Annotated in this window: 114 protein-coding genes, 1 other RNA gene, 1 pseudogene and 1 riboswitch (1 of these 117 only partly in view); of the genes and pseudogenes, 63 read left to right on the forward strand and 53 right to left on the reverse strand. The window is 57.9% G+C overall.

Annotated elements, in window-relative coordinates; all coding sequences use genetic code 11:
* Positions 1 to 188: 188 nt before the first annotated feature.
* The 3 genes and pseudogenes from RUA4292_RS25670 to fliK all read right to left on the reverse strand — a co-directional run.
* Positions 189 to 362 (reverse strand): annotated as a pseudogene (locus RUA4292_RS25670) (flagellar hook capping FlgD N-terminal domain-containing protein); the annotation flags it as partial.
* A complete protein-coding gene (locus tag RUA4292_RS23010; protein ID WP_158507082.1) occupies positions 359 to 574 on the reverse strand; it encodes a hypothetical protein in 216 nt (71 codons plus the stop codon). The pseudogene RUA4292_RS25670 and the gene RUA4292_RS23010, both read right to left, overlap by 4 nt.
* A 3-nt stretch (positions 575 to 577) precedes the next feature.
* Positions 578 to 775 (reverse strand): flagellar hook-length control protein FliK, encoded by a 198-nt coding sequence (gene fliK / locus RUA4292_RS23015; protein WP_058279724.1) that lies wholly within the window; start codon positions 773 to 775, stop codon positions 578 to 580.
* 59 nt (positions 776 to 834) lie between these two features.
* Between fliK and RUA4292_RS23020 the strand changes: the two genes are divergently transcribed.
* Positions 835 to 1068 (forward strand): DUF1217 domain-containing protein, encoded by a 234-nt coding sequence (locus RUA4292_RS23020; RefSeq protein ID WP_058272593.1) that lies wholly within the window; start codon positions 835 to 837, stop codon positions 1066 to 1068.
* Between the two features lie 87 nt (positions 1069 to 1155).
* Here RUA4292_RS23020 and RUA4292_RS23025 read toward each other — a convergent pair whose 3' ends face one another.
* From RUA4292_RS23025 to RUA4292_RS23035, 3 genes are all read right to left on the reverse strand, one after another.
* Positions 1156 to 2727 (reverse strand): DUF427 domain-containing protein, encoded by a 1572-nt coding sequence (locus RUA4292_RS23025; RefSeq protein WP_058279833.1) that lies wholly within the window; start codon positions 2725 to 2727, stop codon positions 1156 to 1158.
* A gap of 107 nt (positions 2728 to 2834) precedes the next feature.
* Positions 2835 to 3536 carry a winged helix-turn-helix domain-containing protein gene (locus RUA4292_RS23030; RefSeq protein ID WP_058279725.1) on the reverse strand — a complete coding sequence of 234 codons (702 nt, stop codon included), beginning with the start codon at positions 3534 to 3536 and terminating at the stop codon, positions 2835 to 2837.
* Complete coding sequence (locus tag RUA4292_RS23035; RefSeq protein WP_058279726.1) at positions 3508 to 3792, reverse strand: hypothetical protein; 285 nt, start codon at positions 3790 to 3792, stop codon at positions 3508 to 3510. Before RUA4292_RS23035 ends, RUA4292_RS23030 begins: the two co-directional genes overlap by 29 nt.
* Positions 3793 to 3969: 177 nt before the next feature.
* Here RUA4292_RS23035 and RUA4292_RS23040 point away from each other — a divergent pair, with 177 nt between their 5' ends.
* From RUA4292_RS23040 to RUA4292_RS23055, 4 genes are all read left to right on the forward strand, one after another.
* A complete protein-coding gene (locus tag RUA4292_RS23040) occupies positions 3970 to 4437 on the forward strand; it encodes a hypothetical protein (protein ID WP_058279727.1) in 468 nt (155 codons plus the stop codon).
* A 110-nt stretch (positions 4438 to 4547) separates the two neighbouring features.
* Entirely contained in the window at positions 4548 to 5165 is a 618-nt protein-coding gene (gene rnhB / locus RUA4292_RS23045; RefSeq protein WP_058279834.1) for a ribonuclease HII, read from the forward strand.
* A 107-nt stretch (positions 5166 to 5272) separates the two neighbouring features.
* Positions 5273 to 6376, forward strand: coding sequence for a site-specific DNA-methyltransferase (locus RUA4292_RS23050; protein WP_058279728.1), 1104 nt, complete (start codon positions 5273 to 5275; stop codon positions 6374 to 6376).
* Between the two features lie 144 nt (positions 6377 to 6520).
* The gene (locus RUA4292_RS23055) at positions 6521 to 7903 is read left to right on the forward strand and encodes an adenylate/guanylate cyclase domain-containing protein (protein WP_082637242.1); all 1383 of its coding nucleotides are present in this window, start codon (positions 6521 to 6523) and stop codon (positions 7901 to 7903) included.
* Between the two features lie 84 nt (positions 7904 to 7987).
* Here RUA4292_RS23055 and RUA4292_RS23060 read toward each other — a convergent pair whose 3' ends face one another.
* Together RUA4292_RS23060 and mutY are read right to left on the reverse strand one after the other, a co-directional pair.
* Positions 7988 to 9124: an alkane 1-monooxygenase gene (locus RUA4292_RS23060; protein ID WP_058279729.1), complete on the reverse strand. Its 1137-nt coding sequence runs from the start codon at positions 9122 to 9124 to the stop codon at positions 7988 to 7990.
* Positions 9125 to 9183: 59 nt separating this feature from the next.
* Positions 9184 to 10239 (reverse strand): A/G-specific adenine glycosylase, encoded by a 1056-nt coding sequence (gene mutY / locus RUA4292_RS23065; RefSeq protein ID WP_058279730.1) that lies wholly within the window; start codon positions 10237 to 10239, stop codon positions 9184 to 9186.
* Positions 10240 to 10320: 81 nt separating this feature from the next.
* Between mutY and RUA4292_RS23070 the strand changes: the two genes are divergently transcribed.
* Positions 10321 to 10827: a DUF721 domain-containing protein gene (locus RUA4292_RS23070; protein ID WP_058279731.1), complete on the forward strand. Its 507-nt coding sequence runs from the start codon at positions 10321 to 10323 to the stop codon at positions 10825 to 10827.
* 14 nt (positions 10828 to 10841) lie between these two features.
* Complete coding sequence (locus RUA4292_RS23075; RefSeq protein WP_058279732.1) at positions 10842 to 11504, forward strand: DsbA family protein; 663 nt, start codon at positions 10842 to 10844, stop codon at positions 11502 to 11504.
* A gap of 38 nt (positions 11505 to 11542) precedes the next feature.
* Here RUA4292_RS23075 and lpxK read toward each other — a convergent pair whose 3' ends face one another.
* From lpxK to RUA4292_RS23095, 4 genes are read right to left on the reverse strand one after another with little or no spacing between them, the layout of a single operon-like run.
* Positions 11543 to 12541 carry a tetraacyldisaccharide 4'-kinase gene (gene lpxK, locus RUA4292_RS23080; RefSeq protein ID WP_058279733.1) on the reverse strand — a complete coding sequence of 333 codons (999 nt, stop codon included), beginning with the start codon at positions 12539 to 12541 and terminating at the stop codon, positions 11543 to 11545.
* On the reverse strand, positions 12528 to 13763 hold the full coding sequence (locus tag RUA4292_RS23085) for a 3-deoxy-D-manno-octulosonic acid transferase (RefSeq protein WP_058279734.1): 1236 nt from the start codon (positions 13761 to 13763) through the stop codon (positions 12528 to 12530). The genes lpxK and RUA4292_RS23085 overlap by 14 nt, the downstream gene beginning before the upstream one ends.
* On the reverse strand, positions 13760 to 14560 hold the full coding sequence (locus RUA4292_RS23090; protein ID WP_058279735.1) for an inositol monophosphatase family protein: 801 nt from the start codon (positions 14558 to 14560) through the stop codon (positions 13760 to 13762). The genes RUA4292_RS23085 and RUA4292_RS23090 overlap by 4 nt, the downstream gene beginning before the upstream one ends.
* Positions 14547 to 15893 carry a TldD/PmbA family protein gene (locus RUA4292_RS23095; RefSeq protein ID WP_058279736.1) on the reverse strand — a complete coding sequence of 449 codons (1347 nt, stop codon included), beginning with the start codon at positions 15891 to 15893 and terminating at the stop codon, positions 14547 to 14549. Before RUA4292_RS23095 ends, RUA4292_RS23090 begins: the two co-directional genes overlap by 14 nt.
* A gap of 175 nt (positions 15894 to 16068) precedes the next feature.
* Between RUA4292_RS23095 and RUA4292_RS23100 the strand changes: the two genes are divergently transcribed.
* Complete coding sequence (locus RUA4292_RS23100) at positions 16069 to 16785, forward strand: FkbM family methyltransferase (RefSeq protein WP_058279737.1); 717 nt, start codon at positions 16069 to 16071, stop codon at positions 16783 to 16785.
* A 42-nt stretch (positions 16786 to 16827) separates the two neighbouring features.
* Here the strand turns inward: RUA4292_RS23100 and RUA4292_RS23105 are convergent, their stop codons facing one another.
* Positions 16828 to 18351: a hypothetical protein gene (locus tag RUA4292_RS23105; RefSeq protein WP_058279738.1), complete on the reverse strand. Its 1524-nt coding sequence runs from the start codon at positions 18349 to 18351 to the stop codon at positions 16828 to 16830.
* Between the two features lie 138 nt (positions 18352 to 18489).
* Between RUA4292_RS23105 and RUA4292_RS23110 the strand changes: the two genes are divergently transcribed.
* From RUA4292_RS23110 to RUA4292_RS23120, 3 genes are read left to right on the forward strand one after another with little or no spacing between them, the layout of a single operon-like run.
* A complete protein-coding gene (locus RUA4292_RS23110; RefSeq protein ID WP_058279739.1) occupies positions 18490 to 19233 on the forward strand; it encodes an SDR family oxidoreductase in 744 nt (247 codons plus the stop codon).
* A complete protein-coding gene (locus RUA4292_RS23115) occupies positions 19230 to 19838 on the forward strand; it encodes an enoyl-CoA hydratase/isomerase family protein (RefSeq protein WP_058279740.1) in 609 nt (202 codons plus the stop codon). Before RUA4292_RS23110 ends, RUA4292_RS23115 begins: the two co-directional genes overlap by 4 nt.
* Positions 19835 to 20572, forward strand: a complete 738-nt coding sequence (locus tag RUA4292_RS23120; protein ID WP_058279741.1) for a VOC family protein — start codon at positions 19835 to 19837, stop codon at positions 20570 to 20572. The genes RUA4292_RS23115 and RUA4292_RS23120 overlap by 4 nt, the downstream gene beginning before the upstream one ends.
* Here RUA4292_RS23120 and RUA4292_RS24280 read toward each other — a convergent pair whose 3' ends face one another.
* The gene (locus tag RUA4292_RS24280; RefSeq protein ID WP_082637236.1) at positions 20573 to 20869 is read right to left on the reverse strand and encodes an HNH endonuclease; all 297 of its coding nucleotides are present in this window, start codon (positions 20867 to 20869) and stop codon (positions 20573 to 20575) included.
* Positions 20870 to 20917: 48 nt separating this feature from the next.
* On the opposite strand from RUA4292_RS24280, the gene RUA4292_RS23125 reads away from it, so the two are divergent.
* Positions 20918 to 22102, forward strand: a complete 1185-nt coding sequence (locus tag RUA4292_RS23125; RefSeq protein ID WP_058279836.1) for a TIGR03862 family flavoprotein — start codon at positions 20918 to 20920, stop codon at positions 22100 to 22102.
* On the opposite strand, the gene holA is transcribed toward RUA4292_RS23125, so the two are convergent.
* The 4 genes from holA to RUA4292_RS23145 all read right to left on the reverse strand — a co-directional run bounded on the left by holA (position 22099) and on the right by RUA4292_RS23145 (position 26715).
* Entirely contained in the window at positions 22099 to 23127 is a 1029-nt protein-coding gene (holA, locus tag RUA4292_RS23130; RefSeq protein ID WP_058279742.1) for a DNA polymerase III subunit delta, read from the reverse strand. The two genes, RUA4292_RS23125 and holA, sit on opposite strands and share 4 nt — an antisense overlap.
* Complete coding sequence (lptE, locus tag RUA4292_RS23135; RefSeq protein ID WP_058279743.1) at positions 23124 to 23615, reverse strand: LPS assembly lipoprotein LptE; 492 nt, start codon at positions 23613 to 23615, stop codon at positions 23124 to 23126. The genes holA and lptE overlap by 4 nt, the downstream gene beginning before the upstream one ends.
* Positions 23602 to 26154 (reverse strand): leucine--tRNA ligase, encoded by a 2553-nt coding sequence (gene leuS / locus RUA4292_RS23140; RefSeq protein WP_058279744.1) that lies wholly within the window; start codon positions 26152 to 26154, stop codon positions 23602 to 23604. The genes lptE and leuS overlap by 14 nt, the downstream gene beginning before the upstream one ends.
* 72 nt (positions 26155 to 26226) lie before the next feature.
* Positions 26227 to 26715 carry a DUF3576 domain-containing protein gene (locus tag RUA4292_RS23145; protein ID WP_058279837.1) on the reverse strand — a complete coding sequence of 163 codons (489 nt, stop codon included), beginning with the start codon at positions 26713 to 26715 and terminating at the stop codon, positions 26227 to 26229.
* Between the two features lie 283 nt (positions 26716 to 26998).
* Between RUA4292_RS23145 and RUA4292_RS23150 the strand changes: the two genes are divergently transcribed.
* Both RUA4292_RS23150 and RUA4292_RS23155 read left to right on the forward strand, forming a co-directional pair.
* Positions 26999 to 28039, forward strand: a complete 1041-nt coding sequence (locus RUA4292_RS23150; protein WP_058279745.1) for a porin — start codon at positions 26999 to 27001, stop codon at positions 28037 to 28039.
* Between the two features lie 105 nt (positions 28040 to 28144).
* Positions 28145 to 28804 carry a YggS family pyridoxal phosphate-dependent enzyme gene (locus tag RUA4292_RS23155; protein ID WP_058279746.1) on the forward strand — a complete coding sequence of 220 codons (660 nt, stop codon included), beginning with the start codon at positions 28145 to 28147 and terminating at the stop codon, positions 28802 to 28804.
* On the opposite strand, the gene RUA4292_RS23160 is transcribed toward RUA4292_RS23155, so the two are convergent.
* Both RUA4292_RS23160 and ribA read right to left on the reverse strand, forming a co-directional pair.
* A complete protein-coding gene (locus RUA4292_RS23160) occupies positions 28788 to 29288 on the reverse strand; it encodes a L,D-transpeptidase family protein (RefSeq protein WP_082637237.1) in 501 nt (166 codons plus the stop codon). The two genes, RUA4292_RS23155 and RUA4292_RS23160, sit on opposite strands and share 17 nt — an antisense overlap.
* On the reverse strand, positions 29285 to 30379 hold the full coding sequence (gene ribA, locus RUA4292_RS23165) for a GTP cyclohydrolase II (protein WP_058279747.1): 1095 nt from the start codon (positions 30377 to 30379) through the stop codon (positions 29285 to 29287). Before ribA ends, RUA4292_RS23160 begins: the two co-directional genes overlap by 4 nt.
* A gap of 161 nt (positions 30380 to 30540) precedes the next feature.
* Here ribA and RUA4292_RS23170 point away from each other — a divergent pair, with 161 nt between their 5' ends.
* From RUA4292_RS23170 to RUA4292_RS23195, 6 genes are all read left to right on the forward strand, one after another.
* Complete coding sequence (locus RUA4292_RS23170) at positions 30541 to 31227, forward strand: response regulator transcription factor (RefSeq protein ID WP_058279748.1); 687 nt, start codon at positions 30541 to 30543, stop codon at positions 31225 to 31227.
* 299 nt (positions 31228 to 31526) lie between these two features.
* A complete protein-coding gene (locus tag RUA4292_RS23175; RefSeq protein ID WP_058279749.1) occupies positions 31527 to 31913 on the forward strand; it encodes a hypothetical protein in 387 nt (128 codons plus the stop codon).
* Between the two features lie 203 nt (positions 31914 to 32116).
* On the forward strand, positions 32117 to 32905 hold the full coding sequence (locus tag RUA4292_RS23180; protein ID WP_058279750.1) for an exodeoxyribonuclease III: 789 nt from the start codon (positions 32117 to 32119) through the stop codon (positions 32903 to 32905).
* Between the two features lie 76 nt (positions 32906 to 32981).
* The gene (gene trxA, locus RUA4292_RS23185) at positions 32982 to 33899 is read left to right on the forward strand and encodes a thioredoxin (RefSeq protein WP_058279751.1); all 918 of its coding nucleotides are present in this window, start codon (positions 32982 to 32984) and stop codon (positions 33897 to 33899) included.
* A gap of 27 nt (positions 33900 to 33926) precedes the next feature.
* Positions 33927 to 34568 carry an LON peptidase substrate-binding domain-containing protein gene (locus RUA4292_RS23190; protein ID WP_058279752.1) on the forward strand — a complete coding sequence of 214 codons (642 nt, stop codon included), beginning with the start codon at positions 33927 to 33929 and terminating at the stop codon, positions 34566 to 34568.
* Positions 34565 to 34750, forward strand: coding sequence for a Trm112 family protein (locus tag RUA4292_RS23195; RefSeq protein ID WP_058272562.1), 186 nt, complete (start codon positions 34565 to 34567; stop codon positions 34748 to 34750). Before RUA4292_RS23190 ends, RUA4292_RS23195 begins: the two co-directional genes overlap by 4 nt.
* On the opposite strand, the gene RUA4292_RS23200 is transcribed toward RUA4292_RS23195, so the two are convergent.
* On the reverse strand, positions 34747 to 36009 hold the full coding sequence (locus tag RUA4292_RS23200) for an FAD-dependent monooxygenase (protein ID WP_233493534.1): 1263 nt from the start codon (positions 36007 to 36009) through the stop codon (positions 34747 to 34749). The genes RUA4292_RS23195 and RUA4292_RS23200 overlap by 4 nt on opposite strands.
* Before the next feature lie 54 nt (positions 36010 to 36063).
* Here RUA4292_RS23200 and RUA4292_RS23205 point away from each other — a divergent pair, with 54 nt between their 5' ends.
* From RUA4292_RS23205 to RUA4292_RS23220, 4 genes are all read left to right on the forward strand, one after another.
* Positions 36064 to 37392: an amidase gene (locus RUA4292_RS23205; RefSeq protein ID WP_058279753.1), complete on the forward strand. Its 1329-nt coding sequence runs from the start codon at positions 36064 to 36066 to the stop codon at positions 37390 to 37392.
* Between the two features lie 108 nt (positions 37393 to 37500).
* Positions 37501 to 38682: an aminotransferase class I/II-fold pyridoxal phosphate-dependent enzyme gene (locus RUA4292_RS23210; protein WP_058279754.1), complete on the forward strand. Its 1182-nt coding sequence runs from the start codon at positions 37501 to 37503 to the stop codon at positions 38680 to 38682.
* 14 nt (positions 38683 to 38696) lie between these two features.
* Complete coding sequence (locus RUA4292_RS23215; RefSeq protein ID WP_058279755.1) at positions 38697 to 41594, forward strand: DNA translocase FtsK; 2898 nt, start codon at positions 38697 to 38699, stop codon at positions 41592 to 41594.
* A gap of 40 nt (positions 41595 to 41634) precedes the next feature.
* The gene (locus tag RUA4292_RS23220; protein ID WP_058279756.1) at positions 41635 to 42231 is read left to right on the forward strand and encodes a LolA family protein; all 597 of its coding nucleotides are present in this window, start codon (positions 41635 to 41637) and stop codon (positions 42229 to 42231) included.
* 12 nt (positions 42232 to 42243) lie between these two features.
* On the opposite strand, the gene RUA4292_RS23225 is transcribed toward RUA4292_RS23220, so the two are convergent.
* The gene (locus RUA4292_RS23225; RefSeq protein ID WP_058279757.1) at positions 42244 to 42825 is read right to left on the reverse strand and encodes a transglycosylase SLT domain-containing protein; all 582 of its coding nucleotides are present in this window, start codon (positions 42823 to 42825) and stop codon (positions 42244 to 42246) included.
* A 60-nt stretch (positions 42826 to 42885) separates the two neighbouring features.
* The gene (locus RUA4292_RS23230) at positions 42886 to 43767 is read right to left on the reverse strand and encodes an AEC family transporter (RefSeq protein WP_058279758.1); all 882 of its coding nucleotides are present in this window, start codon (positions 43765 to 43767) and stop codon (positions 42886 to 42888) included.
* 80 nt (positions 43768 to 43847) lie between these two features.
* Here RUA4292_RS23230 and hspQ point away from each other — a divergent pair, with 80 nt between their 5' ends.
* A complete protein-coding gene (hspQ, locus tag RUA4292_RS23235; RefSeq protein WP_058279759.1) occupies positions 43848 to 44174 on the forward strand; it encodes a heat shock protein HspQ in 327 nt (108 codons plus the stop codon).
* A gap of 34 nt (positions 44175 to 44208) precedes the next feature.
* Here the strand turns inward: hspQ and RUA4292_RS23240 are convergent, their stop codons facing one another.
* From RUA4292_RS23240 to RUA4292_RS23250, 3 genes are all read right to left on the reverse strand, one after another.
* On the reverse strand, positions 44209 to 45786 hold the full coding sequence (locus RUA4292_RS23240) for a gamma-glutamyltransferase family protein (protein ID WP_058279760.1): 1578 nt from the start codon (positions 45784 to 45786) through the stop codon (positions 44209 to 44211).
* 196 nt (positions 45787 to 45982) lie between these two features.
* On the reverse strand, positions 45983 to 46444 hold the full coding sequence (locus RUA4292_RS23245) for an ATP-binding protein (RefSeq protein WP_058279840.1): 462 nt from the start codon (positions 46442 to 46444) through the stop codon (positions 45983 to 45985).
* 28 nt (positions 46445 to 46472) lie between these two features.
* Positions 46473 to 46811: an STAS domain-containing protein gene (locus RUA4292_RS23250; RefSeq protein ID WP_058279761.1), complete on the reverse strand. Its 339-nt coding sequence runs from the start codon at positions 46809 to 46811 to the stop codon at positions 46473 to 46475.
* Between the two features lie 102 nt (positions 46812 to 46913).
* Between RUA4292_RS23250 and RUA4292_RS23255 the strand changes: the two genes are divergently transcribed.
* A complete protein-coding gene (locus tag RUA4292_RS23255; protein ID WP_058279762.1) occupies positions 46914 to 48086 on the forward strand; it encodes a thiolase family protein in 1173 nt (390 codons plus the stop codon).
* Positions 48087 to 48137: 51 nt separating this feature from the next.
* Entirely contained in the window at positions 48138 to 48590 is a 453-nt protein-coding gene (gene msrC / locus RUA4292_RS23260) for a free L-methionine (R)-S-oxide reductase MsrC (protein ID WP_058279763.1), read from the forward strand.
* Between the two features lie 50 nt (positions 48591 to 48640).
* Here the strand turns inward: msrC and RUA4292_RS23265 are convergent, their stop codons facing one another.
* Together RUA4292_RS23265 and RUA4292_RS23270 are read right to left on the reverse strand one after the other, a co-directional pair.
* A complete protein-coding gene (locus RUA4292_RS23265; protein WP_058279764.1) occupies positions 48641 to 49030 on the reverse strand; it encodes an SHOCT domain-containing protein in 390 nt (129 codons plus the stop codon).
* 112 nt (positions 49031 to 49142) lie between these two features.
* Positions 49143 to 49424, reverse strand: a complete 282-nt coding sequence (locus RUA4292_RS23270) for a DUF1294 domain-containing protein (RefSeq protein ID WP_058279765.1) — start codon at positions 49422 to 49424, stop codon at positions 49143 to 49145.
* Positions 49425 to 49541: 117 nt separating this feature from the next.
* Between RUA4292_RS23270 and RUA4292_RS23275 the strand changes: the two genes are divergently transcribed.
* The 10 genes from RUA4292_RS23275 (at position 49542) to rarD (ending at position 60620) form a co-directional block, all read left to right on the forward strand.
* Positions 49542 to 50111, forward strand: coding sequence for a helix-turn-helix domain-containing protein (locus RUA4292_RS23275; protein WP_058279766.1), 570 nt, complete (start codon positions 49542 to 49544; stop codon positions 50109 to 50111).
* Complete coding sequence (locus tag RUA4292_RS23280; protein WP_058279767.1) at positions 50111 to 50734, forward strand: LysE family translocator; 624 nt, start codon at positions 50111 to 50113, stop codon at positions 50732 to 50734. Before RUA4292_RS23275 ends, RUA4292_RS23280 begins: the two co-directional genes overlap by 1 nt.
* A 4-nt stretch (positions 50735 to 50738) precedes the next feature.
* Complete coding sequence (locus tag RUA4292_RS23285; RefSeq protein WP_058279768.1) at positions 50739 to 51119, forward strand: GFA family protein; 381 nt, start codon at positions 50739 to 50741, stop codon at positions 51117 to 51119.
* A gap of 15 nt (positions 51120 to 51134) precedes the next feature.
* The gene (locus tag RUA4292_RS23290) at positions 51135 to 53585 is read left to right on the forward strand and encodes a GcvT family protein (protein ID WP_058279769.1); all 2451 of its coding nucleotides are present in this window, start codon (positions 51135 to 51137) and stop codon (positions 53583 to 53585) included.
* An 18-nt stretch (positions 53586 to 53603) separates the two neighbouring features.
* Positions 53604 to 54080 carry a cupin domain-containing protein gene (locus RUA4292_RS23295; RefSeq protein ID WP_058279770.1) on the forward strand — a complete coding sequence of 159 codons (477 nt, stop codon included), beginning with the start codon at positions 53604 to 53606 and terminating at the stop codon, positions 54078 to 54080.
* A 2-nt stretch (positions 54081 to 54082) separates the two neighbouring features.
* Positions 54083 to 55135, forward strand: a complete 1053-nt coding sequence (locus tag RUA4292_RS23300; protein WP_058279771.1) for an alcohol dehydrogenase family protein — start codon at positions 54083 to 54085, stop codon at positions 55133 to 55135.
* Positions 55136 to 55147: 12 nt separating this feature from the next.
* Complete coding sequence (locus RUA4292_RS23305; protein WP_058279772.1) at positions 55148 to 56041, forward strand: homocysteine S-methyltransferase family protein; 894 nt, start codon at positions 55148 to 55150, stop codon at positions 56039 to 56041.
* A 10-nt stretch (positions 56042 to 56051) separates the two neighbouring features.
* Positions 56052 to 57026 carry a GlxA family transcriptional regulator gene (locus RUA4292_RS23310; RefSeq protein ID WP_058279773.1) on the forward strand — a complete coding sequence of 325 codons (975 nt, stop codon included), beginning with the start codon at positions 56052 to 56054 and terminating at the stop codon, positions 57024 to 57026.
* A gap of 89 nt (positions 57027 to 57115) precedes the next feature.
* Complete coding sequence (locus RUA4292_RS23315; RefSeq protein ID WP_058279774.1) at positions 57116 to 59569, forward strand: GcvT family protein; 2454 nt, start codon at positions 57116 to 57118, stop codon at positions 59567 to 59569.
* 145 nt (positions 59570 to 59714) lie between these two features.
* The gene (gene rarD, locus RUA4292_RS23320) at positions 59715 to 60620 is read left to right on the forward strand and encodes an EamA family transporter RarD (protein WP_058279841.1); all 906 of its coding nucleotides are present in this window, start codon (positions 59715 to 59717) and stop codon (positions 60618 to 60620) included.
* On the opposite strand, the gene RUA4292_RS23325 is transcribed toward rarD, so the two are convergent.
* Together RUA4292_RS23325 and RUA4292_RS23330 are read right to left on the reverse strand one after the other, a co-directional pair.
* Positions 60611 to 61321 carry an SGNH/GDSL hydrolase family protein gene (locus RUA4292_RS23325; protein ID WP_058279775.1) on the reverse strand — a complete coding sequence of 237 codons (711 nt, stop codon included), beginning with the start codon at positions 61319 to 61321 and terminating at the stop codon, positions 60611 to 60613. The genes rarD and RUA4292_RS23325 overlap by 10 nt on opposite strands.
* A 2-nt stretch (positions 61322 to 61323) precedes the next feature.
* Positions 61324 to 61734: a nuclear transport factor 2 family protein gene (locus RUA4292_RS23330; RefSeq protein WP_058279776.1), complete on the reverse strand. Its 411-nt coding sequence runs from the start codon at positions 61732 to 61734 to the stop codon at positions 61324 to 61326.
* A 97-nt stretch (positions 61735 to 61831) separates the two neighbouring features.
* Here RUA4292_RS23330 and RUA4292_RS23335 point away from each other — a divergent pair, with 97 nt between their 5' ends.
* Positions 61832 to 62479, forward strand: a complete 648-nt coding sequence (locus tag RUA4292_RS23335) for an RluA family pseudouridine synthase (RefSeq protein ID WP_058279777.1) — start codon at positions 61832 to 61834, stop codon at positions 62477 to 62479.
* Between the two features lie 2 nt (positions 62480 to 62481).
* Here RUA4292_RS23335 and RUA4292_RS23340 read toward each other — a convergent pair whose 3' ends face one another.
* Entirely contained in the window at positions 62482 to 62667 is a 186-nt protein-coding gene (locus RUA4292_RS23340; protein WP_058272537.1) for a hypothetical protein, read from the reverse strand.
* A gap of 103 nt (positions 62668 to 62770) precedes the next feature.
* Between RUA4292_RS23340 and RUA4292_RS23345 the strand changes: the two genes are divergently transcribed.
* The 4 genes from RUA4292_RS23345 to RUA4292_RS23360 all read left to right on the forward strand — a co-directional run bounded on the left by RUA4292_RS23345 (position 62771) and on the right by RUA4292_RS23360 (position 65748).
* Positions 62771 to 63460: a helix-turn-helix transcriptional regulator gene (locus RUA4292_RS23345; protein ID WP_058279778.1), complete on the forward strand. Its 690-nt coding sequence runs from the start codon at positions 62771 to 62773 to the stop codon at positions 63458 to 63460.
* A gap of 108 nt (positions 63461 to 63568) precedes the next feature.
* Complete coding sequence (locus RUA4292_RS23350; protein ID WP_058279779.1) at positions 63569 to 64240, forward strand: YiaD family glycine zipper/OmpA-like lipoprotein; 672 nt, start codon at positions 63569 to 63571, stop codon at positions 64238 to 64240.
* 115 nt (positions 64241 to 64355) lie between these two features.
* Positions 64356 to 64898, forward strand: a complete 543-nt coding sequence (locus tag RUA4292_RS23355) for an NADPH-dependent FMN reductase (protein ID WP_058279780.1) — start codon at positions 64356 to 64358, stop codon at positions 64896 to 64898.
* 49 nt (positions 64899 to 64947) lie between these two features.
* The gene (locus RUA4292_RS23360) at positions 64948 to 65748 is read left to right on the forward strand and encodes an HTD2 family dehydratase (protein WP_058279781.1); all 801 of its coding nucleotides are present in this window, start codon (positions 64948 to 64950) and stop codon (positions 65746 to 65748) included.
* Here the strand turns inward: RUA4292_RS23360 and RUA4292_RS23365 are convergent.
* Complete coding sequence (locus RUA4292_RS23365) at positions 65740 to 66780, reverse strand: NAD(P)/FAD-dependent oxidoreductase (RefSeq protein ID WP_058279782.1); 1041 nt, start codon at positions 66778 to 66780, stop codon at positions 65740 to 65742. The genes RUA4292_RS23360 and RUA4292_RS23365 overlap by 9 nt on opposite strands.
* A 49-nt stretch (positions 66781 to 66829) precedes the next feature.
* On the opposite strand from RUA4292_RS23365, the gene mnmC2 reads away from it, so the two are divergent.
* Positions 66830 to 67495 (forward strand): tRNA (5-methylaminomethyl-2-thiouridine)(34)-methyltransferase MnmC2, encoded by a 666-nt coding sequence (gene mnmC2 / locus RUA4292_RS23370; RefSeq protein WP_058279783.1) that lies wholly within the window; start codon positions 66830 to 66832, stop codon positions 67493 to 67495.
* Positions 67492 to 68361, forward strand: a complete 870-nt coding sequence (locus RUA4292_RS23375) for a DMT family transporter (RefSeq protein WP_058279784.1) — start codon at positions 67492 to 67494, stop codon at positions 68359 to 68361. The genes mnmC2 and RUA4292_RS23375 overlap by 4 nt, the downstream gene beginning before the upstream one ends.
* On the opposite strand, the gene RUA4292_RS23380 is transcribed toward RUA4292_RS23375, so the two are convergent.
* Positions 68335 to 70299, reverse strand: coding sequence for a lytic transglycosylase domain-containing protein (locus tag RUA4292_RS23380; RefSeq protein ID WP_058279842.1), 1965 nt, complete (start codon positions 70297 to 70299; stop codon positions 68335 to 68337). The genes RUA4292_RS23375 and RUA4292_RS23380 overlap by 27 nt on opposite strands.
* A gap of 133 nt (positions 70300 to 70432) precedes the next feature.
* Here RUA4292_RS23380 and dapA point away from each other — a divergent pair, with 133 nt between their 5' ends.
* Positions 70433 to 71305, forward strand: a complete 873-nt coding sequence (gene dapA / locus RUA4292_RS23385; protein ID WP_058279785.1) for a 4-hydroxy-tetrahydrodipicolinate synthase — start codon at positions 70433 to 70435, stop codon at positions 71303 to 71305.
* 130 nt (positions 71306 to 71435) lie between these two features.
* On the opposite strand, the gene RUA4292_RS23390 is transcribed toward dapA, so the two are convergent.
* From RUA4292_RS23390 to pdxR, 6 genes are all read right to left on the reverse strand, one after another.
* Positions 71436 to 72308 (reverse strand): dimethyl sulfoxide reductase anchor subunit family protein, encoded by an 873-nt coding sequence (locus tag RUA4292_RS23390; RefSeq protein ID WP_058279786.1) that lies wholly within the window; start codon positions 72306 to 72308, stop codon positions 71436 to 71438.
* On the reverse strand, positions 72308 to 73057 hold the full coding sequence (locus RUA4292_RS23395; protein WP_058279787.1) for a 4Fe-4S dicluster domain-containing protein: 750 nt from the start codon (positions 73055 to 73057) through the stop codon (positions 72308 to 72310). The genes RUA4292_RS23390 and RUA4292_RS23395 overlap by 1 nt, the downstream gene beginning before the upstream one ends.
* Positions 73058 to 73148: 91 nt before the next feature.
* Entirely contained in the window at positions 73149 to 75962 is a 2814-nt protein-coding gene (locus RUA4292_RS23400) for a molybdopterin oxidoreductase family protein (protein ID WP_082637239.1), read from the reverse strand.
* A 78-nt stretch (positions 75963 to 76040) separates the two neighbouring features.
* Positions 76041 to 77063 (reverse strand): phosphate acetyltransferase, encoded by a 1023-nt coding sequence (pta, locus tag RUA4292_RS23405; protein WP_058279789.1) that lies wholly within the window; start codon positions 77061 to 77063, stop codon positions 76041 to 76043.
* 4 nt (positions 77064 to 77067) lie between these two features.
* Positions 77068 to 78843, reverse strand: a complete 1776-nt coding sequence (gene xsc / locus RUA4292_RS23410; protein ID WP_058272524.1) for a sulfoacetaldehyde acetyltransferase — start codon at positions 78841 to 78843, stop codon at positions 77068 to 77070.
* Positions 78844 to 78967: 124 nt separating this feature from the next.
* Positions 78968 to 80428 carry a MocR-like pyridoxine biosynthesis transcription factor PdxR gene (gene pdxR, locus RUA4292_RS23415; RefSeq protein ID WP_058272523.1) on the reverse strand — a complete coding sequence of 487 codons (1461 nt, stop codon included), beginning with the start codon at positions 80426 to 80428 and terminating at the stop codon, positions 78968 to 78970.
* Between the two features lie 134 nt (positions 80429 to 80562).
* Between pdxR and RUA4292_RS23420 the strand changes: the two genes are divergently transcribed.
* A complete protein-coding gene (locus RUA4292_RS23420) occupies positions 80563 to 80871 on the forward strand; it encodes an ArsR/SmtB family transcription factor (RefSeq protein WP_058279790.1) in 309 nt (102 codons plus the stop codon).
* A complete protein-coding gene (locus RUA4292_RS23425; protein ID WP_058279791.1) occupies positions 80864 to 81892 on the forward strand; it encodes a permease in 1029 nt (342 codons plus the stop codon). Before RUA4292_RS23420 ends, RUA4292_RS23425 begins: the two co-directional genes overlap by 8 nt.
* A gap of 38 nt (positions 81893 to 81930) precedes the next feature.
* Here RUA4292_RS23425 and RUA4292_RS23430 read toward each other — a convergent pair whose 3' ends face one another.
* On the reverse strand, positions 81931 to 82320 hold the full coding sequence (locus tag RUA4292_RS23430; protein WP_058279792.1) for a hypothetical protein: 390 nt from the start codon (positions 82318 to 82320) through the stop codon (positions 81931 to 81933).
* A 51-nt stretch (positions 82321 to 82371) separates the two neighbouring features.
* Positions 82372 to 83133 (reverse strand): DUF1013 domain-containing protein, encoded by a 762-nt coding sequence (locus RUA4292_RS23435; protein WP_058279793.1) that lies wholly within the window; start codon positions 83131 to 83133, stop codon positions 82372 to 82374.
* Between the two features lie 128 nt (positions 83134 to 83261).
* On the opposite strand from RUA4292_RS23435, the gene RUA4292_RS23440 reads away from it, so the two are divergent.
* Positions 83262 to 83903: a ribonuclease T2 family protein gene (locus RUA4292_RS23440; protein ID WP_058279794.1), complete on the forward strand. Its 642-nt coding sequence runs from the start codon at positions 83262 to 83264 to the stop codon at positions 83901 to 83903.
* Here the strand turns inward: RUA4292_RS23440 and RUA4292_RS23445 are convergent.
* Entirely contained in the window at positions 83900 to 84388 is a 489-nt protein-coding gene (locus RUA4292_RS23445; protein WP_058279795.1) for a hypothetical protein, read from the reverse strand. The two genes, RUA4292_RS23440 and RUA4292_RS23445, sit on opposite strands and share 4 nt — an antisense overlap.
* 85 nt (positions 84389 to 84473) lie before the next feature.
* On the opposite strand from RUA4292_RS23445, the gene RUA4292_RS23450 reads away from it, so the two are divergent.
* Positions 84474 to 85016, forward strand: coding sequence for a hypothetical protein (locus tag RUA4292_RS23450; protein ID WP_145975050.1), 543 nt, complete (start codon positions 84474 to 84476; stop codon positions 85014 to 85016).
* A 54-nt stretch (positions 85017 to 85070) separates the two neighbouring features.
* Here RUA4292_RS23450 and recR read toward each other — a convergent pair whose 3' ends face one another.
* From recR to RUA4292_RS23465, 3 genes are all read right to left on the reverse strand, one after another.
* Positions 85071 to 85664 (reverse strand): recombination mediator RecR, encoded by a 594-nt coding sequence (gene recR, locus RUA4292_RS23455; protein WP_058279797.1) that lies wholly within the window; start codon positions 85662 to 85664, stop codon positions 85071 to 85073.
* A 64-nt stretch (positions 85665 to 85728) separates the two neighbouring features.
* Positions 85729 to 86073, reverse strand: a complete 345-nt coding sequence (locus tag RUA4292_RS23460; protein ID WP_058279798.1) for a YbaB/EbfC family nucleoid-associated protein — start codon at positions 86071 to 86073, stop codon at positions 85729 to 85731.
* Between the two features lie 157 nt (positions 86074 to 86230).
* A complete protein-coding gene (locus RUA4292_RS23465) occupies positions 86231 to 87982 on the reverse strand; it encodes a DNA polymerase III subunit gamma/tau (protein WP_058279799.1) in 1752 nt (583 codons plus the stop codon).
* Positions 87983 to 88139: 157 nt separating this feature from the next.
* Between RUA4292_RS23465 and RUA4292_RS23470 the strand changes: the two genes are divergently transcribed.
* The gene (locus tag RUA4292_RS23470) at positions 88140 to 88637 is read left to right on the forward strand and encodes a protein-tyrosine phosphatase family protein (protein ID WP_058279800.1); all 498 of its coding nucleotides are present in this window, start codon (positions 88140 to 88142) and stop codon (positions 88635 to 88637) included.
* Between the two features lie 7 nt (positions 88638 to 88644).
* Here RUA4292_RS23470 and RUA4292_RS23475 read toward each other — a convergent pair whose 3' ends face one another.
* Positions 88645 to 89052 (reverse strand): hypothetical protein, encoded by a 408-nt coding sequence (locus tag RUA4292_RS23475; RefSeq protein WP_058279801.1) that lies wholly within the window; start codon positions 89050 to 89052, stop codon positions 88645 to 88647.
* Between the two features lie 84 nt (positions 89053 to 89136).
* Positions 89137 to 89356: riboswitch (cobalamin riboswitch) on the reverse strand.
* Positions 89357 to 89500: 144 nt separating this feature from the next.
* Between RUA4292_RS23475 and RUA4292_RS23480 the strand changes: the two genes are divergently transcribed.
* Complete coding sequence (locus RUA4292_RS23480) at positions 89501 to 90358, forward strand: alpha/beta hydrolase family protein (protein ID WP_058279802.1); 858 nt, start codon at positions 89501 to 89503, stop codon at positions 90356 to 90358.
* 8 nt (positions 90359 to 90366) lie between these two features.
* Here RUA4292_RS23480 and rsgA read toward each other — a convergent pair whose 3' ends face one another.
* From rsgA to RUA4292_RS23490, 3 genes are all read right to left on the reverse strand, one after another.
* Complete coding sequence (gene rsgA / locus RUA4292_RS23485; protein WP_058279843.1) at positions 90367 to 91395, reverse strand: ribosome small subunit-dependent GTPase A; 1029 nt, start codon at positions 91393 to 91395, stop codon at positions 90367 to 90369.
* A gap of 158 nt (positions 91396 to 91553) precedes the next feature.
* Positions 91554 to 91652: signal recognition particle sRNA small type (gene ffs, locus RUA4292_RS24285), an RNA gene on the reverse strand.
* A 39-nt stretch (positions 91653 to 91691) separates the two neighbouring features.
* Positions 91692 to 93293, reverse strand: coding sequence for a metallophosphoesterase (locus tag RUA4292_RS23490; protein ID WP_058279803.1), 1602 nt, complete (start codon positions 93291 to 93293; stop codon positions 91692 to 91694).
* A gap of 207 nt (positions 93294 to 93500) precedes the next feature.
* On the opposite strand from RUA4292_RS23490, the gene nudC reads away from it, so the two are divergent.
* Genes nudC through RUA4292_RS23505 form a run of 3 tightly spaced genes read left to right on the forward strand, consistent with a single transcriptional unit; the run spans position 93501 to position 95483 of the window.
* Positions 93501 to 94481: an NAD(+) diphosphatase gene (gene nudC / locus RUA4292_RS23495; protein ID WP_058279804.1), complete on the forward strand. Its 981-nt coding sequence runs from the start codon at positions 93501 to 93503 to the stop codon at positions 94479 to 94481.
* 40 nt (positions 94482 to 94521) lie between these two features.
* Positions 94522 to 94989 carry an SRPBCC family protein gene (locus RUA4292_RS23500; RefSeq protein WP_058279805.1) on the forward strand — a complete coding sequence of 156 codons (468 nt, stop codon included), beginning with the start codon at positions 94522 to 94524 and terminating at the stop codon, positions 94987 to 94989.
* 26 nt (positions 94990 to 95015) lie between these two features.
* Positions 95016 to 95483 (forward strand): GNAT family N-acetyltransferase, encoded by a 468-nt coding sequence (locus RUA4292_RS23505; protein WP_058279806.1) that lies wholly within the window; start codon positions 95016 to 95018, stop codon positions 95481 to 95483.
* A gap of 12 nt (positions 95484 to 95495) precedes the next feature.
* Here RUA4292_RS23505 and RUA4292_RS23510 read toward each other — a convergent pair whose 3' ends face one another.
* Positions 95496 to 96329 carry a prephenate dehydratase gene (locus tag RUA4292_RS23510; protein ID WP_058279807.1) on the reverse strand — a complete coding sequence of 278 codons (834 nt, stop codon included), beginning with the start codon at positions 96327 to 96329 and terminating at the stop codon, positions 95496 to 95498.
* A gap of 119 nt (positions 96330 to 96448) precedes the next feature.
* On the opposite strand from RUA4292_RS23510, the gene RUA4292_RS23515 reads away from it, so the two are divergent.
* The 5 genes from RUA4292_RS23515 to RUA4292_RS23535 all read left to right on the forward strand — a co-directional run bounded on the left by RUA4292_RS23515 (position 96449) and on the right by RUA4292_RS23535 (position 102810).
* Positions 96449 to 96955 (forward strand): c-type cytochrome, encoded by a 507-nt coding sequence (locus RUA4292_RS23515; protein WP_058272647.1) that lies wholly within the window; start codon positions 96449 to 96451, stop codon positions 96953 to 96955.
* A gap of 174 nt (positions 96956 to 97129) precedes the next feature.
* Positions 97130 to 99034, forward strand: a complete 1905-nt coding sequence (locus tag RUA4292_RS23520; protein ID WP_058279844.1) for an extracellular solute-binding protein — start codon at positions 97130 to 97132, stop codon at positions 99032 to 99034.
* Between the two features lie 9 nt (positions 99035 to 99043).
* On the forward strand, positions 99044 to 100129 hold the full coding sequence (locus RUA4292_RS23525; protein WP_058279808.1) for a microcin C ABC transporter permease YejB: 1086 nt from the start codon (positions 99044 to 99046) through the stop codon (positions 100127 to 100129).
* Complete coding sequence (locus RUA4292_RS23530; RefSeq protein WP_058279809.1) at positions 100130 to 101236, forward strand: ABC transporter permease; 1107 nt, start codon at positions 100130 to 100132, stop codon at positions 101234 to 101236. It abuts the gene before it with no gap.
* Positions 101233 to 102810 carry an ABC transporter ATP-binding protein gene (locus RUA4292_RS23535; RefSeq protein WP_058279810.1) on the forward strand — a complete coding sequence of 526 codons (1578 nt, stop codon included), beginning with the start codon at positions 101233 to 101235 and terminating at the stop codon, positions 102808 to 102810. Before RUA4292_RS23530 ends, RUA4292_RS23535 begins: the two co-directional genes overlap by 4 nt.
* Before the next feature lie 20 nt (positions 102811 to 102830).
* On the opposite strand, the gene RUA4292_RS23540 is transcribed toward RUA4292_RS23535, so the two are convergent.
* Entirely contained in the window at positions 102831 to 104759 is a 1929-nt protein-coding gene (locus RUA4292_RS23540) for an elongation factor G (protein WP_058279811.1), read from the reverse strand.
* A gap of 177 nt (positions 104760 to 104936) precedes the next feature.
* Positions 104937 to 106292 (reverse strand): oxygen-independent coproporphyrinogen III oxidase, encoded by a 1356-nt coding sequence (gene hemN / locus RUA4292_RS23545; protein WP_058279812.1) that lies wholly within the window; start codon positions 106290 to 106292, stop codon positions 104937 to 104939.
* Between the two features lie 64 nt (positions 106293 to 106356).
* Here hemN and fnrL point away from each other — a divergent pair, with 64 nt between their 5' ends.
* Together fnrL and RUA4292_RS23555 are read left to right on the forward strand one after the other, a co-directional pair.
* Positions 106357 to 107097, forward strand: coding sequence for a transcriptional regulator FnrL (fnrL, locus tag RUA4292_RS23550; protein WP_058279813.1), 741 nt, complete (start codon positions 106357 to 106359; stop codon positions 107095 to 107097).
* A gap of 64 nt (positions 107098 to 107161) precedes the next feature.
* Positions 107162 to 107416 (forward strand): GlsB/YeaQ/YmgE family stress response membrane protein, encoded by a 255-nt coding sequence (locus RUA4292_RS23555; RefSeq protein ID WP_058272498.1) that lies wholly within the window; start codon positions 107162 to 107164, stop codon positions 107414 to 107416.
* Positions 107417 to 107462: 46 nt separating this feature from the next.
* On the opposite strand, the gene RUA4292_RS23560 is transcribed toward RUA4292_RS23555, so the two are convergent.
* Positions 107463 to 108302, reverse strand: a complete 840-nt coding sequence (locus RUA4292_RS23560; RefSeq protein WP_058279814.1) for a universal stress protein — start codon at positions 108300 to 108302, stop codon at positions 107463 to 107465.
* A 195-nt stretch (positions 108303 to 108497) separates the two neighbouring features.
* Between RUA4292_RS23560 and ccoN the strand changes: the two genes are divergently transcribed.
* Positions 108498 to 110105 carry a cytochrome-c oxidase, cbb3-type subunit I gene (gene ccoN, locus RUA4292_RS23565; RefSeq protein WP_058279845.1) on the forward strand — a complete coding sequence of 536 codons (1608 nt, stop codon included), beginning with the start codon at positions 108498 to 108500 and terminating at the stop codon, positions 110103 to 110105.
* A gap of 13 nt (positions 110106 to 110118) precedes the next feature.
* Positions 110119 to 110516, forward strand: partial view of a cytochrome-c oxidase, cbb3-type subunit II gene (gene ccoO / locus RUA4292_RS23570; protein WP_058272496.1) — the 5' portion only. Its footprint extends 331 nt past the window's final position; the window shows 398 of its 729 coding nt (coding positions 1–398); the start codon lies at positions 110119 to 110121; the stop codon falls past the right edge of the window.

A 110516-nucleotide genomic window follows, 5' to 3' on the forward strand; every position in this document is an offset into this window, starting at 1 on the left:
GGTGCGGGTGTGGCAAACAGCGTCACAGGCTCGCCCTCATATTGGAAAGCCGCGGGCGCTCGAACGTCCATCCCGATCCATTTGCCGAGTTTGTCCAGATTTGCACCAACCAGCGCCTGTCCAAGTGTCGTCAACAAATCATTTGTCTGAACCTGTTGTTCGACCATCGAGAATTGCGCCAGTTGCGATGCATATTCCGAGGCATCCAACGGTTTCAAAGGATCCTGATTCTGGGCCTGTACGGTCAGCATTGTAAGGAATGTCTCAAAGTCTGATGCCAGACCTGTTTGCTTTGGCACGTCTTTGTATTGCGCTGTGGCTGACGGTTGGGCGTTGGGTTGGGTCGGGGTAATCAATTTCACAACCTCATGTCGATGCGGCCAACGGGGCCGGTTTTGGGAATGGGTGACGCGTTTGAAGAGGAATCGGTGAGTTGCGCGGTCTCAGCAGGCGATCCATCCTGGTGGCCGGCCTGGTTCTGGTCGGCGTCTTCGGATGTCCCGAGGTCAAATGACAGATCGCCTAAGCCAAAATTCTTGAACTCTTCCTCCAGCACCGCCAAATGACGCCGCATCATCTAGAGGGTTTCCGGGCGCTCGGCGGAAATTGTCAGATGCAATCCGTCATCGCGACCGTTCAACATGATGGACACTCGCCCCAGTTCTTCGGGGTTCAGCGCGATCTCAATTGAACCGGATTTCGGCTGAGTATTGATGACGGCCGCCATTTGCCCGGCGACGGCGCGCGCTGTCTCGGGCCGGGCAGTCTGTACCATGACTTGCGCAGAAGATGCCGAATCCCGACCCGCCGAAACGGGCGAATCTGCCCTGAGGGGTGGAAACAGCACTTGGGTTGCCGTCCAGCTTTGGCCAGTTGAACATCGACAGACAGTTGGAAGTGTTCAAAGACAGGTTGTCAGGGCTGACCGGGTCCGATGACCTGACCCAGTTTAAGGATGAGGCCGCGGTCGGGCGGCTGACAGATCAGTTCCTTGCCCGCAGTCAGATCGCCCAGCTTGAAAGCATCATTTCCCCGGCGCAGACCGCGCTGATCCTACTGGGCGGGTAAGGCATGGAAACCATTGGTCACGCACCCGAACCTTGATCAGAAATCCCAACACTCAGCGCTTTGAAACATGCAAGCCGATTGCGGACTTCAAGCGTTCAGAACGGCATCCGCGGAAGTCCTGAGAGCATATGACTCGACAGGTTGCGACACGTTATGCAGCTTGACGTCGCCAAGCGGCAAGGCGTTGGCGCAAGCAGGCAGAATATCGGCAGACACGACAATCCTGTGGTTCTTGGTTTTTCCGTATTCACCCAGACGCGCAGCGATATTCGCGGCTTGTCCGATCACGGTAAAGTCCAGCCGTTCGCGCGAGCCGACATTGCCGTAGGTCACGCGCCCATAGGCAACGCCGATGGAGCAATCGCAATGCACATCGGACCCTGATTGGCGCAGCTCTCCCAGTCTTTCGACGATATCTATGGCGCTGCGTTGGGCATTATCGCGGGCGGCTTTTGCATCCTCGCCTGCCGGAAACACGGCAAGGACAGCGTCGCCTATGAACTTTAGAACCTCGCCGCCATTTTCATGCACGATGCCAGAAACGGTTTCGAAAAAGTCGTTCAACAGATTGATATACGCCTCGCGCCCAAGCTGTTCCTCAAGACTGGTCGAATTGCGGAGGTCGCAGAACATGATGGCAGCATCAATTTCATCGCCGTCACCGCGCCGGATTTCACCCCCAAGTACGCGCGCACCCGATCGTTTTCCGACATAGGTTTCCAGCAGGACCTGCGCGTTTTCGCGCTGCATGAAAACTTCATAGAACCGGGCGATGACCAGCGAACATTCGAACACCAGCCCAAGGTTTTCGGTCGTGAAACCGTCCGGGTGATCACAGGTCAGGGTCAGAACGTTGGTCCGCCCATCCGAGAACGGCAACGGCATGGCGACATAGTCGGTTGCCCCCTTTTCCCGCAGGTCTTCCATGATCGGAAAGCTGTTGTGGGGGTTTTCGGCGTTCAACCGCTGACGCACGCCGCCCAGCCCGTTCGACACATGGCGCAAAGGGCTGTTGATGTATGCCGGGTGGTCGTGGATTTCATAGGTCGGAACATTGGTCGAGATCTCAGCCTCGCCCTTTTCCCAAATATAGTGTTTGCCGGCGATTAAAGGGTGTAGGGACCATGTCAGAATGCTGAGGCGTTGAATGGCAATCCCGTGTTCCAGCATTTTCTCGGCCAGCGCTTTGGTGAACGCCTCAGGCGTGTTGTTTGCGGACGCCCCACGCATCAGCCAATCGATCAAAGGGCCGCTGATATTGCCGTCTTGGGGGTCCCGCAGTTGGTTGTCGCCCAAATCGATCCGGGAATAAGCATTGGGTAAAAACCCGATATGCCCCTGAATGGCAGCGCTTTCGGGGAGAGCTTCTTCGTAGGCCCAAACGGAATTGGCGAGCCGTTCGCCGCCAAGAATGACGTCGTGATAGGTTGCGGTGCCCTTGAAGGGGCAAAAAGTCTGCAGCTCGGTTTCGTCGCTGAGATCCACCAGCACGTCTTCGCGCGGAATGTAGATCGTCGGCGGCAGCCGTGTTTCGTACATGACTTTGGCGTTGCTGCTTTCGGCTAAAAGGGTCTGGTCCCGGTAAATCGCAATCTTACCATCTAACCGTTCGATCGAGATTCCATAGCCTTTTGGTCTTGCTGTGGCGTGGACGTTCATCTTCATCCTCCCTGGCGCGGGGTCCCTATAGGATGGGCCTTGTGAAGAGGTTTTCCAAGGGGCAGCCTCGGCATTTTTCTGCACGATAGCTGTGCGGTCCTAGTGGATCAGACCATCTGGATCACGTCCTTTTCGATGGACAACATATAACCTTTCTTGGCGATGTTCTTGACCAGCAATTCGCTGACCATCTGATTACCCAAGGCGTCACGCAGCCGTTTTATCCGCGTAGCGCCAGCGGCTTCGTCACAATCGGCGGCGCTTTTGCCCGAAATCACTGCTTCGATCTGAACGCCGGACAGGACCTCGTCATCCAGTCGGGATTCGGCAAGGACCGACAGGGTCTCCATCGCAGCTGGGGTTAGTTTGAAGTCCATATTATTCAGATAGACGGTGTTTTCCTCGCGACTGATCAGCAGCGAGGTCACCTGAATACCCGTGCGTTCGATCTGTGCCATCCGTCGGTTCAGCATTACCAGCATCACCAGAAAAACCAGCGCCGTCACAAGCATGGCGCTGGCAAAGACCAGCAATACGAAAATCACCATCCGATAGCTGGACAGGGTATCGGCAAAGGCGGTGCCGGACTGGGCCAGAATCTCAAGCAGCCGGATTTCCGTCTGCGACGTCAGGTCGCTTTCGACAAACAACCGCTCCACTCGCGCGTTGAAGGCGTTGGCGTCTGGCAGGGTCCAGAACAGGAAGACGGCGGCGGTTATCAGGATCAGGACGATTGCCGCTATACCTGCGCCGACCAATCGTGTGCCTGACCGCCTGGCCTCAGTAACGGAGATAGAATTGTCCGGCATTGGCCTTCCTTTTTTCCAATCCTTCCGGCCCAAAGACAGACATGACATTCAACAATGTCCAGCCCGACGCACTGAGGCGTTTTGAGGCCTCTTGCTGGGCCTGGCTTTTGTCACAGGCCGAAACCTGCATCACGCCGTAATGCAGCCGCAGTGGATTGTCCTGCTTGGCCTTATAATCCGCATAACACTCTGCCGACGCAGCAGTACCAAGCGATATCAGGGCCGCAACGGCCAAAGAAGAGAGGATCGGTTTCATAGGCTGCATCCTGCGCATGGGTTTGCACGATATTCAATAACCTAAGGGGTTTGAGGGGCGTGATATCGGATAACAACCGCCCGTTATTGCTTGTCTGAAGGGTGCGGACCCAGTGTTGGGGCATCACGTTTGCGGTCTGTGCCGGATCGCCCCGAAACACCAGGAAGGACACGCACTATGCACCGGAAGTTCATCGCTTTTATCGTTGCCACCGCTATCACCATTACCGGCGTCTCAGCCTCGCAGGCGCGGGCGGCGGATGCCAAGGACATCCTTGGCGGGCTTGCTGCCATCGCGATCATCGGTGCCGGGGTCCACTACTATAACAAGGAAAAACGCAAGGACCGGACGACGCGTCATCAGACCTATACGCCTCAGCCTTATGTGGCCCAGCCCAGTTACCCAGTGCGCCCCTTGCCGCAACACGTCGCGCGGTATGATCTGCCGCAGAAATGCCTGCGCAAGTATAGCGCCTATTCGAACAATCACCCGCTTCTGGCTCCGAAATGCCTCAAGAAGCACTACAAACATGCCAATAGCCTGCCGCAAGAGTGCAAGGTCGGTTTCTGGAACGGCAATAAGGTGAACCGGGCATATGAACCCGCATGCCTGCGCCAGAAGGGATACCGCGTCGTTTACAAGTAATCACTTTCGAGCAGGAGCGGTGCCAAAGAAGCGCCGCGCAGGGGAGGGTGGCACAAGCCGCCCTCTCTTTTTGTCTTGCGGTGGGGCGCGAAACGCGGTTTTCGGTTGGTATGACAACGCCAGATTATTCGATTGAACAGGCGGCAGTGGCGCAAGGGTATCTGCGCATTGCCGGTGTGGATGAGGTGGGCCGTGGGCCATTGGCCGGGCCAGTGGTTGCTGCCGCCGTGATCCTGAACCCCGAAGATATTCCCGAGGGGCTGAACGATTCCAAGAAACTGACGGCGAAACGACGGGCTGTTTTGGATATCGCGGTACGTGACCGGGCTGAATTTGCGATAGCTGAAGCCTCGGTTGCCGAGATTGACGAACACAACATCTTGCGTGCCTCGCATCTGGCGATGGAACGTGCGGTTGCGGCCCTGGATCCGCCGCCTGACTATCTGCTGATCGACGGAAACATGATCCCTCGCGGTTTGACGATCCCGGCGCAAGCGGTAGTCAAAGGCGACGCGCATTCCGTGTCGATTGCAGCGGCTTCGATCATAGCCAAAAACTGGCGCGATCAACTGATGGTGGATTTGGCGCAACAGCATCCTGGCTATGGATGGGAGAAGAACGCAGGCTATCCGTCAAAACAACACAGGGAAGCGCTGCAAAAACTTGGTGTGACCCCACATCATAGGCGTTCGTTCAAGCCGGTACACAATATCTTGTATCAAGAGTAAATCGTAAGCCGCTGATTCAAAAAAGAAATTGACGGCGAATCGACTTTGACTCATCCTTGTCTCAACCAAATGAGCGCAAAAGCGCCGTGGATACTTGAGGCAGTAGAATGACAACAACCACTAAAAAGGGCGCAAAAGCGCTCCCTTTAAACACGATTCTATCTGGCGACTGCATCGATGTGATGAACAGTCTACCTGCGGAATCGGTTGACCTGATTTTCGCGGATCCGCCGTATAATCTTCAACTCAAAGGCCAGCTGCATCGCCCCGATAACAGCCAGGTTGATGCGGTCGACGATCACTGGGATCAGTTTTCAAGCTTTGGTGTTTATGACCAGTTCACCCGCGAATGGCTGAAAGCGGCGCATCGTCTGCTCAAGCCCAATGGCGCGATCTGGGTGATTGGGTCCTACCACAACATTTTTCGCGTTGGCACAGCCCTGCAGGACGCCGGATACTGGATTTTGAACGACGTTGTCTGGCGCAAATCGAACCCGATGCCGAATTTCCGCGGCAAGCGGTTTACCAACGCGCATGAGACGATGATTTGGGCCTCAAAGCGCGAAGGTGCTAAGTATACTTTCAACTACGAAGCCTTAAAAGCGCTGAACGAAGGCGTGCAGATGCGCAGCGATTGGGTTCTGCCAATCTGCACCGGGCATGAGCGCCTCAAGGATGAAAACGGCGACAAGGCGCATCCGACGCAAAAGCCGGAATCCCTTTTGCACCGTGTCCTGATCGGTTCGACCAACCCCGGTGATGTTGTTTTGGATCCGTTCTTTGGTACGGGTACCACTGGTGCTGTCGCCAAGATGCTGGGCCGCGAATTCATCGGGATCGAACGCGAGGAAAGCTATCGCAAGGTCGCCGAGAAGCGGATTTCCAAAGTCCGCAAGTTCGACCGTGAGGCGCTGGAAGTCAGCGCAAGCAAGCGCGCTGAGCCGCGCGTGCCCTTCGGTCAGCTGGTCGAACGTGGCATGCTGCGCCCGGGTGAGGAGCTTTATTCGATGAATCAACGCCACAAGGCCAAGGTTCGGGCTGACGGAACGCTGGTGGGTGATAACGTCAAAGGTTCGATCCACCAGGTCGGGGCACATCTGGAAAACGCTCCCTCTTGCAATGGCTGGACCTACTGGTGTTTCAAGCGCGATGGCAAAACGGTGCCGATCGACGTTTTGCGTCAGCAGATCCGGGCCGAGTTGCACAACTGATTTCAAGAATACCGCCGGTGCCTGTGGCCTGACACAAGGCACTACGCCTTGCCCCGCCGATCTCGGCGGGGTCTTTTGTTTTATTCTTCATTCAGTTCCGATATGAGATTCCTTGTCCTGCTGCTTACGGAAGGAACCTTGGCAATGTCGGATATAACAGCCAGCGAATCCCGATTTGGACGGTTTTTTGTAACACAGCCAGACAAGTATGATCTGGACAACAAGTACACCGAGGCAGCGCTGGAACGGCACAAGCGCGAAGGGTTGGAACTTGCCGTCCGCGCCCGCTGGGTGGCGATGGGCCTTACCGGCATTTTGTTGATCTACCTGAACCCCCATTGGGACGTTCTGTGGTATCATTTCATCCTGTTATTGATTTGCGCCAATGGTTGGTTGATCCGGCAGGCTGGCAGCGTGGGCCAGTCAAGGGTCGAGCTTTTACTGATCTTCGTCGACTTGCTGATCATGACTTTGGGGATGATTGTGCCGAACCCGTTCAGCGATGATGTTCGACCGCTGGCAATGCAATACCGGTTCGACAACTTCCAGTATTTCTTCATCATTCTAGCCGCGGGAACTCTGGCCTATTCATGGCGCACAGTCGTGGCTATCGGCACGTGGACAGCGGCGATGTGGACGGTAGGCTGGATCATCGCCTGGTGGGTGGCTACGCCAATCCCGGGCATCAGTGAGCGCGTGTACGAGGCATTGGCCGGGTATCCGGATGTTGCGGAGTTGCTGGACCCCAACAGTTTTATGGTCCCTCAGCGTATTCAGCAGGTGATCGTATTCCTAATGGTCGCGGTTACGCTTGGTATCTCGATGCGGCGGCTCAATCGATTGTTGATGACAAATGCCGGTCTTGAGAGGGAGCGTGCAAACCTGTCGCGATATTTCTCTCCGAATGTCGTGGACGAACTCAGCCAGAATGATGAGCCGCTCAAGCAGGTTCGCAAAGAAGACATCGCAGTTTTGTTCATCGACATCGTGGGGTTTACCAAATTCGCTGCTGGGCGCGACCCGTATGAAGTCATCGAAGTTTTGCGTGGGTTTCACGCCCGAATGGAAACCGAAGTGTTTCGCCATCATGGCACGTTGGACAAATATCTTGGGGATGGTCTGATGGCCACATTCGGTACGCCGGTGACGACCCCATTGGATGCCAGTAACGCGGTGGCTTGCGCACGCGATATGGTGGATGTGATTGATCGCTGGAACCTGGAGCGGCGACGGGCAGGTGAGCCGGAAATTCGTGTAGGAATTGGGGTTCACTATGGCTCGGTGGTTTTGGGAGATATCGGAGCGAACCGACTGGAATTTGCGGTTATCGGGGATGCGGTGAATGTCTCCGCCAAGCTCGAAGCGATGACGCGTGACCTTGGTGTTCGCGTGGTGCTGAGTGACGCGGTCCGGGCACAGGTGATGCAGGAGGGCAATAACGCCGCCGACCTGACAGCAGGTTTTGTGAAGCATGAAAACCAGCCGGTTCGCGGGGTGCAGGGCACTATGGATATCTGGGCGCAATAGGACGGACAGCTCCCGCCGGTCGGCCACGCATCAAAGATGCGCGTCATTCCGTTGGGCCGGGCTGCGCGCGGGCGCGCGCTGCGGTCACGAACGCGGCAACGGGTTGAGAGATCTGTTGTACGGCTTCCAATCAGTGACTTCGGGATAATATTGCCGCCGCCAGGCCCGAACGCGGGGGTTCATGACGCGCCGCCAAAGCGGTGGGACCATCGCAGCGACGGTCATAACCGGATAGCCATAGGGCAGTTGCGGGGCCGCATCTTCCGAATGATGCTGCAGCAGCGGAAAGCGCCGGTTGGGTTTGTAGTGATGGTCCGAGTGACGCTGCAGGTTGATCAGCAGCCAGTTCGACGCTTTTTGCGAGGCGTTCCACGAATGGCGCGGCTGGACATGCTCGTACTTGCCATCGCCAAGATGTTTGCGGGTCAGGCCGTAATGTTCGACGTAGTTCACCAGTTCCAGCTGCCATATGGCGACGCCCGCTTGCACCAGAAAGAGGGCCACACCTGACCATCCCCCGACCACGAAGGCCAAAATCAGCATGCCTGCCTGAAGCGCCCAATAGCGCCAGAACGGGTTCGCCGGGTCGGTCCACGGACGTTGCTTGCGCGCCAGCTTGTCCCTTTCTGCGTGGAAGGCGGATGCAAGGCACTGCCACAGAACGCGCGGATAGAAGCGGTGAAATCCTTCATTGTACCGTGCAGTGACCGGATCGCGTGGTGTTCCGACATAGCGATGGTGAACCAGCAGGTGCTCTGACCGGAAGTGAGAATACAGCACCATGGCCAGTAGAATATCACCCAGCCAACGTTCTGACCGCCCTTTCTGGTGCATCAGTTCATGGCTGTAGTTGATCCCGATGGTGCCCGAGATCACACCCATCCCGAAGAACAATCCAATCTTGCTAAAAACAGACAGGTGATCGGTATGAGTGGCGTACCAGAGCAACCCAAACAGCGTAAGAAACTGAACCGGGGCCCATGCCTTGGTCAGCAGAATGTACCATTTGAGACCGCCGTCCGGCGTGGCCGGATCGGCATTTTCAAGGTTCAGCCCCGTTAACCGATCCAGAACTGCAAACGCCCACCAAGTCGAAAGAGGCACAAGCAAGACCCACCAGCCTCCGGCAACGGCGGTAAGCCAGATGACGGGGATCAGCAGGAAGGACACCCAGAAGGGCAATGCCGCTTGCCAGCGTGACAGACTGTCTGATGCGATCATCGCTTTGCTCCGAGAAACTATGGGCAGACTAGCCCCACCCGGCAATGCCACACAATGGGTTACGTAGAGCGCCAGAGGTCATACGCTTTGCGCATAACAGTAGGTAGGTCACTGGGGCGGAAAGCGTGTCTTTCCATGACAATCAGATCGTCATGCGACCAGCCGACCGGCAGCGTGGTCGTCCAGATGCGCAGGATCAGGTGGAAGTGGGTAAATGTATGGCGTACCTCACCCGGCAGCACCTGCCATTCGCACGGAAAAGGCGGTGCCTCGGCCGGGCCGTCTGACCATTCTGACCCCGGCCAGCCCAGCATACCACCCAGCAGCCCCTTGTCGGGACGACGTTCCATCAGAAAGGCTCCGTTATCGCCTTGGGCTATATAGACATGGCCGTATCGCGTGGGTTTGGGCTTTTTTGGTGTCTTGCGTGGCAAATCGGATTGCGTTCCAGCGGCGCGAGCGGCGCAGGGGGCTTGCACCGGGCAGATACCGCAGGCCGGAGATTTTGGTGTACAGATTGTTGCCCCCAGGTCCATGACCGCCTGCGCATAGTCACCCGGTCGCGTGGCAGGCGTAAGTGCAGCCGCATGCTTTTTCAGTTGCAGTTTTGAACCGGGCAAAGGGTCGTGAATGTCGAAAAGTCGGGCCATAACCCGTTCTACGTTGCCGTCCAACACGGTTTCGGGTCGGTCGAAGGCGATGGCGGAAATTGCAGCGGCGGTGTAGGGACCGATTCCCGGCAAATTGAGGAGCGCGTCATAGGTATCGGGGAACGTTCCACCATGTTGTTCGGCAACGACCCGGGCGCATTTCAGAAGGTTCCGCGCACGCGCGTAATAGCCAAGTCCTGCCCATTCCCCCATGACCTGATCATCCGGGGCGGCGGCCAGTGCCTGAACTGTCGGCCAAAGGGTTGTGAACCGCACGAAATAGTCGCGTACAGCCGCAACGGTGGTCTGCTGCAGCATGACCTCGGACAACCATATGCGGTAGGGGTCCGGCATCACGCCCGCAGCCCGATCGGCGGGGGCTACGCGCCAGGGCATCTCGCGCGCATGGCGGTCGTACCAGTCCAGCAGCGCACTGCTCACGTCAAATTCACCGGAGTCACGCAAGTTTTATCTATCTCCCTGTCGGGTTTCGCTGGCGCCTGTTGTCGTGCCCTTTACAATAGCGGCACAGGAGTTGGAAACCAGATGCAGCGCAGACGTTCTTCGACCCGCGGGTTCAAACGCACCGCGACATTGCTGAACGACCAGATCAGGCGCGCCGGTGAAAGCCGGGGCTTTGCCGTATCACGCCTGCTGACCCATTGGTCCGAGATCGTTGGACAGGATATGGCCGCTATCGCGCGACCGGTAAAAGTGGGTTACGGGAAGGGTGGTATTGGTGCCACGCTAACGGTTCTGACCACCGGACCGCAGGCCCCGATGCTGGAGATGCAGAAGGAACAACTGCGCGGCAAGGTGAACGCGGTTTATGGCTATAACGCCATCAGCCGGGTGCGCATCACCCAGACCGCTCCGACAGGATTTGCCGAGGGGCAGGCCAGTTTCGACCACAAGCCGAAACAAGCGAAACCCAAGATCGAACCAGAAATAGCAGCCGAGGCCGACTGCACTGCGCAAGAAGTTCACGATGGTGATCTGCGCGCAGCCCTTGAACGTCTGGGCCGTAACGTTTTATCCAAGCAAAAACGCTGAGAAAGGGCTGAGAAATGAGCCGTATTGCAACCGGAATTTGTGCGGCCGTCGCCGTGGCCGCTGGCGGTTATTGGCTGTCGCTGTCAAATTCCAACCCCGCCTATCCGCTGATTAGCAGCGCCGAGGCGCAAGAGGCCGATCTGGACACCTCGACCATCGTCGAGATGACTCTGGGCGCCGAAAACGCACCAGTCGAGATCATCGAATATGCGTCCTATACCTGCCCGCATTGTGCGAATTTCCACACGGGAGCGTACAAGCAGCTCAAGAAAGATTTCATCGACACAGGTAAGGTGAAGTTCATCTATCGCGAGGTCTACTTTGACCGCTATGGCCTGTGGGCGTCGATGGTTGCACGCTGCGGCGGGCCCGAAAAGTTCTTTGGCATCTCCGACCTGATCTACGAAGGCCAGTCCGAGTGGACCAAAGCCGGTGGTCCCGCTGAAATCGTGGACGAGCTGCGCAAAATCGGGCGTCTGGCTGGTATCGACAATGATCAGCTTGAAGCCTGTCTGCAGGACGGAACCCGCGCGCAGACGCTGGTCGCTTGGTATCAGGAAAACGCCGAGCGCGACAGTATTCAGGCGACCCCGTCCTTCATCGTGAATGGCAAGCCGGTCGAGAATCAGTCCTATGACGGCTTCAAAAAGCTGATCGAAGACGAACTGGGCAGCTAATTGCTTTTACGACCGGCTCAATCCGGGCCGGTCGTCTTTCAGGGCGACGGGGCGATCTGCAAAAGCATCTGCCTGATCTTGTCCGCCTCATCGACCTTCAAACGAACTGGAAGCGTGATGACCTTGCTGCGAAACGCAGCGGGCAGGCGAACGGCGTCTTTTTCCGTGGTGACCATTTGGGCGCGCAACAAGCGGGCTTCGTTTTCAAGACGGGTCATCAGGGCGGGTGTCAGCGGCTGGTGATCATCCAGCGCTTCGGCCCGCAGCAAGGTCGCGCCATGTTGGCGCAAAGTGGCAAAGAACTTTTCGGGATGTCCGATGCCTGCAAAGGCAAGAACGGGCGTATCGCTCCAATCCATGCCGGTTTGCAGCGGCTCAACCGCGCCGGTCGCATGTGGGACGGACAGTTTTTTTCCCCAACGTTCGGCAAACTCGATTTGGGAATCAGCTTCGCCAAGGGACAGCACCAGATCAGCGCGCCGTAATCCGACTTCCACCGGTTCCCTCAGGGGGCCAGCCGGCAAGCACAGCCCATTTCCAAATCCGCGCGATGCGTCCACCACAATGACCGAGAAATCTTTGGCCACCGAGGGGTTTTGAAACCCGTCGTCAAGCACGATGACTGTGGCACCCGCCGCGGCGGCTGCCTTTGCTCCAGCAGCGCGGTCTTTGGCGACCCAGACATCGGCAAAAGCCGCCAGCAACAGGGGCTCATCCCCGACCTGCGCCGCGGTATGCTTGCCGGGGTCCACGCGCACCGGCCCTTCGAGCGAGCCGCCATGGCCGCGCGTGACCACATGTGTCTCATGCCAGGCATCGCGCAATTGCTCGATCATCCAGATCACGGTTGGGGTCTTGCCGGTGCCGCCCGCGTTCAGGTTGCCAATGCAAATGACAGGAACACCCGGGTTAATGCCGGGTTCCGAGGCGACCCGACGCGCCGTAGCGCCAGCATAGAGCCGCCCAAGCGGTGCCAGTAGCCGTGCGCGCAGGTCCAGCCGATCTGGCGCGGTATTCCAGAAATCAGGTGCTCGCATCGTCTGCACTCCGCTGGTCCAGGTAGTCCTGAATCATGTCGATCAGGTGATCCGCCTGCGGCGCACCCTCGGTAACGATCTGCCACCCGGCCAGCGCCATATTGGCGGCCTGATCCGGTGCCAACAATTCCACCACTGCATCGCCCAGTTCGGTGGCGGACCTGACCGTGCGCGCGGCCCCGGCCCGGTCAAGCTGATCGTAAAGCTGTTGTTGGCTGTGCACAAACGGGCCGTGGATCACAGCTGATCCCAGCGCCGTTGCGATCAGCGGATCCGCGCCCCCGGCGCCGCGTTCCAGAGAGCTGCCCATGAAGGTCACGGGCGATACACGCTGCCAAAGACCCAGATCCTCGGGCACGGCAGAGAGGATCACCTGTGTCATATCCTCGATCGTCCCGCTTTCATCCCAGTTGGTACAGCGCAGATCCATCGCTTCAAGCCGCCGATGCAGCGGTCCGGCTTCGGTAACATCGGCCACTTGCAATACCAACGCCAAACGCGGCAGCATGCGCATTGCCTGCCTATGGGCGCTGAGGACCGAGATGAATTCTTTGTCCTGGACCCCCGCCGCCAACCAAACCGGTCGGCCAGACAGCGCATGGTTCACTTCGATCAGCTCGTCCTCGGGCCATGGGCGCGGATTTGGGCTGATATGAAGGGGCGGTGCCTCTTGCACCTTGTTCGAAGCGACGCCTAGCCGCCGAATTTGACGAGCGATTTCCGGTGTCGTGCACAGGATCGTCTGAAAACAGTCAATCGTGTATCTTGTGATATCGGGCAACCAACGGCCGCCCCGTGCGATTTTCACGTCCGCCTGTGCTTCGATCAGCATCAGGGGAATCCCGCGTTCCTCGGCGCTCGTGATCAAATTGGGCATCAGGCCGCCACCAACCCAAATTCCGATATCCGGCTGCCAGTGATCTAGAAACGCGCGCGCGGCCCCGGTTTGTTCGGTGGGCAGGTTGACCAGAGGGTATCCGCTGCTGGCCCATCTTGTCAGATCTGCATCGGGTGGCGCGGTCAGAACCACCGACAGATTGGGGCGCGTCTGCTGCAACCGCTGGCAAAAATCAACAACAGCGCGGTGACGTTCCCACGCATTTATGTGCAACCACAAAACCTCGCCCTCGGGGCGCGCAATATCGCCGTTGCTGGCGGTATTTTGCATACCCCAGGACAGCACGCGATAGGCGGCAAGGCTTAACGAGCGTGGCTTGCTCATGGCGCGATTCCAGGGCTTTCCGGTTCGAGTTGTTCCGACAGTAGCCCATAAACACCTGAACCCGCAGCGATCACACCGTTCAGACGCGGAATTGCATTGTTGAACCGCAGAGGCAGCCCCGCGCGGTCCGAACACCGACCGAGGGCTTCGCGTATAATCAGATCACCGGCGGCGATGTCCCATTCCCAACTGGGCCTGAGGGTCATCATCCCGTCAAATCGTCCCTGTGCAACAAGGGCCATGCGATAGGCCAGAGATGGCCTGTAGTTCCGTTTGAACTCGGGTACCTGCCCCTGACGCCAGTGTTGCGGCTGCATGTTGGGTTTCGCGGCCAACACCTCGGCGCTTTCCAACACACCGAGTTCGCTGACCCGAATCTTTTCGGCGTTGAGCGTAGCACCCTGACCTTTTGCTGCGGCATAAAGCAGGTTTCGCAAAGGCAGGTAGATCACAGCGGCCGTCACTTCGCCCTGTTCGGCGATGGCCAAGGAATGGGCCCAGGTCCGCGAGCCTTCGGCAAAGCTGCGGGTGCCGTCGATGGGATCAATGATGAAAACACGGTCTTTCGACAGCCTGTCAGCTGAATCCTCAGTCTCTTCGCTCAACCAGCCATACCCCGGACGCGCCGCGGGCAGCATTTGCTCAAGCATCGCGTTCACGGCCAGATCAGCTTCGGTTACCGGGCCGGCCCCGTCAGGTTTATCCCAGCGTTCCGCAGTGGTCCCCGAAAACCGTGTGGCGATCTTTCCGGCCTTTAAAGCGGCGTCAATCAGCAGTTGCAGGTCAGGTGCCGGCAAGTGTCATTCCTTCGATCAGGATCGATGGCACCACGCGGGACAAGTACGTACGTGCGTCATTTGCCGGAATAATCCGTTTCAGCATGTCACGCAGATTGCCAGCGATCGTGCATTCGTTGACGGGGTGGGTGATTTCCCCGTTTTCGACCCAAAAGCCTGATGCCCCACGTGAGTAGTCGCCGGTATTGGGGTTGATCGTCGATCCGATCATCGAGGTCACCAGCAGGCCGGTTCCCATATCACGCAGCAGATCGTCCCGGCTGTGCGTGCCTTGGGTCAGGCTCAGGTTCCAGTTGCTGGGCGACGGGGGGCCGGACACGCCACGCGCCGCATTCCCGGTCGAGGTCATGCCCAGTTTTCGTGCGCTGGCCAAATCCAGGGTCCACCCGGTCAGTACTCCGTTTTCAACAACGGCCCTTCGCTGTGTTGGCAAACCTTCGGCGTCAAAGGGGCGAGAGCCCGAGATACGCGGGCGATGCGGGTCTTCGATCAGTGACAGGTGTTCAGGCAGGACCTGCTCTCCCAGGCTGTCCTTCAGCCATGACGCACCACGGGCAATGGCGGCGCCGTTGCTGGCGGCCAAAAGATGACCGATCAGCGAAGACGAAATTCGCTCGTCGAACAGGACAGGGAATGTGCCTGTCGCGGGTTTTTGTGCCCCAATCAGCGCAACGGCGCGTTCACCTGCCGAGCGGCCAATCTCATCAGGGCTGCGCAGATCACTCTGGAATGTGCGGCTGTCGCCGTCATAGTCGCGTTCCATCCCGGTGCCTTCGCCTGAGATAGCAACGCAAGAGGTCGAGCGGCTGCTGCGGGAATACCCGCCGGAAAAGCCATTTGTGGCAGCCAGATGCACGCGGTGGGTGCCATAGGCGGCCGCAGCGTCCGATACCTGGGACACACCTTGAATTGCCAATGCGGCAGCTTCGGCAGCCAGTGCATCCTGCAAAAGCGCATCCGCCGATGGTTCCGGCGTCGGGTCGAATTGTTCCAGCGCCGCGATATCCCAGTCTTTTGCAAGCTGGTCGGGCGTGGCCAACCCTGTAAAAGGATCTTCCGGAGCTTCGTTGGCCATCGCTACCGCACGTTCGGCCATTGCCTTCAGCGTTTTGGGACGGCTGTCCGAACTTGAAACGATTGCTTGCCGCTTGCCCAGAAAAACACGCAGCCCAAGGTCGGCACCTTCGGATCGTTCGGCGTTTTCCAAGGCGCCATTGCGTACCTCTACCGAAACCGATGAGCCGTCCAGAACGATAGCATCCGCCGCTTCGGCCCCGGCTTTGCGGGCCGCGTCCAGCAGGTTATGGCTGATTTCTTCGGGTTCGCGGGTCATGAGGCCTCCGGTCTTTGTATATTGGACCTAGCCTCGCACCTCGTGTCCCGCAAGTCCTGCCTTTGCGATCAGTCGGCCATAAGGCGTGGTAATAGACGAATTCTAGGGAATCAGTGACAAAACTGGCTGCTTTGGAGACCGGTTCTTGTTAAAGGTCTTTAAAGATCAGAAGAGAATGATCTTCAAGCAATACAAACGAGCAGTGGACGACATGCAAGACTACCTTTCTCTGCGCGGCGTACAGATACCGGATGACCCGCAGATCATTACCCAAAAAGTCAAACGCTCCATTCTCGCCGAGCGCTACGAAAAAGATGAAGTAAACGGGTTGCCAAAGTTCATCGATCCCAAGGACCGAGTTGTTGAACTTGGGGCCGGGATAGGCTTCGTTTCCTCTTTTCTGGTCACACAGCTAGGTGTGCGAAACGCTATGTGCGTCGAAGCGAACCCTGTACTGTGCGAATTTGCTCGCCGTGTTCATAAGGCCAACAATATCGAAAATGTCAGCGTCGTGAATGCGGTTGCTCTGACCGATGGGCAGGAACCGGGTACCGCATCATTCTTTGTGCGCGAACCATTCTGGTCGTCGTCGCTGGATCCTACGCCGGGTTACGAAAAAAAGATCGGTGTCCCCGCGCACCGTTTGTCGGAAATGCTGCGCGATTTTGACGCCAATGTATTGATTGTCGACATTGAAGGTGGCGAAAAGCATCTGTTTGACGGCGTGGACCTTGCTAACGTGCAAAAGGTCTATCTTGAGGTGCACACTCGAAAGATCGGCCTGCACGGGATCAAAAAGTGTTTTGATAACTTGTCAGCGCTTGGTTTTGCTTATGATCAACGCGTTAGTTGCGGCGGGTCTGTATTGTTCCGGCGCGCCAAAAGCCGATAGGCAGAGAATTGGGAAGGCAGCAATGCTGCCTTCCGATGTACTTTACTTGATGCGCTGACCGTTCGCCAGAATCTGGCCATCTGCGGTGAACTCGATTTCCGAATTTAGTGTGTCGGGCTCCTCACCCGGTACAGCCATCAGACCCATCATCATCCGCGCGCCCATTGCATCGCTTTCTGACACCAGCCCCATCCCGATCAGCTTGTCGATCAGTGCGTTGGCACCATTGAGCTTCAGCTTGGCAACGCCTGTCGGCGTGGGCATTCCGTCGAACTCTGAGACGTTGGAGTTGTCGAAGGTGAAATCGCCTTCACCTGTCAGCTTGGCTCCGACCAGAGACACCAGCAGTTCGTTGATCTTCAGCGAGTGCAACTCGCCCGGGGCTGCGTCAGATGTATCAAGGTTTTCGACCGCGGTAGGATCAAAGATGTTCAACAGAACCTTGGCGGTCCCGGTCGTGTCCAGCGCAATCGTCGCCGGGTCGCGCGGCAGGGCGCCTGCCGGGTCGAACATGCTCCACAAGATATCCGACATGGTGAATTCGGTCAGGTTCATCGCGAAACCAAACGGCTGGATTTCCTCGGATTCCTGTACCGGAATTTCAAACTTGAACCCGGCATTTTCCATCGCGATTTCGATTGGGAAAGGCAGATCGGCTGTCGTCACAGCAACTTTTGCGCTGTTCTGCTCGATGTCATAGGCAAGACGTTCAGCGTCGATGCTGGCGCCAAATTTACCACCCTGGGACTCGCTTCCGACCGAGAATGATTCACCTTCGCTTGTGCCCGCGATGGCGTTCTGGCCGGAGCCGTAGGTGAACAGACCCGAGAACGAGAAGCCCGCCTTATAAAAGGCCTGCGGATCCGAAATGTCGAAGCCAGACGGAATAACGTTTGTGCCTTCAAACGCCAGCTGGCTCATCGAACCGTCAATCTTGGCCGCATCGCCAGTGTCCGGGTCCTTGAATGCCATATCATAGGTCATACCACCCGCGGTGAACTTCTGATCGATGTCACGGTTTTCGCCGATTTTCATCAGCGAGCTGCCCGCAAGCTCGGTCATGTTCAGGTTAAGGGCGAGCGCTTCAGCGGGCATCGTTTCACCGTCCACGGTAACATCGTCCAGCTTGATCCCCAGCGCGTCGGCGGAATAATCGTAAGTCATCTCATCCTTAGAGCCCGAAACGACCATGGTCATCCCGCTCTGCGAATAATCGATATTGACCGAAAACTTTTCGCCTTCCCTCTCTCCGGATATGGTCATCGGAAAATTCTCGGGGAAACCAATACTTACTGTACCGTCGCCGTTTTCAGTCAGGGTCATTTCTGGAATGACCATCTGAAAAGCTGCCTGTTCTTCCGGCAAGTCCATCAACATGGCCATGTTGGCAATCGTTGTGACATTTCCAGCAACGGATTCGTCGCCTGAAACGGTATAACCCATCTGACCCAGATAGGTTTTCCAATCATTCCAGACATCCTGCGAGGTCAGGTCGGCAAGTGCGCCTTGTGTGATAACGGCATATGCCAATACAGCACCGCAACTGCGGCGAAGGTAAACGGACATTACAGTACCCTTCTAGATAATTTTGCCGGCATCGTCGTGCTTGTGACGTCGGGCGTCAAGGGGCAAGGGCTGGACCCTTTCCCCCTTCGCGCGGTAAGCATTCACACAAATTCAAACCGTTGGAGGTATAGGAACCAAATGCAGGGGAAAACCGTACTGATAACCGGGGCCAGCCGCGGCATCGGAGCAGAGGCAGGGCGCGTTTTTGCCGCAGCAGGCACGAACGTGGCACTGGTCGCGCGCAGCCGCGATCAAATCGCCACACTGGCATCCGCGCTGGGCGAAAATGTAATCGCGCTGGAATGTGACGTCAGTGATTTTGCGCAGGTTGAACAGGCGGTGGCAGATTGCGTCGACCGCTTTGGCGGATTGGATGTCCTGATCGGGAACGCCGGTGTCATTGATCCGATCTTCCATCTTTCGAACGCGGATGTTGCGGCTTGGGACAAGGCGATCGATATCAACCTCAAGGGTGTGTTCCACGGAATGCGCGCGGCCCTGCCTGTCATGCGCGCCGCAGGTGGGGGCACCGTGCTGACCGTATCATCCGGCGCGGCCTCGAACCCGGTTGAGGCATGGAGCCATTACTGCGCATCCAAGGCCGGTGCCAAGATGCTGACGGAATGCCTGCATCTTGAGGAATCGATCCACGGCATCCGCGCCATGGGGCTGTCACCGGGCACCGTGGCAACTGACATGCAGCGGGTTATCAAGACAAGCGGTATCAACGCCGTCAGCCAGTTGGATTGGAGCGATCATATCCCTGCCGACTGGCCAGCGAAGGCGCTGCTGTGGATGTGCACGTCCGATGCGGATGAATTTTTAGGGACCGAAATCTCGTTGCGGCGTGAAGATATTCGACAAAGGGTTGGGCTGACGTGATCGAACTAAACAAAGAAGACGGTTTGTGGATTGTTACGTTGAACAATCCCGGCAAAGCCAACGCGCTGACCGGGGCGATGCTGACTGAGCTGGCCGAAATTGCCGAAGCCGCTACCGAGGCACGCGCGTTGATCCTGACCGGGACGGGCAAAGTGTTCAGCGCCGGGGCCGATCTGGACGAGGCGCGCGCCGGGCTTGCAACCTCGGACGTATGGGAGCGTTTGTCGGGTGCGATCGCTGCCCTTCCATGCCTGACCGTTGCCGCTTTGAATGGCACTTTGGCGGGTGGCGCGAACGGGATGGTGCTCGCCTGTGACATTCGAATTGCGGTCCCGTCTGCCAAGTTTTTTTATCCTGTGATGAAGCTGGGCTTTCTCCCGCAACCGTCCGACCCGGTGCGCATGTCGGCGCTGATAGGGCCGTCGCGCACCAAGTTGGTCCTGATGGCCGGGCAAAAGATCACCGCGGATGAGGCCTATGCCTTTGGTTTGGTGGATCGGGTGGTGGCACCGGATGACCTGATGCAAACAGCGCGTGAACTGGTCGCCGAAAGCACCGCCGCCGATCCCAAGATCGCTGCCGGTATCGCCGGGCTGTGCGGATGAGGCTGTCTGGCCTGCGACTACGCGTCGCCGATCCTGAACAACTGGGCAAATTCTATACGGATGTCCTTGGGATGTCGGTTCAGGCCCAGGGGGTGAGCCTGCGCATCGGCTATCCGGGGCAGGACGCCGATTTGCTGCTGATGCCTGGCGGCGGAGGATACACCCATGACATAGGACAACGCTATTGGAAGATCGGTATCACCGTACCGGATGTCGATCTGGCGGCCGCATTCCTGCGCGAAAAGGGAATTGAGGTTTCGGACCCGAAACAGTTTCTGGACATCGGGTACATGTGTCACCTCAAAGACCCCGAAGGCTTTGTGATTGAGCTGCTTCAGCATGATTTTGAAGGCAACCGGCCGCCAAACGCTGCAGACCCGGGCGATCCGTTTGCACAGGCTTGTATCGGCCAGATCACCCTGCGCACCGGAAATATAGAAGCCGAGGATGAATTCTGCCGGGGCAAGGGCATGCGCCTGCTTTCGATGCAGGACATAGGGCGATACGACTTTGATCTGCATTTTTTCGCGTTCACCGACGAGGCTCCGCCAAATCCAGACCCTTGGTCAGTAGAAAATCGCGAATGGCTGTGGAAACGCCCCTACACAACGTTGGAGTTCCAACACGTCAAAGGCGTCAGGTTTGCCAATGTGCCCGATTATCGCGGTTTGGAGTTTCAGGGGCTTGCTGCGCCGACGCGGGACGCGTTTGGCGACCCGGTTAATCCCGGCTAATCAACGACCTCGACGCTTGCCCGGAACTTTCGAGCGAAAGCCGGGCGGGCGTTTGCGAACCCAATTCAGGAATTTCTCCAACCTAGGATGGGCGCGCAGGGCCTCGACGGTGTTGAATTCACGGGCCAATTCCGCCTCGGTCAGGGATACATGCACCTCTTTATGGCAGATCTGGTGCAGCAGGACGGTGGGTCCGCCCTTGCCCCCTTTGAATTTTGGGATCAGATGGTGCAGGCTTCCGTCCCCGTCCGGGATCGGGCGGTTGCAGAGCGGGCAGATCGGATCGCTGTTCGTCATGACGAGGGTAAGGTTGCGTCAGGTGGCGCGAAAGGCAAGAGGTCAGGGATGGCACAGGCACTGGTGATCGGCGGCGGACCCGCAGGCCTGATGGCAGCCGAGGAACTGGCCAAAGCCGGGCACTCTGTTGTTGTGGCAGAGGCCAAGCCTTCGGTTGCGCGAAAGTTCCTGATGGCGGGAAAGTCCGGGCTGAACCTGACCAAGGACGAACAGTTTGAGATTTTGCTGAGGTCCTATGGTGAGGCCGCGACCTGGTTGCGACCAATGATTGCCGAATTCGATGCGTCGGACGTGCAAACATGGGCGCAAGGGTTGGGGCAAGAGCTGTTCACAGGCTCGACCGGTCGGGTGTTTCCGACGTCGATGAAGGCCTCTCCGCTGTTGCGGGCGTGGCTGGCACGGCTGACAGAGGCTGGCGTTCAGGTCAGAACACGCTGGCAGTGGGTTGGTTGGGACGGTGCCCAAGCCGTTTTCGACACGGATGATGGCAGGCAGAACCTGTGCCCCGATGTGACAGTTCTTGCGCTGGGCGGGGCAAGCTGGTCGCGGTTGGGATCAGACGGAGCATGGGCATCGGTGCTGACGGGTAAAGGCGTGCCCCTCACACCTTTCGCACCCGCAAACTCAGCCATTTCCGTGGAATGGAGCCCCCATATGCAGCCGCATTTTGGCGCGGCATTGAAATCTGTGCGGTGGAGGACTGGAGAAATTGAAAGCCGGGGCGAGGCTACGGTGTCGGCGAAAGGGTTGGAAGGGGGCGGATTGTACTCGCTGACCCCGGCCTTGCGTGACAGAGCACCGCTTTTTGTCGATTTGGTTCCGGATTTGGACGCTGATACGTTGCGTAGTCGTTTTGCGTCAAAAAAATCGAAAACGACCCTGTCGCAGTGGCTGAAGAAATCTCTTCACCTGTCTTCGCAAAAGGTCGCCCTGTTTCATGAAGTGTCCAAGCGCGATGGCCAGTTTCCATCGCTAGACGTAAGCGTGATCAAGCATCTGCAGATCAGACACTCGGGCCTGCGCCCGATGGACGAGGCCATCTCCACAGCAGGAGGTGTGCCACGTGCGGCGCTTAATGAGGGGCTCATGCTGACTGCATGTCCCGGAGTGTTTTGCGCGGGCGAGATGCTGGATTGGGAGGCCCCGACCGGGGGGTACCTTCTGACAGCCTGCCTGGCGACCGGCCGTTGGGCTGGGCGTTCGGCGGCATATTGGTTGGATCAAAGCGGTTAGCGGGTTCGCGCCAGCATCGCCAGACGGATCATGGCACGTTCGACCAATGCCATGGCCGGTGCCGTTTGCCCGGCGGAGCGCAGCGACAGGTCGGTATCTGTCAGTACAGTCAATGCTGTCTGCAGTTTTGGCGCGCCCCACCCTTGGGCCTGACGCAGAATGCGGTCGCGCCGTTTCCCATAAACCGGGGGGCGCAGCTTTCCGATGCCCTGTGCTGCTCCGCCCGGATCGGATGCGCAGGCGTACAAAGTGCGGAAGTGCCTTGTCGCGCCGATGCACAGGCTGACCGCATTGGTTCCCTGTGATTGCAAACGTCGGATCAGCGGGCCGATTTCACCCGCGCGACCATCGGCAACCACGTTCAGCACATCGTCCAAGGCGGCCTCAGTCGAACGAGGCGCGCAGGCTTCGACGTCTTCAATGGTCAGTTCGGAACTGTCATCGCGCTTGTAAAGCGACAGTTTCTCAATCGTTTGGGTAAAGTCACCGGGACTGATGCCCGATGCCAGCTCAGCAATCGCGGCCATCGAATCGCGCGGGATGTTCTGCAAACCGGCCTCAGAAAGTATTCGTTCGACTTCGGCCCGGGATGGTGGGTCGTCATAGATACCTACCGCATAGGCCGAGCGGTGCGATTCGAACGCTTTGCGAATCTTGGAACTGGCCTTTAGCTGTCCGGCGGTGACGATGATCTGGGCATCGCCAGCCACCCAATCTTCCAGCACGGCAAGGATTGCTGGGGCGGCCGTGTCGGTTGTGTCTTCGACGAATACAGCGCGTGGCCCGGGAAAGAACCCGACCGCCTTGACCGCGTCCAGCAACAAGGCCGGATCGCCACGCAGATCGCTTCCGGGCAGGCGGGTCAACCGCATCTCTTCTTCGGCATTGGCGCCCAGCAGAGCGGCCAAAACCTGTTGCCGCTTTAGCGCCACGCGCATCGCATCCGCACCGTAGATCAACAGCCCGGTCTTGTCCGCGTCGGGTCTCGAGAAATATCCCTCGGCCTCGCGCGGGCTCAACTTCATGCGGACAGGCCCGGCGTGGCGTACAGCCGACTGATGATCTGATCGGACAGAATCACCATCAGGCGCTGCGTTGCATCCCGCTCATCAGCCAGGGTGGATACGGTGGAACCGGCAGCCGAATACCCCACGAAGTCCGTCACCGAGCCCGAGGCAAGAACTTGCCCCGTCGCTTTCGATCTAAGCGAATAGCTGGCGGTCCCGTTGATGATAAGACGGTTGGTTTCGTTCGTTGAGGTGATCGATGCCGCCACCGTCTGGGTTACGACGGAAACGTCCAGACTGTATTCACTGCCGGATGTTGCGCTACGGCCCAGCTTTTGTTCCAGATCTTCGACCAGAAGAAAGCTGGTGACCGTGTTTGGTGCCGACACTTCTACGCGACCAAAAAGCGCCGAGCCCGATCCGCCCGGAGCGTACACAGGTTCAAACCCGCAGGCGGCAAGCGCCAAGGGCATCAGCAACAAGGTTCTGCGGTTAAACGACGACATTCACAATCCGGCCCGGTACAACGATTACTTTCTTGGGTGTAGCGCCATCCAGCGCCTTTTGCACAGCTTCGGTGCTCAGCGCGATTTTTTCAACCTCGTCCTTGGGCATATCTTTGGCCACGCTGATTTCCGCGCGGCGCTTGCCGTTGATCTGGATCGGCAGGGTAACGGTGTCATCCACCAGCATAGCGGCATCCGCAATTGGCCATGGCGTCGTGGCAACCAGCCCTTCGCCACCCAGCAGCTGCCAAAGCTCCTCGGACAGGTGTGGGGTCATCGGCGACATCAGCTGTGCCAGCGTTTTGGCGGCCTCGCGTTTGGCTGCGGCGCCCGCCTTGGATTTGGCCATCGTGTTGGTGAAAGCATAAAGCTTGGCGATTGAGGCGTTGAAGCCGAAAGATTCGACTCCACCTGTGACGTCATGGATGGCTTTGTGCATCTCGCGCAGCAGGGTTTCATCCTCGGCATTGGCCGGAGCATCCGATTCGGCGATTTCCGTCGCGATCCGATGCACACGGCTGAGGTGCTTGAACGCAGCCTCGGCCCCGGATGCGGTCCATTCGACATCCCGTTCAGGCGGCGAATCGGACAGGACGAACCAACGCGCGGTATCCGCGCCGAAGGCCGAGATGATGCTGACCGGGTCGACTACGTTTTTCTTTGATTTCGACATCTTGGCCGAGGGGATAATCTCAACCTCGGTGCCGTCGACCAGTTTTCCGTCGGTCACATCTTCGGGCAGGTGATAAACCGGACGGCCATTGGCGTCGCGTGTCTGATAGATCTCATGCGTGACCATGCCTTGCGTGAACAACGCATTGAACGGCTCGATGGCTTTCTTAGGCAGGTGACCCGTGATGTTCATCGCCCGCGCGAAGAAGCGCGAATAGAGCAGGTGCAGGATCGCGTGCTCGATACCGCCGATATACTGGTCGACATTCATCCAGTATTCGGCCTCGGCCAGATCGGTGGGTGTGTCAGCGCGTGGCGCGGTGAAACGGGCGAAATACCACGACGAATCGACGAAGGTGTCCATCGTGTCGGTTTCGCGTTTGGCAGGCGCGCCGCAAGACGGGCAAGGGGTGTCACGCCAATTGGCATGGCGCTCCAGCGGGTTGCCGGGGATCGAGAAGTCGATGGGTTTGCCGTTGCCATCGTCGTAAGGCAATTCGATCGGCAGATTTTCTTTCTTCTCGGGCACGGTGCCACATTTGTCGCAATGCACGACCGGAATCGGGCAGCCCCAATAGCGTTGACGGCTGAGCCCCCAATCGCGCAGGCGGTATTTTGTGACGCCTTCACCCCAACCTGATTTTTCCGCGAAATCGACGGTGGCGTTGATCGCCTCATCCCCCGTGGCCTCGGTCAGGCCTGCGAAGTGGTCCACCCAGCGGACTTTTTCAGTTTTCGGCGGCACAAAGGCGATCTTGTCGACCGGCGTATCGTCATCCAGTGCAAAGAAGGTGTCGATGACCGGCAGGCCATACTTGCGGCAGAAATCAAGATCACGCTGGTCATGCGCGGGGCAGGCAAAGATTGCACCGGTGCCGTAATCCATCAGGATGAAGTTGGCGATCCAGACCGGCAGTTCCCAATTCGGGTCCAGCGGGTGACGCACGCGAATGCCGGTGTCGTAACCCAGCTTTTCGGCCGTCTCGATGGCCTCTTCCGTGGTGCCACCCTTGCGGCATTCGGCAACAAACTCAGCAACTTCGGGGTTTTCGGCCTCAAGCTTCTTGGCAATCGGGTGATCCGGCGAAATACCAACAAAGGACGCGCCCAACAGCGTATCGGGCCGAGTCGTATAGACGGTGATGGGCTCACCACCATCAGTACGTTCGAAGCCAAATTGCAGGCCGCGCGACTTGCCGATCCAGTTTTCCTGCATCAGCCGCACTTTGGCAGGCCAGTTCTCCAGCGTATCAAGCGCATCCAGCAATTCTTCGGAATAGTCCGAGATTTTGAAGAACCACTGTGTCAGCTCGCGCCGTTCCACCAGTGCGCCCGAGCGCCAGCCACGTCCATTTTCCACCTGTTCATTGGCCAGAACGGTCATGTCGACCGGGTCCCAGTTCACCACGGCGTTCTTGCGGTAAACCAACCCAGTATCGAGCATATCGAGGAACAGAGCCTGCTGCTGGCCATAATATTCGGGGTCACAGGTGGCGAATTCGCGGGACCAGTCAATCGACAAGCCCAGTGGCTTCATCTGTCCGCGCATGTCGGCGATGTTGCTATAGGTCCAGTCTTTCGGGTGGCCGCCAATGGCCATGGCGGCGTTCTCTGCGGGCATCCCGAAGGCATCCCAGCCCATCGGGTGCAGCACGTTATGCCCCGTCGCGAGCTTGTGACGCGCAATGACGTCGCCCATCGTATAGTTGCGCACATGCCCCATATGGATTCGCCCTGACGGGTAGGGGAACATCTCAAGCACATAATATTTCGGCTTGTCCGCCTTATGGTCGGCGGTGAAGATCCCGGCCTTGTCCCAGGCCTCTTGCCATTTTGCTTCGATTTCGGTGGCCGAATAGCGCGACATTGTGCGGTCCTTCGTGAATGAAAACGCCGGGCGTGAGCCCGGCGTGGTAATATTGTGATTTTCGGCGGGTGGCTAGAGTTTGTTGTCCGCAATGCGCAACTGGCGTGCGCGGTTTAGGATTGCATCCTCGACCACTCGCGCAGTTGCAGCGCTGACCGGAGCGCCTCCGCTGCTTTGCAGTGCCACCGAAAGCGACCGTGCCGCCAGCGCCGGGTCACTTATATGCACGGTCGCGCGATAAGAGCGTCCGCCACCCGGCGGCGTGCCGTAACCTGTTACGATCACGCCGGTAAATGGATCAACTTCCTGAATTGGTAGGAAATTCAGCACATCCAGCGAGGCCGCCCAAAGATACCGGTTAACATTGACGATCTGTTCGGCATTTCCGCGATCGAACACATCCCAGATTGTTGTGCGTTCTGGATCGTTCAGCTCTCGTTCTTCTGTACGTGTGCTATCTGTATACAGCAATGCGGGATTCGGAGCCGCACTCTGATTCTGTCCGCAGGCCGACACGGCAGCAGTCATTATGATCAAACTGAAAATCGTCTGCAGGCGCATTGTCGACTGGTCCTGTTTCACTTGGTCTACTTTGTTACGTGTTACTCCTAGACAAGGTCCAGTTCAGCAACAACCCTATTCTTATTGCACATGTCAGTGTGGCCGGTAGTTTAGCCCCCAAATATCGACTGTGGCATCCTTGCACCAATTTGGGGTCAATGCGCCCTTCACATTTAAGGCAAGCTTGCGTGAAGGGGGTAATTCGAGCGAAACGGTTCCCGTGCTGAGACATGTGCTGATGCATGTGTCGAGTAGATAAATTTTTGAAACCGAGGGAAACAAGATGAAAAAAGTTCTCTTTGCAACGACCGCTCTTATTGCAACCGCAAGCGTTGCTGCCGCGGACGTTAGATTTAGCGGCTACGGTCGTTTTGGTATTGGTTACCAGGAAGACCGTCGTGGTACTGTTGACAACTTCGTGACCGACCCGGCAACTGGTGAAATCAGTCGTGGTACTGGTGACGATGCTGAAGCAACTGTCGACACCGACAACACCATCCTGGTCTCGCGCTTCCGTCTGAACATCGACGGCAACACAGAAACCGATGGCGGCGTTGAGTTCTCGGCTCGTGTTCGCCTGCAGGCTGACGAAGACTCCGGCAACGGTGAACAGAACAGCGCGGGTCTGAACGGCGCACGTTTCTCGGTCATCTACGGTGGTCTGCGTGTTGACGCAGGCAACGTTTCGGGTGCCTTTGACAACCTGGCAAACTACTACGGCAACGAGCCTGGTCTGGAAAGCTTCGTCGGCCAGTACTCGGGTGTTGACTACAGCTTCCTGGGTTACTCGTCGACCGGTTCGGGTTCGAACGCCGTGTTCTTCCAGTACGCAGTTGGCGATTTCGCCTTTGGCGCATCGTACGATCAGGCAACTGTTGCTCTGGACGGTGTTGCGCAGGACGCAGACCGCTGGGATATCAGCGCAACCTACAGCTTCGCCAACATCACCGCTGCACTGGCCTATGGTCAGACCAAGGCAAACGTGAATAGCGCGAGCGAAAAGCAGTCGCTGACCGTTCTGACCTTGGGCGCAGAATTCGGTGATTTCTCGGGTACTGTGTTTGTTGCTGACGATGACGTTGTCGCTGACGACCTAAACGGCACTGCATATGGTCTGTCGCTTGCCTACACCTTCGGTGCAGCAACTACTGTGACCTTCGCGTATGGTGATGGCTCGGCTGACGACGATACCCGTAACCTGGGTGTTGGCGTGATCTATGACCTGGGCGGCGGTGCATCGCTGCGCGGCGGTATTGGCGAAGCAAAAACTGGCGACCAAGACGGCTCGTACCGTGCTGACTTCGGTGCTCAGTTCAACTTCTAAGTTGAGCTAAGCCACAAAGCTTAAGGGCAGGTCTTCGGACCTGCCCTTTTCTTTTGCGCGGGTTTGGTGTTTTTCTGCCCAAAAGCAGAGAGAGAGAGAAATTCCATGTCGCTGCACGACATCACTTCCCGCATGGCCAAGGCCGAATCCGCCGCCGGACGACTTGCGGGATCGACAAAGCTGATTGCGGTTTCAAAGGTCCAGCCGAATGAACGTGTTGAGGCTGTGCTGAGCCAAGGCCACCGCTGTTTTGGGGAAAACCGCGTGCAGGAAGCGGCCGAAAAGTGGCCGGGCTTTAAGGAGCAATTCTCAGGGATAGACCTGCATCTGATCGGACCGCTGCAAACCAACAAGGCCCGGCAGGCAATTGAACTGTTCAACGCGATTCATTCGGTAGATCGGCCCAAGCTTGCCAAAACGCTGGCACGGTTGGCGCAAGAGGTTGGCCACTGCCCGGATCTGTTCATTCAGGTCAATACCGGAGAAGAAGAGCAAAAAGCAGGGATCATGCCGGTTGATGCGGACGCCTTCATCGCCGAGTGCCGCGAACTGGATTTGCCGGTTCAGGGTCTGATGGCAATCCCGCCGGTTGAAGAGGAACCCTCGCTGCATTTTGCGTTGCTGGCCAAGATCGCCGAACGCAACGGTTTAGAAGGGCTCTCGATGGGGATGAGCGGTGATTTCGAGCAGGCGATCGCGTTGGGGGCCACCCATGTGCGCGTGGGGTCCGCCATCTTTGGCGAGAGGGTCAAACCTGCGGGATAATCAGACGCGTTCCGGGGGAAATTCTACGCGCGATCCAATGCAGATGGTCGCGGCGAAAAGCGACACAGCCTTCGGTCGGGTAGCCGGGGCGTCTCCACTGGTGAAGGAAAATGGCTGATCCCCGGCCTGACACAGAGTTCGGCCAGTTCCAGTCGGTGATCAGAACAAGATCGTACAGGGGGTCCGCGCGCCGCAGCTTTTCGTGGCTGGGGGCATAGGGCGCGCTGACCATCTGATTGTACTGGCTGTCCGCGCTGTCATCAGACCAAAGATCGCCGGGGCCGATTGGGATGGCCCATGAGGACGGAGCTGCAATTCTATCTGGTCGAAACAGCATACCGACTATGTGATGCACACCGATTGGCGTTGCCCCATCGCCTTCGTGCTTGTCATCCGTCAGGCCGCCTTTTCCGACCGAACAAGGAAAGAGGCGCCCGGCAAACCGGACGCCGCGTGGTGTAAGCACCAGATCGTCCGGGGTCACAGCAAATGGCCTGACTTTGCGGCTTTGGTCGCCAGATATCCCCGATTATGGGCTGTTTCACCCACTTTCAGCGGCACTCTTTCAGTCACGGCGATGCCCGTCTTTTCCATCATCGCGATTTTCGCCGGGTTGTTTGTCAGCAATCGAACCGACGAAAAACCAAGTTCTTTCAGAATGTCCGAACCCAGTCGGAAATCACGTTCATCATCTTCGAATCCCAATCGATGATTGGCCTCGACTGTGTCAAATCCCTGATCCTGCAGGAAATAGGCCCGCGTCTTGTTGGCAAGGCCGATACCGCGTCCCTCCTGATTGAGATACAGCAATACGCCCGCGCCTTCTGACCCCATCTGGGCCAGCGCTCCACGTAGCTGGGGCCCGCAATCGCATTTCAAGCTGCCCATCAAATCACCCGTAAAACAAGCCGAATGCAAACGGGCCAGCACAGGTTTGCTGCGGTCCGGACGCCCGATTTCTACGGCATAGTGTTCTTCGCCGCCATCTTCGGGGCGGAAAACATGCAGACGACCGGCCTCGGACACTTCCATTGGCAGGCGCGCGGCGGCAATCGCGTGCAAGGCGCTTCGATCTGCCAGATGCGGCGCAGCGCGGGTATGGTCGATGCAGGTCAGGCCATGTGCCACCGCAAAATCGCGACCCTCATCAATGGGAACCACCACGGCCGCCGGCAAGAGGCGTGCGGACTTCGTCAAATCGATGGCAATACGGTGCAGGTTGGCACTACCCTGACGCTCGGACATCAGGGGGCCTTTCATCGGGGTATTCAGATCATCCGAGGGATCGGCGACCGCCTGAACCCATGCGATGTCGGTGTCCGATGGGATAATTACCCGTGCGAGGTCGCCATCATAGGCGCGTGCCTTCAGCGTTTCTGCGCGTCTTACGGTGATCGCGACCACAGGCTGACCGTCGAAGTTCCGTAGGTCGGCCAGCCGTTGTGCGCTTAATGTCTCGGACGCTATCGCAATGACGCTGAACCCGCTGTCATCAGTCAATACGACGGGAACGCCCATACGCAGATCCGCGCGGGCCCGTGCCAGCAATTCCGAGATATCGGGGATAAGACTCATCTATGTTACCCTATAACGTGTTGGTCTTCGTCTAACCCGAACAGAAGAAAAAGTGAAACAATTCCTCTGCGTCAGACACGAGGGCGTGAGACCAATGCAGTAAATCTTGTTGATTGCATCTTCCGCACGCAAATGGTGGAAAAGGCTTAGGAGGACCGGACATGGCTCAGCTCAAGAAAATCCTGCTGGTGGATGACGATGAAGATCTGCGCGAGGCGCTCAGCGAGCAACTTGTGATGACCGAGGATTTCGACGTGTTCGAAGCGGCAGACGGTCAATCCGCCATGGAGCGTGCACGCGAGGCGATTTACGATCTGGTCATTCTGGACGTTGGTCTGCCGGATACGGACGGTCGTGAGCTGTGCCGTCTGATGCGCAAACAAGGCGTCAAAAGCCCGATCCTGATGCTGACAGGCCATGACAGCGACGCAGATACGATTCTGGGTCTTGACGCAGGCGCTAACGATTATGTCTCTAAGCCGTTTAAATTCCCGGTCTTACTGGCTCGTATCCGCGCGCAGCTGCGTCAGCATGAGCAATCAGAGGACGCGGTCTTTGTGCTGGGGCCGTATACCTTCAAGCCTGCGATGAAGATGTTGATCACCGAAGAGGATCGCAAGATCCGTCTGACCGAGAAAGAGACCAACATTCTCAAGTTCCTGTATCGCTCTGCCGATGGTGTGGTTGCCCGCGATGTGCTGCTGCACGAGGTCTGGGGTTATAACGCCGGTGTCACCACACATACGCTTGAAACCCACATCTATCGTTTGCGCCAAAAGATCGAACCCGACCCATCGAACGCGCGCCTTTTGGTCACAGAATCGGGCGGATATCGCTTGATTTCGTAACTCCGGGTGGATTGACGTGGATCAAAGTGATACTCTGGATGTGTAATTAGATTATTCCCAACCCGCGCATGTCCGGGTTATGACATGCACCTCCCTGTTGGACTGCCGGGCCTTATGGCCCGGCTTTTTTTTGTAGTCAGAGGGGATTTGAAGTCTGCTTTGAGCCCAAACTTACTAGATTCAACATGATCCACGAACGGCAGTCGGTACAGCCGAACACAAAACCTTTGACGGCAATCGAGCTTTGAGCGACGGTCTGAGAATTCAAAAACAGCATCGACTTTTATGGACTCACTAAAATGACCAAAGAGGAAAAAGGACCTGCCTTTTCCACTGAAGAACTGTCAAAGGCTTTGGAAGTCTGCAAGCATTCAAGTAGGAGTTCATTGACCACAAGCGGTCAAAATCCGGGATATTTGTTCTGGCATTCCCAACGCTGGGTTGATGTCGAAGAGCACTTCGGTGACAGCAAGTCTAAGGTGTTATTGGCGGCACTCGAAGGCATCTCTGACGACTTCCGCAACCTAGAGAAAGCTTTTTTGCTGCAAACTCGAAACAATGGTGACTCGCGGCCAGCGTTTGATTGGCGCGGGCAGATAGTAAAGGCATTTGGAAATAAGTTCCCCGATGTGCCGTCGAAGGTTATGTCATGCTTAGAGGCAGACTTTGCACATAGGCACAGATAGCTCCAACGAATTCAGATTGGACAACCAAATCAACGATTGACTAAATGACTGTCTAAATACAGACGTCTACGTAGTCGCAGCGAATGGAAACTCTGTCCGCTTAACCGCCACCGAATAATCCACGCCCCTTCGGTGATCTTTTTCCATGGCACCCCAATCCACACCACGCTAACCTCAGCCCAACCGCGACAGAGGAATCCCCCATGCCCTTTACACTTGCCACCTGGAACATCAACTCGGTCCGCCTGCGCGAGCCTATCGTGCTGAAATTACTGCAGGAAGAAGCTCCCGATGTATTGTGTTTGCAGGAGTGCAAGTCGCCGGTTGAGAAGATCCCAACCGAAGGATTTGCCGAATTGGGGTACACCCACATGGTTGCAAGGGGCCAGAAGGGGTATAACGGCGTCGCCATTCTGTCGCGCCTGCCGATGGAAGAGGTCGAGGACAAGGATTTCGCCGGTCTCGGTCACGCGCGCCACATCGCTGGGCGGTTGGAAAACGGCGTGACGATCCACAATTTCTACGTCCCCGCCGGTGGCGACATCCCGGACCGTGAAAAGAACGAGAAGTTCGGGCAGAAGCTCGACTATCTCACGGATATGCGCGACTGGTTCAACGCTGAAAAACCTGAAAATTCCATTCTGGTTGGCGATCTGAATATCGCCCCGCGCGAGGATGACGTCTGGTCGCACAAAAAACTGCTCAAGGTCGTTTCGCACACACCGATCGAGGTTGAACACCTGGCCGAAACGCAGGACGCGGGCGGATGGGTGGACATAACCCGTCAGGACATCCCCGAGGGGCAGCTGTACAGTTGGTGGTCCTACCGCGCCCGCGATTGGGACGCAGCCGACAAGGGGCGGCGTCTGGATCATGTCTGGGCCACGCAGGATATCTCGAACGCAGGGCACTCCAGCCGCGTTCTGCGCGATGCGCGCGGGTGGGAGAAACCCAGTGACCACGCGCCGGTCTTTGCGACATTCGACCTTTGACCCTGTAACTCTCCCCTTGGTTTCTTCCCTTTGCAGTTGCATATAGGGGCCAAATTCGAACGAAAGAGTGAATGCCATGGACCTTCTGAACGCCGCAGCCGGACCTGATACCGCCGATCTGATCAAGGACGGATCCGAGGCCACCTTTATGGCCGATGTCGTCGAGGCCTCGCAGGAAATCCCGGTAATCGTAGATTTTTGGGCACCCTGGTGCGGACCGTGCAAAACGCTTGGGCCGCTGCTGGAGGAAGCCGTGACCGCCGCCAAAGGGGCGGTGAAGATGGTTAAGATTAATGTGGATGAGGCACAGATGATCGCCTCGCAAATGCGCGTTCAGTCGATCCCGACCGTATACGCGTTCTACAAAGGTCAACCGGTCGACGGGTTTCAGGGTGCCGTTCCAGGGTCCGAGATCAAGGCGTTTGTGGACCGAGTGATTGAGGCCGCCGGTGGTGAAAGCCCCGGGGGGCAGCTGGATGACGCTGTTCTGGCCGCCGAAGAAATGCTGGCCGATGGCGCAGCTGTGGATGCCGCACAGACCTTTTCCGCCATTCTGGGGGAAGACCCGAACCACGCCGCCGCTTATGGCGGTCTGGTGCGCGCCCATATTGCAGCAGGCGATCTGGAGCAGGCCGAGGCCATTTTGAACGGCGCACCCGCAGAGATTTCAACCTCGGCTGAGGTTGAAGCAGCCCATGCCCAGCTTGAACTGGCGAAGCAAGCGGCCGATGCAGGCCCAGTGGGTGAGCTAAAAGCAGCGGTCGAGGCGGATGCCGACAATCATCAGGCGCGGTTCGATCTTGCGCAGGCGCTGCACGCCAATGGTGAAGTTGAAGAGGCTGTAGCGCAATTGTTGGAACTGTTCCGCCGCGACCGCGAGTGGGATGACGGTGCCTCAAAGGCGCAACTGTTCACCATTTTCGACGCGCTGAAGCCCAATGATCCGATTGTTCTGAACGGGCGGCGCAAGCTCAGCTCGATGATATTTGCCTAATTCCTGATCAGGGCTACACTCGGGTACATGATGCATCCCGCTGACCTGCCGGAGACGGTATCCGTTTTCCCATTGCCCGGGGCGCTTTTGCTGCCCCGGTCTCGCTTGCCGCTACATATTTTTGAGCCGCGCTACCTGCAAATGCTGGACGACGCGCTGAAAACACCTGAACGGCTGATCGGCATGATCCAGCCGAATCCGTGTCAGTCTAACGAAAGCAAACTGCATCAAATCGGCTGTGCCGGGCGTGTGACGCAGTTCTCTGAAACCGAAGACGGTCGGTACCTGATCACACTGTCCGGCGTCTCGCGTTTTCGGATCAAGTCCGAGTTGGATGCGTTTACGCCTTATCGCCGTTGTGCTGTTTCATGGGACGGGTTCGACCGCGATCTTGGCAAGGCCGAAGCGGACAATGCGTTCGACCGCTCGCGGTTTTTGAATCTGCTTGAACGGTTTTTTTCGTCGCGCCAATTATCGACCGATTGGGAAACCTTAAAAGACGCCGATGATGAGTTGTTGGTGAATTCACTGTCGATGCTGCTGGATTTCGATCCCGAAGAAAAACAGGCTCTGCTTGAAGCACCTTGCCTTCGTACGCGCCGCGAGACATTGGTGACGTTGATTGAATTCGCCATGCGCGGCGGATCGAGCGAGGAAAAACTGCAATGACCGAAGCCGAACACCCTTTTGATCGCCATATGCTTGAGGCTCTGATCTGCCCACAAACGCACACCACGCTGCATTATGATGCCGAAAAGCAGGAACTGGTTTCAAAGGCTGCCAACCTGGCCTTTCCGATCCGCAACGGTATCCCGGTGATGCTGGTGGATGAAGCCCGGCAACTTGACTAAATCGCGCGCCCTTGCAGAAGTTTCGGCAGATCTCCGGTCAGCCCGGCGGCCTCACGTACAAAGCCGCGACGTAGTCCGGGGATCGAGCCGACGATCTCCATCCCGATGTCGCGCCCGAAGCGCAGAATGGGGTTGTCGTTGGAAAACAGCTTGTTGAACACATCTGTCGCCATGGCAAGCGCTGCCGTGTCGAACCGACGCCATTCCTGGTAACGTTCCAAAACCAATACCGAACTGATATCCTCGCCGCGCCGTCCAGCCAGTGTCAGAACTTCCGCCAAAGCGCCTACGTCGCGAAGACCTGCATTCAAACCCTGACCTGCGATTGGGTGCATGCCGTGGGCGGCGTCGCCTACCAGCGCCATACGGTCACCAATAAAGGAATTGGCGATGGTCAGGTTCAACGGATAGGTGAACCGGTCACCCTGAAGGCGGATGTCACCCAGAAAATCACCAAATCGCGGGCGCAATACCTGCAGGTAATCCGCCTCGGGCATGGCGTTGATGCGTTTGGCCATTTCAGAGCGTTCGCTCCAGACGATCGAGCTGCGATTGCCGGTCAGCGGCAGAATCGCCAAGGGGCCGGGGGGCATGAAGAACTGATGCGCCACGCCGTTATGGGGCAGCTCATGCTCGATAGCACAGACCAGCGCGGTCTGGCCGTAGTCCCAACCGGTGCGCTTGATCCCAGCACGCGCGGCGGTGCCACTACGGCGCCCGTCACAGCCAACCAACAATCCGCCGGTCAGGGTTGTGCCATCATCCAGCGTCAGCGTTACGCCGGTATCATCAGAGGCCTGCGCGACAACGGTTTTGCCGCTGATCTGCGTGATGCTGTCCTGTTCGGCCATGGCATCCAGAAACGCGCGGCGCAGGTGGCGGTCTTCGACCATGTAACCCATCGGGCCTTCTTCAATCTCGGCATGGTCAAAATGCAGGAAAAAAGGGGATGGACCAGCGCCGGAATGGCCATCAGTGACCTTGATCTCAAGCATGGGCTGGGCACGGTCTGCCACCTTGTCCCAGATGCCAACCGCATCCAGCAGCCGCTGCGAGGCCAGCGCCAGCGCATAGGCGCGCCCGTCAAAAGCCGCGTTTTTCCGGGCTTTTTTGGCCAATGCGTCGATGACGGTGACAGAATGCCCTGTCTGGGCCAGCGCCAAGGCAAGGGCCGGGCCGTTCAGGCCGCCGCCTACGATCAGGATATCCGAGTTGTGTTCCATGGCCTGCAATATGCGCGCCCTTTCGGGATTGTCCATGTGCGGTCCTGTCGCTACCGTCCCTCAAAGTGCTTTTTTTGCAAGGGGGCAGGGATGCAGGACTGGCTGACCATGACGGCGTGTGATCTGGGTCGGGGTATCGGCATGGGACAGATTGATCCGGTTGAACTGACCGAGACCTATCTGGCCGCTATCGACGCGCATCCGCACCGTGACAGGATGTATGCCCGCGTTACGCATGATCGTGCTAGGGCCGAGGCACAGGCTGCGCAGGAGCGCGCCAATCTGGGCCTGCGGCGGTCCCTGCTGGATGGTGTGCCGATCAGCTGGAAAGATCTGTTCGACACCGCCGGCACCGCGACTGAGGCAGGCTCGGCCTTGCTGAAAGGTCGGGTGCCCGAAATGGACGCGGTCGTTGTGCGTAACGCCACCGCCATGGGCACGGTCTGTCTGGGCAAGACGCATATGAGCGAGCTGGCTTTCTCAGGCCTTGGCCTGAACCCGATCACTGGCACGCCCCCATGCATTGACGATGAAGACGCTGTATCCGGAGGCTCTTCTTCCGGCGCGGCGGCATCGGTGGCCTGGGGGCTTGCCGCCTGTGGGATCGGTTCGGATACGGGCGGGTCAGTGCGCATTCCAGCGGCCTGGAACAATCTGGTCGGGCTGAAAACCACCGCCGGGCGCGTCAGCCTTGAAGGTACAGTGCCCTTGTGTCTGCGGTTCGACACTGTTGGTCCACTGACCCGCTCAGTCGAGGACGCGGCTCAGATGCTGGCCTTGCTCGAGGGGCGCTCTCCACCGGATCTTCGCGGTGCCAGCCTGAAAGGCCGCCGCTTTGCCAATCTTCAGACTGTGGCGCAGGACGACCTGAGGGATGAACCGCGTAAGGCCTTTGAGGATGGGTTGCAAAAACTCACCGAGGCAGGCGCCGAGATCGTTCCGCTGGACGTCCCCGAGCTGCACGACGCCATGGCGCTGTCCGGCATTCTGTACACGACCGAAGCTTATGGGTTGTGGCGCGATGTGATCGAAGCCAACCCTGACGCCATGTATCCCGAGATACTGGAGCGGTTTCGGTCGGGTCAAAACGCGACCGGTGCCGATTACATCGCGGCCTGGTCCAGGCTGAAAGCCTGTCGGGCTGCATGGGATGCCGCCACATCCGGGTTTGATGCGGTGCTTGCGCCGACAGCGCCCATTTTGCCGCCGAATCTGGATCGGTTGATGAATGACCATGACTACTATGTCACGGAAAATCTGTTGGCGCTGCGCAACACCCGTATTGGCAATCTGATGGGACTTGCTGCACTGACACTGCCGACCGGAATACCCGGGTGTGGCGTGATGATGATGGGATATCCGGGGTCAGAAGAGGCCCTGCTAAGGCTGGGATCAGCGGCCGAGACGGCGTTGGCCTGAATGCCACAATCCCCTGATTCGCCACCTCTTTGTCTGGACGAAACCGGGTGCGATCTGTAGTCTGCCTGTAAAACGGGGCGGAATGATCCCGGTATTGAGGCAGTAGTTATGAATTTTCCCGAACGGTTTTCGGACCTACCGGAATATGCATTCCCGCGTTTGCGCACCCTGTTGGATCACCACCAGTCGGGTGGTGAAGTGATTCACATGACCATTGGCGCGCCGATGCATGATTTTCCGGCGTGGGTCACCGATGTGATCACAGAAAACGCCGCCGGGTTTAAAGGATACCCGCCCAACGAAGGGTCGCCCGAGTTGCGGTCGGCGATTACTGACTGGATTGATCGCCGCTATGGCGTTTCGATGGACCCTGACACCAACGTGATGGCGTTGAATGGCACGCGCGAAGGATTGTACAACGCCGCGATGGCGCTGTGCCCCGAGCAGAAAAACGGTGAAAAGCCCGTCATTCTGTGCCCGAATCCATTCTACCAGGTCTATATGGTGGCCTCACTGTCGGTTCGTGCCGAGCCTGTATTCGTATCTGCAACTGCCGCCACAGGTCACTTGCCGAACTATTCGGGGCTACCGAAGGACGTTCTGAACCGCACCGTGGCGGCCTATATCTGTTCTCCCGCCAATCCGCAGGGCGCAGTCGCCTCGCGCGACTATTGGGTCGAACTGATCCAACTGGCCGAAACCTATGATTTCCGCATCTTCGCGGATGAATGTTATTCCGAGATTTACCGCGACACGGCACCAACCGGTGTGCTGACCGTCGCGCAGGAACTTGGGGCCGATCCGGAGCGGATCACCTTGTTCAATTCACTGTCGAAGCGGTCCAATCTGGCTGGTCTGCGCTCGGGCCTGATCGCCGGTGGTCCCGAGACCATCAAGAGGGTCAAGCAGTTACGCAACTACGCCGGTGCGCCTTTACCGCTACCTTTGCAGGCTGCCGCCGCAAAAGTTTGGGCAGATGAGGCACATGTTGTAGAGAACCGCGCGCTGTATCAGGAAAAATACACGATCGCGGATGAGGTTTTCGCGGGCGTGCAGGGCTATATGCCACCCGAAGCCGGTTTTTTCCTGTGGCTGCCGGTCGAAAATGGCGAGGAAACCGCACTAAGGCTGTGGCAGGAAACCGGTGTTCGGGTTCTGCCTGGTGCATATCTTTCTCAAGGTGATCCGGGGCAAAACCCGGGCGAACAATTTATCCGGGTCGCAATGGTGGCCCCAAAAACAGAGTTGCGGCAGGGGCTGATTACGCTCCGCGACTGCATCTATTCGTGAGGTACGAGGGCAAAATGGCATCATATAACGCGCGCAACCGCGATCCATTGCTGGACAGTACGACTCAGGCCGCCATCGAACGGCGCAGCAAGGAACTGATCGGGATCGCTCTGATCCTGCTAGGGCTGGCATCAGCCGCGATGATCTGGTCCTACACGCCGGATGATCCGAACTGGATGGTGTCGACAGACGCGCCGGTGCAGAACTGGATGGGGCGGATCGGGGCGTCGATCGCTGCGCCGCTGTTCATGATCGTCGGATGGGGCAGTTGGAGCATCGCGTTGGTGGTGATTGGCTGGGGCATACGCTTTGCCGGGCACTTCGGCGAGGAACGCGCAGTGGCCCGCCTTATCTTTGCTCCGATCTGGATTGCCATCGTTTCCGTTTATGCCGCGACTTTGGTGCCGGGTGAGGCATGGCGCACGACCCACAGCTTTGGTCTGGGGGGCTTGTTTGGCGATACCGTCATGGGTGCGTTGCTGACACTGCTGCCTATATCGTCACATTTCATGGTCAAACTTATGTCGCTGGCGATGGCAGCTGGCATGCTGGTGCTGGGTACATTTGTCCTTGGGTTCACAAAAGCCGACGTGCGCAAAGGCACGTGTGCCTTCTTGTTGGGCCTTGTGATGTCCTATGACATGTTGATGAACCTCTTGGGTCGCAGTGCGTCGGTGACCGCACAGGCGGCACGAGATCGCCGGGCACAGTGGGAAGAGCGCAAGGCCATCCGCGCAGAGGCCAACGACGCGGTGTTTGACGATGATATGGCGTATGCCGATCCGATGTTCGAAGAGCCGGATTTCGAAGAGCCCGAACCAGCAAAACCCGGTCTGCTGGCGCGGATGCCAAGCCTGATCCGCCGCGCCGATCCCATGCCGGAACCTGAACTGGTCGCTCGCGAACCGGTTGCCGGATTCGATGAAATGCCGGGTGAAGATCGTATTAAGTCCAAGATTTCCGCAGCCGTACGCAATCGCAAAGTGGCCGCGGGTGAAGTGGCGCCAGAGGTCGATCCAACCCTGCCATTGACCAAAGGGCGTGGCCGGGGGCCGGACCCGTTGATTTTGAACGCCAGAGGCGGAGAGGAGCTTCCCCCCGAGCCGCCGATGACATTGGACGATCTGCCGCCTGAGCCGATGCTGACAGCAGAGCCAGAACCCGAGTGGCAGCAGGAACCCCTGCATCATGATTTTGCGCCTGAGCCCGTCTATGAGGATGAGGCGGTATTTGAAGACGCAACCGAACCCGAACCGGCCCCGCGCCCTGCGATGAAAATTCCAGTGGCCGAACCGCGCAAGCCCGTGGTGGCACAGCCCGTGCGCCGCACCCCTGCGCCGTCGCGTCGTGCCCAGGCCGAAGCACAGCCTGGGCTGTCCTTTGAAGACCGGCATTCGGACTTTGAGCTGCCGCCTTTGAGCTTGCTGTCCAACCCTTCCAGCATTCAGCGCCATCACCTCAGCGATGAGGCATTGGAAGAAAACGCGCGGATGCTGGAAAACGTGCTGGACGACTATGGCGTCAAGGGTGAGATCACCAGCGTCCGCCCCGGTCCGGTTGTCACCATGTACGAACTAGAGCCTGCTCCGGGCCTGAAAGCCAGCCGGGTTATCGGTCTGGCCGATGATATCGCGCGCTCGATGTCGGCACTGTCGGCACGTGTTTCGACCCTGCCGGGTCGCTCGGTGATCGGGATCGAACTGCCGAATGAAAACCGCGAGATGGTGGTGCTGCGCGAAATCCTTGCCAGCCGTGATTTTGGTGATGGCAACCACGCGCTGCCACTGGCGCTGGGCAAGGATATCGGCGGCGAATCCATGGTCGCAAACCTGGCTAAGATGCCCCACTTGTTGATTGCGGGGACAACCGGCTCCGGTAAGTCGGTTGCGATCAACACCATGATCCTATCGCTGCTATATAAGCTGACACCGGACGAATGTCGCCTGATCATGATCGACCCCAAGATGCTGGAACTGTCCGTCTATGATGGCATTCCGCATCTGCTGTCGCCCGTTGTGACCGACCCGAAAAAGGCGGTTGTCGCCCTGAAATGGGTCGTGGGCGAGATGGAAGACCGCTATCGCAAGATGTCCAAGATGGGCGTGCGCAACATCGCGGGTTACAATGGTCGCGTGAAGGACGCGTTGGCCAAGGGCGAGATGTTCAGCCGCACCGTGCAGACCGGGTTCGACGATGAAACCGGCGAGCCAACGTTCGAGACAGAAGAGTTCGCGCCCGAAGCGATGCCATACATCGTCGTGATTGTTGATGAGATGGCCGACCTGATGATGGTCGCGGGCAAAGAGATCGAGGCCTGTATCCAGCGACTGGCGCAGATGGCAAGGGCCTCGGGTATTCACCTGATCATGGCCACGCAGCGCCCCTCGGTCGATGTGATTACCGGTACGATCAAGGCGAACTTCCCAACCCGGATTTCGTTCCAGGTGACCTCGAAAGTCGACAGCCGCACTATTCTGGGCGAAATGGGGGCCGAGCAACTGCTGGGGCAGGGCGACATGCTGTATATGGCAGGTGGCGCCAAGATCACCCGTTGCCACGGCCCGTTTGTTTCGGACGAGGAAGTCGAGGAAATCGTCAACCACCTGAAACAGTTCGGCCCACCGGACTATGTAAACACCGTACTGGACGGCCCATCTGAGGATAAAGCCGACAACATCGATGCCGTATTGGGCCTCAACACCGGTGGCAACACCAACGGGGAAGACGCGCTATACGATCAGGCGGTGGCGATTGTGATCAAGGATCGCAAATGCTCGACCTCGTACATTCAGCGGAAACTTGCCATTGGCTACAACAAAGCTGCGCGACTTGTTGAGCAAATGGAAGATGAAGGCGTTGTTTCGTCGGCAAATCATGTCGGGAAACGCGAAATCCTCGTACCCGAACAATAGGATATTTAATAACAAGGGCAGAGCGCTTATCTGGGAACTTATGAAACAGATTGCCTTTGCCCTTGCTTTGACACTCGCCGCGCCTGCGGCCTGGGCGGCTGATAAGCTGCCGTTGTCCCAAATCTCAAACTACCTCAATGGCCTCAAAACCGTTGAGACCACGTTTACACAAGTCAACGATGACGGCTCGCTGAGCACCGGAAAGCTGTGGATAGAACGCCCCGGTAAGATGCGGTTCGAATATGACCCGCCCAACAGCGCTGTGGTTCTGGCGCGCGCAGGTACGGTGCAGATCTTTGATCCGAAATCGAACCAGCCGCCGGAACAGTATCCGCTAAAACGTACGCCGTTGTCGCTTGTGCTGGCGCGCAACGTCAATCTGGGACAGGCGAATATGGTGGTGGCCCATGATTTTGACGGGACGGCCACGGTTGTTACCGCTCGGGACCCAAAAAATCCCGAATCCGGCCGGATTGAACTGATGTTTACGGGGGACCCGATCGAGCTGCGCAAATGGGTCATTCACGACAATGCCGGCAGTCAGACTACCGTTCTGCTGGGGCAGCTGAGTGCCGGCGGAAATCTCAGCAACGATCTGTTTTCCAGATCAAAAAGAAGCGGGTCAGGCAATCGCTGACCCGAACTCCTGTCAGTAGCGGCAATTGGCCAGCTGCGCCTGATAGAGCTTGGCGCGTGCATCCACGTCATTGGCGACGTTCAACAGCCAGGATTTGCTGTTATGGCTGCCACGGGCAAAGCCGGTGTGCCCCTCGTGATACGCCAGATACTGGTTGCGCGTATCTGTGGGATGAATACCGTTCCGCTGTTGGCTTTTGTTCATGTACCAGCCGATGAAATCTGACGCATCGCGGATGCGGTCCCGCTTGGCGCGGCGTTTGCCGGTTTCCTTGCGATATTCATCCCAGGTGCCGTCCAGCGCCTGGCTGAAACCGTAGGCGCTGCTTTGACGGCCCATCGGGATCACACCCAGAACGTATTGGTGCGGCGTACGTGCGTCGTGTTTGTAGCGGCTTTCCTGATAGATCGTCGCCATCTGAACGTGAATTGGGACGCCCCATTTCCGTTCGGTGCTTTTGAACGCCTTGATAAAATCAGGCCGTTCGCGCGCAATGCTGCACGCGTCATTCAATCTGCTCGGTGGCTGTTTGGACCCGCCACCGCAGGATGCCAAAAGCAGCACCCCGAAGAGTACGAAAAGAATTCTGCTCATGTGCCTCGTACCTTTTTTCTTTATTCTAGCGCAAATTGAGCCTTTAGGAAATCACAATCGTCATAGAACAATGGCTATAATTATAGGCAAAGCGCCTACGCTTAGCACAGTTGACACCATGACCATCCCTGCAACCGCGTCCGAATCCGCGTCGAACCGCTCGGCCAGCAGGTACGATGTAACCGCGACTGGAGTGCACATCTGCAGAACCAATACTCCAAAGGCGGTTGAGTCCAGATCAAAGAATCGGGCTATTGCCCAGCCGAGCGCGAAGCAGACCAGCAGCTTCAGGACGGACAGCCAGATCGCCTGACCCAATTTGCGCGTCGTCAGCCTGGCAATTGCCACGCCGACTGTAATCAACATCATGGGGATGGCCATTTGGCCTAGCAGCTCTAGCATATTGGTCAGGAACAGTGGCGTTTCCCAGTCTTGCCATAGGAATAAGGCCCCAAGCAGGGTTGCCCAAACCATCGGTTCGCGCGCAACTTTGCCGAATCCACCCTTTCCAGCGACGAGGTAAATTCCATAGGTGAACGAAAACAGGGCGGTAATTGCCAGGAAAATGACTGCAAAACCCAGACCTGCCTGACCAAACGCAAAAATGCACAGCGGCAGGCCCAGATTTCCGGTATTGCCAAAAATCAGTGGCGACAGGTATGTCCGACGGTCCAGGTTTGAAAGTCGAACGAAAACGCCAAAGGCCACGGCAAGGCCAATATGACCCGCGATTGCGGCCAGTGTGAAGCGGGTCAACTCTCCTGCCGGGATCTCGGTTTGCATCAGCGCAACAAAGATCAGGCTGGGCACGGCAAGTGTCACGGCAAGGCGCGTCACAAACTCCAAACGGTACTCAAAACCAAGTTTGACCCAAGTGAATCCAATGCCCGCCAGCAGAAAAACCGGCGCCACAATTTCGAACACTGTCAGTAAGATGTTCACAGACTGTTTCCTTTAATTTCCGATCAATGATTGGCATTCCGGCCCGGAAAGAGGTAGTAAGATCTCTGGGGGCTAAGATAATGCTGAAGACAAATGCCAAGTACCGCCTGGGACAGGTGGTCCGCCATAAAAAGCATCCCTTCCGAGGGGTGGTTTTTGACGTGGACCCGGAATTTTCCAACACAGAAGAGTGGTATCAGGCCATTCCCGAGGATAGCCGCCCCATCAAGGATCAGCCGTTTTATCATCTGCTCGCAGAAAACGACCAATCCTTCTATGTGGCTTATGTTTCAGAACAAAATCTGATTGCGGACCAATCCGGGGAACCGGTTGAGCATCCTGATATTCCTGACATGTTCGGTCCTTTCGAGAATGGCGCGTACCCGCTGCACTTTAATTTGAACTAAGTGATTTGGTGCGCCAGATTGCGCGCCCGGGTGGTCAATAACCTAACGCACAACCGTCTTTTCTGGGATCACTTGCGCCTTCCAGGACACCATCTGTGCGGATTCGGATTGCTTGCGCTCCGCCAAGTGGCGTTTCTGGAACCTGAACGTTGTGCCCAAAATCGCTCAATTGTTGAGATGTGCTGGGCGGAATTCCGCGTTCAAGTTTCAGAACGCCGCCGTCTGCAAAGGCGCGCGGGGCGTCCATACAGGCCTGCAAACCCAACCCATGATCCGTGAGGTTGGACAACAGGCGTGCATGGCCTGTTGGTTGAAAAGCTCCGCCCATCACGCCAAATGGCATGAGCACACGGCCATCCTGTTTGAGCATACCGGGAATGATCGTGTGCATCGGGCGTTTGCCCGGGCCAAGCTCGTTTGAGTGACCGGCGCTCAGGTTGAAGCCTGAGCCGCGGTTTTGCAGCAAAATCCCGTATTTTTCCGATGCGATGCCAGACCCAAAGCTGTGAAATATGGAATAGATCAGCGAAACGGCCATCCGATCCCGGTCAACAACCGTAATATAGACCGTGTCCTTGTGAATGGACTCGGTTAGTGGGGCCGCCGCTGGCATGGCGCGCTTGGGGTCAATCAACGCGGCCAGCTTATTCGCCACGCTCTGGTCGAGGAATCGTTCAGCGTGGGTTGTGTGATCGGGGTCCGCAATGAACCGATTGCGCGCGTCATAAGCGAGTTTCGAGGCCTCGGCCTCTAGATGGATGAGTTCTGGGCCAAATGGGTCAAGACCGGCCAGATCGAAGTTCTTTAGGATGTTCAAAAGCAGGATTGCAGTCGCACCTTGGCCGTTTGGCGGGTGTTCGACAAGATCGATGCCGTTGTAGTTTCCGCTGACAGGCTGGGATTTTGTGCATTGCGTGGCTAGAAAATCCTCGGCCGTGTGAACACCACCCAATGCTGTTAGGGCGTCAATCATATCCTGTGCAATTTCACCGGCATAAAAGGCGTCACGACCATTGCGTGCAATCTGGCGCAGAACCTCGGCTTGCCCTGGCGCGCGAAAGACCTGACCTGTTTTCGGCGCTTCGCCGTCAGCCAGGTAATGCCTGCGCGCTGCCCCCTGCAGCGTGTCAGCCCCCGTTTTCCAATCATAGGCGACCCGGGGTGCGACCGGGACACCGGCCTCGGCATAGTGAATGGCAGGTGCCAGTATCTCATCCAGCCCAAGCCTGCCCTCGGTTTCTGCCAGATGGCAAAAGGCATCAATCGCACCGGGAATGGTCACCGCATCGGGTGTGTTCAACGGCACTGTATCCAGCCCCTCAGCCCGCAACTTGTCCGCATTGGCAGCCGCCGGCGCGTGCCCGGATCCGTTCAGGGCGCGTATCTGATCTTCGCCTGCGCGGTTGAACAGGACAAAGCAATCGCCGCCGATGCCCGTCATCTGCGGCTCGCAAATGCCCAGCAGCACAGCGCCTGCGATGGCGGCGTCCATGGCGTTGCCGCCTTGCTGCAGGATATTTACGGCAACTTGCGCGGCCAGAGGATGCGATGTGGCGCACATTCCCTCGGTCGCCAGAACTTCGGACCGACCTGGAGTGTGAAAATCCCGCATAGCTTTGTCTTCCCCTTTTGAACACGCCGAACGTAAAGCGCAGTCAGGGATTGTCTAGTCACATCAGCGGGAAGGGAGATCCTCGACGCCGTTCACTGGGTGGGGGCTGTGACACTAGGCGCCGAGGGAAGCTATCTGAGCTACAAATATCTTTTTGCCCTTTGTTTGCGGCGCGCCAATGGTGCGATCAGGGCCTTTATGTGGCCTTTTTGGGGCCGGCGGAGGGGTTTGGGAAGTCAAACCGCAGCGACAACCGGTTGCAGCCATTGCGATGTTCATAGCGAATGTCGCTGGTCAGTTCGTGGATCAGGAACCAGCCAAACCCGCCTTCGGGCAACTCGTCGAGTGCCGATCCCAAAGGCGCGGGCACACCATCGGGCAGGCGAAATCCAGGCAAAGGAGTCCCGGTGTCAGAGATCAGAATGTCCAGCCAATTTTGGTGCAGCCGACAATGCACCTGGACCTTGGCCGGGGTGACGCCCGCATAGGCATGCTCGACCACATTGTTGATCGCCTCGGCCAGAGCGATTTTCACGTCGCTTGCCTTGTGCGGCGGTAGGCCCTGCGCCTCCAGCCCTTTGCTTAGCTGGGCGATACCAACACTGGCTTCGGCTTCAGTTGCAGTAAAGCTCAAATCCAAGCAGTTCCCGTTCCCCATCGACATCGTGCCTATTCAATCCGTGAAGTCATTCCGCCGGCGGTGCCAGAGCGTCGGCCAAGGTAGGATAGAGGTTGAAAACCGTATCCATGCGGGTCAGCCGAAACACCTTTTCGACAAACGGGTGTAACCCGGCCAAATCCAACCTGCGGTCACTGCCCAGTTGTTTCATCGACGCGACGATGGCCCCAAGGCCGCTTGAATCGATAAATTCGACCCCCGTCAGGTCCAGAACAACGCGCGGCGCGCCACCGTCGGCCACATTGCGCATGTCTTCCTTGAACTGAATGGCCATTGCGGCATCAATCCTGTCCGAATGCACGGTAATGATCTGCGTCGTGTCTGTTATCTTACTGGTCAGGGCCATGCGCACGGGCTCTCTAAACTGAAAATCACTCGTAGAAATACGCTAGACGACAATTCTTACCATTCTGTATCCATTCCAGTAGAAAAGCGAAGGAGCATCCAGATGAAGCAAGTCGTTATCGCCGGCGCGGCGCGGACCCCGATGGGTGGGTTTCAGGGGATGTTCGATACCGTGACAGCGGCCGATCTGGGCGGCGACGCCATCAGGGCAGCGTTGCAAGGGGCCGGTACTGAAACCGTTGACGAAGTCCTTATGGGATGTGTTTTGCCTGCCGGGCAGGGGCAGGCGCCCGCGCGCCAGGCCGGTTTTGCGGCAGGGTTGGGCGAAGACGTTCCCGCGACAACGCTGAACAAAATGTGCGGATCGGGCATGAAAGCGGCGATGATGGCCTATGACCAGATCGCTTTAGGGCATGCCGATACAATGATCGCAGGCGGGATGGAGAGCATGACGAACGCGCCATACCTTTTACCCAAAATGCGCGAAGGCGCGCGATTGGGTCATGCGCAGGCAATGGATCATATGTTCCTGGATGGGCTCGAGGACGCCTATGACAAAGGTCGCCTGATGGGCACATTCGCCGAAGACTGCGCCGAGGCCTATCAGTTCACGCGCGAAGCGCAGGACGAATATGCGCTGCGTTCATTGTCAAATGCGCTGGCCGCACAGGAAAACGGCGCATTCGCGGATGAAATCACGCCGGTTACGGTCCGCACCCGAAAGAGTGAGGTCACGCAGGCCACGGATGAACAGCCGCTTTCGGCGCGGCCCGAGAAGATCCCGACGCTCAAACCGGCGTTTCGGAAGGATGGCACTGTCACGGCGGCAAACTGTTCTTCGATATCGGACGGTGCCGCTGCATTGGTGCTGGCATCCGAGAACGCAGCCCATGCGCAGGGTCTGACTGTTCGTGCCCGTATTGTCGGCCACGCTAGCCATGCGCAGGCACCGGGGCTGTTTACGACGGCACCTGTTCCGGCCGCGCAGAAACTGCTGACCAACATCGGCTGGTCGAAAGAAGATGTCGATCTGTGGGAGGTCAACGAAGCCTTTGCGGTCGTGCCGATGGCGTTCATGCACGAAATGGGTCTGCCCCGCGATATCGTCAACGTGAACGGCGGGGCTTGCGCACTTGGACATCCGATCGGTGCGTCGGGTGCGCGGATTATAGTCACGCTGCTGAACGCGTTGGAAAAGCGAAACCTGAAACGCGGGGTGGCGGCGATCTGCATCGGCGGCGGCGAAGGAACGGCGATCGCCATCGAACGCGTTTGACGCTTCACCTTTTTCCAAATACTCCGGTGCAAACGTGCCACGAGTTCTGACATGACAGCTGATTATAATACACTTGCCAAAACCATCGCAGCCCTGACCGAGGGGGAAACCGATGACGTGGCCCTGATGGCTACAGTCGCTTGCGAAGTGCATCATTCCGATGATCGATTTGACTGGACAGGCTTCTACCGTGTCACCGAGCCGGGGCTTTTGAAGATTGGACCTTATCAAGGTGGGCACGGCTGTCTGGTCATCCCGTTCGACCGCGGTGTCTGTGGCGCTGCCGCCCGTACGGGCGAGGTACAGTTGGTGCCGGATGTGGATGCGTTTCCGGGCCATATCGCCTGCGCATCTTCGACCAGATCCGAGGTGGTGCTGCCTGTGCACAACGCCGCCGGTGACGTCATTGCGGTGTTCGATATCGACAGTGATCAACCCAACGCGTTCAATGAACAAGACGCAAGGCAACTGAGCGGAATTCTGTCCAGCGTATTCGCCAAGTAAAAATGGCCGGGGGCGTACCCCCGGCCATATTGATTAGTGTGTGCTTCCTATTAGGTGCTCAGAAGCTTGGCTTTCTGCGCTGCAAATTCCTCATCCGTCAGAACGCCTTTTTCCTTGAGCGCTGCAAGCCGTTCCAGCTCATCCGCGGCGGATACGGTTGCGACTGAGCGGATATAGTCCTTTTGCGCCTGTTCGATCTGGCTCATGGCCTCGGCATTGTGCTGGTGCATCTTGTCGCCGCGGACGATCAGGTAAGCCAGAACGCCCATCCATGGAATCAGGATGACAAAGGCGATCCAGACTGCCTTTCCACCGCCGCTTAGGTCCTTGGAGCGGAAGACATCGGCCACAACCGAAATCATCACCCAGAACCAGGCCACCATCAGAAACAGCCAGAAGATTGACCAGACTATGTCGAAGAAACCGATGCCGTTGTCCATTTGTCATTCAACCCTTTGCGAATGCGTAAGAATAATCATATTCAGATAGAATGGGAGTGTAGCAGACAGTTTTCCAAATGGTTAGCAACTAATCCTTGATGGAAATCTCGCGCTAGACCAGGCTGGGCAATTCCAAGGCCGCCAGAAGATAGGCCAGGACAGCCTGAGCGCCGAAAATCCCGAAGATGTAGTATGAAAACAGCCGCTTGCGGGTTTTGTGTCTGAAAATCCACCGCCCCAGCAATGCGCCTGGACTGCCGCCCAGCGCCGCCAGCCGCAATAGTTTTCGTTCAGGGATACGCCCTTTCCGCCATCTTGCCCGCAGCTTATCCCAGCCAAAGGCAAGCAAAGTCAGGGTGTTGACGACCCACAGATAAATCACCGCAATCCACATGGTTGACGGATATCCAAACAATGTCGTGGACCCAAGTGAAAAAAATCTTGGATTTTTCACGGAATCAATGCATCGTGAAAAACGAGGAAAAAATTTCACCAAACTTCGGAGCGTTCAGTGAACAGCCAAGCCCCGCACAGCGCCACACTCGGAGCCGATCTTCGGGCTTTGCGTAAGGCGCGTGGGTTGACGCTGACCGAGATCGCTGCACGTCTGGGCCGGTCTGTTGGTTGGCTTAGCCAAGTCGAGCGCGACAAGTCCGACCCCTCAATTTCCGACCTGCGCCAGATTGCCGAATGTCTGGGCGTGCCGATGTCGATGCTGTTCGCGCATTCCTCCGCTCCGGCAGATGAGCAGGGGTATGTGGTGCGCGCCGGAACGCGCCGCCCGATGGGGTCCGGTGAGGAAGGGTTGATCGAAGAACTGCTGTCGCCCGATCTGACCGATGATTTCGAAATGGTGCATTCCACGTTCAAGCCCCGATCGAAAATGCAAACTCCGGCCAACCGACCAACGCAGGAGGTAGGGTACATGGTGTCAGGGCGGTTGGAACTGACGATCAGTGGGCGCCAGTTTTCGGTCGGCCCCGGCGACAGCTTTCGGATCAAACATGAACCCTATCAATGGTCGAACCCCTATGATGAGCCCGCAGTGGCCGTCTGGGTTATCGCTCCGCCGGTGTACTGATGAGCTTTGAAGCCTGGACCATATTCGCGCTGTTTTGGGTGGTGTTCGTCACCACTCCGGGTCCGAATGCGGTAAACTGCATCTCGAACGGAATGAGCCTGCCGTTTCCCAAGGCGATGCTAGGTGTTTTGGCGATTCTGACGCAGGCCAGCACGTTTTTGATTCTGTCAGCACTAGGTGTGACCGCGTTGATCGCAGCCTCCCCAACCGGGTTTTTCATCGCCAAACTGGTTGGTGCAGGGTTCCTGATTTGGGTTGGGGTTCGCGGTTGGATGAATGCCACGCGTCCGGCACCAGTTACCGAACGCCCTGCGCGTCACGTGTATCTACACGCACTGGTGGTTGCGACGATCAATCCTAAAAGCGTGGCAGGGTATCTCGCCGCCTTTTCGCAATTTGTGCAACCGGATGTGCCGATCTGGCAGCAGATGGTCGTCATCATGCCCACGGCGCTGGTCATTACCACGCTCAGCTATACCGGGTTCACCCTGATGGGCACATTGATGGGCAAAGCGGCGCTGGGAGCGGTTTTCAACACTTGGGTGCGTCGTGCCATGGCCGCCTGTTTCATCATCTATGGCGTGTTGCTGGGTGCCAGCTCCACGCCCGCAGCTAGGGGGTAATCAGATGCAAAACGGTTCTTGCCTCTGCGGCGCAGTCGCGTTCACGATTGACGGAGAGCTTTCACAGCCTTCGGCCTGCCATTGCGGTCAATGCCGCAAGCAGTCCGGCCATGTTTGGTCTTCGACCTGGACACATCAGGATCACTTGAGCTTCACCGCCAGCGATACGCTGACTTGGTTCCGCGCTTCGGACACCGCCCGCCGCGGTTTCTGCCGTTCCTGCGGCTCGTTCCTCTTCTGGCAGCACAATGACGAGGACACGATTTCAATTTCCATGGGAGCGCTCAGCGAGCCCACGGGTCTAACGCTCTCGAAGCATATTTTTGTCGCCGACAAGGGCGATTACTACGACATCACAGACGATCTGCCCCAACGGGCACAGTAACAAGGATCAAGACCAATGAGCGATTTTCCTACAAAAGCCCGCGTGGTTGTTATCGGTGGCGGTGTGGTGGGGGCCTCCTCGCTGTACCATCTGGCCAAGAAGGGCTGGACTGATTGTGTTCTGCTGGAAAAGAACGAACTGACCGCTGGCTCGACTTGGCACGCGGCGGGTAACGTTCCGACGTTCTCGAATTCCTGGGCGATCATGAACATGCAGCGGTACTCAACCGAGCTGTATTCGCGTTTGGGCGAAGAGGTCGACTATCCGATGAACTACCACGTTTCAGGCTCGATCCGTCTTGCGCACAGCAAGGAGCGGATGCAAGAGTTCGAACACGCCATGGCGATGGGACGCTATCAAGGCATCCCGATGGAGATGTGGACCCCGGAAGAAGCTAAAGAGCGCTATCCTTTTCTGGCGACGCACGATCTTGAAGGCGTTCTTTACGATCCCACCGATGGTGATATTGATCCGGCGCAGCTGACACAGGCACTGGCCAAGGGTGCCCGTGACATGGGCCAGAAGATCATCCGCTTTTGCCCGGCAACTGGCGTAACTCAGCACGACGACGGCATCTGGACCGTACACACCGACAAAGGCGATATAGCCTGCGACTATGTTGTGAACGCCGCTGGGTATTACGCGCAGCGCGTGGGAGAGTGGTTCAAGCCCTTTGGCGGCCGCACAGTTCCCGCGATGGTGATGAGCCACCAGTACCTGCTGACGGACGAAGTTCCAGAAATTGAAGAATGGTCCAAAGCGAACGGTGGTAAGAAATTGCCACTGCTGCGCGATGTGGATATCTCGTACTACCTGCGGCAGGAAAAGAATGGTTTCAACCTTGGTCCGTATGAGCCTAACTGCAAGGGCCACTGGATGACCGAAGACGACGCTATGCCCGAGGATTTCTCGTTCCAGCTGTGGAATGACGATCTCGACCGCATCGAAGACATCGTTACCGATGCGATGGAGCGGGTTCCGCTGATGGCAACCTCGGGTGTTGGCCGTGTCATCAATGGTCCGATCCCCTATGCACCGGATGGCCTGCCGCTGATCGGCCCAATGCCCGGTGTGAAAAACGCGTTCGAGGCACACACATTCACCTTCGGCATCGCTCAGGGCGGTGGTGCAGGAAAGGTGCTAGCCGAATGGATCGTCGATGGCGCGACCGAGTGGGACATGTGGGCTGTCGATCCGCGCCGCTACACCGATTACACAGATCAGGACTACTGCAACCAGAAGGGTCTGGAAGTTTATGGCAACGAGTACGCCATGCACTTCCCTCATCACGAATGGCCTGCCGCACGCGACAAGAAACTGTCGCCGGTGCATGACAAGGTCAAAGCGCTGGGCGGCGTGATGGGTGCCTATAACGGATGGGAGCGGGCCAACTGGTTCGCAAAGCCGGGCGACGACACGTCGCTTGATGCCACCCATACCTGGGGTCGGTCCGGCCCGTGGGAGCAGCGGATCAAAGAAGAATGCGAGGCCGTGCGAGATGATTGTGGAGTGCTGGATCTGCCAGGCTTCTCGCGCTTCATGGTCAAGGGAGAGGGCGCCGCTGAGGCGCTGCGCGGCCTCGCAACCGGAGGGTTGCCAAAGGTCGGCCGGATGAACCTCATCTACGTCTCCGATGACCGTGGTCGCATTCTGACCGAGATGTCATGTATCCGTCTTGGCGAGGACGAATTCGTCATGATCACCGCCGCCACCGCGCAATGGCATGACCGTGACATCCTGATGAACGCGATGCCTGCGAGTGTGTCGATCGAGGACGTGACCACAACACGCGACACTCTGATCGTCACGGGCCCGAAATCGCGCGAAACCCTGTCGAAGCTGACAGATGCCGATCTGACCACTGGTTGGCTGACCCACCAGTCCGCCACCGTTGCTGGCCAGCCCGCCTACCTGATCCGCGTCTCTTTTGCCGGTGAACTGGGCTGGGAAGTGCACGCCCTGAACGAGCATATGCCTGCGATCTATGACGCAATCGTCGACGCTGGTGCCAAGCCGTTCGGGATGTATGCCCTGAACTCACTGCGTATCGAAAAAGGCTATCGGGCATGGAAGGGCGACCTGTCGACCGACTACTCTCTGCTGGAAGGTGGGCTGGAGCGGTTCGTCAAACTCGACAAGCCGCAAGATTTCCCCGGCAAGGCTGCAATCCTGAACGAAAAGCAGCAGGGCGTGAAAAAGGCCTTTGTCACCATTACAGTGGATGCAGGAGACTGCGACGCGCCCTACATGTCCTGCATCTGGCAGAACGGCGAGATCGTGGGCGAGACCACTTCGGGCGCATGGGGTTACCGCGTCGGCAAGTCCATCGCGCTGGGCATGGTCAAGGCCGAGCTTGCCAATCCCGGCACCGAGCTTGAAGTCGAAATCTACGGCCAAAAGTGCCGCGCTGTGGTAGAGCAGGATCAGCCGCTCTGGGATCCTGAGAACGAGCGGTTGCGCGCTTAAACTCTCACGGAGACCACCATGAGCAAACGATACGCCAAACTGGGACCCGGTGAGGGTCCCAACTATGACTGGGAAAATGACCACACCTTTGTGAAAGTGTCTGGTCAGGACACCGATGGCGCATACACGCTCATGGAAGATAATCTGAAGGCCAGCTTCGCGCTTGGCCTTCATCGCCATGATACCCACGCCGAGACTTTCTACTTTCTGGAAGGCGCGGTGGATTTCTACGTTGATGGCGACTGGCATCGCTGTACTCCGGGCACAACCATGCATGTCCCGCCTGGAGTACCCCATGCGTGTCGCGTCGCTGATGGCGCGCCCGCCAGAATGCTGATGATCTTTCAGCCCTCGGGGTTTGACGGGTTTCTGGCTGAACTGGCAAAAATGACCGAGGCTGACTTTGCAGATGAGGCGAAAATGGCCGAGCTGAACGCGCGTTACGACATTGTGCCGATGGGGCCGGTTCCAGCCCATCCGGAAGACAGGGTCTAAAGATGACCACGCCCACGAAAATGTCCGGCGTTTACCTGACGCGCCACGGCGGTCCCGAAGCGCTGGAATGGCGCGAGGATATTCCGGTCCCAACGCCTGGTCCGGGGAAGGTTCTGGTTCGGGTCGCGGCTGCAGGGGTAAACAACACCGACATCAATACACGGGTCGGCTGGTATTCCTCGGACGTGACCGGGGCAACGGACGCCGTTGATCAGGATGTTGATGCCGGAGGCTGGGGAGGTTCGTTGGCGTTTCCGCGCATTCAGGGTGGCGATCTATGTGGGATAGTCGAATTGGCAGGGCAAGAGACCGGGTTTCAAGCCGGGCAACGGGTGACCTGCCCGATCAACTTGCCGCGCCCACGCCCCGGCAATCCGACTGGCTTTATCGCATTAGGCTCTGAAATCGACGGAGCGTTTTCGCAATACTGTCTGGTTCAGGCCGACGACCTGTATGACGTGACGGCCTCACCCCTGTCAGATGTCGAAATCGCCGCCATCCCCTGTGCATTTGGCACGGCCGAGAACCTGTTAACCCGTGCTGGCGTGACCGCTGGTCATAAGGTGCTGGTCACCGGTGCCTCGGGTGGCGTGGGCCTCGCCGCCGTGCAACTGGCGTCTCTACGCGGGGCGACAGTTTGGGGCGTTACGGGTTCAGCCAAGGCCGAGGTGGTCAAAGCGCAGGGGGCCGTGGACACCTTTGACCGCAACGCGCCGCTTCCAAAGGACATGTTCGACGTCGTGATCGACGTGGTCGGAGGCCCGGCATGGCCCGGCCTGATCCTGGCCCTGAAACCCGGCGGGCACTATGCCGTTTCCGGGGCAATCGCAGGACCAATCGTTTCGGCTGACCTGCGTGAGATCTACCTGCGCGACATCACGATTCACGGCTGCACACATCAGGCATTTGAAGTCTTTGGCCGCCTTGTTGAGATGATGAATGCGGGCCGCATCAAGCCTTTGGTTTCCAAGACCTATCCACTAAGAGACATCGCCAAGGCGCAGGAGGACTTTCAGTCCAAGGCGCTGCCGGGAAAACTCGTTCTAATTCCGTAGGGAGGTTGGCAAATGGCAGATATCACGCTTCTGGATGGCTCGATTGGGCAAGAACTGGTCAAACGCAGCGGGGACAAGCCCACGCCGCTGTGGTCGACGCGCGTGATGATCGACCACCCGGAACTGGTGGAAGAGGTCCATGCCGAGTACTTCCGCCGTGGCGCGACGGTTGCAACGACCAACACCTACGCGGTCCATCGCTCTCGGCTGGAACGTCTGGATATGGAGGATCAACTGCCCGATCTGGTCCGTGCTGCGGTTACCCAGGCGAACCACGCACGCACGGGCAGTTCCGGGCGTATCGCCGGGGCGCTGGGTCCTTTGCTGGCGTCTTATCGCCCCGATCTGAACCCTGATGTGGAAGACGCCGCCGAAAAGTTCGCCGAGTTGGCTAACCTCATGTCCGATGACGTCGACCTTTTCCTGATCGAAACCGTTTCCTCGGTGCAAGAGGCCGAAGGGGCCCTACGTGGTACGGCTGAGGCAGGCAAACCGGTCTGGCTGGCGCTTTCTGTGATGGATGATGACGGAACACGGCTGCGATCCGGTGAAATGCTTGCTGATGTTGCGCCTCTTGTGGATCGGTTCAACCCTGACGCTGTTCTGATAAACTGTTCGCGCCCCGAAGCTATTCCCGCCGCGCTCAAGGTCATAGCCACGATGGGCCGACCATTTGGGGCCTATGCAAACGGGTTCACAGGGATTGCACAGGATTTCCTGAAAGACGCGCCGACTGTCGACGTGTTGACACAACGCCACGATCTTGGACCCGAGGCTTATGCCGATCATGCCATGGAATGGGTAGCGCAGGGGGCAACGATTGTTGGCGGATGCTGCGAAGTCGGGCCGGATCACATAGAGGTCCTTGCCGATCGATTGCGGTCCGCCGGGCACCGGATCGTCTGAGAGGAAAGTGATGCCATCGCCGTCGAACATCCCGGCTTCTAACGCGCAGCGACATTTCGACATCGTTGTCGCGCCGGGCTATGTGCTGCTGGAACTGGCGTCATTGGTTGAGGTGCTGCGGTTGGCCAACCGCGTTTGTCCGAGCCCGCCATTCACCTATACCTATCGCTCTCTGAGGGGGGGGGCGGTCGCCAGCAGCAGCGAGGCGACGATCCAGACCGACCGCATTCCGTCGCAGCCCAACGCGGACTATTTGTTCGTCATCGGAAATTCCGATCCCGATCATCCTGATCTGTCGCTGGGGCGTGTTGTGTCGGATTATACTTTCCGCGGTGCACAGGTCTTTTTGCTGTCCGAAGCTGCAAGCCGCTATATCGACGAGCAGGGGACCGAGGACATGTCGACCCACTGGGAAAACGCGTCCTTCCTGCGTGAACGTCGCGCCCAGTTCGAGGCCAAACTGTCGATTGCAACAGAACAGGGCGCCGTGGTGACCTGCGCCGGGATGGAGGCCACTACCGATGTAGCGCTGGCCGTGATCGGGCGTCATATTTCCGGGCCAACAAGAATGACCGTGGCCGACATCATGCTGCACGAAAATATCCGGGATTTCTCGTCTCTCCAGCCGTTTTCCGGATCAAAGACCACCGCTACAGGTGACACCAAACTGGACCAGTGCATCAAGGTGATGCAGGCCAATATCGAAGACCCGCTGCCGATTAACGAAATCGTCGAAGCGCTAAAGCTTTCGAACCGATCTCTGGAACGGAAGTTCAAGAACTATTTCGGAACCACACCAAACGGCTTTTACCGCGAAATGCGGCTGGCCAAGGCCAATAACCTACTGCTGAACACAACGATGAGTGTTCGCGAAATTGGTCTTGCCTGCGGGTTTCCCAACGGTTTCTCGTCGGTCTATAAAAGTTTTTTCGGCGTAACCCCCTTTGTGCTGAGACGCGAAAAACGGCAAGTCAAACAACGTTGATTTTTGCAAATGGGCTGACGTTTTTCGTGCATTCTGTGTCGCTCTTCCGTGTCATTTTGGGTGGAAACTCATAAAGCGGAATCATGAGAATGGCTGATCTTCCAAACAAGGCCCGTGTTGTCATTATCGGTGGTGGTGTCATCGGATGTTCGGTGGCGTATCACCTGACCAAGAAAGGCTGGAAAGACGTTGTCCAGCTGGAGCGTAAGCAGATGACCAGCGGCACGACCTGGCATGCAGCGGGTCTGATCGCTCAGCTGCGCGCAACGGCGAACATGACAAAGCTGGCGAAATACAGCCAGGAACTCTATGGCTCGCTCGAAGAAGAAACCGGTGTGGCCACAGGCTTTAAACGCTGTGGATCAATCACCGTGGCGCTAACCGAAGAGCGCAAAGAAGAGATCTACCGTCAGGCGGCCATGGCGCGCGCTTTCGGCGTCGAGGTCGAAGAAATCGAGAATGAGCGTGTTCAGGAGCTGTATCCCCACATCAACCTCGAAGGCGTGAAGGGTGCTGTTTACTTACCGCTGGATGGTCAGGGTGACCCGGCCAACATTGCCTTAGCGCTGGCAAAGGGCGCCCGTCAGCGTGGCGGTATCGTCAAAGAACGTGTGAAAGTCACCGACATTGTCAAACAAGACCGCAAGGTAACCGGCGTTGACTGGGTCGCAGATGACGGCAGCGCTTCGGGTCATATCGAATGCGACATGGTGGTGAACTGCGCCGGTATGTGGGGGCATCAGGTCGGCCAGATGGCTGGCGTGAACGTGCCGTTGCACGCCTGCGAACACTTCTACATCGTTACCGAAAATATCGACGGTTTGACCCAGTTGCCGGTTCTGCGCGTTCCCGATGAATGCGCGTATTACAAAGAGGACGCAGGCAAAATCCTGTTGGGTGCATTTGAACCGAATGCCAAGCCCTGGGCGATGGACGGTATTCCTGACACCTTTGAATTCGACCAGTTGCCCGAGGATTTCGACCATTTCGAACCGATCCTCGAAGCTGCGTGCGAACGTATGCCGATGCTGGCCGAAGCGGGTATTCACACCTTCTTCAACGGGCCCGAGTCGTTTACCCCCGATGACGCCTATCATCTGGGCCTCGCGCCTGAGATGGACAATGTCTGGGTCGCGGCGGGCTTCAACTCGATCGGCATCCAATCCGCCGGTGGCGCTGGCATGGCCCTGGCCGAATGGATGGACAGCGGTGAAAAACCGTTCGATCTGGGAGACGTGGACATCAGCCGGATGCAGCCGTTCCAGGGGAATAAGCAGTACCTGTTTGAGCGCTCGAAAGAGACGCTAGGCTTGCTCTACGCTGACCACTATCCCTATCGCCAAAAGGCCACTGCGCGCGGCGTGCGTCGGACCCCATTCCACCACCACCTGCTAGAACAGGGCGCGGTCATGGGCGAGTTGGCGGGTTGGGAACGTGCCAACTGGTTCGCGAATGAAGGGCAGGAGCGCGAGTATCAGTACAGCTGGAAACGCCAGAACTGGTTCGAGAACTCGGCTGCCGAGCATAAAGCCGTGCGCGAGAATGTCGGCATGTATGACATGTCGTCCTTTGGCAAAATCCGCGTTGACGGCCCGAATGCCGAAGCATTCATGAACTATATCGGTGGCGGCGATTACTCGGTCCCGAATGGCAAGATCGTTTATACTCAGTTCCTTAACCGCGCAGGCGGGATTGAGGCGGACGTGACCGTCACCCGCCTGACCGAGACCGCTTATCTGGTGGTGACCCCGGCAGCGACCCGTTTGGCTGACCAGACTTGGATGCAGCGCCATGCGGGCAACTTCAACGTCGTTGTCACCGATGTTACTGCGGGTGAGGGCGTTCTGGCCATTATGGGTCCAAATGCGCGTACGCTGCTTGAAAAAGTCTCGCCCAGCGATTTCACCAACGCGACCAACCCGTTCGGCACCGCACAAGAAATCGAGATCGGCATGGGCTTGGCCCGCGCCCACCGTGTTACCTACGTGGGAGAGCTTGGCTGGGAAATCTATGTCTCGTCCGACATGGCAGGTCACGTGTTCGAAACCTTGCACGAAGCAGGTCAGGATATGGGGTTGAAACTGTGCGGCATGCACATGATGGACAGCGCCCGGATCGAAAAAGGCTTCCGCCACTTCGGCCACGACATCACTTGTGAGGACCATGTGGTCGATGCCGGGCTTGGCTTTGCGGTCAAGGTCGACAAGGGCGGCGATTTCATCGGGCGTGAAGCGGTGATCGCGCGCAAGGAAAGCGGACCGCATAACCGCCTGTTTCAGTTCAAGCTGACCGATCCGGAACCGCTGTTGTTCCATAACGAGCCGATCATCCGAGACGGCGAGTATGTGGGCTATCTGTCCTCAGGCAACTATGGCCACACGCTGGGCGGTGCGATCGGTCTGGGTTATGTGCCCTGCGAAGGCGAAAAGGCCGCTGACGTTTTGGCCTCGACCTACGAGATCGATGTGTGCGGCGTCAAAGTCAAAGCCGAAGCATCACTCAAGCCGATGTACGATCCAAAATCCGAGCGCGTTAAAGTTTAGCGCCAAGGTTCGACACATGGGGCGCTGCGGCGCCCCGTTTTCTTGGTACATATCAATTTTCTTGATGCGACCGTTCACGGTTTTCGCAGTTTCCAAACCCTCCGGAACAGCCGTATAGACAAACGGTATCACCCGGAGATCCATGATGGCGGACGTCGCAACATCACCCCAGAATGAGGACACGCCAAAAGGATTGGCTCTGGCGGTGACCGCCTACGTTCTATGGGGTTTCCTGCCGCTTTACATGAAAGCTCTGGCGCATATCGGGCCGGTCGAGATCGTGGCGCATCGGATTGTATGGTCGGTGCCTGTGGCCGGGCTGTTGCTGGTGGCGCTAGGGCGAACCGGGGATTTGAAGGCTGCCTTACAAAACCCAAAAATGCTGGGCATGGCCTGTCTGACAGCGGCTTTGATCTCGGTGAATTGGGCCATTTACGTCTGGGCGATTGCCAGCGGTAACGCATTGGACGCAGCGTTGGGCTATTACATCAACCCGCTGTTCAGCATTGCACTAGGGGCAATCCTGTTACGTGAGCCTTTGAATCGTACGCAATTGGCGGCGGTGGGGTTAGCTGCTTTGGGTGTGCTGGTATTGATCGTCGAAGCGGGTCGGCTGCCGTGGGCTGCGCTGGCCCTGACGGTCAGTTGGGGGTTTTATGCTTTCTTCAAACGCTCGCTGCCCATCGGGCCCAATCAGGGCTTTCTGCTAGAGGTTCTGATCCTGCTGATCCCAGCCTTGGTCTACATCACCCGGTTGGGGGCAAAAGGAACCGGCCACTTTGGCGCTGCCGCTGGGGACACCATGCTGCTTGCTTGCGCCGGCATTGTCACCGCTGTTCCGCTGCTGGTCTATGCCAACGGGGCCAAATTGGTGCGGTTGTCCACAATGGGAATCCTGCAGTACATCGCGCCGACGATGATCTTTATCACTGCGATTACCGTGTTTGGGGAACAGATCGATCGGGGCCGTATGATCGCCTTCCCGCTTATCTGGGCGGCTTTGGTGGTCTATACGATCCCGATGATCCGTCAGATGCGGGGTCAGCGCTGATGCAATAAATCGGCCGCGGCCTCCGCCCACAAGCGATAGGCTTTGGGGCTTGGGTGATATCCGTCCGGAGCAGCCAGTGCCGGGTCATCCGGAAACTCCAATGACAGGTGCCGGGCTTGCGGGAATGTCGCAGCGGCCTTTTGCAAACCCCGATCCAGCCGGGCTGCCTGTCGCCCCAGTGCCCAGGCCAGCGGCTGGGGCAGCGCCGGAAAACGGTTCATCTGCGGCACGGCGGTAACCACGACACGTCGAACACCCAGGTTGCTCGTCAGATGATCCAGAAGTTGGGTCTGCAAACCCGTGAACTTTTGCCGGGATACTCCACGCGTGACGTCGTTTACACCCAAGGCTGTCACGGCGGCGTCATAGCTGCCTTCAAGGTGGTTCAATCGTTCCAGCGTATCCTGTGTTGTGTGGCCCGTCGTCGCCTCCAGTCGCCACTCCACGCTGTAATGGCAGGCCAACCGCGCCACGAGAAACCCCGATAGTGCCTGTTGCTGTCGCCCGGCCCCCACACCCGCGGCCGAGCTGTCACCAGCGATGAGCAGCCGCAACCGAGGGCCGCGCCCTTCGCGCCCTTGGCGCGGGCCGGACGGTTCGGGCAGCAGCTGAGCGTTACGACGCACGGAAATCGCCTGTGCTGCCAGAACCGGCAACAGTGGGACACGCAATATCTGATCGGCGGCAATCGGGGCACTCATGGTTAGCTGAGCGCGTTTTTGTATTCGAGGAAGCGGGCGTCCGTCATAACTCGAGCCATCATGGCCTCGCGCAGGGCACCAATGGTCTTGTAAGGGCGCATGACGACTTCGAATTCCTGTATCAGACCCTCATCGTTCAATGTGATCAGATCGACGCCGACCGCGTCCAGATCCCCGACCTTGCATTGAAATTCCAACGCCCAATCTTTGCCTTCACCCATAATCCGGCGATATCGGAAGTCGGAAAACACCTGCCCCACATGGCCCAGCACGGCCGCCACCGGTTCGCGCCCGGTCCAAGTGCTGTAGTAGGTCGGTGGGGAAAACCGTACGTCTTCGGCCAGCAATTCGTGGATCAGGGTTTCATCGCCCTTGGCGACAACGTCTTGCATGCGCGCGATTGTGGGGTGCATAGTCTCTCCTCTGCTTTGGGTCTGAGAGTTGCTGAACCGATCCGTTCAGGCAAGGCCGACGTTGCGGGAACCTACGCCGTGCGATAGGCAGGCGCGCATGAGCGAGACCTATGATCCCCCGAATACGCCGTTGGATGTGCTGCATGAGGATGCACAGCTGATCGTGGTGAATAAGCCCTCGGGGTTGTTGTCCGTGCCGGGGCGTGGCGCGCATCTGGCTGTTTGCCTATTGACCCGCGTGCAAGCGGCGTTTCCACAGGCTTTGCTGGTGCATCGGTTGGATCGGGATACGTCGGGTGTCATGGTGTTTGCCCAGTCACCGCACGCGCAGCGACACCTGTGTATGCAGTTTGAAAAACGCCAGACCCGCAAGACCTATGTTGCGCGCGTTTGGGGGCACATCGAGCAAAAGTCCGGAACCGTCGATCTGCCGTTGATCGTGGATTGGCCCAACCGTCCGCGCCAGATGGTCTGTCATGAGACTGGAAAACCCGCCGTCACTGACTGGCGGTTTGTGAAATTCGAAGGTGAGACAACGCGCGTCCGATTGTTCCCAAAAACGGGCAGGTCGCATCAACTGCGCGTTCATATGCTGGCGCTGGGCCACCCGATTCTGGGCGATCCATTCTACGCCGAGGGCGAAGCGCGCGAATTCCCGCGTCTGATGCTGCATTCTGAGGAACTGCGCCTAAAAAGCCCCGAGGGCGGAGTTTCGATGAAATTCCGCGCCTCGGCTGATTTCTGACCTCAGGCCGTGCTTGTCCACAGCATCTTGAGGTTGCCCAGCGAGAACCGCTTGGTCCGTTTGCGCGGTGCGCAGGGCTGACGGGCAGCCATAATTTCACGTTCGATCTCGAACGCGCGCAAAGTGTGATCCTGCGCCCAGCGGTCCAGTTTCAATGTCATCATCACGTGATTGTCGAGATATGGCATGGTCGACCTCCTTTGGTTTGTTTCCCAAAGATCGCAGATCACTCCTGACACCACCCTGTCAGTGGGGTGTGCTAGGATGTCAGCAGTCCGCCCGGAGAACCTTATGCGCCGCTCAACCCGCCTTTTTGAAATCATCCAGATCCTGCGTTCGGCCGAAATGCCTGTGACGGCGGAGGCACTGGCAGAAAAGCTGGAAGTGTCAGCGCGTACCATCTATCGCGATATCGCCGCTTTGCAGGCACAGCGAACCCCGATCGAGGGTGAAGCCGGCGTGGGATACTTGATGCGGCGGGGATATGACCTGCCACCGTTGAATTTCGACGCTGAAGAGGTCGAGGCGCTGTGGGTTGGTCTGTCGATGCTGGCGCGCACCGGTGATAGTACCCTGCAACAAGCTGCGGACCGTGTTTGTCGCAAGATCGACGCTTTGCGCGCGCCTGCAGATTGGCTGCAAGTCGCCCCATGGGGTGCGCCGATGGACGATCCGGCCAAGGGGTGCGTGCCCGTCGTAAACTATCGCGAGGCCATCCGCGCAGAACGCAAAATTCGCATCACCTATGTGAATGCCGAAGGCGAACGGACCGAACGGATCGTCAGGCCAGTTGCCCTGATCTACCACATCGAATGCACGATGTTGGCGGCGTGGTGCGAGCTGAGGAATGGGTTTCGCCATTTTCGTACGGATCGCATCTGGGCCTGCGACGTTACAGACGATCATTTCTGGGGGCAGGGGGAGCCTCTGCGGGCTATCTGGCAAGACCAGAACCAATTGGATCCTGTTGAACAGCGGTAATTTGCCGACTTCACCCGATTGTTGCTTGAGACTATGTTGAGGTGACGCGATATACTGCGCCAAACAAAGCGGGTCCGATAAACGGGCCCCAGAGCAGAAGGTGATTTCATGACGATTTCCAAGAGTGTTCTTGCCGCAGGGCTGTGTTCGGCCCTGTTTTTGGGGGCCTGTACGGACCCCGGCACGCTGAACCTGCCCTCGGATCCGAACCAGAACACCAAGCAGGGTGCGCTCCTTGGCGGTCTGATCGGCGCAGGTGTCGGCGCGATTGCCAATGGATCTGATCCGCTTTTGGGTGCGGTGGCAGGCGGTGCGATCGGTGCGGCAGGGGGTGGCCTGATCGGCAACCAACTGGATAGGCAAGCCACAGAACTGCGTCAGCAACTGGCCAATCAGGGCATCATCGTTACCAACGCGGGAGACCGACTGATTGTGACCGTCCCGAATGATATCACCTTTGACACCGACAGCGCGACCGTGCGCCCGGCACTGCGGGCCGATCTGGTCCGGGTGGGGCAGAATCTGGTGAATTACCCCAACTCGAACGTGCAGGTCATCGGCAATACCGACAGCGACGGCGACGCCGCATATAATCAGGGCCTGTCTGAACGCCGCGCGCGGTCAGTCGCCGATATTCTTCAAGCCAATGGTGTAAGTGGTGCACGTATCTCGACCATTGGTCAGGGAGAAAATCGCCCGATTGCCTCTAACTTGACGCCCGAGGGGAAGGCCCAGAACCGCCGGGTCGACATTGAGATCATTCCGAACGGAAACACATAATGACATGGGCACTTTCGGGTGCCCATTTTTCGCACATTGACTGCGCGTCATCCGGTCTTTGGTGCGCGCGAAAGTTGCGCTAGCTATTGGGAAACACCCGAACCGGAGTTCCCCAATGTCTGACCCCATACTTCTGAGCCTGTCCGGCTCATTGCGCCAAAGCGCGACTAACCGCAAATTGCTGCGCGAAGCGGCCCGGCTGTTCGAGCCGGGGACACATATCGAAGCCGATCTGAACCTGCCGCTTTATGATGGTGATCTTGAGGATGGCGAGGGCATTCCTGCCGAAGTGCAAACCTTGTCCGATCAGATCGCGCAGGCTGCTGCCGTGATCATTTCCACTCCGGAATACAACAAAGGCCCGTCGGGTGTTCTGAAAAACGCTTTGGACTGGGTCAGCCGAACAGATGGCCGCCCCTGGGCCGACAAACCGGTTGCCGTGATGTCAGCCGCCGCAGGACGCGCAGGTGGCGAGCGGGCGCAGATGGTTCTTCGCGGCTATATGGTTCCGTTCCAGCCTCGTATCCTGCAGGGGCCGGAAATTCATCTGGCCAGCAGCTCGAACGAGTTTGATGAGCAGGGGAAATTGTTGAGCGACCGTTACGAAAGTTCTCTGCGGACACTCATGCAGAAACTGCGGGCTGAGGCCGGGTTCTGAGATCAAGACGCCGCTTGCTGGGTCTGGTCCGTCTGCATAGTCTGCCGCCATGACTGACGAAATACAGACCGATGTGATAGACCCGGCGCGCGCCTCTGCGCTATTGGTAGCGCTTGGTTCCCATAAGAAATTCGATGCGGGCGATCACCTGCCACCATTCTTTCACCAGCTGTATTTCTGGTCGCCGCAACCGCCTGCTGCCTTAGGACGAGACGGGCACCCAAAGGTTGGTGACAGTCTAATCCCAGATATGGGCCTGCCGCGCAGAATGTGGGCTGGCGGCCGTCTGCAGTTTCACGCGCCGCTGGTCGTGGGTTCAAAAGCCGTGCGCCGGTCTGTTCTTGAAAGTGCGGCGGCAAAAAACGGACGGACGGGACCGCTGGGGTTTGTTACCCTGCGACACGAGATTTCTCAGGACGGTCAATTGTGTCTGAGCGAATGGCAGGATCTGGTTTATAGGCCTGACCCTTCGCATACTGACATCAAGCCCAAGCCACCTATGGCCCGTACCGATGAAACCGACAGGCGAGACGTCACCTTCTACAGCACATTGCTGTTCCGATACTCGGCGCTGACCTTCAATGGGCACCGTATCCATTACGATCTGGACTACGCGCGGGATGTCGAAGGCTATGACGGTCTGGTCGTTCATGGCCCTTTGCTGGCACAATTATTGATGCTGTTTGCCGAGGATCTGGCAGGTCCCTTGGCTCAGTTTTCATTTCGCGCGTCATCGCCGCTGATGCACTTTGAGACGGCGACCTTGTGCCGGAATGGCCAAGGGATGTGGGTGCGCGGACCAGATGGGCGGCAATGCATGTCCGCCGAGTTTCTCCCGCGATCAAAGTGATGCTTCGGGCCTGAAATCACTCGGGATCGCGTCCCGGTTCTCAAGAACCAGATCCGCCATGACCTCAGCTACTTTCGGGGCCATGCCAAAGCCGACCTTGAATCCACCATTGGCGATGAATTGACCTTTGTGTACCGGGTGCGCGCCCAGAATCGGTGCGCGGCTTTTGCTGCGCGGCCGTACACCCGCCCATCGTTCGATGACCTCTGCGCCATGCAGGACGGGAACGGCCTGCTTCGCCCGTTCCAGAACGTCATCCAGAGCTGCATCCGTGCTGGTCGGGTCGTCATAGTCACGCTCAGAGGTCGATCCAATCGCCAATGTCCCGTCCGCATGCGGTATGAAGTGGATCGCGTCAGCAAACAGTTGTGGAACCTCTCCTGCATCAAACCGCAGCAATGCGGCTTGACCCTTGACGCCGTTGCCAACTGTTTTGCCAAAAGCCTCGGTCAGTTCCTGCAGACCGGCGAGGCCGGTGGCATGGACAACCTGCCCACGATCCGGTGCGTCGGCTACGACCTCAACCCCTATCACAGCCAATGCCGCAACCAAGGCCGCACAGGCCCGGCGGGGATGCATGCGTGCGCTGAGTGTATCATGGATAACAAACCCTGTGGGGCTGGGCGGGCACCATGCGCCAACTGCTACAGTTTCGACGACCCGCCATTCAGCCCGACCCTGCCAAAGCTCGGCCGCCGTTTCCGCGCGGGCATGGGCAAGTTCCAGCGATCGGGTGTCGATGATAGGTTGCAACCGTCCCAACCGCGCATATCCGGGTGACACGCCGCCTGTAGCCTCGACCTGTTTCCAGAATGGTTCGGCCATGATCAGGCTGTCGAACTGAAACGCTTTCTTGGCATTCCAGTTTTCGGGCACATGCGGTGCCAGTGCGCCAACCAGGCCACCGCTGGATCCGGCTCCGGGACCGAAAGGGTCGACGATCTGCACCTTTGCGCCTCGCCGTGCGCAGGTCCAGGCGATAGACAGGCCGAAAATCCCTGCACCGCGCACCGTTACATCGACCATTGCCATTCCACTTTACCTTGTTCAGTGTCGCGCCGCTTAGCTACAGGATTCCCCGATGGCAGACCAGCGCGCCGAACTGACATGGACTGAGGATCAGATCCCGGTCTCGGATCGTTTCGACGATCCGTATTACTCGTTGCAGAACGGGCTGGAAGAGACGCGGCATGTGTTTCTGGCGGGCAATGAGCTGCCTGCGCGGTTCACACCTGGCTTCCACATTGCTGAATTGGGCTTTGGCACCGGCTTGAACATGCTGACTGTCTGGTCAGAGTGGGAGAATTCCGGCCAGACCACGCCCCTGACCTTTACAAGTTTTGAGGCCTATCCGATGGCGCCCGCGGACATGTCCCGAGCGCTGGCGGCCTTTCCTGAACTTGCGCCTTGGTCTGACCGGTTCCTTGCGCAATGGGAGGGCGGCACATGTGATTTGGCCACCCTGCGGCTTGAGGTTATTGAAGGCGATGCGCGTCAAACCCTACAAACGTGGGAAAGTGCCGCCGATGCGTGGTTTTTGGATGGGTTCTCTCCGGCTAAAAACCCCGAATTATGGGGTGAAGACCTGATGCAGCAGGTCGCCGACCACACGGCCACTGGTGGGACGGCGGCGACGTATACCGCCGCCGGGTTCGTGCGACGGGGGCTTGAGGATGCCGGTTTCACTGTTACGCGCACACCCGGTTATGGCCGCAAGCGCCACATGACCCGGGCGGTCAAATCATGACGCAGCAGAACAATACGCGCGCCGGGATTGCGTTGATGGTAGGGGCGACCATCGTCTTTGCGCTGCAGGACGGTATTTCGCGCCATCTTGCGGGAACATACAACACATACATGGTGGTGATGATCCGCTATTGGTTCTTCGCCGCCTTTGTCATCGCTTTGGCCGCACGTGCGCCCGGCGGATTGAAGGCCACCACCCAGACAAGCCAGCTGAAGCTGCAGATATTTCGTGGCCTGCTGTTGGCGGCCGAGATCTGCGTCGCGGTGTTCAGTTTCACTGTGCTGGGCCTGATCGACACGATGGCTGTCTTCATCTGCTACCCGTTGTTGATCGCCGCGCTTAGCGGGCCGGTATTGGGCGAACAGGTCGGCTGGCGACGCTGGGCCGCAATCGGCGTTGGGTGCATCGGTGTTCTGATCATCCTCCAGCCCGGCGTCGGTGTCTTTAACCCCTGGGCCATTGTACCGCTGATCTCGGCTTTCATGTTTGCAGTCTATGGTTTGCTGACCCGTTACGTATCCCGCCGGGACAATTCCGCCACCAGCTTTTTCTGGACAGGCGTCAGTGGTGCCATCGCCATGACGCTAGTGGGAATGTGGTTCTGGGAGCCGATGGCCGAGACGGATTGGGCCTGGATGGCGCTGCTATGCGTGAGCGGCGTTCTGGGGCATTGGTTGCTGATCAAATGCTATGAGATGGCCGAGGCCAGCGCGGTGCAGCCCTTCGCCTATTTCCACCTGGTCTGGAGCGCGATCCTGGGAATCTCGGTCTTTGGTGAAACGCTGCGCCCTGAAGTGGTCATAGGCGCAGCGCTGGTTGTCGCCGCCGGGCTGTTCACTCTATGGCGCGAAAGACGCCAGCGTTGACCCGACCAGTTCCTGCGAGAACGGGATTGGCAAGGCAGGTTGGCCAAGACGGGCGCGATAGACCGGTAGGCTTTCCGAAACACGCATCACGTAGTTGCGGGTTTCACTGAACGGGATCGCCTCAATCCAGTCGACCACGTCGATTTCACCTGCGCGCGGGTCGCCATAGCGATCCATCCACGACATCGGCCGACGCGGACCTGCGTTATATCCGGCCGCCATCATCACGACGTTTCCGTTGAAATCAGCGGCCAGACCGGACAGGTAATTGGCACCCAACTTGGCATTATATTGCCAATCCGAAGTCAGCTTGATCGTCTTGTGGCCGCTTAGGATGCCCAATTCCTTGGCCACAAGCTTTGCCGTGGCCGGCATGACCTGCATCAGTCCGCGCGCACCGGCACCGCTGATAACAACAGGGTCAAACTCGCTTTCCCGACGGGCAATGGCCAGCGTCATTTCCTTGGCCATGGGCAAACCCATGTCTGCCACCGGATGCACTGGGTAGTAGGCGGCTGGCAAAACCAAGCCGACTGTTGCAGCGCGTTTGGCGATCATCACGGCCAGATGCGGCTGCTTTAACTCGATCACCAAATCGCCCAACTGATTGGCCTGAACCGGGTCCAACCCTTCAACCAGATGGGTCAGGAACCGTTCAGACAGGGTGTCTTCGTCAGCCTTCAGCAGCAGTAGCCCCGCCTCCAGTACACTTGAATTGGAGAATTCAGCTTGCTTCCAGTGTGGCGCCCGGCGGGGGGTGGCCAGTTCACTATCGAAAGGACGCCCGATCTGTTCCGCCGCCAGCAAGCCGTAGAAAGAAGATTGATAATCTGCACCCATTGCATAGGCGTCATAGGCTTTTTCGGCGTCACCATGGGCCGCATAGGCACGACCCAACCAATACCCGGCGCGTCCTTTCGAAATCGGCGATTTCACCGCGTCCGAGAAGTTCTGGAAATGCCGGATTGCGGTCGCAGGATCATTCAGCTTCCGCAAGGCCAGAAACCCGGAAAGCCACTCCAGATCCGCATAGCCATAGCCCATTTCTGGCGTCATGTGGTGATTGGCAGAAATCTGATAAGCGCGGTTCTGGTCCCCATTTCGCATCTCAAGTCGGGCCAACCGGCGGCGGCCTTCGGCCCATTTGTCAGGTTCCCCCAACGCATCAGGGCCGGAAGAACGCGCCAGCATCAAGTCTATCGCGCTGTCGTCCAGTTCTTTCTTGTCACGCCAGACGAACCTGTCAAAAGCCAAGCCCGGTGAATCGCCCAGCGATTTCGGAACCGCCGCCACCTTGCCGTCGACGCCGGGTTGCCGTTTCTGAAGGCCGATCCGCGCCTCAGCCAGTTTACGCTGATCAGCGCTGACCAGCGGCAGCATCTGACCTGCGCTGACAAGGTGGTTGTCCCATAGCATCCGGTCCAGACGGGCGACGTGATGGGGTTTCAGCAGCTTGCCAAAATTCTCAAGATAGTCTTTTTGCAGACCCGAGCCCATTGGCATCGTCCGCCAGGCCGCGACGAGATCGGCCTCGGCATCTCCCTGACGACCCTTTGCCTTCAATGCGACTGCATAGTTCAACGCACCCTCTGCGGTTTGCGGCGGCTGTTCGGCATAGAATTTAAGAACGCGGTCCGGGTCGGCGCCAGTGAAGGCGGGCTCACTTTTGCGCCGCAACCAGGCCAGACCCGGCCAGTCTGGACGACGATCCAAAAACACCAGAACGTCACCCGAACTGCCAAACCCTTCGCGCAGCCAATGCCAGACGATGATGTCCCGAGACACTGAGCCCCGCGCACCAGAAACACGCAGGGCTTCATTCCAGTCCCCCTTGCGCATTTCATTCATACCGGCCCGCAGATCACCTGCGGCGTCGGCCCGCACTTGTGTGCCCGAAATCAGAATTACGACCGTCAAAAACGCCATAAAGCGTGTCATCCCTTGCATTTCCCAACCAACCAAGGATACAGCCATTCAGGATAAAGCTTGCGCCGTCGGGTTCAACTCAAGAAAGACAGATTTCTGGCAAACCGAGGCGTAAAAATTACAAACTGCACCTAAGGAGCGTGTCATGTTCAAAGGCTCTATGCCAGCCCTCGTCACACCGTTTAGCAACGGCGAGTTGGACCTGAAGACGCTCAAACACTTGATGGAATGGCAGATTCAGGAAGGCTCCACCGGACTGGTTCCCGTTGGCACCACCGGCGAAAGCCCCACTCTGAGCCACGAAGAGCATGAAACTGTTGTCGACGAGGTTGTCAAAGCCTCGGCTGGTCGTGTTCCTGTGATCGCAGGTGCCGGGTCAAACAACACTGTTGAGGCCATCCGGTTTGTGCGATTCGCTCAGAAAGTAGGCGCCGATGCAGCTCTGGTCGTGACGCCATATTACAACAAGCCCACGCAAAAGGGTCTGCTGATGCATTTCCGTGCGCTGCATGATTGCGCGGATATTCCGATCATCATCTACAACATTCCCGGTCGGTCAATCATCGACATGACCCCTGAAACCATGGGTGAGTTGGCGAAACTGCCACGCATCGTCGGTGTAAAGGACGCAACCGGAGATCTGGCCCGCGTCAGCCAACAGCGCGCGTCCTGCGGCCCGGACTTTTGCCAGTTGTCAGGCGAGGACGCGACGGCGCTTGGTTTCAACGCGCATGGCGGTGTGGGCTGTATTTCGGTCACCGCGAACGTCGCACCCAAACTGTGTGCCGAATTCCAGCAGGCGACGCTGAACGGCGACTATGCCAAAGCGTTGGAGTATCAGGACCGCCTGATGCCCCTGCACGAAGCGATCTTTATCGAGCCCGGCCTCGTGGGTGCCAAATACGCGCTCAGCAAATTGGGTCTGTGCAGCGAAGAAGTCCGCTCGCCCCTGTCCGGGCTGGAAAGCAGCACCAAATCCGCGATTGACGCGGCGCTCCAGCACGCAGGCCTTATCTAAAGCGAATTCAAAAAAGAAATAGGCGGCCTCGAACCTCGAGTGCCGCCTTTTTTTATTCCGGATCCAGACTTCATCTGGCCAAAAAATTTCCCGGGGGAGTCGCGGCTAGCCGCGACGGGGACAGAGGCCCCTATCGTTTGCCGTAATACAGCCCGACGACATGCTCGGCCTGTGCGAAGAACAGCCAGCGTGACGTCGCAACACCGGCCAGATGGGACAGCACAGCCAGCAGCGCGAAGAAATGACCGAATGGCAACAGCAGCAGGATAACCGGCAGAACAAACGCCAACGCAAACGAGATTATGCGCAGTTTTTCGGCATGCTTGCGGCCAACGACGTGAACGAATTCACGCAGCAAATAGTTGGTGCCGGTATGAGGAGGCTCGAATGCACGCACGGTTCCGCGATCGCCCAATCCGGTAGCCGTGCCCAGATTTGTGCCGGACTCCTCCAGCGCTTTGTCGCCCTTTTTCCAATACAGGATCTGCACCAAAGCAGCGATCAGCAATAGCGGCAGCGCCACTCGGACCTGTCCGGCCAGCAGCGCACCGCCTGCCAGGCTGAAGCTGAGAAACATGGCCGGAGTCAGGTTCATGTTCCATCTGGGAATAGTTTTGAGCTGCGTGTAGATCATCGACGTGGTGAACACGGTAAGTAGCGAGAACAGGGCACCGATCCAGCCTAGAAGGCTCCAGCGTTGGCCCAGGAAGATCACGCCAATCGCATAAAGCCCCATGACGATCAGAGCGATGACCGCGCACCAGCCTTCGCGGCTGAGCCAGCTGGTCTTCCATTGCGTAAACGCTTTCCAGGCCCGCTCGGGGTGGCCAAGGTGAAAGGTGGACGCCATCAGGCCGCCAACGGACAGGGCGTAGGCGATGGCGAAAAAGACAAAAGCGACCCAGCCAGAGACGTCAGGCAGACCAAGCCCCAGAAAGAGCAACAGTCCAAAGCCGAGGCCCGACAGGGTCGTGAAGATGATAACGGAAGGTGCTGGATGCATCAGAGCTTCTCCAAAGTCTTGTCGAGCCAGCCAAGGAACCCTTTGGGTTCTTCAGCGACCGGGGCCAGCAGCGGGGCCAGGATGTCGATCTGATCTTCGACATTATCCTTGGGCCGGGGCGGCAGATATTTGTTGACGGGCTTGGTGCCCATTTCGGGCATCAGGTCCATGCCACCGCGTTCGGCGACCAGTTTGCTGACATCGCTGTCCGCATCGCCCAGATCACCGAAGTGGCGCGCGCCTGCGGGACAGGTGCGTACGCATGACGGAACACGGTCTACTTCCGGCAGGTTTTCGTTGTAGATACGGTCAACGCAGAGGGTGCATTTCTTCATCACCCCTTCGGCCTGATCCAGTTCACGTGCGCCGTAGGGGCAGGACCACGCGCACAGGCCACAGCCGATGCAATCGCTTTCATTGACCAGAACGATGCCGTCCTCGACCCGCTTGTAGCTGGCCCCTGTGGGGCAAACGGTGACGCAAGGCGCGTCCTCGCAGTGCAAGCAGGATTTGGGGAAGTGGATCAGCTGGGCGTGACCTTCCGCCGGTTGCACCTCATAGGAATGCACCCGGTTCAGGAAAGTGCCGGACGGGTTGGCACCATAAGCGTCCTGATCGGATAGCGGCGCGCCGTAGTTTTCCGTGTTCCAGCCTTTACATGAGATGACGCAGGCGTGGCAGCCAACGCAGGTGTCCAGGTCGATGACCAGACCCATCTTACGGTCGGTGGATGTGGGGAGCTGGGTCATGACTACCTTGCCTCCGCTTTTGTGGTGAGGGCGGACTGGGGCGCTGCCCCAGACCCCGCGATATTTTTGGCCAGATGACGCAGGGACCGGGTCATTTGCCTACCTTCCATGCCAAATCCTTCGGTCCAGTTCCGACCGGAGATTCAATCGGTGGGAATTCCGGTTGGCTTTCCGCATCCGTTGGTGGGTCAGCTTTTTCGATCTTCACTTTCAGGTCGAACCAGGCTGCCTGACCGGTGATCGGGTCAGAGTTTGCCCACCGCAGACCATCGCCTTTGGGCGGCAGAAGCTCATGGATCAGGTGGTTCAGCAGGAAGCCCTTGGTGGCCTCGGGCGCGTCTTCTTGCAAAGCCCATGCGCCTTTGCGTTTGCCAATGGCGTTCCAGGTCCAGACGGTGTTTTCGTTCAGGGCCGCCATTTCCATGACCGGCACCGTGATCTCGCCATGCGGCGAGGTCACCTTGGCCCAATCACCGTCGCTCAGGCCATTCTCGCGCATCAGCTTAGTCGGAACATAAAGTGGGTTGCGGCCGTGCAACTGGCGCAGCCATGCGTTCTGGGTGCCCCAGCTGTGATACATCGCCATGGGACGCTGGGTCAGCGCGTTGACAGTGAAGCCTTCGTTGCCGGTCTGGTCTGTTTCGTACCAGATGGGCATTGGGTCCAATGTCTCTTTGATGCGTTCCCGCAGGTGCTCCGGGGGCTGACGTTCGCCATGGCCTTCGGCGGCAAGCTGGAACTTGCGCATCGGCTCGGAATAGAGCTGGAACAGGTATGGCTGTGGGCTGTCATAGATGCCCATGCCGACAGCCCAATCCTGATAGGCTGCGTTCCATGGTTTGTAGTAATCCGCGCCTTCGGGAATATGGGCCACGTAGAAGCCGCCGTTTTCGATATAGCGGTTCAACTGGTCAGGGTTGACCTCGCCGCGGCCTTCCTTGTCGCCGTTTTCACCACGGAACCCGGCAAGTGGGCCGATGCCGGGCTTGCGCTCGTGGTTGACAATGTAGTCGGCGTAGTCCTGCCATTTGGCACTGCCGTCTTCATTGGTGAAGCCCGGCAGGCCCAAGCGGTTGGCCAGTTCGACCAGCGCTGACTGGAAACCTTTTACATCCCGGTCGGGTTCAATCACAGGCCAGCGGATTGCGTCGGCTGCAGCATCCGCTTCGCAGATAGGGCGATCAAGCAGCGAGATACAGTCGTGGCGTTCCAGATAGGTGGTATCCGGCAGGATCAGGTCGGCATAGGCCACCATTTCCGACGAATAGGCGTCGGAGTAGATGATATGCGGGATTACGTAATCGCCGTTCTCATCCTTGTCCGTCAGCATTTCCATGACACCTTTGGTGTTCATGGATGAGTTCCAGGACATATTGGCCATGTACATGAACAGCGTGTCGATCTTGTAGGGATCGCCGGCATGTGCGTTCGAGATCACCATATGCATCAGCCCGTGGCTGGACATCGGATTGTCCCATGTGAACGCCTTGTCGATCCGTGCCGGGCTGCCGTCTGGTTTCAGCGCCAGATCCTCTGGCCCTTGAACAAAGCCCAGATGCGGGCCGTCCAGCGGCGTATTCGGGGTCACCTTGCAGTGCGGTCTCGGGTGCGCCTCGACCGGTTTGGGATAGGGTGGCTTGAAGCGGAAGCCGCCGGGGACTTCGACTGTGCCGAGGATGATCTGCAACACGTGCAGTGCGCGGCAGGTCTGGAAGCCATTGGCATGGGCCGAGACACCGCGCATGGAGTGCATGGCAACCGGGCGGCCGATCATCTTGGTGTGTTTTTCGCCGCGGAAATCGGTCCATTCGCGCTCCAGCTCGAACGCCTCGTCAAAGGCAACGCGGGCCAACTCGCCCGCGATGGCGCGGATACGGGTGGCGGGGATGCCGCACTGCTCGGCGATGTTCTCGGGCGCGTATTCGTCGCTGAGGTAGCGTTCGGCCATCAGATGGAACACGGGGCGATGGGTGACGCCATCCTTTTCAAAGGTCGCCGACAGGTCGGGGCGGACGCCCGGTTTGTCAAACGCCGTCAACTCGCCCGTGTTGCGGTCAACAACCAGTGGTTTGCCGTCCTCATCGCGCAGGAACAGACCCTTGGTGGGGCCTTCGGACGCGTCGACCAGAACCGGCGCGTTGGTGTAACGGCTGAGATAGTCCAGATCGATCTTGCCGGCCTTCATCAGCACGTGGATCATCGACAGGATGAACAACCCATCGGTGCCCGGAGTGATCCCGACCCAATCGTCAGCAACCGCGTTATAGCCCGAGCGGATCGGGTTGACGCCGATCACCCGTGCGCCACGGGCCTTGATCTTGCCGATGCCCATCTTGATTGGGTTGCTGTCGTGATCTTCGGCAACACCGAACAGCATGAACAGCTTGGTGTGATCCCAGTCAGGCTGGCCGAATTCCCAGAACGCACCGCCCATCGTGTAGATGCCGCCTGCAGCCATGTTGACGGAACAGAAGCCACCGTGTGCTGCATAGTTACAGGTGCCGAAATTCTGCGCCCAAAAGCTGGTAAAGCTTTGGCTTTGGTCCCGACCTGTGAAAAATGCCAGTTTCTCGGGGTTGTCCTCGCGGATCGGCTTGAGCCAGCCAACGGCGATGTCCAGCGCCTCGTCCCAGCTGATCTCTTCGAACTTGCCCGAACCACGTGGACCGACGCGTTTCAGTGGGGCGCGCAGACGCGAGGGGGCATTGACCTGCATGATCCCTGCCGAGCCCTTGGCGCACAGGACGCCCTTGTTAACCGGGTGATCGCGGTTGCCTTCGATATAGGCAACCTTGCCGTCCTTCATGTGTACGTTGATGCCGCAGCGGCAGGCGCACATGTAGCACGTTGTTTTTCTGACCTCGTCAGAGACCTTGGGAGAGGTATTAATGATTGGCTGGTTCATTTCTGGTCCCTGTGGCTTTTGATCCGATTATTCTCATGAGCAGAGATCAATCGGAACAGTATTTCGCTTTAGCCGGATTTACGAGGCGTCTGTCCGGGTTTTGGATGTTTCTGCTTGCACGGCCGTAACCGCGATCATGTGCAGAACGTCCTCGGCGGAGCATCCGCGTGAAAGGTCGTTGGCCGGTTTCGCCAGTCCCTGAAGGACCGGGCCGATTGCTTCGGCACCCCCAATACGCTGCGCGATCTTGTAGCCAAGGTTGCCTGCGTCGAGGTTCGGGAACACAAAGACATTTGCCTCGCCGCGCAGGGGCGAATCCTTGGCTTTCTTTGCAGCCACCTCGGGGACGAACGCAGCGTCAAATTGCAGCTCGCCGTCGATCAACAGATCGGGGTCAGCCGACTTTGCAATCTGCGTGGCCTCACTGACCTTCGTGACCTTCGGATGATTGGCGCTGCCGCCGGTGGAAAAGGACAGCATCGCAACGCGGGGTGTCTCATGCGTCAGCGCCTTGAAAGACGCGGCAGATGCCCGGGCAATTTCGGCCAGTTCCTGTTCGTCCGGATCAACGACCAGGCCGCAATCGGCAAAGATGTGCGCTCCGCGGACCGTGTGGTGATCGCGGCAGTAGAGCATCAGGAAAAAGCTGGAAACCATGGCCGCGTCGGGCGCTTTGCCGATGATCTGCAAAGCGGCGCGCACTGTGGCCGACGTGGTCTCAACAGCTCCGCCGACGGTTCCGTCGGCATGACCGGTATGAACCAGCATCGCGGCATAGTTCAGTCGGTGTTTGATTTCTTCAGCGGCCTTTTCAGGCGTCATGCCCTTGTGCTTGCGCCGCTCGAAAAGCTCAGCTGCAAACGCTTCGGCAAGGGGAGAGTCCGATGGATCGTGGATTTCGATGCCGTCGACATCCTGACCAGCCTGTTCGGCCAGTAAGGCAGTTACTTTGGCTTTGTCGCCAACCAGAATGATGCGTGCGACACCTTCCTTGCGGGCCTTCAAAGCACCTTCAACAACACGTGGATCATCGCCCTCAGCGAGGGCGATGATCTTGTCGGAGCTGCTGGCAGCTCCGAGAATTGTGCGCAATGGCTTCACGCGATTATGCCCCGGCCGACGTATTCATGTCAGCCGCGTCGATACCGGCAACACGGACCGGCTTTTTCATGGCGTCGCGACGGAATGGATCGCCCAGTTCCTGGTTGATCATGGCTTCGATCAGAGTGGTGATGCCATTTTTCTGGTCGATGATCGCCTGGTTCAGGGCTGCGGTCAGCTCGTCCTGAGTGCGTGCAACGACGCCTTTCAGACCACATGCGGTTGCGATACCGGCATAGGAAACCTGTTGGTCCAGTTCGGTGCCAACGAAGTTGTCGTCGAACCACAGGGTCGAGTTACGCTTTTCAGCGCCCCACTGGTAGTTGCGGAAAACGATCTGGGTCACGGCGGGCCATTCTTCGCGGCCAATCGCGGTCAGTTCGTTCACAGCGATACCAAATGCGCCGTCACCCGAGAAACCGACAACCGGAACGTCCGGGCAACCAATTTTCGCGCCAACAACGGCAGGCAGGCCGTAACCACAGGGGCCAAACAGGCCAGGTGCCAGGTACTTGCGGCCTTCTTCGAAGGACGGGTACGCGTTACCGATGGCGCAGTTGTTGCCGATATCGGACGAGATGATTGCCTCGGTCGGCAGCGCCGCTTGAATTGCGCGCCATGCCATGCGGGGGCTCATCCAGTCGGGCTTGGCGGCCCGTGCACGCTCGTTCCAGGTGGTGCCCGGATCGTCGTTCTCGTGGGTCAGCGAGCTCAGTTCTTGCGCCCAAGCCGATTTGGTGGTGGCGATCAGGTTCTTGCGGTCTTCGCGACCTGCTTCACCGGCGTTGTCGCCCAGACGTTCCAGCAGACCTTCGGCCACTTTCTTGGCGTCGCCGACGATGCCAACGGTCACATCTTTGGTCAGGCCGATACGATCAGGGTTCAGGTCAACCTGAATGATCTTGGCATCGGTCGGCCAGTAGTTGATGCCGTAGCCAGGCAAGGTCGAGAACGGGTTCAGACGAGTGCCCAGAGCCAGAACAACGTCCGCTTTGGCGATCAGTTCCATACCGGCTTTCGAGCCGTTATAGCCCAGCGGGCCGGCAAACAGCGGGTGCGAGCCGGGGAAGGCGTCGTTGTGCTGATAGCCAACGCAGACCGGTGCGGTCAGACGTTCGGCCAGATCGGCGGACGCAGGGATCGCGCCGGACAGAACAACGCCAGCACCGTTCAGGATGACTGGGAATTTGGCGTCGGACAACAGGGCCGCGGCTTCGTCCAGTGCTTCGTTGCCACCAGCGGTCGCTGCGAATTCGACGATCTTGGGCAGTTCGACGTCGATGACCTGAGTCCACATGTCGCGCGGGATGTTCATCTGAGCAGGGGCCGAAGCACGCTTGGCTTGCAGGATGACGCGGTTCAGAACTTCGGCGACTCGGCTTGGGTCACGCAGTTCTTCCTGGTAGGCAACACAGTCTGCAAACATGCGCATCTGTTCCATTTCCTGGAAGCCACCCTGACCGATGGTTTTGTTGGCTGCCTGCGGAGTGATCAGCAGAACTGGGGTGTGGTTCCAGTATGCGGTTTTAACGGCAGTCACAAAGTTGGTGATGCCGGGGCCGTTCTGCGCGATCATCATCGACATCTTGCCGGTGGCACGGGTGTAGCCGTCCGCCATCATGCCGCCCGAACCTTCGTGGGCGCAGTCCCAGAAGTTGATGCCTGCGGCCGGGAAGATATCCGAAATCGGCATCATGGCCGAACCGATGATACCGAACGCATGTTCGATACCGTGCATTTGCAGAACCTTAACAAAGGCCTCTTCAGTGGTCATTTTCATCTGAGTGTTCTCCGCACAATTGAAGAAAGGTTCGGGCACAGCACCCGCCTTTGATATGGTTTTGGCGCAAGGGGCGAAGCGGCGTTAGGGCCAGAATGTTAGGCGGGATATGTCCAGAGCCGTGCTAGGCGGAACGGATGGCATCCGCGATCAGTTTCACGCCCGGCCCGATGCGGTCTCGGCCAATGGACGAGTATCCAAGGCGATAGAAGTTGCGCGGTTGGTGCAACCCATTGAAGAACGAGGCGCCTGGTTCGATGTGCACGCCCTGGCTCTGCAGCTTTTTGGCAAGTTTGGTCGTGTCCACACGATCGGGGGCCGACATCCAAAGCGACGACCCGCCCATGATTCCGCGTCCGGCAACGGTAAGCCCGTACTGTTCGACCGCGCTGTCCAACGCTTCGCGTCGCCGGGCAAGGGTTTTGGACATACGCCGAATCTGAGCATCATAATGGCCCAGGGACAGGAAATAGGCCGCAGTGCGCTGGATATGGCCCGGCGGGTGGCGCAGCACCAAAGAACGCAAGGCGCGAGCCTCGCGGATAAAGGGCTCGGACCCGACAATGTAGCCAAGGCGCAATCCGGGAAACAGCGACTTCGAGAAGCTGCCCACATAGATCACCCGTCCGTCGCGATCCATTGACTTGAGGGCAGGGGAGGGAGATCCCAGAAAGGCCATTTCAAACTCGTAATCGTCCTCGACGACCATGGCGTCCAGTTCGCGGGCGCGTTTCAGCAACTCGTGGCGGCGATCGACGGGCATGGTTGCGGTTGTCGGGCTTTGATGGCTGGGGGTGGTGAAAATTACATCCGTTTCATCCGGCAACGCATCCGGGGTCAGGCCATCGCGGTCAACGGCCAGTGGTGAAACTTTGCAATCGGAATGATTCAGCAAATCCCGCAGCGCATAATAGCAGGGGTCTTCAATCACGGCAGTGCGGTTGCGGTTCAACAGGATGCGTGAGGCCAGCCACAGGGCGTTTTGCGCGCCCATAGTGATCAAGATCTCTTCGGGGCGGGCGGCGATTCCACGGCGCGGCAACGTGTGACGGGCGATGAATTCGATCAGCAGCGGATCATCCTGATCCATGTAGTCCCCGGTCAGGGATGCAAAATCCTTGTGACCCAATGCACGGACCGCGCAGAGACGCCAATTGGCGTGGTCGAATAATTTCCGATCTGCCTGACCATAGATGAAAGGGTATTTGTAATCGCGCCAATTACTGGGCTTGGGCAGCACGTCCCCGTCCGAGAACCTGCGTGCGAGGGCCGTGTCCCAGTCGACATTTTCATCGCGTTTTTGAACAGGCGAATACTTGGGTGGCACGGGCGCGTTTTGCGACACGAAATACCCCGACCGGCCTTTGGCAGTCAGGTAGTCATTGGCCAGTAGTTCCGTATACGCCAGTGTCACCGTGATCCGGCTAACACCTAGATGCGCCGCCAATTTGCGAGACGAGGGCAGCTTTTCCCCAACGTGGAACCGGCCAGACAAGATGCCTTCGGCAATCATCTGCTGGATCTGCGCCTGCAGCGTGCCCTGTCCGTTCAATTCCAGAAAGAATGTGTCGACCGATATTCCCATAGCGCCTTATAGGGTGGACTTAAGGTGAGGGCAATCTGGACTTAATCTCGTCTCGAGAATTCGTGAACAAGGCGCTTGACGAAAAAGAACTACTAATCTAAATAACTAGAAATATAGTTTAAAGGAGAAGTCAGATGTGGGAAACAGCTGCAGCAGGATTCTCGGCCATGGGCTCTGAAGCGCGACTGAAGGTCCTCAAGACATTGGTTCGGGCTGGTGAGGCTGGATTGACCGTTGGGGAAATCCAGAACCGCACAGGCATTGCGCCTTCGACATTGGCCCATCACCTGCGGTTCCTCGCGGCCGGCGGTGTTGTCGAGCAAGAGAAAATTGGGCGCGCCACCATCAACCGCGCAAATTACGAAGAATTGAGAGGCCTCGCGCAGTTCATACTTAGCGAATGCTGCGTGGACGAAGTGGGAAAGGCTGCGAACGATGGCTGAGCTGACACAAAACCCAAAGGCACCGGCAAAGGTGGCCGTTGATCTGATCAAAACCCCATGGGCAGTGATCGTAGCCATTCTGGCGCTTGTGGCTGTCCTTGACCCCGGCAATTGGGGAGAGGTTGTAACCTTTGCGGGTAAAGCCCTTGCGCATACGGGCCAGTACATTCTTTTCGCCGTTTTGCTGCTGTCTTACCTCAAGGCGACAGGTGCCGAAGTGATGGTTGCGCGCGCCTTTGAGGGGCGCGAGACGCGGATGATCTTTCTGGCCGCGGTCTTCGGCGGGCTCGCACCGTTCTGTTCGTGCGAAGTCATTCCGTTCATTGCCGGACTGCTGGCGCTTGGTGCACCTCTGTCCGCTGTTATGGCATTCTGGCTCAGCTCGCCCTTGATTGATCCACCCACCTTGTTGATCACGGCAGGCGCATTGGGTTGGCCATTTGCAATCGGCAAGGCCATTGCAGCAGTCGCATTGGGTCTGTTTGGAGGCTTTGCCGTCCGTGCCCTGATGCGAGGTGGTGCGTTTGCCCAGCCTCTGCGCGAATACAAACCGGCTGGCTGCGGATGCGGACCTAAAACAGAGGACAAACCTGTCTGGAAGTTCTGGCAGGTACCCGAGCGTCGTCAGCGCTTCCAGTCCGAGTTCATTCACAACAGCCTGTTTCTGTTGAAATGGTTGGCTCTGGCCTATGTGCTCGAAGCGCTGTTGGTCAGCTATGTGCCCGCCGATCTGATCGCGCGCGTTGTCGGCGGTGACGGTGTTGTACCCATTGTCATTGCCGCGTTGGTCGGGATGCCCGCTTACCTGAACTCTTACGTCGCACCGCCGCTGCTGGCTGGCCTGATGGAACAGGGGATGAGCGCAGGGGCCGCGATGTCCTTCATGGTCGCGGGTGCCGTCAGTTCGATCCCGGCAATGGCCGCCGTCTGGTCATTGGTCAAACCACGGGTCTTTGCGACCTATCTGGGGCTGGGGATCACTGGGGCCATCACCGCTGGCATCTTGTTCCAGATGATCTGAAACCAAAGCCGCCCGGTGCACTTGCCGGGCGGCTTTTTTTATCCTGCTTCGCAGTGGCGGGGCAGTTTGAACCGATATCGGGCTTCACCACTGTCAACATACACTCGTTTTTCGATGCAGGCCGTGGTGCCAACGGTTTGTGAGATCGGAGCTTCGGTCGAAGTGACCGAGGTCGCAGACCCGTCCGGCAGTCGGACCGAAGCAATGACGCCGTTCTTGAGGTCCCCGTTGATGGGTGTCGCTGACAAGACGTTGACGGTCATAAATGCCTCATGCTCGTGCTCGCCGCTGTCGTTGAAGATCAGCAAACCAGCAGCGACGGCAACAAGACCAACACCGCCTGCCACGGGCAAACCCCAGGTCTTCAGGAAGGCATAGATCGAAACGGCGCGATGCGGTCCAAATAGTTTGGAAAGAACGTTCAGCATGGTTTTCTCGTAAAAAAGCCCCGGTCCGTTCAGGCCGGGGCTGTCTGTGCTTTAGGGGCGCGGATCGTCTTCGTCTTCGTCGTCAGCACCGCCTTTGGGCAGGTTGAAGAAGCTGTCCGCGTCGAGGATCGGTTCTTCTTCTTTCTCTTCCGCAGGCTCGTCCGACAGCGAGAAAGTTTCCAGACCTTCGATGGCCGTCGGGATCTTCGGCGCCGCGTCCATTTCCAGCGACTGTTCGGTCGAGACCAGCTTGCGGCGCTCGTCATCACTCATGACGCCACCTTCGGCAGCTTTCTTGGCTGCGGCCTTCTGCACGATCGCGTCCAGCTCGGATTGTTTGCACAGGCCCAGGGCAACGGGGTCGATCGGCTGCATGTTGGAAATGTTCCAATGGGTCCGTTCACGGATCGACTGGATGGTTGGCTTGGTGGTGCCCACGAGTTTGGCAATCTGACCGTCGCTGAGTTCGGGGTGGAACTTGACCAGCCACAGGATCGAGTTCGGACGGTCCTGACGCTTGGACAGCGGGGTATAGCGCGGACCGCGACGCTTTTCCTCGCCGCTTGCGGCAGGGTTGAACTTGAGCTTCAGCTTGTGCAGCGTGTTGTTCTGCGCGGTGTCGATCTCGTCCTGAGTCAGCTGGTTGTTGGCGATGGGGTCAAAGCCTTTCACGCCAGCGGCCACATCGCCGTCTGCGATGCCCTGCACTTCCAACTCGTGCATGCCTACGAAATCCGCGATCTGCTTGAAGCTGATCGTGGTGTTGTCCACCAGCCATACGGCTGTTGCCTTGGCCATAAGCGGTTTTGCCATCAGCCCGTCTCCTATAAATACATCTTTCCCGTCGCCGGAATTCGGCGGCCCCTTTTTTGGGGCAGGTTTCCGTTGTCGGGGAACTTGGTCCGTATATAGTCGCGCCAAGGCAAGAAGGGAAGAGGCGAATGCGCTGGGTTGTTTTGGGGCTGGTTTCGTGGATTTTTGGTGCAATGGCGGCGCTGGGCGATGGCGAAAAAGCGGGCGAGTTTGACTACTATGTCTTGTCGCTTAGCTGGTCGCCCAACTGGTGCGCCCGCGAAGGCGACGCGCGCGGATCGGATCAATGCGACACCCGGCATGACCATGGCTGGATCCTGCATGGTCTGTGGCCTCAGTACCATCAGGGTTGGCCCGCCTTCTGCCGCACGCCCGAGGCGCCGCCATCGCGCGCTATATCACGCAAAATGACCGATATTCAGGGCAGTTCCGGTCTGGCGTGGCATCAGTGGAAAAAGCACGGCACCTGCACGGGTCTCAGCGCGTCCAACTATTATGCGCTGTCCCGGCAGGCGTATGAGGCGGTTGAGCGTCCTCAGGTATTCCGCAAGCTGGACGCCTCGGTCAAACTGCCTGCATCGGTCGTGGAAGAAGCCTTTCTGAAAGCCAACCCCGGCCTTGAGCGCGACATGATCACTGTGACCTGCAAGCAGGGCTATATAGAAGAGGTCCGCCTGTGCCTGTCGCGCGACCTTGAACCCGTGCCTTGTGGGCGAGACGTGATCCGAGATTGTACCGCCAAAGACGCCCTGTTTGATCCGATTCGTTAGAGTTTCTTGTTCTGGCAGTCCCGAGCATATTCCAGTGCTTTGGCCGTGCCTTTCAGATCAATCGCCATCACCGTCTCACCCGCAGGGTTGTAAACCGTCATGGTTTTGTTCTGGGCAATCGCATTCACGAAGCTGCGGTCGGTGAAAAACACCGTTGCACCTGGCACGTCGCGCTGATTGAATCCGATGGCAGTGGCGTCATAGCTTTTGCCGTCCAGATCGAACCGGACCGGATAACTCTCACCCTGTTTGATATCGCCCCACGCCTTGTTGTAGACGGCGAAATATCCCCGATTGCCCAGCGCGTCATAGCCCAGCCGCACGACCGAGAGGTCCTGATAGATCGTCTGGATCAGACATCCATTCCCCAGCGCGGGATCCATCATGATGTTCCAACCTTCGACAAATCCCTTGTCGATGAGTTGTTGGGCGAGCGAAGCGGTGGCAGTGAAGGTGGCGAAGAATAGGGCGAGAAGGCGGCTCATCTAATTTGTTCCAAAGGTGGATTTTGACGTTGATATCGATGTGAAAATCTTAAACCAATCAGGCGTAAGAAAATAGACAAAATACATGCAAGGCCCTCATACTATAAAGAATTCGCAAATTATTCTGATCGGCCTATCTACTTACATCGCAATGGCCTGGTTGTTGACCGGAAACGTGTTTCGTCCAATTTTCTTTCTCACTTTTTGGATTGACCGACTGGGCGCTCCTTATTGGCCTGCTCTTTTGCTCGTAGGCATCGGACTGAGCCTCATTATTGCTAAAGGAATGGGGCGAATTGGTTTTGACAAACAAACTACATTCGGTTTGTTTGTCTTTTTTTCAATGTGTTTATCCACTGGATTGATCGCAGCTTATGCAAGCTATCTGCGTTTAAAGGAAAGTGCTGCGTTTCAAGCAGATCGCGAATTCAGAAACTCCTTTTTTGCCAGCCTCAGAAATGCTCCCGCTGATTTCCAGTTTTTTTTGCATGGCGCCGCATTGAAGGACTGCGTGCCCTATACTTGGAGCTATAGTTACATGGCCTACGGTGAGCTATCTAAAAACATTGCAATCAATGTTCTGCCATACGAATGGTTGGATGAGTGTGCGATTGAAGCTGATCGTTAACAGTTTTCCAGAGTAACCATTTAGTATTAAATAGAAAAAGTATCAATGATCTCGTCAAATTTCCTTCCGCGCCCTGAGCGCCGCCGTAATCGTCCCGTCATCCAGATAATCCAGCTCGCCGCCAATTGGCACGCCCTGCGCCAGTGAAGTCAGGCGCACCTGCCCCTCCAACTGATCCGCGATGTAATGGGCTGTGGTCTGGCCGTCGACGGTCGCGTTCAGGGCCAGAATGACCTCAGAAATCCCTTCGGCCATTACGCGATCCTTGAGCCGGGGAATGCGCAGCTCGTCCGGGCCGACGCCGTCCAAGGCAGACAGCGTGCCGCCCAGAACGTGATAGCGACCCTTGAAAACTGCAGCGCGTTCCATCGCCCAGAGGTCGGCGACGTCTTCGACCACGCACAACTCTCCGGTCGCGCGATCCTCGCTATCGCAGATGTCGCAGATATCGGTGGTGCCCACGTTGCCGCAATTCAGGCATTCGCGGGCGGTGGCGGCCACCTGCTGCATTACGTCCGACAGGGGCGTCAGCAGCAGGGTGCGTTTTCGGATCAGGTGCAGCACCGCGCGGCGAGCCGAACGGGGGCCGAGGCCCGGCAGTTTGGCCATCAGGTCGATCAGATTGTCGATATCGCTGTTCGAACTCAACGCGTGCGCTCCTGCAAAAGGGCCGGGCAGTTGTGCCCGGCCTTTGGGTCGTCAGGAGTGTCTATCAGAACGGCAGCTTGATGTCTGCGGGCAGACCCATGCTTTCGGTCAGCCTCGCCATCTCTGCCTGAGAGCGCTCGGTCGCTTTGGTTTGCGCGTCCTTGATAGCGGCCAGAATCAGATCTTCGACAACTTCCTTATCGTCGCCATTGAAAATCGACGGATCGATGTCCAGACCCTTCAGCTCGCCTTTTGCTGTGGCGGTGGCCTTCACCAGCCCTGCACCGGATTCGCCTACAACCATCAGGTTGTTCAGCTCTTCCTGCATGTCCGTCATTTTGGTCTGCAAATCCTGTGCGGATTTCATCATCTTGGCCATATCGCCCAGACCGCCGAGTCCTTTGAGCATTTCTTTTCTCCTGCAAATCGGTTTGCCGCCTAAATACGGATGCTGCCGGTAGGGTACAAGGGGAGAGCTTCTCCCGCCCGTCGTCAAGGTCTTTGGCAAGACCTTTCCTCCCGTTGGGCCCGGCAGCGCGGGAGTGTTTCTGCTTTGGTCGCTCGGATCAATCCTCCTCGAACGGATCCCATTCGTCTTCGACCTCCGGCAGGGCTTCGGTTTCGACCTTGGCGGCGCGCTCTTCCGGGGTTTCGATCCGCTTGATGCGCGCTTTTGGAAACTGCATCAGAACGGCTTGAACCAGTGGGTGTTGTTCGGCCTGCGCTTTCAATGCCAGATCAGCCGCGTCTCGAACCTCGGCGATTGTTGCTGCGTCCCCGTCGGCCACGATTGAGACGGCCCATCGGTTTCCGGTCCAGCGTTGCAAGGCCGAACCAAGCCTTTGCGCCAGATCGGTCGGCGCTTTGTCTGTGGGCGTGAACTCGATCCGTCCCGGGGAATACGAGACGAGACGCACGCCGTTTTCGACCTCAACCAACAGTTTTACGTCCCGGTTGGTGCGGATCAGTTCGACCACGTATTCGAAGGTTGGATAGCGTGCCAGCGCGGTCTGGATGTCCTGGGCAAGCGCTGCGGTGGGTGCCCCTGCCGGTCCACGCTGGGCCGAGAGATGCGCAGATGATGTCGCCTGTGCAGGCGCGTGAGTTGGCACGGCCACACCGCCGCCAGGTCCCCCGCTTGGTGGGGGTGGAGGCGCATCCTGTAGTCGTTTGATAAGTTCTTCGGGGCTCGGCAAATCGGCCACATGGGTCAGACGGATGATTGCCATTTCGGCGGCCATCATCGCGTTGGGTGCTGCAGAGACCTCCTCCAGCGCTTTCAGCAACATCTGCCACATCCGCGTCAACACCCGCATCGGCAGCGCCTCGGCCATCTGTTGACCCCGTGCGCGTTCATCCGGTGAGACGGTGGGGTCATCGGCGGCATCGGGCGTGATTTTGACCACGGACACCCAATGGGTGATCTCGGCTAGATCGCGCAGAACAGCCAGGGGATCGGCCCCTTCGGCATACTGGCCGCTCAACTCAGTCAATGCCCCAGCCGCATCGCCACGCAGAATCATGTCCATCAGATCCAGAACGCGCCCGCGATCTGCAAGGCCCAGCATTGCCCGGACCTGGTCGGCGCTTGTTTCCCCTGCACCATGTGAGATCGCCTGATCCAACAGCGAGGTCGCATCGCGCGCAGAGCCTTCGGCCGCGCGTGTGATCAAAGCGAGCGCGTCTTCTGTGATCTGTGCGTTTTCCGCTGCGGCGATTTTGTTGAGCAAACCGATCATGTCTTCGGGTTCGATCCGGCGCAGGTCGAACCGCTGGCAGCGGGACAGCACAGTCACCGGAACTTTGCGAATTTCGGTCGTCGCAAAGATGAACTTTACGTGCTCGGGCGGTTCCTCGAGCGTTTTGAGCAGCGCATTGAAGGCGCTGGTCGACAGCATGTGAACTTCGTCGATGATATAGATCTTGTAGCGCGCGCTGGCGGCGCGGTAGCGGACACTGTCGATGATCTCGCGGATGTCGTTCACGCCGGTTCGGCTGGCGGCGTCCATCTCCATCACGTCGACATGGCGTCCTTCCATGATGGCGATGCAATGCTCGCACTGGCCACAAGGTTCGGTCGTTGGTTTGCCTTCACCATCGGGACCGATGCAGTTCATACCTTTGGCGATAATCCGGGCAGTGGTGGTTTTGCCGGTGCCGCGAATACCGGTCATGATAAAGGCCTGCGCGATCCGATCCGCTTCGAACGCGTTTTTCAGCGTACGCACCATTGCGTCCTGTCCAACCAGATCTGCAAAGGTTTCGGGGCGGTACTTGCGGGCAAGAACCTGATAGGCGGGGCTGGGCGTTTCGGTCATGTCTGCTCTGTCAGATTCGTGTCAGAAATGCAGCGTAGAGACCCGGGCCGCCCACGTCCACAGCAGGCTTTGTGGAATTTCGGTTTGGACAGCGTTTGCAAGCGGGATAAACCAGCTTTCAAAATCGGGTGGGCCGGTGGCAGTAGGAGCATGAGTTTTGGCAAAATTTGTAATCTACGCGCTGCCTGTTGGCTCAGGCACCTTGGCGCTGTCCCCCTTGCCTGGCGGCGGCGGTGGGTATGTGGACGATTTGAGGGTGATACAGGACTGGAACCCCGATCTGGTGATTTCAATGACCACCGAGGCCGAGATGCAGCAGGTCGGTGCAGGCGGTTTTGGTCGAGACGTTCAAAGCAGACCCGCGACCTGGGTGCATCTTCCGGTCGAGGATTTTGGCACGCCGCCCCTGCCAATCGAAACTCTTTGGCCCCAAGTCAGCGCAGCCGCCCGGCAGGTGCTGTCCGACGGTGGACGCGTGCTGGTGCATTGCCGGGGCGGTTGTGGGCGGTCGGGGATGGTCGCGCTGAGGCTCATGGTGGAAAGCGGTGAAGATCCAAACCACGCGCTAAACCGGCTGCGCTTGGCCCGACCATGCGCGGTGGAAACGGATGAGCAGATGGCTTGGGCCATTAAACCGGCCCAGAGCGATCGATGAACTAGGATCAGGCCGTGGCTTGTTGAACAACCTGATGCGATGGGCGCGGTGCAAGGGCCGATGCCTGAAGCATGGCGCAAGGCAAGACCACCAAGACACCAGCAGGCAGAGTGGAAAAGTCAGGGCCGAACATCATATCGGCGTATTCGTCCAACGTGTCGGCTGAGTCGCCCGTGTTTGCCCCGCAATAGACCCTGATCCGGGCCGGGCTGGCGCGAAATCGTGCGGTGCAACCCTCATCGCAATGGGTCAGTTCGCTGGAGCCGTCCACCTCAAATTCGCTGGTCGTCATCGGTTGTGCTGTTGCCATCGCCTCGGCCAAGGCCCGAGCCATTTGTGCCAATGCGGGGCAGTTTTTCCCTGTTTTCTGACACAGGGTGGCGGTGAACTCGTGGGTCGTTGTCTTCCAGATCATAATGCGCCCTCCGCGCGGTGAGCGGGGGACGTGGAACAGGGAACTCAGCGTACTGAAGACCTGCCCGGACACCCCGCCCGAGTTTCGGTTTTTACTTTGATGGTAGGTCTCCTGACTTGCGGGTCATTGCTTTGCCGACCTTCCCAGCCTTTCGGCCAGTGGTATTTCGGCATTGCTTACCGCTTACAGTTGCGGGGGCAGTCGCGGCCTTGGTCCGTTCCGGCATTGCCGGGCTGGACCGCACCGAGTTCCCTTTTCATCCCGCCCCAATATAAGGACGAGAACCATCACCTCATCGCTAGCGGTTGTAGGTGGCTTGAGTCAAGCAGGCTGTTTTCCATCGTTCAAGTGGACGCTTGGTCACTTTGAAAATCTGTTGACTCTAGTCGCGCAAAAGCGCCGATATGCCATATGTGAACCGAATAGTTCAGATGCTTGCGAGGGCACCATGTTGGACAACACTCCGGTCGTTTTGACCGAAGATTTTACGTTTTCTGCCGGAGAGGCCGAACTGTCGGCACGGCTGTATATGCCTGCCTCGGCACCTGATGTGGCGGTTGTAGTCCATGCAGCCACAGGCGTACCGCGCGACTATTACCTGCATTTTGCGCGGTGGTTGGTGAAAGAACAGGGTATGGCCTGTCTGACCTATGACTATCGCGATTTTGGCCACTCTGTACGCGGGCGCCTGCGCGATTCGCAGGCCACGATGGCTGACTGGGCGTTGATCGACATGCCCGCTGCTCGCGCTGAAATGCGGCGCAGATTTCCCGCCGCCCAGCAGTGGAGCATTGGTCATTCGGTGGGTGGAATGCTAGGGCCAATTCAGCCCGATATTGAGCAGATCGACCGGATGATCTGTGTCTGTTCAGGTTTGGTGACGGTATCCGACCACCCCTGGCCGTATCGCGCACTGGCGACAATGTTCTGGTTTGCCCACCCGCCATTGCTGGTTAAGGCATTGGGATACCTGCCGGGCAAGGCACTTGGGTTCGGCTCGGACCTTCCGGCACGTGTCTACTGGCAATGGCGCAAATGGTGCACCGCTGCACTGAGCTACGTGCCGGATATCGGCAAAAGCCTTCCAGACGCCCGTTGGGCTGCGTCGGAAACACCCGTCGATCTGTTCACAATGGACGATGATCAGGTGGTGCCCCCGAACGCGGTTTGGCGCCTGGCCGATCTTTACGGTCCCAAAGCCCGCCGGCATCAGTTGTCGCCGAAAGACTTTGGATTGGCCGAGGTCGGTCACATCGGCGCATTTGCGCGCCGAAATGCGGCCATATGGCCCCGGTTGATCGCGTGAGCCGGTACTTACAGCTTTTTGCGGGATTTCTTGTCCTGCATCACCGATCGTACCATCTTACCAAAGGCCTTGTCGCGCGCACGAGACTGCGCCACGGTTTCCGAGTTCCTCTCATCCTCGCGCCGCAGTTTTCGCCAACGTTCTAGCCGCTCTGTGTCAAGGGATCCGGTGGAAATCGCATCCTGCACAGCGCATCCCGGCTCGGCCTGATGCTGACAATCGGAAAAGCGGCAGGTTTGGGCCAATTCCAGAATGTCGGAAAAGACCTCATCGACGCCATCTTGTGCATCCAGCAACCGCAAAGCCCGCATGCCGGGTGTATCGACCAGCCAGCCTCCGTTTTGCATCGGATGCAACGCGCGGGCAGTTGTCGTGTGCCGCCCGCGCGCGTCGTCTTCGCGAATGCCGGAGGTTGCCTCATCCAGGCCCGTCATGGCGTTGACCAATGTTGTCTTGCCGACACCGGATGAGCCGACCAGTGCAGCGGTCTGCCCGTTGGGGCACCAGGACAGAACTTGCTGCACGTCCATGGCATCCAAAGCATTGATTGCCAGCACGGTCAAAAACGGAGACAGCGACACGGCCGCTTTGGAGTATTTATCAGGATCGGTGCAGGTATCGGCCTTGGTTAGTATAACGACCGGATAGCACCCGGCCTGATGTGCCAAAGCCAAATACCGTTCCAGCCGGGCCAGATTGAAGTCGGCATTGCAGGAACTGACGATGAACAGCACATCCACATTGGCGGCGATCAACTGGGCCTCGGCCCCAGTTCCGGCGGCGCGGCGTTTCAAAAGGCTGCGGCGTTCCAGCAGTTGTTGAACGCGGTTTTGATCATCCGCCAATACCCAGTCGCCGACGGCAAAGTCGCCCGTCGGCTGGTTTAGGGTGAGCAGAGGTGTTTCACCGTTGATGTTTGCGCCGATCAGGCGATCACGGTGAACGGCTGTGATGCGAAAGGGAGCGCATGTAGGATTGGCCGCATGTTGGGCGGCAAACTGAGAGGACCATCCCAGGTCCGAAAGTGTAAAAGACATTGTTCTGCCTGTGTTCAGGTACAGCAAGCCGTCTGGATGGTGGTCGCGCATCCAGCGGTAATGTGTTCAGGCAGGTGTGAGGGTCGGCCTCAGAAACGCTCTGCCCAAAGGGTTTTTGCTACAATCATAAAAGCCCTCCTGCGGCTAGCGGTTCAAGTAAGTGAGAGGTTGGACATCGACCCAAGCGGGGCTCGTTGTGGCTGCTTCCTTCCGGACCTGACCAGGTTGGCGAGGCGCTCGCCCGCGCCAACCTCTCGAAAATCGATATAGGGAAGACACGCAGAAATGACAACCCGTCACAGTGAGAGTTGAATGCGCAAAAACCCTTCGGCATCCCTTCCAGCCAGCGTTGGGCTGAACTCTGCGATGTCTGCGAGGTGACGTTGTGCCTGTTGGCCGGTCTTCAACAGGACAGAAGACCCCGGCATGGGCGCAAAACGGAATGGGCAGGGGCCCTGTTCCAGCGATTCAGCGGGCATTGCACCGGTCAGGTAATCCTTTAGCGCGTGTTGGATCGGCAAAGCCGGAACGTTGATGATTTCGGCGTCCCGTATGAACGGAAAATGCCCGCCGCCGCTGGCCCGAAAATTGTTCAGCGCAACAACAAAGCGTTGTTCGACCGTCACCGCTTGGCCGTCGAAACGAAGATCTGAGATGCGCTGGTATGCCGGATTTGCCACGTGTCGCATGCGCATCACGCCCGCAGGAATGTCCGAGTAAAAACGAGGCCCGGCACGACCACCGAATTTCGAAGGTGCCACGGCGGACAGTAAAGGTGTCGCTTCATGGGCTGTACCCTTCAGGTTCTGGCGCACAGCCGAAGCCTGTGCCGCGGCCACCATCGCAAGCCCGCGATCCTTGGCGCAAAAGCTGAAATAGCTGTGCAGGTGCTGATCCGTATGCCCAATTGGTTCCTCGGCCTGTTTTCGTGTTGCGGAATGCCCATCCGAAAATAGCGCCACCAATGACGGGTCCTCGGGTGCCGGGTCAGCACCTGATACTGGGCGCAGTTCAACGCGATGCGCCGCGACCGACCAGCCCTTTTCTGTCGTGGTAGTCAACGTTAGATCAATCACGCCAAGATGAGATCCGGCGGATCCCGGCATGACAACAGGTGTGCCATGCACCATTCCGCCAGTGGCATCGACGTGTTCCAGCTCAGCGTGCGATTTCCCCGGCAGGGTAGGATGTGTGTGCCCGGCGATGATGGCGTCAATGCCCTCAATCGCGGCAAGGGGGATAATCGCGTTTTCAAGATTGGGCGCGGGGTCAGCGGAGCCCAGCCCCGTATGGGCAAGCGCGATGATCACGTCGCAGCCGTTGGATCGAAGCTCAGACACTTTAGTGCGCGCGCAGGTCAGGATGTCGTCTATCCGGACGTCATCACCCAGCCGATGAGATTCCCAATTCCGGGTCTGCGGCGGAACCACCGAGAAGACGCCGACGGTTAGCGAGGCTTGGTTCCCCGCGACCTCAACCCGGCGGGTTAGAACTGCCTGATCCTGCCAGACTTCGTTGGCGCCCGGGCGATGAACATTGCTGCAAACCACCGGGCAGGGGGCCTGTGAAAGTATTCGATCCAGTATGTTCCCTTCGAACCCGAAATCATGATTGCCTAACCCGATCGCATCATACTCTAGTGCGCCAAGGGCCTGCATCAGCGCATGCGGCTTGTCAGCTTGCTCGGCGGCCATATCCCCAACGGGAGTTCCCTGCAGCGAATCGCCATTGTCAAAAAGCAGCACGGTTGAGCCTTCCGCCTGCGCCTCAGTTCGGGCTTCGCGGATCAGACTGGCGGTTCGGGTCAGGCCAATTGTGGGTTCAGGGGTGTCAGAATAGTAATCAAAACTCCTCAAGTTCATATGAAGATCCGTGGTGCCCAGTATTCGGATCTGCACGGTCTGCGGAGGCAGAGAAGGGGAAGGTTTCAAATTTCTACTTTTGGCAGTTTTGTCTTAGTCATTTTCAACAAAAAGATTAATCACAGTGAATTGCAAGGCTTAGCTTTGTTCATTCGATAGCGACCTGTGGTTCTGGGGGTGAAATACCGTTGCAACTGATTGGCCGACATGGCAGCCCTGCGCGGACAAGTCTAAGGATAACTTATGAAAAATGCGGAATATGTGACGTTTGGTAGCTCGGGGCTGGATCGTGCGGCGCATATTCGCGGGGATGCCGATGCGGTCGCGGGGGCGCGGGCGCATCCCAATGCAAAATGCCTGCTCTTGTGGCGCGGCAAGGTTTTGGTTCAGGGTGAGGCGCTGGATCAGTTGGGACTGATCTCGATGTCACATGAGCTGGTCGAAACCGGGCCAGGAGGTTCTGTCGAGCAGCCTGTTTTCTTGGGGCTGTCGGAAGACGCGCCGGTGTTTGCCTTTGATATTTCGGACTGGACGGCTGATGGGTTGGACGTGTCCGGTGTCGGAGGCTTTATCGATAAGTCAGAGCAACAGCACCCGGACTTGCCCCACGGCTACGTCTTTGCCGAACTGCGTCGGATCATGACCCGTTTGTCGACGCGTGACGCCGAACTGGCGGCCTCGGCCAAGGCGGTGACTGCATGGCACGAAACGCATCGGTTTTGCGCCCGGTGTGGCGCAGCCAGTGAACTTGCGCAGGCGGGGTGGCAGCGCAGTTGTCCGTCCTGTGGTGGGCAGCATTTTCCACGTACCGATCCGGTCGTCATCATGTTGATTACGCAAGGTGATTCAGTGCTAATGGGACGTTCACCGGGCTGGCCAGAAGGGATGTATTCGCTATTGGCAGGGTTTGTTGAACCGGGTGAAACGCTTGAGGCAGCAGTCCGTCGGGAAGTGATGGAAGAGGCCGGAGTGCCCGTGGGTGAGGTCCGTTACCTGTCCAGCCAACCCTGGCCGTTTCCGGCCTCGTTGATGTTCGGCTGCGCGGGTGAGGCGTTGTCGCGCGACATCACCATCGACCCGGTCGAAATCGAAGATGCGATGTGGGTTACCAAATCCGAGATGATGCAGGCCTTTGCCGGCGAACACCCTGTTTTGCTGCCAGCCCGCAAGGGAGCGATTGCGCATTTTCTTTTGCAAAACTGGCTTGCGGATACATTGGACTGACAAAATACTGTTCTGAAAAACGAGAGAACCCCGAACCACAATGCAGTTTACAGTGCGCGAAGATATCGAAGCTCCCATCAACTCGGTGTTTGAAATGGTGGCCGACTTCGACCGATTCGAACGGATCGCAATGCGGCGCGGGATCGACGTCCGGCGGATTTCGGGCGAATTGGGCGTTGTTCCGGGCACCAGTTGGGAGACAGAATTCAGGTTGCGCGGAAAGCCACGTCAGATTTCCGTGCAGATGGCCGAAAGCGACCCGCCTTTGCTGATGCGGTTCGAAGCGGCAAGCAAGGGGATGAACGGGGTTACGACGGTGGAGCTTTTGGCCCTGTCGCAGCGCCGCACGCGTCTAAGCGTTGACATGTCCCTGTCGGCCAAATCCCTGCCTGCGCGGCTGCTGTTACAATCGCTCCGGCTTGGGCAATCCCGGTTTCGCCGACAGTTTCAGTTGCGCCTGACCGAGTTCGCTCGGGAAATGGAACAACGCCACATTCATGGTGGCTGATTACCCAATGCTTTGGTGGGAACGACATGGATAGCTTTATTGTTCGTGAAGCGGTATTGACGGATGCCCAAGGTATCTCAGAGGTACTGTGGGACATCGCAGCGGCCGGAAAGCGTAATAAGCGCTGCGACGTTGATTTTGCCCGCGAGCATTACGTGGCCGATCCCGACCGGATCAGATGCTCTGTTGCTTTTCAGGAGGAGCAGGTCCTGGGATTTCAATCGTTGAAATGGGCGGTCGAAAACAACCCATATGGCGCTCCGGTCGGGTGGGGCGTCATTGGAACGCATATTCGCCCGTCTGCCGCACGGCGCGGTGTCGGGCGTGCCTTGTTTCGTGCGACGCTCTTGGCGGCACGGGAAAGTGGCCTACCGGCCATTGATGCGACCATTTCGGCCACAAACGCCGAAGGATTGGCCTATTATTCGTCGATGGGCTTTGTGGATTATCGGGAGCACGAGGGTGCCCAGTGCAAAAGCTTTTCCGTGATTTGAGCCGAGGTCGCTTCAGCCGCGCGGTTGAGCCGCTGGGTAGACGCCCAAAATCTCGACATTCGTGGTGAAGTGTTCCAGTTCTTCCATTGCCAGCTGTACGTTCCGGTCGTCCGGGTGGCCCACGATATCGGCATAAAACTGGGTCGCAGTGAACGACCCATCGACCATGTAGCTTTCCAGCTTGGTCATGTTGATGCCGTTGGTCGCAAACCCACCCATCGCCTTGTAAAGCGCAGCCGGAATGTTGCGCACCTGAAAAACAAAACTGGTGATCATGCCATGTTCTCCGCGGCGTGACATGTCGGCCTGCTGTGACATCACCAGAAAGCGCGTGGTGTTGTTGTCGCGGTCTTCAATGTGCCGGGCAAGAACGTTCAAGCCGTAGATTTCGCCGGCCAACTCGCTGGCCAATGCTGCTGAATGCACCTCGCCTTGTTCCGAGACCTCGCGGGCCGCGCGCGCGTTGTCGGGGCTGACACGTCCCTTGATGTTGTGTTCTTTCAAAAACCCGGCGCATTGCGGTAGCAGAACCAGGTGCGAGTGTGCCTCGGTGACATCCTCGATTTTGGCCCCTGGAACGGCAAGAAGGTTGATGTGAACGCGCACGAAGGCTTCTTCGATGATGTGCAGCCCGCTGTGGGGAAGCAAACGGTGGATATCGGCGACCCGGCCATACGTGGTGTTTTCAACCGGCAGCATTGCCAATTCAGCCTCACCTGCGCGCACCGATTCGATCACATCTTCGAAAGTCCGGCAGGGCAGGGCCTCCATATCGGGGCGGGCATTACGGCAGGCCTCGTGGCTGTAGGCGCCGGGTTCTCCCTGAAATGCAATACGTTTGGTCATTTGGTCGATTCCGTGCAACAAGTTCGATAATTGGGCGTTTAGTCGCGGTGTCTATACCTTGCCTCTTGTAAGGGGAAGCCTTAGACACCCCGCAGACAGCTGAAATGGACTCGCGATCAATGTTCGACACGATGACAGTTACCAAGGCCGCAGCAGGCCTGTTTGGCACCTTCCTGGTGCTGCTTTTGGCCAAATGGGGTGCCGAAGTGCTTTACCATGCGGATGGGCATGGTGAGACGGCCTCGTATATTATCGAAACCGAAAGCTCCGGTGAAAGCGCTGACGGCGAAGAAGTGGTGTTCGAAGACATGCTGGCCGCCGCAGACCCCGACAAGGGCGCGCGGGTATTCCGCAAGTGTACTGCCTGCCACAAGCTGGAAGACGGCGCCAACGGCACTGGCCCCTACCTGTTTGCAATCGTGGATCGCCCGGTTGCTTCAGCCAAAGGTTTCACTGGCTACTCAGCTTCGATGCAGGCCCATGGCGGCAATTGGACACCCGAAGCGCTGGATGCGTTCCTGACCCGCCCCAGTGCCTATATCTCAGGTACATCCATGAGCTTTGCGGGTCTGAAAAAACCGCAGGAACGGGCCGACCTGATTGCCTATCTGCAGACCATCAACTGATCTTTCGCTCAGTTTTGACGCATTCAAAAGCCGCTGCCCCGTGCAGCGGCTTTATTTTTTGTCTAAGTAAATCTTCACAAAGTGTTCACGCACTCTAAACTTGAAACTGGCAGTGCTAGTCTTTTAGCTGGCGCAAACAATATTAAAGACGTCAACGAGCAGGGGATGAACCACATGAAATCCAATCGAGTTACCGCTTTAGCGCGAACAAGGGATTTCGGACGCTTAGTTCACATTCTAGCTTTGGGGGCATTGCTCTGTGCAGCCGCTGCAACTCAGCTTTTTGCTGAGGAAAAGATCATCAAATCACACGGGTTCTCGGAATTCGGTGATTTGAAGTATCCGGACGGTTTTGCGCATTTCGACTATGTGAACCCGGATGCGCCACGTGGTGGAGAACTCTCCTATGCGGCGCAAGGCACGTTCGACAGCTTTAATCCCTATACCAGGCAGGGCCGGGCTGGTGCGCGGTCGGCAGATCACTACGAAAGCCTGCTGGTTCCATCCTATGACGAACCAGCGGCCTATTATGGCCTACTCGCCGAAAGTCTCGAATACCCCGAAAGTTATGAGTGGGTGATCTTCAACATTCGCCCCGAGGCGCGGTTTTCCGACGGCACACCGGTGACGGCCGAGGATGTGGTGTTTTCCCATAATCTGCTGCTGGACCAAGGGTTGAAATCTTATGCCGACGCAATTCGCCAACGGATCCCCAAGGCGGAGGCGTTGGATTCCCATCGTGTAAAGTTCTACTTCTCGCCAGATTTCCCCCGCCGAGGCCGGATTTCTCAAGTTGGGGCCACGTCGATTTTCTCTAAGAAATGGTTCGAGGAAGACCCTGAAAACCGCCGATTGGACAAGTCGCGGCTGGATCCGGGTATCGGTTCGGGGCCATATGTTCTGGATGATTATGACATCAACCGGCGCATCGTCTACAAGCGCAACCCCGATTATTGGGGCAACGACGTTAACGTCAATGTGGGCCGCAACAACTTTGACACCATCCGCGTTGAGTATTTCGCCGATTCCATTGCTGCGATGGAGGGGTTCAAGGCGGGCACATTTACCCTTCGGCAGGAAAACAACTCAAAAAGCTGGGCAACGGCCTATGATTTCCCGGCAATTGCGAATGGTTCTGTCGTGCGGGCTGAACTGGCAGACGGAAATGTGCCGTCAGCGTCGGGCTTCATCATGAACCTTGACCGGCCAAAGTTTCAGGACCCCCGCGTTCGCGAAGCTATCCAGCTGGCATATAACTTCGAATGGACGAATGAAAGCCTGCAATATGGGTTATTCCAGCAGCGTAGTTCGTTCTGGGAAGGAACGCATCTTGAGGCGACCGGCCTGCCCGAAGGGCGCGAGCTTGAGGTGTTGCAAGAACTGGGCGACGCGCTGGACCCTGCCATCCTGACCGAGGAACCCGTTTCGGCGCATGAATCCCGGGCCGCCCGCCAAAATGACCGTGGTAACTTGCGCAAGGCGATGAAACTGCTGGACGAAGCTGGCTGGCTTGTTGGGGATGACGGCATTCGTCGCAACGACAAAGGTGAGGTGCTGTCTATTGCATTTCTGTCCGACCAGCCAACGCTGGACAGGCTTATTCAACCCTTCGTCGCCAATTTGCGGGCAATGGGGATTGATGCGAGCTACAACCGGGTGGACAACGCCCAGTTCACCTTGCGCCGCCGGGACCGTGATTTCGACATGATTGTTGGCGGGTACCCGAGGTCGTTGCAGCCGTCGACAGGGTTGTATCAGCAGTTCGGAACCGAAGCGGCCTCTTACTCGGTCTTCAACCCGTCGGGTGTGCATGGCCCGGATATCGAACCGCTGATCGATAACATTGCCTCTGCCGAAGACAGCGAAGAACTGTTTGCAAATGTCCGCGCATTGGACCGCGTCCTGCGCGCCAAGCGGATCATGGTTCCCACTTGGTATCTGGGTAAGCACTGGGTTGCGTACTGGGACATGTACGAATACCCGGAAAATCTGCCGCCTTACGCATTGGGTGTTGAAGACCTCTGGTGGATCAACGAAGAGAAAGAGGCCGAGTTGAAATCCTCCGGCGCCTTGAGGTAATCCGCCCCCATGGGAGCATATATTCTTAGACGACTGTTGCTGGTCATCCCAACCCTGCTTGGGATCATGATCGTCAACTTCACGCTGGTTCAGTTCGTTCCTGGCGGACCGATTGAACAGATCATCGCCCAGTTGGAAGGTGGCGGTGATGTGTTCGAAGGGATCGCCGGCGGCGGCAGTGACATCGAGCAACAGACCGGCGGCACGAATGACCGCTACATTGGTGCGCGGGGCCTTCCGCCCGAGTTTATCGAAGAGCTGGAAAAGGAATTCGGGTTCGACAAACCGCCGGTTGAGCGGTTCCTCAACATGATGGGCAATTACCTCACGCTGGATTTTGGCGAAAGCTATTTTCGGTCGATCAGCGTAACCGATCTGGTGTTAGAGAAGATGCCGGTGTCGATCTCGCTGGGTCTGTGGTCCACGCTGATCGCGTATCTGGTGTCGATCCCGCTGGGTATTCGCAAGGCGATTAAGGACGGGTCACAGTTTGATACCTGGACCAGTGGCGCGATCATCGTAGCCTATGCTATTCCCGGCTTCTTGTTTGCGATCCTGCTGTTGGTTCTGTTTGCCGGGGGATCATATTGGCAGATATTCCCGCTCCGGGGGCTGACTTCGGACAACTGGGACAGCCTCAGCCTGTTTGGTAAGATCGTTGATTACTTCTGGCACATTGCCCTGCCAATTATCGCGCTGACGATTTCGGCCTTTGCGACGCTGACTCTGCTGACCAAGAACTCGTTCCTGGACGAGATCAAAAAACAATACGTTATGACCGCCCGCGCCAAGGGTCTGAGCGAAAGTCAGGTTCTGTACGGCCATGTTTTCCGCAACGCGATGCTGATCGTAATCGCCGGGTTCCCTGCGGTTTTCATCGGCGTCTTCTTCGGGGGATCGATCATCATCGAAACGATCTTCTCGCTTGACGGTCTGGGCCGTCTGGGGTTCGAGGCAGCCGTTGCGCGGGACTATCCGGTGATTTTCGGCACTCTGTTCATCTTTGGCTTGATGGGGTTGGTTGTCGGCATCATCAGTGACCTGATGTATGTACTGGTCGACCCGCGCATCGATTTCGAAAAGCGGGAGGGGTAAATGGCACTTTCTCCTCTCAACCAGCGTCGCTGGCGCAATTTTCGTCGTAATGGGCGTGCATTCTGGTCGCTGATGGTCTTTTCGGTGCTTTTTGGCCTGTCGCTGTTCGCCGAATTCATCGCTAACGATAAACCAATCCTCGTTAAATACCGGGGTGAGTTTTATACGCCGATCTTCAATTTCTACGCGGAAACCGAATTCGGTGGTGATTTCCAGACCGAGGCGATCTATCGCGACCCCGAGGTGCAGTGCCTGATCGATAGCGGTGGCATCGAAGACTGTTTCGACGATCCCGAGGGGATCATCGATGAGATTAAAGCCGGGACTTTTCAGGCAGATGGGTACGAGCGTGGTTGGGCCATCTGGCCGCTGATCCCGTATTCCTTCAACACCAGCGTTGATCGCCCCGGTGCAGCGCCGCTGCCACCCAACGGGCAAAACCTGCTGGGCACGGATGACACCAAGCGCGACGTGTTGGCCCGGGTGATTTATGGCTTCCGACTGTCGATTTTGTTCACGCTCATGGTCACGGGTGTGGCCAGTCTGGTTGGCATATTCGCAGGTGCCATTCAGGGCTTTTTCGGAGGCTGGCTGGACCTGATCTTCCAACGGATCATCGAGATCTGGTCGGCGACGCCTTCGCTTTACGTCATCATCATCATGTTCGCCATTCTGGGTCGAAGTTTCTGGCTGCTTGTCGCGCTGATGATCCTGTTCAGCTGGACCGGACTTGTGGGAGTTGTGCGCGCCGAGTTCCTGCGGGCGCGAAATCTGGAATATGTGCGCGCCGCGCGGGCACTGGGTGTGGGCAATATGACAATTATGTTCCGCCATATGCTGCCTAATGCGATGGTCGCCACGCTGACCTTCATGCCCTTTATCGTTACGGGCACCATCGGCGGCCTGGCCTCACTGGATTTTCTGGGCTTCGGCCTGCCGTCTTCCGCCCCGTCTTTGGGTGAGTTGACCTTGCAGGCCAAGCAGAACCTGCAGGCACCTTGGCTGGCCTTCACCGCCTTTTTCACCTTTGCCATCATGCTGTCGCTACTGGTCTTCATCTTCGAAGGCGTGCGCGATGCATTTGATCCCAGAAAGACCTTTTCATGAGCCTGCTGGATGTGAACAACCTCAAAGTCTCGTTCCGTCAGGACGGGCAGGTGAGCGCAGCAGTCAAGGGGGTGTCCTTTACTGTGGATCGGGGTGAAACGGTTGCGCTGGTGGGCGAATCCGGATCTGGCAAATCAGTCACTGCGCTGTCGACAGTGTCATTGCTGGGTGACAGTGCGATTGTCGAAGGTTCGGTCACCTATGAAGGGCAAGAGATGATCGGCGCGTCTGACCAGCGCCTGATGGATGTGCGCGGCAACGATATCAGCTTCATCTTTCAGGAGCCGATGACCTCGCTCAACCCGCTGCACACGATCCAGAAACAAATGGCCGAGTCACTGGCCCTGCACCAGGGTCTGACAGGTGATGCTGCACGGGCCCGGATCGTCGAACTGCTGACCAAGGTTGGCATCCGCGACCCGGAAGAACGGCTGGACAGCTATCCGCATCAATTATCAGGTGGCCAACGCCAGCGCGTCATGATCGCCCTGGCACTTGCCAACAAGCCCGATATCCTGATCGCGGATGAGCCGACAACGGCCCTGGATGTGACCATTCAGGCGCAGATCCTCGAACTGCTGGCCGAGCTTCAGAAATCTGAGAATATGGGGATGCTTTTCATCACCCACGACCTTGGGATCGTGCGCCGTATCGCCGACCGGGTTTGTGTGATGAAGGATGGCGAGATTGTCGAGACTGGCGCGACCCAGGAGATATTCGACAACCCCCAGCACCCTTATACGCGCAAGCTGCTGGCGGCGGAACCATCCGGTCATCCCGATCCTGTGGCTCCCGACGCCGAAGAAGTGGCGCGCACCGATCATCTGAAGGTCTGGTTCCCGATCCAACGCGGGTTCCTGAAACGCACAGTTGGTCATGTGAAGGCCGTGAACGATGCAACGCTCAGCATACGCGCCGGTGAAACCTTAGGGATTGTGGGCGAAAGCGGCTCGGGTAAGACAACGCTGGCGTTGGCGATCATGCGGTTGATTGCGTCCGAAGGTGCAATAACCTTCCGCGATCAGGATGTACGTCGCTGGTCGACGCGAGAGTTGCGGCGTTTGCGCAAGGACATGCAGATTGTGTTTCAGGACCCATTCGGAAGCCTCAGTCCCCGGATGACCTGCCAGCAGATCATTGCCGAAGGGCTGGCAATCCACAAGGTCGACCCGCACCGCTCGCCACGGGAGCTGGTGACCGAAGTGATGACCGAAGTGGGCTTGGACCCGGCTGCGATGGACCGCTATCCGCACGAATTCTCGGGCGGGCAGCGTCAGCGTATTGCCATTGCACGAGCCATGGTCCTCAGGCCAAAATTGCTGGTTCTGGATGAACCGACCAGCGCCTTGGATATGACTGTGCAGGTTCAGATCGTCGACCTGTTGCGCGATTTGCAGCGTAAGTACGGACTGGCCTACCTATTTATCAGCCACGATCTGAAAGTCGTGCGTGCGATGTCCCACAATGTGATTGTCATGCGAAACGGTGACGTGATCGAAATGGGGTCAGCCGAAGATCTGTTCGAAAACGCCCAGACAGACTATACCCGCGAACTGATTGCGGCGGCGGGCTGAAACCAGCCCGCCTGGGGCTTTCAGGTATTCGCTGTTTCGCGTGCCGCGGATTTTGGAACCGGGCCGCGAAGCTCTTCGTAATGGTCGAATTGCAGTTTTACCCACCCCGTGCCGCGTGTCGCGCTGGCGAGGGTGCGGTGTAACTCGTCTTCGGCCACAGCAGGCAGTTGGGCATTGAAAATCTCCCATCCAGACGCGTTGGGATTGCCTTCAAAGCCCAGAACCTGACCCTGCAGCGAACTGATCGTAGGCACCAGGTCGCCCACGAAATCCGAGGGCAAGTGGATTTCGGCGTTCAGGATGGGTTGCAGGACCACCGGTTTCGCCTGCGGCAAAGCCTCTCGCACCGCGTTCTTGCCCGCAGTGCGGAACGCATAGTCAGAACTGTCGACGTTGTGATGCTTGCCATCGCTGAGCGTGACTTTGACATCCACAACCGGGAACCCTTCAGGCCCTTGAACCAGCGCATCCTTGGCCCCGTGTTCGACCGATGGGATATAGTTTCTGGGCACAGCGCCCCCTTTGACGATCTCTTCGAATTCGAACCCGGCCCCACGTGGGGTCGGTGCGATCGAGATCACCACATCGGCAAATTGTCCTGCGCCGCCGGATTGTTTGCGGTGGCGATGACGATGTTCGATCGGTGCGCGGATGGTCTCGCGATAGGCCGTCTCAACCGTCTGGGTCTCAATCTCGATACCGAAGTCTTCAGCCAGCTTTGCGCTGACCCGGCGCATATGCTGAGGCCCTTGCGATCCCAGAACGGCATGACCGCTCAGTTCATCGTGCTGCAGGTGCAGTCCGGGGTCGATCTCGACCAGTCGGGATAAAGCGTTGGACAGGCGTACATCGTCACGCTCGTGTGCCGGCGACACAATTTGCCGATGGGCGGCCGGATGGGCCTCGGCCCACTCCGGTAACGGTGTGGTTCCGGTGCTGTCGTACAGGTTGCCGGGGTTGAGGTGGTCGGATTTCACGGCCAGCCCGATCTGACCAGCTTCCAATTCCGAAATTTGGGTTTTGGCATCCAGTGTCGTCAGGTTGCCAACCGTTTCGCCGCCCAGAGCTTCATGCGCTTTGACGCCCTTGCCCAGACCGCGCAGGACGTTGATCTTTCCGATGTGCTTTTTGACATCCGCGAACCCGGCTATGGCACGCGCGTCTTCGGCGGCTTCGTCGCGCCCGGCGGCGATATCGAATTCGGGGGCTTCGTGGCGCAGTGCCTTCATCAAACGTGTTAGCCCGTTTCCGTGGCTTGCCGATCCAAGACAGGCCGGGATTATCTGGTGGTTCTGCAGGACTTGCGCGGCCAAATCGAAGATCTCCTCGCTGGGTGGCTGCTTGTCCTCGATCAGTTGTTCCAGCAGGTGATCATCAAAATCCGAAAGCGTCTCCAGCAATTCGGTCCGGGCTTCTTGTTCCCGGTCTTCGACGGACTGGGGAAGTTCGATCAGGGCCGAGGGTTGCCCCTCCTGATACTTCCATGCCCGTTCCGAAATCAGATCGACCGCGCCAACGATTGCCTCACCATCGCGGATCGGAACCTGCCGCAGGGCGATGTGGTGCGTGCAGTAGGTTTGCAGAGCGGCGATGATATCGCGGATACGTCCGTTTGGGGTGTCCATGCGATTGATGAACAGAAAGCAGGGAATACCCGCCTCTTCGACCAGCCGCAGATAAGGGGCGCAAAGCACGGCGGCGTCCGGGTCGGGCGGTACGACGACGACAGCAGCATCCGAGATCGCCATGGCAGGGCCTACATAAGCCATGGTGTCGCTGCCACCATTCACGTCGATGGCACACCAGGGTTCGTCCAAGTAAGAAAAACCGTGCAAATGCACGGTTCCGGAAACGTCGAATGTGGTTGGCCGGCCATCAAGGCGGCTGATGGCCTCGACCAGTGTTGTTTTGCCCGAGTGGCTGGGGCCGAGGACAGAAAAAACGCGCATGAATGCAGTCCCTCTTTCAAGTTGCAGAACGGCTGCACGAAAAAGGCGGTCGAGCGCGAACGCGTCGGCACATACTGTCTGGTACTCTGCCTGCCTCAGGCACGGGGCGGATTTCCACCCGCCCTACAAGTGTGGGGAAAACCCACCCTCCGCGTCAAGTCCTGTCCTGCGTTGTTATCAGATCGCCGAGCTGTGTCCCGCCTTGCTCAGATCATAGGCATCAAAGGTGCGGGCGACCATTCGGGTCAGCGCGCGCGCCTCGGGCGGGATGAACAGGCCGTCTTCAGAGATGCTTAGCAACCCGTCGAAGGTTGCGTTTGCAGTCTGATACATCTCCTGCAATTCCGCGGCGGTGATGTTGTGGTCGCGCAGTATCTCGGCGGTATCTATCCGGAAATCGCACATCAACGCTTCAATCAATCGGGCGCGCAAGATGTCTTGGCCTTTGAACAAATGCCCACGGGATATAGAGAACCCGCCCTCGCGGATCGTTTTGGTATGTGCTGACGTCGCGGGTGCGTTCTGGGCGTATCCTTGCGGGAATCGTGAGATCGAGCTTGCACCAATCCCGATCAAAACGTCGGACTGATCGTCGGTGTAGCCCTGAAAGTTGCGCTTTAGCCTTTCCGTGTTCAGTGCGTGCGTCAGCCCGTCATCCTGCGTGGCAAAGTGGTCAATGCCGATTTCGGCATACTTGTCCCACAGGAACAGGCGCCGGGCCGTATCGAACAGATCCAGGCGGTCTTCGGGCGTTGGCAGGGCATCCGTCGGGATCAGCTGTTGCCGCTTGGCCATCCACGGCACATGCGCATACCCGTACAACGCCACCCGGTCTGGGCTGAGCGACAGCAATTTCTGCACGCTTTCAGTCATCCGTGCCTTGGTCTGGTGCGGCAGACCATACAGAATATCGGCATTCAGGCTGGCGATGCCGCGCGCGCGGATCATTTCTATAGCCTTGCGGGTGGTGTCGTAACTTTGGATGCGCCCGATGGTTTTCTGGATTTCGTCGTCGAAATCCTGCACTCCGATAGACGCACGGTTCATGCCGGCTTCGGCCAATGCATCGAGCCGACCCTCGTCAATCTCGTTCGGGTCGATTTCGACCGAGAACTCTGCATCCGGCCCCAACGGAACAATCTCAAGAATCCGGGCGGCCAGATCGCGCATCAGATCGGGGTTCAGCAGGGTGGGTGTACCGCCGCCCCAATGCAGGCGCGAAAGGGTTACCCCCGCAGGAAGGTGGGCGGCCAGTAGGTCCAGCTCGGCCTTGAGGACATCCACATAGGCGATCACCGGGTTGTCGGTCTGGGTGCCTTGCGTCCGGCAAGCGCAGAACCAACACAGCCTGCGGCAGAACGGGACGTGGACGTACAGCGACACGGAACTGCCGGACTTGATCCCGGAAATCCAGTGGCCAAAAAGGCTTGGCCCCACATCGTTGCTGAAATGTGGGGCGGTGGGATAGCTTGTGTAACGCGGGACTTTCGCGTCAAATAGTCCAAGCTGTGCCAATTGCGGTTTCACTATCATACCTATACCGTTAAGCCACGGCCGTCTATGAAACCTTGACTGAGATCAAGTGGAACCGCGAACGATGTTAAAAGCGCAATTTGACCATACCAACTGTTCGGACTGCCCCATTCGGCACCGAGCCGTCTGTGCACATTGTGATGTCGATGAATTGGAAGAGCTTGAAGGCATTAAGTATTACCGGACCTTTGAGGCGGGCCAAACGGTCATCTGGTCGGGGGATCAGATGAACTTTGTGGGCTCTGTCGTGTCGGGCATCGCCTCGTTGACCCAAACGATGGAAGATGGTCGAACGCAAATGGTCGGCCTGCTTTTGCCCAGTGACTTTGTAGGCAGGCCCGGACGGGAATCAGCGCCTTATGACGTCCTGGCCACAACTGATTTGGTCATGTGCTGTTTTCGCAAGAAACCGTTCGAAGCCTTGATGAGCAGCACGCCACATATCGCGCATCGTCTTCTGCAGATGACACTGGATGAGCTAGACGCGGCACGTGAATGGATGTTGGTTCTGGGGCGCAAGACCGCGCGCGAAAAGATTGCAAGCCTGTTGTCAATCATTGCCCGGCGAGACGCTTCAATTACGCCCAAGCAAAAAACTGGCCCGATTGTCTTTGACCTGCCGCTGACGCGTGAGGCTATGGCAGATTATCTGGGGTTGACGCTTGAAACCGTAAGTCGCCAGATTTCGGCCCTGAAGAAAGAGGGGGTTATCGAGTTGGAAGGCAAACGCCACGTGACAATCCCCGACATGCGGCGCCTGATGGACGAGGCCGGCGACGACTCGGATGGCGGCTTTCTGATTTAAGCCTATCCTGCTGCCTGCAGCCGTGATTTACTGAATGCGTGAATGAACCGCGCAGGAGTAAGGCATGGAATTCAGTAGCATTTTGGCAATGCTGGTCATCGGTGCGATCGCCGGGTGGCTTTCGGGAAAAATTATGGAAGGCCGTGGGTTCGGCCTGATCGGAAACATAATAGTAGGGATCGTGGGCGCCTTTCTTGCAGGTCTGATTTTCCCGGCGCTGGGTTTTTCGGTCGGTGGTGGTGTGTTTTCGGCGATACTCTTCGCAACCATCGGCGCGGTCATACTGTTGTTTGTGATCGGTCTCATAAAACGCGTTTAGGCCATCCGTTCGAACGGATGGCCCCCCGAATCGGAAACACTTACAGTCAGTGTGCCAGAAACACTGGGACCGAGGCTTGTTCCAGCATGTTTCGGGTTGCCCCGCCTAGGATGGCTTCGCGGAACCTTGAGTGGCCGTAAGCGCCCATGACGATCATGTCCGCTTCGCTGTCGGCGGCGTGCCGGTTCAGGATGTCTGACACACGGGTCATGGTTTTGCTGAGTACGTCGATCTCACACTTGGTCCCGTGCCGGGCCAGCATCTGAGACAACAGCCCGCCGGGATCAGAGCGGTCAGGACCGTGGCGCGGCGGGTCGATGACGACAATCCGAACCAGATCGGCTTGCGTCAGAAAGGGCAAGGCGCATCGGATGGCGCGCATGGCTTCGACACTTTCATTCCATCCGATCATGATAGTGCCGGGGCGCTCAAATGGCGTTGTGCTATCCGGCGTGACCAGAATGGATGCGTGACCTTCGAACATGGCGGCTTCGACGATAGGCTCAGCCTCGGCGCTGCGGTCTTTGCCGTAGGGTTGTGGCAGAACAACCAGATCCGAGAACCTGGCACGATGCGCCACGTGGCGACCAATATCGGCGATCTGAGCAACGCCGCTCTCGGCAGACCAGCGAATACCGGATTTACCCAGATAGTCTTGTGTATGTTTCAACAGTTCTTCGGCGTCTGCGTTGGCCCGGCTCAGCGTCTCTTGCAGAACCAGCGCGTTTGCGCCTGCATAGTAATAGCCCGCCTGACTTCGATCTACGCCAAGGCACAGTGCTTCGGCATGCGCATCCTGTGCATTTGCCAGTGCAACCATTTGCGCCAACGCCGATTGTGATTGTTCCGAGTCGGTTACGACTGTGAGAAGAGATTTGTACGCCATTTTGACCTCTTGTCTTCGGGGCTGAGACACCTGCGGCTACGCAGCTCAGTCTAAGGCTTAGGATTGTCACAGATTTCAGGTTAATGTTTTGATACAGATCAAAGCAAGATTGGCCGCTGTCGGACAAAACAACGGCCAGTCAAAAGGGTTCCGCGACAAATAAGAATCGCGCGGGGCATGGCAAAGGGACGCAATATGTCAAATTACATCAAGCTGATCGTGCTTGGTCTGATCGCGATATTCGCGGCGATCGGAACCAATTACGCACGCGATTTGGCGTATCAGGTGCACGCAATTCTGGTGATGCTGATCGCCGGTGGATTGTTCATCTGGACGCTGAGAAATACGGATGAGCCAGATATCCTCGTCGACCGTTCGGCCGAGTACATGGATGACGTGATCCGCTATGGCGTGATCGCAACTGCCTTCTGGGGGGTGGTCGGGTTCCTTGCGGGGACCTTTATCGCCTTTCAGCTCGCCTTTCCGGTGCTGAACTTCGAGTGGGCGCAAGGTTATCTGAACTTTGGTCGTTTGCGCCCGCTGCACACCTCGGCGGTGATTTTTGCCTTTGGCGGCAACGCGCTAATCGCGACATCGTTCTATGTCGTACAGCGCACAAGCGCCGCGCGCCTGTGGGGCGGAAATCTGGCATGGTTTGTATTTTGGGGCTATCAGCTGTTCATCGTACTGGCCGCGACCGGTTACGTTCTTGGCGGGACCCAATCCAAGGAATACGCCGAGCCCGAATGGTACGTTGACCTGTGGCTGACCATCGTCTGGGTGGCTTATCTGGCCGTATTCCTGGGTACGATCGTCCGGCGGAAAGAACCCCACATCTATGTGGCGAACTGGTTCTATCTGGCGTTCATCGTGACCGTCGCCATGCTGCACTTGGTCAACAACATGACCATCCCGGTCAGCGTTTGGGGTTCGAAGTCAGTCATCGTCTGGTCGGGCGTTCAAGACGCCATGATCCAGTGGTGGTACGGCCACAACGCCGTGGGCTTTTTCCTGACCGCGGGCTTCCTGGGCATGATGTATTACTTCATCCCGAAACAGGCCGAGCGTCCGGTGTTTAGTTACAAGCTGTCGATCATCCACTTCTGGGCTCTGATCTTCCTGTATATCTGGGCCGGTCCGCACCACCTGCATTATACCGCGCTGCCGGATTGGGCGTCGACGCTGGGCATGGTGTTCTCGATCATCCTGTGGATGCCGTCCTGGGGTGGCATGATCAACGGCCTGATGACCCTGTCGGGTGCGTGGGACAAGCTGCGTACTGACCCGGTGATCCGGATGATGGTAATCTCGGTCGGGTTCTACGGCATGTCCACGTTCGAAGGGCCAATGATGTCGATCCGCGCGGTCAACAGCCTCAGCCACTACACCGACTGGACCATTGGTCACGTACACTCGGGCGCGCTGGGCTGGAACGGCATGATCACCTTTGGTGCGCTGTACTTCCTGGTGCCTGTGCTGTGGAAGCGTGAGCGTCTGTATTCACTGCAGATGGTTAGCTGGCACTTCTGGCTCGCCACCATCGGTATCGTTCTGTACGCCGCGTCGATGTGGGTGACCGGTATCATGGAAGGCCTGATGTGGCGTGAAGTGGATGCAAACGGTTTCCTGGTGAACTCGTTCGCTGACACCGTGGCTGCCAAGTTCCCGATGTATGTGGTGCGTGCTCTGGGTGGCGTGATGTTCGTCGCCGGTGCAGTGATCATGTGCTACAACCTGTGGATGACTGTGCGGAAAGCGCCGGCCAAAGAGGCCAGCCTGACCGTCGCGGTCCCGGCTGAATAGGAGGGCCGGAGCAATGGCAATTCTCGACAAACATAAGATCCTCGAGACCAACGCGACCCTCCTGCTGATCTTCAGCTTTTTGGTCGTGACCATCGGTGGCATCGTGCAGATCACCCCGCTGTTCTATCTTGAGAACACAATCGAGAAGGTGGAGGGCATGCGCCCTTACACCCCTCTCGAAATGGCGGGGCGTGACATCTACATCCGCGAAGGCTGCTATACCTGCCACAGCCAGATGATCCGCCCGATGCGGGACGAGGTCGAACGCTATGGCCACTACTCGCTGGCGGCCGAGTCGATGTACGACCACCCGTTCCAATGGGGGTCCAAGCGTACTGGACCTGATCTGGCCCGCGTTGGTGGCCGCTATTCAGACCAGTGGCATGTTGATCACTTGCGTGACCCGCAGTC

Origin of the sequence: Ruegeria atlantica (genome assembly GCF_001458195.1) — a bacterium.
In the GTDB taxonomy this organism is placed as follows: domain Bacteria; phylum Pseudomonadota; class Alphaproteobacteria; order Rhodobacterales; family Rhodobacteraceae; genus Ruegeria; species Ruegeria atlantica.

Bases quoted from the DNA above. Each gene is read 5' to 3' on its own strand.
- RUA4292_RS23265 (WP_058279764.1), bottom strand. From the start codon at position 49,030: ATGGACAACGGCATCGGTTTCTTCGACATAGTCTGGTCAATCTTCTGG.
- RUA4292_RS23215 (WP_058279755.1), top strand. From the start codon at position 38,697: ATGGCATCATATAACGCGCGCAACCGCGATCCATTGCTGGACAGTACG.
- fnrL (WP_058279813.1), top strand. From the start codon at position 106,357: ATGTTAAAAGCGCAATTTGACCATACCAACTGTTCGGACTGCCCCATT.
- RUA4292_RS23295 (WP_058279770.1), top strand. From the start codon at position 53,604: ATGAGCAAACGATACGCCAAACTGGGACCCGGTGAGGGTCCCAACTAT.
- RUA4292_RS23480 (WP_058279802.1), top strand. From the start codon at position 89,501: ATGTTGGACAACACTCCGGTCGTTTTGACCGAAGATTTTACGTTTTCT.
- leuS (WP_058279744.1), bottom strand. From the start codon at position 26,154: ATGTCGCGCTATTCGGCCACCGAAATCGAAGCAAAATGGCAAGAGGCC.
- RUA4292_RS23435 (WP_058279793.1), bottom strand. From the start codon at position 83,133: ATGGCAAAACCGCTTATGGCCAAGGCAACAGCCGTATGGCTGGTGGAC.
- RUA4292_RS23075 (WP_058279732.1), top strand. From the start codon at position 10,842: ATGAGCCGTATTGCAACCGGAATTTGTGCGGCCGTCGCCGTGGCCGCT.
- msrC (WP_058279763.1), top strand. From the start codon at position 48,138: ATGACAGCTGATTATAATACACTTGCCAAAACCATCGCAGCCCTGACC.
- RUA4292_RS23050 (WP_058279728.1), top strand. From the start codon at position 5,273: ATGACAACAACCACTAAAAAGGGCGCAAAAGCGCTCCCTTTAAACACG.
- RUA4292_RS23170 (WP_058279748.1), top strand. From the start codon at position 30,541: ATGGCTCAGCTCAAGAAAATCCTGCTGGTGGATGACGATGAAGATCTG.
- RUA4292_RS23290 (WP_058279769.1), top strand. From the start codon at position 51,135: ATGAGCGATTTTCCTACAAAAGCCCGCGTGGTTGTTATCGGTGGCGGT.
- RUA4292_RS23465 (WP_058279799.1), bottom strand. From the start codon at position 87,982: ATGACCGAAACGCCCAGCCCCGCCTATCAGGTTCTTGCCCGCAAGTAC.
- RUA4292_RS23510 (WP_058279807.1), bottom strand. From the start codon at position 96,329: ATGACCAAACGTATTGCATTTCAGGGAGAACCCGGCGCCTACAGCCAC.
- RUA4292_RS23460 (WP_058279798.1), bottom strand. From the start codon at position 86,073: ATGCTCAAAGGACTCGGCGGTCTGGGCGATATGGCCAAGATGATGAAA.
- RUA4292_RS23205 (WP_058279753.1), top strand. From the start codon at position 36,064: ATGCAGGACTGGCTGACCATGACGGCGTGTGATCTGGGTCGGGGTATC.
- RUA4292_RS23390 (WP_058279786.1), bottom strand. From the start codon at position 72,308: ATGCATCCAGCACCTTCCGTTATCATCTTCACGACCCTGTCGGGCCTC.
- RUA4292_RS23525 (WP_058279808.1), top strand. From the start codon at position 99,044: ATGGGAGCATATATTCTTAGACGACTGTTGCTGGTCATCCCAACCCTG.
- ccoN (WP_058279845.1), top strand. From the start codon at position 108,498: ATGTCAAATTACATCAAGCTGATCGTGCTTGGTCTGATCGCGATATTC.
- dapA (WP_058279785.1), top strand. From the start codon at position 70,433: ATGTTCAAAGGCTCTATGCCAGCCCTCGTCACACCGTTTAGCAACGGC.
- pdxR (WP_058272523.1), bottom strand. From the start codon at position 80,428: ATGGGAATATCGGTCGACACATTCTTTCTGGAATTGAACGGACAGGGC.
- RUA4292_RS23430 (WP_058279792.1), bottom strand. From the start codon at position 82,320: ATGCTGAACGTTCTTTCCAAACTATTTGGACCGCATCGCGCCGTTTCG.
- RUA4292_RS23280 (WP_058279767.1), top strand. From the start codon at position 50,111: ATGAGCTTTGAAGCCTGGACCATATTCGCGCTGTTTTGGGTGGTGTTC.
- RUA4292_RS23305 (WP_058279772.1), top strand. From the start codon at position 55,148: ATGGCAGATATCACGCTTCTGGATGGCTCGATTGGGCAAGAACTGGTC.
- RUA4292_RS23300 (WP_058279771.1), top strand. From the start codon at position 54,083: ATGACCACGCCCACGAAAATGTCCGGCGTTTACCTGACGCGCCACGGC.
- RUA4292_RS23060 (WP_058279729.1), bottom strand. From the start codon at position 9,124: ATGATCGCATCAGACAGTCTGTCACGCTGGCAAGCGGCATTGCCCTTC.
- RUA4292_RS23425 (WP_058279791.1), top strand. From the start codon at position 80,864: ATGGCTGAGCTGACACAAAACCCAAAGGCACCGGCAAAGGTGGCCGTT.
- RUA4292_RS23315 (WP_058279774.1), top strand. From the start codon at position 57,116: ATGGCTGATCTTCCAAACAAGGCCCGTGTTGTCATTATCGGTGGTGGT.
- RUA4292_RS23520 (WP_058279844.1), top strand. From the start codon at position 97,130: ATGAAATCCAATCGAGTTACCGCTTTAGCGCGAACAAGGGATTTCGGA.
- RUA4292_RS23250 (WP_058279761.1), bottom strand. From the start codon at position 46,811: ATGGCCCTGACCAGTAAGATAACAGACACGACGCAGATCATTACCGTG.
- RUA4292_RS23375 (WP_058279784.1), top strand. From the start codon at position 67,492: ATGACGCAGCAGAACAATACGCGCGCCGGGATTGCGTTGATGGTAGGG.
- RUA4292_RS23555 (WP_058272498.1), top strand. From the start codon at position 107,162: ATGGAATTCAGTAGCATTTTGGCAATGCTGGTCATCGGTGCGATCGCC.
- RUA4292_RS23355 (WP_058279780.1), top strand. From the start codon at position 64,356: ATGTCTGACCCCATACTTCTGAGCCTGTCCGGCTCATTGCGCCAAAGC.
- RUA4292_RS23030 (WP_058279725.1), bottom strand. From the start codon at position 3,536: ATGCCGGACAATTCTATCTCCGTTACTGAGGCCAGGCGGTCAGGCACA.
- RUA4292_RS23440 (WP_058279794.1), top strand. From the start codon at position 83,262: ATGCGCTGGGTTGTTTTGGGGCTGGTTTCGTGGATTTTTGGTGCAATG.
- RUA4292_RS23350 (WP_058279779.1), top strand. From the start codon at position 63,569: ATGACGATTTCCAAGAGTGTTCTTGCCGCAGGGCTGTGTTCGGCCCTG.
- RUA4292_RS23400 (WP_082637239.1), bottom strand. From the start codon at position 75,962: ATGAACCAGCCAATCATTAATACCTCTCCCAAGGTCTCTGACGAGGTC.
- RUA4292_RS23010 (WP_158507082.1), bottom strand. From the start codon at position 574: ATGCGGCGTCATTTGGCGGTGCTGGAGGAAGAGTTCAAGAATTTTGGC.
- fliK (WP_058279724.1), bottom strand. From the start codon at position 775: ATGGTACAGACTGCCCGGCCCGAGACAGCGCGCGCCGTCGCCGGGCAA.
- RUA4292_RS23110 (WP_058279739.1), top strand. From the start codon at position 18,490: ATGCAGGGGAAAACCGTACTGATAACCGGGGCCAGCCGCGGCATCGGA.
- RUA4292_RS23345 (WP_058279778.1), top strand. From the start codon at position 62,771: ATGCGCCGCTCAACCCGCCTTTTTGAAATCATCCAGATCCTGCGTTCG.
- RUA4292_RS23445 (WP_058279795.1), bottom strand. From the start codon at position 84,388: ATGAGCCGCCTTCTCGCCCTATTCTTCGCCACCTTCACTGCCACCGCT.
- RUA4292_RS23100 (WP_058279737.1), top strand. From the start codon at position 16,069: ATGATCTTCAAGCAATACAAACGAGCAGTGGACGACATGCAAGACTAC.
- RUA4292_RS23095 (WP_058279736.1), bottom strand. From the start codon at position 15,893: ATGACCCGCGAACCCGAAGAAATCAGCCATAACCTGCTGGACGCGGCC.
- RUA4292_RS23515 (WP_058272647.1), top strand. From the start codon at position 96,449: ATGTTCGACACGATGACAGTTACCAAGGCCGCAGCAGGCCTGTTTGGC.
- RUA4292_RS23225 (WP_058279757.1), bottom strand. From the start codon at position 42,825: ATGAGCAGAATTCTTTTCGTACTCTTCGGGGTGCTGCTTTTGGCATCC.
- lpxK (WP_058279733.1), bottom strand. From the start codon at position 12,541: ATGCGAGCACCTGATTTCTGGAATACCGCGCCAGATCGGCTGGACCTG.
- hemN (WP_058279812.1), bottom strand. From the start codon at position 106,292: ATGATAGTGAAACCGCAATTGGCACAGCTTGGACTATTTGACGCGAAA.
- lptE (WP_058279743.1), bottom strand. From the start codon at position 23,615: ATGTCGTCGTTTAACCGCAGAACCTTGTTGCTGATGCCCTTGGCGCTT.
- RUA4292_RS23155 (WP_058279746.1), top strand. From the start codon at position 28,145: ATGTCGCTGCACGACATCACTTCCCGCATGGCCAAGGCCGAATCCGCC.
- RUA4292_RS23120 (WP_058279741.1), top strand. From the start codon at position 19,835: ATGAGGCTGTCTGGCCTGCGACTACGCGTCGCCGATCCTGAACAACTG.
- RUA4292_RS23220 (WP_058279756.1), top strand. From the start codon at position 41,635: ATGAAACAGATTGCCTTTGCCCTTGCTTTGACACTCGCCGCGCCTGCG.
- RUA4292_RS23380 (WP_058279842.1), bottom strand. From the start codon at position 70,299: ATGACACGCTTTATGGCGTTTTTGACGGTCGTAATTCTGATTTCGGGC.
- trxA (WP_058279751.1), top strand. From the start codon at position 32,982: ATGGACCTTCTGAACGCCGCAGCCGGACCTGATACCGCCGATCTGATC.
- RUA4292_RS23255 (WP_058279762.1), top strand. From the start codon at position 46,914: ATGAAGCAAGTCGTTATCGCCGGCGCGGCGCGGACCCCGATGGGTGGG.
- RUA4292_RS23085 (WP_058279734.1), bottom strand. From the start codon at position 13,763: ATGAGCAAGCCACGCTCGTTAAGCCTTGCCGCCTATCGCGTGCTGTCC.
- RUA4292_RS23330 (WP_058279776.1), bottom strand. From the start codon at position 61,734: ATGCACCCCACAATCGCGCGCATGCAAGACGTTGTCGCCAAGGGCGAT.
- RUA4292_RS23325 (WP_058279775.1), bottom strand. From the start codon at position 61,321: ATGAGTGCCCCGATTGCCGCCGATCAGATATTGCGTGTCCCACTGTTG.
- RUA4292_RS23040 (WP_058279727.1), top strand. From the start codon at position 3,970: ATGCACCGGAAGTTCATCGCTTTTATCGTTGCCACCGCTATCACCATT.
- rnhB (WP_058279834.1), top strand. From the start codon at position 4,548: ATGACAACGCCAGATTATTCGATTGAACAGGCGGCAGTGGCGCAAGGG.
- xsc (WP_058272524.1), bottom strand. From the start codon at position 78,843: ATGAAAATGACCACTGAAGAGGCCTTTGTTAAGGTTCTGCAAATGCAC.
- RUA4292_RS23150 (WP_058279745.1), top strand. From the start codon at position 26,999: ATGAAAAAAGTTCTCTTTGCAACGACCGCTCTTATTGCAACCGCAAGC.
- RUA4292_RS23195 (WP_058272562.1), top strand. From the start codon at position 34,565: ATGACCGAAGCCGAACACCCTTTTGATCGCCATATGCTTGAGGCTCTG.
- rarD (WP_058279841.1), top strand. From the start codon at position 59,715: ATGGCGGACGTCGCAACATCACCCCAGAATGAGGACACGCCAAAAGGA.
- RUA4292_RS23175 (WP_058279749.1), top strand. From the start codon at position 31,527: ATGACCAAAGAGGAAAAAGGACCTGCCTTTTCCACTGAAGAACTGTCA.
- RUA4292_RS23530 (WP_058279809.1), top strand. From the start codon at position 100,130: ATGGCACTTTCTCCTCTCAACCAGCGTCGCTGGCGCAATTTTCGTCGT.
- RUA4292_RS23450 (WP_145975050.1), top strand. From the start codon at position 84,474: ATGCAAGGCCCTCATACTATAAAGAATTCGCAAATTATTCTGATCGGC.
- holA (WP_058279742.1), bottom strand. From the start codon at position 23,127: ATGAAGTTGAGCCCGCGCGAGGCCGAGGGATATTTCTCGAGACCCGAC.
- RUA4292_RS23535 (WP_058279810.1), top strand. From the start codon at position 101,233: ATGAGCCTGCTGGATGTGAACAACCTCAAAGTCTCGTTCCGTCAGGAC.
- RUA4292_RS23035 (WP_058279726.1), bottom strand. From the start codon at position 3,792: ATGAAACCGATCCTCTCTTCTTTGGCCGTTGCGGCCCTGATATCGCTT.
- RUA4292_RS23210 (WP_058279754.1), top strand. From the start codon at position 37,501: ATGAATTTTCCCGAACGGTTTTCGGACCTACCGGAATATGCATTCCCG.
- mnmC2 (WP_058279783.1), top strand. From the start codon at position 66,830: ATGGCAGACCAGCGCGCCGAACTGACATGGACTGAGGATCAGATCCCG.
- rsgA (WP_058279843.1), bottom strand. From the start codon at position 91,395: ATGTCTTTTACACTTTCGGACCTGGGATGGTCCTCTCAGTTTGCCGCC.
- hspQ (WP_058279759.1), top strand. From the start codon at position 43,848: ATGCTGAAGACAAATGCCAAGTACCGCCTGGGACAGGTGGTCCGCCAT.
- RUA4292_RS23180 (WP_058279750.1), top strand. From the start codon at position 32,117: ATGCCCTTTACACTTGCCACCTGGAACATCAACTCGGTCCGCCTGCGC.
- RUA4292_RS24280 (WP_082637236.1), bottom strand. From the start codon at position 20,869: ATGACGAACAGCGATCCGATCTGCCCGCTCTGCAACCGCCCGATCCCG.
- RUA4292_RS23125 (WP_058279836.1), top strand. From the start codon at position 20,918: ATGGCACAGGCACTGGTGATCGGCGGCGGACCCGCAGGCCTGATGGCA.
- RUA4292_RS23105 (WP_058279738.1), bottom strand. From the start codon at position 18,351: ATGTCCGTTTACCTTCGCCGCAGTTGCGGTGCTGTATTGGCATATGCC.
- RUA4292_RS23395 (WP_058279787.1), bottom strand. From the start codon at position 73,057: ATGACCCAGCTCCCCACATCCACCGACCGTAAGATGGGTCTGGTCATC.
- RUA4292_RS23420 (WP_058279790.1), top strand. From the start codon at position 80,563: ATGTGGGAAACAGCTGCAGCAGGATTCTCGGCCATGGGCTCTGAAGCG.
- RUA4292_RS23200 (WP_233493534.1), bottom strand. From the start codon at position 36,009: ATGGACAATCCCGAAAGGGCGCGCATATTGCAGGCCATGGAACACAAC.
- RUA4292_RS23245 (WP_058279840.1), bottom strand. From the start codon at position 46,444: ATGGGGAACGGGAACTGCTTGGATTTGAGCTTTACTGCAACTGAAGCC.
- RUA4292_RS23145 (WP_058279837.1), bottom strand. From the start codon at position 26,715: ATGCGCCTGCAGACGATTTTCAGTTTGATCATAATGACTGCTGCCGTG.
- RUA4292_RS23500 (WP_058279805.1), top strand. From the start codon at position 94,522: ATGCAGTTTACAGTGCGCGAAGATATCGAAGCTCCCATCAACTCGGTG.
- RUA4292_RS23560 (WP_058279814.1), bottom strand. From the start codon at position 108,302: ATGGCGTACAAATCTCTTCTCACAGTCGTAACCGACTCGGAACAATCA.
- RUA4292_RS23335 (WP_058279777.1), top strand. From the start codon at position 61,832: ATGAGCGAGACCTATGATCCCCCGAATACGCCGTTGGATGTGCTGCAT.
- RUA4292_RS23475 (WP_058279801.1), bottom strand. From the start codon at position 89,052: ATGATCTGGAAGACAACGACCCACGAGTTCACCGCCACCCTGTGTCAG.
- RUA4292_RS23025 (WP_058279833.1), bottom strand. From the start codon at position 2,727: ATGAACGTCCACGCCACAGCAAGACCAAAAGGCTATGGAATCTCGATC.
- RUA4292_RS23070 (WP_058279731.1), top strand. From the start codon at position 10,321: ATGCAGCGCAGACGTTCTTCGACCCGCGGGTTCAAACGCACCGCGACA.
- RUA4292_RS23310 (WP_058279773.1), top strand. From the start codon at position 56,052: ATGCCATCGCCGTCGAACATCCCGGCTTCTAACGCGCAGCGACATTTC.
- RUA4292_RS23360 (WP_058279781.1), top strand. From the start codon at position 64,948: ATGACTGACGAAATACAGACCGATGTGATAGACCCGGCGCGCGCCTCT.
- RUA4292_RS23340 (WP_058272537.1), bottom strand. From the start codon at position 62,667: ATGCCATATCTCGACAATCACGTGATGATGACATTGAAACTGGACCGC.
- ribA (WP_058279747.1), bottom strand. From the start codon at position 30,379: ATGAGTCTTATCCCCGATATCTCGGAATTGCTGGCACGGGCCCGCGCG.
- RUA4292_RS23540 (WP_058279811.1), bottom strand. From the start codon at position 104,759: ATGCGCGTTTTTTCTGTCCTCGGCCCCAGCCACTCGGGCAAAACAACA.
- RUA4292_RS23270 (WP_058279765.1), bottom strand. From the start codon at position 49,424: ATGTGGATTGCGGTGATTTATCTGTGGGTCGTCAACACCCTGACTTTG.
- RUA4292_RS23240 (WP_058279760.1), bottom strand. From the start codon at position 45,786: ATGCGGGATTTTCACACTCCAGGTCGGTCCGAAGTTCTGGCGACCGAG.
- RUA4292_RS23055 (WP_082637242.1), top strand. From the start codon at position 6,521: ATGTCGGATATAACAGCCAGCGAATCCCGATTTGGACGGTTTTTTGTA.
- RUA4292_RS23505 (WP_058279806.1), top strand. From the start codon at position 95,016: ATGGATAGCTTTATTGTTCGTGAAGCGGTATTGACGGATGCCCAAGGT.
- RUA4292_RS23285 (WP_058279768.1), top strand. From the start codon at position 50,739: ATGCAAAACGGTTCTTGCCTCTGCGGCGCAGTCGCGTTCACGATTGAC.
- RUA4292_RS23365 (WP_058279782.1), bottom strand. From the start codon at position 66,780: ATGGCAATGGTCGATGTAACGGTGCGCGGTGCAGGGATTTTCGGCCTG.
- nudC (WP_058279804.1), top strand. From the start codon at position 93,501: ATGAAAAATGCGGAATATGTGACGTTTGGTAGCTCGGGGCTGGATCGT.
- RUA4292_RS23190 (WP_058279752.1), top strand. From the start codon at position 33,927: ATGATGCATCCCGCTGACCTGCCGGAGACGGTATCCGTTTTCCCATTG.